Source organism: Streptomyces sp. NPDC004435 (genome assembly GCF_042873895.1).
GTDB lineage: Bacteria > Actinomycetota > Actinomycetes > Streptomycetales > Streptomycetaceae > Streptomyces.
Genome location: NZ_JBIAMB010000017.1, coordinates 56,901 through 168,081, shown reverse-complemented (window position 1 = coordinate 168,081; position 111,181 = coordinate 56,901). Strand labels below are relative to the sequence as shown.

Genomic DNA, 111,181 nt, shown 5'->3' with positions numbered 1-111,181 from the left:
GGGGCCGCCGGGGACGCCCTCCCAGAAGAGGATGTCGGCACGGCCGCCGGTGGTGAGGGTCGGCATGACGAAGAGCTCGCCGACGCCGGGCACGATGTTGCAGCGGACGGCGTCGAAGTCGGGGTGCTCGGGGCGCGGGCCGAGGCCGTTGACGTACGCGACGGCGAGCGCGCGCTGCGGCTCGGCGTACGGGGAGCGGTCGGCGTCCCGGCCGAACATGGACACCAGCTCGCCCTTGCCGGCGGCGACGAGCACGAGGTCGTAGCGGCGGGCGAAGAAGTCGAGGTCGCCGACGGCGGCGCCGTGGATGACGAGCTGTCCGCCGCGCTGGGCGAAGGTCTCCATCCAGCCGGCCATCTTCACGCGCTGGTCGACGGACTGGGCGTACCCGTCGAGCCTGCCGACCCAGTCGATGAGGCGGGCCGACTCGGGGCCGGCGACGGAGACGCCGAGGCCCTCGATCCGCGGGGCCTGGGACTCCCAGAAGTTCAGGCCGAGGTCGCGCTCGTGGCCGAGCGCGGTGTGGAACATGCACTGCGTGGACATGACGCGGCCGGAGCGGATCTCGTCCGCCGTCCGGTTCGACATCAGGGTGACCTCGTACCCCTGGTTCTGGAGGCCGAGGGCGAGCTGGAGACCGGACTGGCCGGCGCCGACTATGAGTATCTTCCGCATGGGCGGGGCTCCTGGCGAAACGTTCTGTACGGGCGAGCTATTCGGGGGTGGCGGAGAGCGCGTGCTCGACCATGGCGAGCAGCGTCTCGACGACGCTGTAGCGTTTCCGCGCGTCCATGATCACCACAGGGACGTCGGAGGCGATCGTCAGGGCCTCCCTGACGTCGTCCGGCTCGAACCGCTCGGTGCCCTCGAAGTGGTTGACGGCGACGACGTACGGCAGGCCGCAGCTCTCGAAGTAGTCGAGCGCCGGGAAGCAGTCGGTGAGGCGGCGGGTGTCGGCGAGGACGATCGCGCCGATCGCGCCGCGCACCAGGTCGTCCCACATGAACCAGAAGCGCTGCTGGCCCGGGGTGCCGAAGACGTACAGGACCAGGTCGTTGTCGAGGGTGATCCGGCCGAAGTCCATCGCCACGGTGGTGGTGAGCTTGTCCGGGGTGGCGGTGAGGTCGTCGGTCTCCTCGCTCGCCCGGGTCATCAGCGCCTCGGTCTGGAGCGGGGTGATCTCGGAGACCGCGCGGACGAAGGTGGTCTTGCCGACGCCGAAGCCGCCCGCGACCACGATCTTCGTGGCGATCGGGGCGCGGGAGTGGTCGAGCTGCCAGTCCCGGGCGCCGTCCTCGGGATCCGGCTCCCCGGCGGGCCCGGGCTGGGCGGGGATCGTGGCGGTGGGGACGGCCTCCGCCGGGGCGGAGGCGGGGGTGTCGACGGCGGTGTCGACGGCGGTGGCGTCAGAGACGACGGAGTCCACTCAGCACCCTTTCGAGGAGCGCGCGGTCGGGCTGGCCGGTGCCGTGACCGGTCCCGTACACACGGATCTTTCCCTGGTCGGCCAGGTCGCTGAGGAGCACCCGGACGACACCCAACGGCATCTTGAGGAGGGCCGAGATCTCCGCCACGGTCCGCATCCGGCGGCAGATCTCGACGATGGCGCGCATCTCGGGCATCAGCCCGCGCGCGCCGGGCCCGCCGTCCGTGAGGACCTTGCGGGCGATCGGCGCCTCCAGCGCGGCCACGAAGGTCTCGACGAGCAGCACGTGGCCGAACCGGGTACGACCGCCGGTGAGCGAGTACGGGCGCACGCGCGCGGGGCGCCGTCCTTCGCCGCGTACGGGCAGTCGGTGAGCGGCGGCGGTCAGCGAGGTCACCGGTAGCTCTCCATCGACTTGCGCAGTTCGCTGCGGACCTCGGGGGTGAGGACGTGTCCGGCCCGGCCCACGAAGAGCGCCATGTGGTACGCGACGACGCTCATGTCGCAGTCGGGGGTGGCGTGCACGCCGAGCAGCGAGCCGTCGCTGATCGCCATGACGAAGACGCTGCCCTCCTCCATGGCGACCATGGTCTGCTTCACCCCGCCGCCGTCCATGAGCCGTGCGGCGCCGATGGTGAGGCTGCCGATGCCGGAGACGATGGTGGCGAGGTCGGCGCTGGAACCGCGCGGGCCCCGGGGGCGGGCGGTGCCGTCGGCGGCCGGGCCCGGCCGCTCGTCGGGGTCGGAGGAGAGCAGCAGAAGCCCGTCGGAGGAGACGACGGCGACCGAGCGGACGCCCGGCACCTCCTCCACGAGGTTGCCCAGCAGCCATTGAAGGTTGCGGGCCTCCGTGCTCAGTCCGTACGTCCCGGTCGCTGCGGACGTGCTGGTGGTGCTCGTCGTGCTCGTTCCCGTGGCGGTCAACTGCGTGCCTCCTCGACTGTGTCCCCCGTCATCTCCTCTGTGCGCGTGGTGTTCTCGGCTGCTATCTCCGCCTCGACGTCCCGGCGCCCGGCCACGGCGCCCTGGTGGAAGCCGCCGAGCCGGCGGCGCAGTGCCTCGGCGTCGACCGCGCCCCTGCGGGGGGCGGTGGGTTCGGCCGGGGCGCGGACCACCTGCGGGGTCCGCTTGGGCAGGCCCTTGTCGGTCACGCGCTCCCACTGGGCGGGGCGCGGTCCGGGGACCTGTGCCTCGTCGGCGGGTCCGCCCTGCTCGGGCACGGTCGGTGCGGGCTCGGTGGCCGGCGGGGGCTCGGGGGCCCGCTCGTGGCTGTCCGGCTCGGGCGGCGGGTCGGGGAGCCGGACCTGGAGCGTGGTCTCGGAGACGGACTCCTGGTACGGCTCGGTGAAGGCGGCGGCCCCGGCCCGCTGCGCGGTCAGGGGGTCCGGCACGCCCGGCTCCGCGACCGGCGGGACGAAGGGCGGCGCCTGCTCGACGGGAGCGGCGGACTCGGAGCCGTACGACTCCTCGAAGACGTCCTCGCCGGCGGCGGGCGCGGTACGCGCCGCCGTCTCCGTCCCCCGCGTCTGTGCCGGGTCCTGTGCCTGCGTCTGTCCCTGTACCTGCGTCTGCTCCTGGAACGCGCGCTCCGCCGCTTCCACGAGCGGGTCGCGGGTGCGGGACGGCAGGGCGTTGGAGTTGGCCTCGGCCTCCGAGCCGGGGAGGTGCAGGACGGGGCCGGTGCCCGCGAGCCGTACCGGCTCCGGGACGACGGCGGCCGGCGGCGCGGTGGGCAGGAGCGGGAGCGGCAGCACCACGACGGCGGCCGTGCCGCCGGGCTTCTGCTCGCGCAGCTCGACGCCGACGCCGTGCCGGGCCGCGAGCAGGGCGACGACGCGCATGCCGAGCCCCTCGCCCTCGAACGCCTCCGGGTCGGCGGCGGCGAGGCGGGCGTTGAGGTCCGCGCGCCGGTGCTCCGGGATCCCTATCCCGGAGTCCTGGACGGAGAGCATGATCTCGCCGGTCTCCAGCAGCCAGCCGGAGAGCTGGACCTCGGCGTCCGGCGGGGAGAACGAGGTGGCGTTCTCCAGGAGTTCGGCGACGAGGTGGCTGAGGTCGTCGGCGGCGAAGCCGGCGAGCTGGGCGTGCGGCGGCAGCGACTGGATGGTGACCCGCTCGTACCGCTCGATCTCACTCACGGCGGCGCGCAGCACGTCGACGAGCGGGACCGGTCCCACGTGGCCGTGGACGTGCTCGTGCCCGGCGAGGACCAGCAGGTTCTCGCTGTGGCGGCGCATGACGGTGGCCATGTGGTCGAGCTTGAAGAGAGTGGCGAGGCGGTCCGGGTCCTGCTCGCGCTCCTCCAGCTTCTCGATGACGGCGAGCTGGCGGTCGACGAGGCCGAGACTGCGCAGCGAGAGGTTGACGAAGGTGTGGTGGACGGTGCTCCGGAGCCGTTCGAGGTCGGCGGTGAGCACGGCGATCCGGCCCTGGAGCTCGGCGCGCTGGGTGGCGAGGTCGGCCTCGGCGGCCTCGCGGGCGGTGACCAGGCCGGACCGCTCGCCGGTGAGCCGGCCGGTGTGGGCCGTGAGGGCGGCGAGCTGCCCGTGCAGGGTGTTGAGGGAGCGGACGACCTGCGCGAACTCGTCGTTGCGGCCGGTGAAGCGGACGGACTCCTCGGTGGCCGGGTCGGGCGCGGCGGCGAGGCGGGCGGCGCCGAGGCGGAGCACGGCGAGCGGCCGGGTGAGGCTGCGGGCCACGTAGGTGGAGACGCCGACGGCGAGGACCAGGCAGCCGCCGAGGAAGGCGAGGCGCAGTTCGAGGGCGGTGACGTCCTCGTCGCGCAGGGCGGTGAGCCGCTCGACCCGCTTGGCGGCCAGAGTGGACTCGACGCCGCGCATCTGCTCGATGCGGGCGGAGAGCGCGGCCTCCAGGCCGGACGGGGAGGTGCGGGTCTCGGCCTCGGTGAGGGCCGGCTGGTCGGTGAGCCGGGCCAGCGCCTGTTCGGCGGTCTTGACCTCGGGTCCCGCGACGGTCCCGGCGAGGGAGTCGCGGGCGGCGGGGCCGGCCGACCGGTCGAAGTCGCCGAGGGCGGCGAGCTCGCGGACGCGGGCCTGCTGGGCGGCGGCGCTCAGCTGGTCGCGGGCGCGCTCGGCCTCCTCCTTGCCCTCGGGCTCCTCGGCGACGTAGGTGCCGGTGGCGGGGTCGTAGCGGAGTTCGCCGCTGGGCTCGGGCTGCGGGACGGCGAGCGCGGCGAGGAGGAGGCCGCGGGCGGCGGACGCCTGCTCGACGGCGCGGCCGAGGTCGGCGGGGGCGCGGCCGGCGCCGGTGAGCACGGGGTCGGCGGCGCGCGGCGGGGTCCGCTCGGCGAGTTCGTCGGCGAGGTCCTGGAGCTTGGCGATGACATCGGTGTACGCCTTGTGGGCCTCCAGGGCCGTGCCCTTGCCGCTGACGGCGACGCGGCGGACCGAGGCGACGCCGGCGAGCTCGCGGCGGAGCGCGTCGGGGGCGGCGGACCGGATCTCGTCGATCTGGCGGTCCACGCGGGCCGACTTGGCGGGGGTGACGGCCCGGCGGTCTTTCTGGGGGCCGGTCTGCTCCTCACGGCCGGCGGCGACGAAGGCGACGACCTCGTCGCGCTCGTCGGCGAGGGAGTGGGCGAGGGTGACCGCCTGCCGGTCGAGTTCGGCGAGGGTGACCAGGCGCCGGGACTCGTTCAGCTCGGTGGAGGCCGTGAGGACGGCGGGGGCGCCGGCGCCGAGGACGATGACGCCGACGAGGGCGACACCGGCGACGAGGCGGGTCCGGACGCGCTTGGGGCGACCGGTGGGGGTGTGGGCGCCGGGGACGGCTCCGGGGGTCGTGCCGGTGGTGGCCCGGGTGTCGGTCCCGGGTCGGATCCCGGTTCCGGTTCCGGTTCCGGTTCCGGTTCCGTCTGCGCTTCCGGTTCCGGTTCCGGTGGAGGCGCCGGTGCCGCTGCCGGTTCCGGTGGCGGGGGTGCCGGGGGTCGGCGGCTCACCGGGGGTCTGGCTCCGCGCGCCGTTCATGCTCCGAGGCCGCTTCTTCTGCACCGGTGCTCGCATTCTTGACTCGTCCGCCCACACAGCAGAGGTGACGGCCGGTCACGAGGTTCCGCCCCCACCCGCTGGTACGGCTTCCGACCATTCCAGCGCTTCCCGGTAGGGGACGGGCATCGGCCGCTCCGCCACCCGAACGAGTGAACAACACTCCTGAGTTGGCGAACAACTTCCGGCGGGCCCCGCGCGGGCCTCCCGCAGGGCCCCGGCTGGATCTTCGGCGCGGCCTTTGGCAGGATGCCCGCCCGCAGCTCGCCGGAGCTGACGGTTCCGCCTTCCGCGCGGCTCGTGGCCGGTTGGTACAGGCCATTTTCGGCCCTTTGCAGGTGTTGTGAAGAGCGCGCGCGAGCCGGGCACACTGGACATCATGCGCAGCGAAGTCGCCACCCTTCCCGGCAACCCCGAACGCCCCAACGAGGACTGGGCCGCCGCAGCTCTGCCCGCCTCGGGCGACGGGGGGACGCTCGTCCTCCTGGACGGGGTCACCCCACCCGCGGGTGATGTCGGTTGTGTGCACACGGTGCCGTGGTTCACCGCGCGACTCGGCGGCGCTTTGACCGAACTGTCCGCTTGCCAGGCCGATCTGACGCTGTCCGAGATTCTCGCTCGGGCAATCCGGCGCACCGCGGAGCTCCACGCGGACACCTGTGACCTTTCTCACGCACGTACGCCTCAGGCGACGGTGGTCCTCGCGCGGTGGGGCGCGGACCGTGTCGACCACCTCGTCCTCTCCGACTCGGTGCTGCTGATCGAGGCGCCGGACGGGTCGGTACGGGCGGTGCGGGACGACCGGCTCGACCGGATCCCGCGCGAGGCGCTCCGCTCGCACGAGGCGACGGACCGGCTGCGGAACCGGGAGGGCGGCTTCTTCACGGCGGCCGCGGACCCGTCGGTGGCGGAGCGGGCCGTCACCGGTACGACCCCGCTCGCGGAGGTGCGGGCGCTGGCGGCGCTCACGGACGGGGCGAGCCGCTGGGTGGAGCGGTTCGGCGCGGGCGACTGGACGGAGTGCGCCCGCGTCCTGGCGGAGGAGGGGCCGGCGGGACTGCTCCGGCGGGTGCGGGCGCTGGAGACGGCGGCGGCGGAGCGGGGCGCGACGGGGCGCGGGAAGGTCCACGACGACGCGACGGGCGTGTACGTGGCCTTCTGAGGGTCCGGCCCTCAGCTCTCGGAGCGCTGGTTGAAGTGGTTGAGCAGCCGGGCGAGTTCGGCGACCTCGGCGCGGTCCCAGCCGGCGAGCTTGCGGACGTACCGCTCACGGCGGGCGTCGCGGACGTGGCGGAAGCGGGCGCGGCCCTCGTCGGTGAGCCGGACGAGGGAGGCGCGCCCGTCGGCGGGGTCGGGGTCGCGGGCGACCAGACCGAGCTGTTCCAGGGCGCGCAGCTGACGGCTCATGGTCGCCTTGCCGACGCCGAAGTAGGCGGAGAGCTCGGTGGCGCGCTGCGGCCCCGCGTCGTCGAGCCGTACGAAGAGCCCGTACGCGGCGGGCTCCAGCTCCGGGTGCACCTCCCGCGCCATCTCCCCCGACTGCGCCCGGGCCCGCCGCAGAAACACGGCGAGCTCCCGCTCCAGCGCGAGAAACTCCAACTCGGCGGGGGTCCGACCGGAGGCCGGGGCGGGGGCGGGTCCGGCGGGGCCGACGGGGGCGGACGCGGGTCCCGGGGCGGCGGAGGTCCCGGCGGAGGCGGGCGCGGCACCGGCGCCGCCCTGCGGCCCGCCGTGGGCCGCGGTCGCGGAACCGACCGCGGAACCCGCGTCCCACGGCACCGGCGCGGCGGGGCCGGGCGCCGGCGCGGGCTCGCCGCCGGCGAGCTCGGCGCCGGCGGGGCCTCCCCCTGGCGTCGTGCCGTCTTCACCGGCCGGACCGCCTGCGCGCACCTCGGACCTCCCACGCGTGTTTCTTCGGCTGAAAGTTTCCCGCTCCGGCGGGCGTCGCCGCAGCTCCTTCAGTATTTCGCAGGCGTAGACCAACGGCGGAACCCGGATCCCCTTCCACCCCACCTGTCTACGTGCGTAGAGTCGCCGACGAGCACGTGACTGACATGTCCACACCACCCCCACCGACCCTTCGGGAGTCACGCCATGCGTGTGCGCAGATCCGTCCCCACCACCCTGCTCGCCGGCCTCGCCGCCACCGCCCTCGTCCTCCCCCTCGCCGGCCAGGCCGGCGCCGCCGACCCGGGCGCCCGCGCCGCCGTCCCCGCGCGCGGCACCGCCCACATGGGCATGGGCGTCCTGAAGCACGACGGCCGGGGTGCCGCCCCCGCCGGCGGCGCCTCGTCCCTCGCCGTCCAGACGGAGGGCGTCGACGTCTCCAGCCACCAGGGCAACGTCGCCTGGGCCACCCTGTGGAACAGCGGTGTCAGGTGGGCCTACGTCAAGGCGACGGAAGGCACGTACTACAAGAACACCTCCTTCACGCAGCAGTACAACGGCTCGTACAACGTCGGCATGATCCGGGGCACGTACCACTTCGCCACCCCGGACACGACCGCCGGCGCCGCCCAGGCCGACTACTTCGTCAACAACGGCGGCGGCTGGTCGAAGGACGGCAGGACCCTCCCCGGCGTCCTCGACATCGAGTGGAACCCGTACGGCGCCACCTGCTACGGCAAGAGCCAGTCCGGGATGGTCGCGTGGATCCGCGACTTCCTCGACCGCTACAAGGCCCGCACCGGCCGTGACGCCGTCATCTACACGGCGACGAGCTGGTGGAAGCAGTGCACCGGCAACTACTCCGGCTTCGCCTCGGCCAACCCGCTGTGGATCGCGCGCTACGCCGCCGCCGTCGGCGAACTCCCGGCCGGCTGGCCGTACTACACGATGTGGCAGTACACCTCGACCGGCCCGACGGTCGGCGACCACAACCACTTCAACGGCGACCTCTCGCGGGTCCAGGCGCTCGCGAACGGCTGACGCCGGCGCGGAGGACGGCGGTCCCGGGGGCACGGCGGTGCCCCCGGGACCGCCGTTTCGCGTGCTCAGGGCCTTTTTCCGCCCACCCCCTTGCCCATTGGTATGGACCAATGCGAGTCTCTACCCCGGTCGCACGGGTTTCAACTTCTGTGCGCCCCGCGCGCGTTGCTCGTTCCGTACTCCCCCACGCACGAGAGAGAGCCCCCGCATGCCGTCCTCCCGCCGTACCGCCGCCGGCGTCGCCGCCCTGTCCGCCGCCGCCCTCGTCGGCCTCACCCCCACCACCGCCGCCGCCCACGGAGCCGTCTTCAACCCCGTGAGCCGCGTGGCCGCCTGTTACGCCGAGGGCCCCGAGAGCCCCGACACCCAGGTGTGCAAGGACCTCGTCGCCGACTCCGGCACCCAGCCGCTCTACGACTGGAACGAGGTCAACATCGCCAACGCCGACGGCAACCACAAGGCCCTCATCCCCGACGGCAAGCTCTGCTCGGCCAACCGCGAGAAGTACCGGGCCCTGGACTGGGCGCGCACCGACTGGCCCGCCACCGCCGTCTCCGCCGGCGCCTTCGGCTTCAAGATCCGCGCCACGGCCGCCCACTCCGGCACGATGACGATGTACGTCACCAAGGCCGGCTTCGACCCGACACAGCCGCTGAAGTGGTCGGACCTCGACGCCACCCCGGCCGCCGTGTACAACACCACCCGCACCGCCACCGACGGCTACTACTCCTTCACCGGCAACCTGCCCGCCCGCACCGGCCGCCACATCGTCTACATGGTGTGGCAGCGCAACGACAGCCCCGAGGCGTTCTACAGCTGCTCGGACGTCACCTTCGGCACCGCCGCCGCGGCCACGGCCGCCAAGGCCGAGGCGCCGACCGAGGCCGAACTGGCCGCCGGGGCCGAGCTGTCCACCGTGAGCCACGCGGGCCACGGCGGCGACGAGCAGCCGCCGGCGCTCTCCGCCGAGGCCGCCCAGGCGCCCGGCTCGCCGCTGCCGCTCGCCCTCGCCGGCGCGGGCGCGCTCGCCGTGTTCGGCGCGGGCAGCCTGCTCCTGGGCCGCCGCCGCAGCTCCTCCGCCTCCTAGGGACGCGTTCTGGGGGGCGCGTCCTGGGGACGCCTCCCCGGGCCCGCCCCCAGGAGCGGAGGACGGCGGGAGGAGACGGTGGGGCGGTGGCCCCGCTCACCCCTCCGGCGGCTCCCAGGGAACCCCGCCCTCCTCTCCCGCCTCGCCCCCCGGACCTCGTCCGGGGGGCGATTTCGCGCCATCTGTGCGAGGACGGGTGGAAGCCGGGACGTTCGTGGACAGCCTTGGAGAAAGCTCGTTCGAACGGCCGTCAGCGCACCACCGTCCGCCCGTGAATCCGCCCCGTGAAGGAGAGCGCTCCATGCGGAACCAGCAGCGGTGGGTCTACCACCGCGGGGAAGGGCCGCGCACGTTCGGAGTGGAGGAGGAGCTGCTCCTGGTCGACCCCGAGACCGGACACCCCCAGCCCCTCGCCGGCACCGTCACCGAGATCGCCGCCTGGCACGCCGGCTCCGGGCCGCGCACCGAGGGTCCGGAGCCGGCCAAGCCCGAGTTGTACGCCGAGCAGCTGGAGATCGGCACCGCCCCCTGCACCACCACCGCCCAGCTCGCCGACCAGCTCCGCCGGGCCCGGCTCGCCGCCTCGGCGGCCGCGGCGGAGGCGGGCGTGGCGGTCGCCGCGCTCGCGACCGCGCCCGTGGACTTCGGCCCGCCGCTGCTCACCCCGGACGACCGCTACCGGCGGATCCAGGACCGGTACGCCCACCTCGTGGACGAGGAGTTCGTCTGCGCCTGCCACGTGCACGTCCACCTCGCCTCGCCCGAGGAGGGGGTCGGCGTGCTCGACCGGATCCGGCCGTGGCTCGCGCCGCTGCTCGCGCTCAGTGCCAACTCCCCCTATTTCCAGGGCGTCGACACCGGTTACGCGAGCTGGCGCCACCAGCTCTGGCAGCGCTGGCCGATGTCCGGCCCCAGCGAGCTGTACGGGGACGTGGCGGCGTACGAGCGGACCACCAGCGAGATGCTCGCCAGCGAGGTGCCGCTCGACGGCCGCATGGTCTACTTCGACGCCCGGCTCTCCCCCGGCTACCCGACGGTCGAGATCCGGGTCGGCGACGTCTGCCTCGACGTGGAGGACACCGTCCTGCTCGCGGTGCTGAGCCGCGCCCTGGTGGAGACCGCGGCCCGGGAGTGGCGACGGGGGCGGCTCCCGGACCCGGTGTCGACGGTGGTGCTGCGGCTCGCCGCCTGGCGGGCCAGCCGGTACGGGCTCGGCGGCGAACTGCTCGACCCGCGCAGCTGGCGGCCGGCCCCCGCCGGCGAGGTGCTCCTCGCCCTGCTCGGCCACGTCCGCCCCGCCCTGGAGGACGCGGGCGACCGGGAGCGGGCCGAGGCGGGCGTGGAGCGGCTGCTGGCCCGGGGCACCGGCGCGGACCTCCAGCGGGCCGCCCACGCCGGCGACACGTCGCTGGCCTCGGTCATCGCCGAGGCCGTGCGGCGTACGACTCCGGTGTGAGGGAGAGGCGTACGACTCCGGTGTGACGGATTCGCCCGCGCGCGTGCGCGAGGCCCCCGGTGCGCACGCGCGCGTACCGGGGGCCTCGTCGTCCTCGGGGTCAGGCGGCGGCCACGACCGGGACCTCCGCGGGGGCCAGGGCGATCTCCAGGACCTGACGGACGTCGGTCACCGGGTGGACCTCCAGCTTCTCCAGGACCTCGGCCGGGACGTCGTCCAGATCGGCCTCGTTCCGCTTGGGGATGACCACGGTGGTGATCCCGGCCCGGTGCGCGGCGAGCAGCTTCTGCTTCACACCGCCGATGGGCAGGACCCGGCCGGTGAGGGAGACCTCGCCGGTCATGGCCACGTCGGTGCGGACGAGCCGGCCGCTCAGCAGCGAGGCCAGCGCGGTCGTCATGGTGATGCCCGCGCTCGGGCCGTCCTTCGGGACCGCGCCCGCCGGGAAGTGGATGTGCACGCCCCGGTCCTTCAGTCCGGTCACGGGCAGCTCCAGCTCCGCGCCGTGCGAGCGCAGGAAGGAGAGAGCGATCTGCGCGGACTCCTTCATCACGTCGCCCAGCTGGCCGGTGAGGGTCAGCCCGGCGGCGCCGGTCTCCGGGTCGGCGAGGGACGCCTCCACGAAGAGGACGTCGCCGCCCGCGCCGGTCACCGCGAGGCCGGTCGCCACGCCGGGGACCGCCGTACGCCGCTCGGCCGGGTCCTGGGCGGACTCGGGCACGTGGTGCGGGCGCCCGATGAGGGCCCTCAGGTCCGCGGGCGTGACCGTGAACGGCAGCTCACGGTCGCCCAGTTCGTGCTGGGCCGCGACCTTCCGGAGCAGCCGGGCGATGGCCCGCTCCAGGGTGCGGACCCCGGCCTCCCGGGTGTACTCGCCCGCCAGCTTCCGCAGCGAGGTCTCCTCCAGGGCGACCTCACCGGGCTCCAGGCCGGCCCGCTCCAGCTGCCGGGGCAGCAGGTGGTCGCGGGCGATGACGACCTTCTCGTCCTCGGTGTAGCCGTCGAGACGGACCAGTTCCATGCGGTCGAGCAGTGCCTCGGGGATGGCTTCGAGGACGTTGGCCGTGGCGAGGAACACCACGTCGCTGAGGTCGAGTTCGACCTCAAGGTAGTGGTCGCGGAAGGTGTGGTTCTGCGCCGGGTCGAGGACTTCGAGGAGGGCGGCGGCGGGGTCGCCCCGGAAGTCGGAGCCGACCTTGTCGATCTCGTCGAGGAGCACGACCGGGTTCATGGACCCCGCCTCCTTGACCGCGCGGACGATCCGGCCGGGCAGGGCGCCCACGTACGTCCGCCGGTGCCCGCGGATCTCGGCCTCGTCGCGTACGCCGCCGAGGGCGACGCGCACGAACTTCCGGCCCATGGCGTGGGCGACGGACTCCGCGATCGAGGTCTTGCCGACGCCGGGCGGGCCGACGAGCGCGAGCACGGCGCCGCCGCGCCGCCCGCCGACGACGCCGAGCCCGCGCTCGGAGCGGCGCTTGCGGACCGCCAGGTACTCGGTGATGCGCTCCTTCACGTCCTCCAGGCCGGCGTGCTCGGCGTCCAGGACGGCCTTGGCGCCCTGGATGTCGTAGCGGTCCTCGGTCCGCTCGCTCCACGGCAGTTCGAGGACGGTGTCGAGCCAGGTCCGGATCCAGGAGCCCTCGGGCGACTGGTCGCTTGACCGCTCCAGCTTGTCGACCTCCTTGAGGGCGGCCTCGCGGACGGCCTCGGGGAGGTCGGCGGCCTCCACGCGGGCGCGGTAGTCGTCGGACTCCTCGCCGTCCTTCTCCCCGTTCAGCTCGCGCAGTTCCTTGCGGACCGCTTCGAGCTGGCGGCGGAGCAGGAACTCGCGCTGCTGCTTGTCGACGCCCTCCTGGACGTCCTTGGCGATGGTCTCGGCGACGTCCTGCTCGGCGAGGTGCTCGCGGAGCTGGGCGGTGGCGAGCCTGAGGCGGGCGACCGGGTCGGCGGTCTCCAGGAGGGCGACCTTCTGCTCGACGGTGAGGAAGGGCGAGTACCCGGAGTTGTCGGCGAGCGCGCCGACGCCGTCGATCTGCTGGACACGGTCCACGACCTGCCAGGCGCCGCGCTTCTTCAGCCAGCTGGTGGCGAGGGCCTTGTACGCCGTGACCAGCTCGGTCACGGCGCCCGGCAGGGGCTCGGGGACGGTCTCCTCGACCACGCTCCCCTCGACCCACAGCGCCGCGCCGGGCCCGGTCGTCCCGGCCCCGATCCGCACGCGTCCGATGCCCCGGATCAGCGCGCCGGGATCCCCGTCCGCGAGTCGCCCGACCTGCTCGACGATCCCGAGCACACCGGTGCCGGCGTACGTCCCGTCCACCCGCGGCACCAGCAGCACCCGCGGCTTCCCGCCGGCCCCGCGACCGGCGGCCTGGGCCGCCTCCACGGCGGCTCGCACCTCGTTGTCCGACAGATCCAGCGGCACGACCATCCCGGGCAGCACGACCTCGTCGTCGAGCGGCAGCACAGGCAGAGTGAGCGGCACGGTCGCCTTGGACTCAGAAGCCATGATCTCCCCTTCGGCAGTCAAGTTGAGCTATGCCGACTCAATGCATCTGCGCCGCTGGATGTTCCCCGGGGCGTGTTCGCTCTGAGCGATCACCCGGGTGCGGGGTGGCGACTGCGGGATTCCGGCTGCGCGGGGGCACGGGGGCGGGCATGCTTCGGCGCATGGAGACGGGTGCGGTACGGCGGGTCGGGCGCGGACCGGTGTGGGGCGCGGTGCCGGCGGTGGTGGCGGTGCTGGTCGTCGCGGTGAGCGGGTGCGCGGACGCCGACGCTCCCGGCCCGTCCGCCGGGTCGGGGAGCGGCAGCGCGGCGAGCTCCGGGATCACGCCCGGGCCCGGCGCCTCTTCGTCCGCTGTCTCCCCGCCCGTCGCCTCCTCGCCCGCCGCCTCCTCGACCGGCGCCTCCTCGCCCGCCGCCTCCTCGTCCGGCGCCCCGGGTACACCCGCCGCCTCGGGCACCGGTGCGCCCCCCGCCTCGACCGCGGGTACGCCCTCCGCCACCGCGGCGGAGGCGGATCCGGCCGAGCCCCGGGCCGGGGCGGTGCTCGTGGAGGTCGTCGTGAACGGCGGGTTCGCGGGGGTGACCAATCAGCTCGTGGTGCACGAGGACGGGAGCTGGACCGTCCGGTCGAAGGACCGGGAGACGCGCTCGGGGCGGATGGGCGCCGCGGCGCTGGCCCGGCTGCGCGCGGCTCTGGAGGACCCCGCCTACGCGCGCGTGCCCGGGCGGCCGAGCGGGCCGCCGATCGCCGACGGGTTCCAGTACTTCGTGACGTACGACCACCGGCTCGTCGTCGCGGGCGACGGCGAGCGGCCCGCCGCCCTCCAGCGTGTCTTCGACGCCCTTCCCGAGGGCGGCCCCCCGACCTCTCCCTGACCTCCTCCACACGGCCGTCCGCGTTTCCGTGAACCGCGCGGGGCCCGCCGCGCGATAGAGAGGGCGTGAGACTGTCACGCCCCGAGGGGGACGATCCGGCCGACGACGCCGCGCTGCTGCGCGCCGTGGCCCGCGGCGACACCGAGGCGCTGGCGCTGCTCCACGACCGGCACGCGGGATGGCTGTACGCCCGGCTGGCCCGCCGCTGCCCGGACGAGGAGACGGTGCGGGAGGTCCTCCAGGACACCTTCCTCACCGTCTGGCGCTCCGCCGGCGGCCACCGGGGGCGGGGAGAGGCGGGCGGCTGGCTGTGGGTGATCGCCGCCCGCCGCCTGGTCGACGCGCAGCGCGCCCGCGCCCGTACCGCCCGCGCCGAGCCCGCCGGGGCCGTACCGCCCGAACCGCTCCCGGCCGCCCCGTCCGCCGAGGACCGGGTCCTCGCGGGCCTGGAGTACGGGGACGTGGGCGCCGCTCTCGACCGGATCTCGCCCGAGCTGGCCGAGGTGCTGCGGGCGACCGTCGTCGACGGGCTCACGACCCGCGAGGCCGCCCGGCTGCTCGGCATACCCGAGGGCACCGTGAAGACCCGCGCCCAGCGCGCCCGCCGCGAGCTGCGCGCCGCCCTCGGGAACCTCCCGCAGGGCCCGCACCCCCTGGGAGGCCCCGCGTGACGACCCCTCCTGCCCCCTGGCACGTCCCCGCCGACCTGGCGCTCCGGTACGCCGAGGGCTCCGCGCCGGAGCCCGACGCCTGGTCCCTGGAGAAGCACGTCGAGTCCTGCGGGCCCTGCGCGGCCCGCGTCTCCGCCGCCGTCCGCGCGACCAGCCCCGCGGGCCCGGCTCTGGCGGCCCTCCGCGCCGACCTCCTCCACACGGTGGGGCACCGGGAAGCGGCGACCACCGCCGCCCCCTCCCCCGCACGGGAGAACCGCCGCCACGCACGCGCGTGGGCCTCCCCCGCCCGGCTCTGGTGGGCTGTCGGGCCCGCCCTCCGGGGCTCGTGGCTGGCGGCGGTGGCCCTGGTGACGGGGGCCGCGTTCGCGCTGTCGCACGGCGCCGGGCTCCCGGCGGGACGGACCTGGCTGCTCGCCGCCGCACCCGTCCTCCCGCTCGCCGGGGTCGCCCTGTCGTACGGCCCGCGTGCCGACCCGCTCCACGAACTCGCCGCCTCCACCCCGGCCGGCGGCCTGCGGCTGCTGCTCACCCGCACGGTCGCCGTGCTCGCCGTGTGCGTGCCGCTGCTCACCGCCGCCGGGGCGCTGCTGCCACCCGCCGGGGGGCTGCCGGGGGCGGCCGCCTGGCTGCTGCCGTGCCTGGCGCTCACCATCGGCACGCTCGCGCTCGGTTCCTTCGTGGGGTGCCGCGCGGCCGCGGCCACCCTCGGCGGAGGCTGGCTGCTCGCGGTGGCGGGCCCGCTGCTGGGGCCGGCCGCCGGCGCCTCCTCCGTACCCCTCCCGTACGCCGCCGGTCCGGCCGCGCAGGCCGGCTGGGCCGCCGCCGCGCTGGCCGGCGCCGCCCTCCTGGCGCTCCGGCGCCGTTCCTTCGACCTCCTGGAGCCCCGGTGACCTCACCGCGTCCCACCACCGTCGCCGTGACCGGCCTGACCGTCCGGCACCGCCGCACGCGCGTGCCCGCGCTCGACGGCCTCGACCTGCGCCTCTCCCCCGGCGTCCTCGGCCTGCTCGGCCCCAACGGCGCCGGGAAGACCTCCCTCGTCCGGGTCCTCGCGACCGTCGCCGCCCCGTCGGTCGGCCGGGTCGAACTGCTCGGCCGGGACGCCGGCGATCCCCGCGGGCGGACCGGCATCCGGCGCCGGCTCGGCTACCTCCCGCAGGAGTTCGGGCACTACCCGGCCTTCACGGTGCGGGAGTTCGTGGCGTACGTGGCCTGGCTGAAGGAGCTGCCGGCCGACCGCGTCCCGGCGGCCGTGGAACGCGCCGTGGCCCGGGTCGGCCTCACCGACCGGATCGACGCGCGACTGCGCACGCTGTCGGGCGGCATGGTGCGCCGGGCGGGCATCGCCCAGGCCATCGTGAACGAGCCGGAGCTGCTCCTCCTCGACGAGCCGACGGCCGGGCTCGACCCCGAGCAGCGCGTGGAGTTCCGGGCACTGCTGCGCGACCTCGGCACCGAGTCGACGGTCGTGGTCTCCACCCACCTGGTGGAGGACGTGGCCGCCGCCTGCACGGAGGTCGCCCTCCTCGAAGGGGGCCGGCTCGCCTTCCGGGGGACGACGGACGACCTCACCGCCCTGGGCGCGGCCGCCCCGGCCGACGACCCGACGGCCAACGCCATCGAGCGCGGCTACACCGCCGCCCTGCGCTCCCACCGCGAGCGGACGGGGGCCGGCCGATGACCGCGACGACGACGGAGGTCCGCCCGGGAACCACGGCGGCGCGCCCCGCGCCCGGCCCGCTCCGCACCGAACTGCGCCGCGGCCTCGGACCCTGGACGGGCGCGGCAATCATGGCCACGATCCTGGTCACGATGTACTCCAAGGCCCCGGAGTGGCAGATCCGCTGGCAGGACGCGGAGAACCTGCTCCATCCGCTCGCGGGGCTGCTGTGCGGGCCGCTCGCGATGGCGGCGGGCTGTCTCCAGGGCGGCCGGGACCGGCGGCTGGGCGCCGGGGAACTGTGGGCGTCGGTGCCCCGCTCCCCGCTGCGCCGGCTGCTGGTGGCGGCGGCCCCGTCGGCGCTGTGGCCGGCCGCCGCGGTACTGGCCGGGGACGCGGTGGTGCTGCTGGCCGTGTGGCCGTACGCCTCCTGGGGGCGGCCCGCGATCGCCCCGCTGCTCGCGGACGCGGTGGCGGTGGGCGCGATGGGGCTCGTCGGGCACGTGGTGGGGCGGGTGGTGCGGTGGCGGCTGATGGCGCCGCTGCTGGCCGTGGCCGGCTACGTCGGGTTCGCCTACGGGGACTTCACCGCCTCGTCCTGGCGCTGGCTGCTCCCGAGCGCCCAGTTCTCGGCGGCCGAGTACCGGCAGGTGTGGTGGTACGCGCCCGCGTCGGCCGCGTGGACGGCCGGCCTCGCGCTGGCCTGCTTCCTCGCGTACGGGCTCCGCTCCTCCCGGAAGCGCCTCCTCGCGCTCGTGCCGCTGGTGGTGGCGGTCGGCGCGGCGGCGGCGATCCTGCGGCTGCCGGCGGACAACGGGCCCTGGCGGATCGATCCGGCGGCGGTCCGCCCGGTCTGTGCCGACGGCGCGCCCCGGGTGTGCGTGATCGCCCTGGACGCCCGGCTGCTGCCGTCTCTGGTGGAGACCCTGGAGCCGGTGAACGAACGGCTCCGGGGGCTCCCGGGCGCCCCGGCCCGCTGGGCGGTCGGCCGGATGGCGGAGCAGCCGGGGGACGTACCGCTGTGGGACGTCGGCCAGGACGTCGTCCGGAACCGGATCGGGGATCCGGTCCTGTACCGGAACCACGCGGTGATGCAGCTGTTCTCGGAGGAGTGCCGGGAGGGCGAGCTCGCGGGGCCCCACGCGGAGCGGACGATGGACATCAACCACGCGGTCGTCGAATGGCTCGCCCCCTCGCCGCCCGGCTACGGCGCGGACGTCCCCGGCGCGCGGGCGCACCTGGACCGGCTGCGGGCGAAGTCGCCGGCCGAGCAGCGCGCGTACCTCGTCCGGTACCTCGCGGCGAGCGGCTGCCGTCCGGACGAGGTGCCCGTTCCGTGAGGCTCTACCTGCGCTCACGCGCGGTGCCGGGTGCCCTGGTCATGGTCCTGGCGGCGGTCGCGGCGGCGTGGCTGCTCGTGCCGGAGGAAGGCTCTCCCCACGCGCGCGTGCCGGTGCTGATGGCGCCGCTGCTGGTGGCGACGGCGATCGGGACCTCGCTGCACACGGCGAGCGACGAGCTGGACAGGACGGCGGTACGGGTCTGGTGGCCGCTGCGGCTCGGGCACGTCCTGGTGCCGTCGGCGCTGGCCGCGTGCCTGTTCGCCCTCGTGCTGCCGGGGCATCCGGCCGAGTTCGGCGGGTCCGCCGCCGTACGCAACACGCTCGGGCTCACCGGCCTGGCGGCCGGCGCGGCGGCGCTGACCGGGGCGCGGACGAGCTGGCTGCCGCCGGTGACGTACACGGCGGCGGTCTACCTGACGCCGCCGGACGCCACCGCTGCGGCCTGGTGGGGCTGGGCGCTCAGGCCCGCCCCGGAGGGCGCGGCCTGGACGGTGGCCTGCGCGCTCCTGTGCGCGGGGGCGGCCCTGTTCGCCCGGCGCGGCCCCCGGCCGGGTAAGGGCTAGGGCCTGTCTGACAATTGGCGTCGGATCAGGCCGGGTCGTTCGGTGCGTGCGATCGGCGTGCGGCCGGGGCGCCCTCTTAGCGGAGCTACTTGGGCGTTTCGGCCGTACGGCGAGCGTGCGTGCCGGGCGGGCCGGACCCGACGGGAATGGTCAGACAGGCCCTAGGCAGGTCCGGAAGGGCTCTGGTCCTCCGTCGCGCGGATCGCCTCGTACTGGCGGCGGAGGAAGTCCCGTACCCGGGCGGGCATGTCGAGGGACTCGGGAGCGAGGGCCCACTGGATCTGGAGGCCGTCCATGACGGCCAGGTACTCCCGGGCGATGCCCTCGCAGTCGATGCCGGGGCGGAGTTCGCCGGACCGGACGGCGACCTCCAGGCGCTCCACGCTGTGCGCGAGCACGCGCGCGTACCGGTTCTTGAAGTACGCGTGGGCGGGGTGGCCGACGTTCCCGGACTCGCCGACGAGGACGTTGAACATGCGGACGATGCCGGGGCGCCGGGTGTTCTCCTCGATCAGCCGGACGAGGGCGTCGAGGAAGGCCGCGTACGACGTGAGGTCGGTGCTGAAGAGGCGCTCGACGTCGTGCTCCTCGCTCTGCGCCAGGACCGACAGGAGCAGGTCCTCCTTGCTGCGGAAGTGGTGCAGCAGGCCGCCTTGCGTGATGCCGCAGTCATGGGCGATGCGGGCGAGGGAGGAGGCGTGGAATCCCCATTTCCCGAAGTGGTCGACGGCGGTGTCGAGGATCAGCCGACGGCGGGCGTCGCCGACGGCGTAACTGCCGCGACCTGCGCTTTTGGCGGTCGAGGCGATCTTCTTCTCCGGCATGCGGCCACCTTAGCCCCGCCCGCGAACCACCCTCTCAACCTGTGACTCAGGTCACATATGGCAAACCTAGTACCCACTCGGTTTTCACGCTTAGCCTGAGCCCCGTCGCGGACGGCGCCGCACCCCGCGGAGCCCAACGCCCGGACCCCGGGGCGCGGTACGCCGGCCCGCGGGCCCGTCCTCCCCCGTTCACGAAAGGCAGGTACGGACGCGATGCACCCCTACCAGGACGCCGGTCGTCCCGTGGACGAGCGCGTGGAGGACCTCCTCTCCCGGATGACCCCGGAGGAGAAGGCCGGACAGCTCTTCCACACGATCCTCACGATGAACCCGGACGGCACCCCGGTCACCGAACCCGACGACTCGCTCGCCCGGTTCACCACCCCGGAGCTGATCGCCGGCCGCGGCCTCAGCCACTTCAACCTGCTCGGCGGCCACGGCGCCCGCGAGATGGCCCGCTGGCACAACGCGATCCAGGAGATCGCGGCGGACACCCGCCTCGGCATCCCGGTCAGCCTCTCCACCGACCCGCGCCACGCCTTCACCGACAACATCGGCGCCTCCTTCAACGCCGGCGCCTTCTCCGCCTGGCCCGAAGCGCTCGGCCTCGCCGCCATCGGCGACCCGGAGCTCGTCCACCGCTTCGCCGACACGGTTCGCCGCGAGTACCTCTCCGTGGGCTTCCGCACCGCGCTCCACCCGCAGATCGACCTCGCGACCGAACCCCGCTGGTCCCGCCAGTCCGGCACCTTCGGCTCCGACGCGAAACTGACCTGCGAACTGGTGGAGGCGTATGTGCGCGGCCTCCAGGGCGAGACCCTCGGCCCGGACTCGGTCGCCGCCATGGTCAAGCACTTCCCCGGCGGCGGCCCGCAGAAGGACGGCGAGGACCCGCACTTCGCGCACGGCAAGGAGCAGGTCTACCCGGGCGGCATGCGCGAGCACCATCTGGAGCCCTTCAAGGCCGCCATCGCCGCCGGCTGCTCGCAGATGATGCCGTACTACGGACAGCCGATCGGCACCGACTGGGAGGAGGTCGGCTTCGGCTTCAACAGGGGCGTCATCACCGGCCTGCTCCGCGAGGAACTGGGCTTCGGCGGGATCGTCTGCGCCGACTGGGGCCTGCTCACCGACTCGGTGATCTTCGGCGAGCGGCACGAGGCCCGCGCCTGGGGCGTCGAGCACCTGAGCACGGCGGAGCGCGCCGCCAAGGCGCTGGACGCGGGCGTGGACCAGTTCGGCGGCGAGCAGTGCCCCGAGGTGATCGTCGGACTCATGGCCACCGGCCGGATCCCCGAGTCCCGCGTGGACGCCTCCGTACGGCGCCTGCTGCGCGAGAAGTTCCTGCTCGGCCTCTTCGACCACCGGCGGTACGTCGACCCCGACGAGGCGGCCGAGACCGTCGGCCGCGCCGACTTCACCGCCGCCGGCGCCGCCGCCCAGCGCCGCTCGCTCACCGTCCTCACCGACGGGCCGCTGCCGGTCACCGGCTCCCCACGGCTCTACGTCGACGGAGTCGACACGACGGTCGCCGGCGCGTACGGGGAGGTCGTCGCCACCCCGGAGGAGGCCGACCTCGCCGTCCTGCGCCTCCACACCCCCTACGAGGAGCGCCCCAACCGCTTCGAGTCCTTCTTCCACTCCGGCACGCTCGCCTTCGAGGAACCGGAACTCGGCCGGATCCTCACCCTCCTGGCCACCGTGCCCACGGTCGTCTGCGTCAACCTGGAACGTCCGGCCGTCCTCCCCGAGATCGCCGCCCACGCCGCCGCCCTCCTCGCCGACTACGGCGCGAGCGACGACGCCCTCCTCGACGTCCTCTTCGGCCGCGCCCGCCCCGAGGGCCGCCTCCCCTTCGAACTCCCCCGCTCCATGGACGCGGTCCGCGCGGCCCGGCCGGACGTCCCGAACGACACGGTGGATCCGGTCTTCCCGCACGGGCACGGCCTGGAGCTCTGACTCCGGGGACCGAACACCGGATCTTGGACATCGGATCTTGGACGCCGGATCTTGGACATCGGAGATCGGATCCAAGATCCAGGATCCGATGCCCAAGATCCAAGATCCTGGATCCAAGATCCAGCACATTGGATCCAATATCCCGCCTACCGGACATTGGATCCGATCACAGACCGCGGGGCCTCTGACGACCCCGCGCGATCCGGGGCCCGCCCGTGGGGGGCCGGGCCCCGGATCCCCTTCCAGACCTGTCATGCCCATGAAGGGAACTATCGCCATGCGCCGTACCCTCGCACTGACCACAGCCGCATCCGTCGTCGCCGGCCTGGGCGCCACCGCCTTCGCCACCACACCCGCCGCCGCACCCGCCGCCACCCTCGTCACCACCCCCGCGGCCGCCCCCGGCGCCGCCAAGGGGGCCCCCGCCAAGCCCCGCCCCCTCGCCGGCCTGCGGATCCTCGTCTCCAATGACGACTCCATGAGAGCCATGAAGGAGAACAACTCCGACGGCCTCGGCCTGTACGAGCTCCGCCGCGCGATGTGCGCGGCCGGGGCGGACGTCGTGGTCATGGCCCCCTGGCAGGTGCAGTCCGGGAAGGGCACGGCCGTGAGCAACGGCGGGGCGCTCACCGCGCAGCGCCGTGCCGCACTGCCCGCCGGGTACGAGAACGACTGCGCGGCGGCGCCGTCCCGGGGCGCCGTGTTCGGCGTGTGCCTCGCCGAGGGCGGCTGCGCGCCGGACGCCCCCAGCGCGACCCCGGCGGACACCGTGAAGCTGGCGCTGCGCGGTGGTCTGGCGGCGAAGGTGGGCTGGAGGGGCGCCCCCGACCTGGTGGTCACCGGCATCAACTCCGGCCCGAACGTCTCCGCGAGCGTCAACGACTCGGGCACCGTCGGCGCGGCCGTCGCCGCGATCGACCAGGAGGTCCCGGCGATCGCGTTCTCCTCCTCCGGGGACGCGAGCCAGACGCGCTTCCCGCGCGAGAACTACCGGGCGCACGCCGAGTTCGGCGCGCGCCTCGTCGCGGGACTCCACGAGCGCGGGCTGCTGACCTCCGCCTTCGCCCTCAAGGTCGACTACCCGGACGTGAGCGCCGGCCGGCGGGCGAAGGCCCCGGCGTGGACCCGGGTCGGCGCCGGAGCGGTGGCCTACCACGCGTACGAGCAGCGCGGTTCGGGCGACACCTTCGACATCGCCCTGGGGCTGTGCCCGGTGGACGGCGGCGGCGAGGGCGAGTGCGCCGAGCCGCGCCGGGACGCCGACTCCGTCCGGCTGCTGCACGAGGGTCATGTCACCGTCGCCCCGATCACCTGGGACCGCACCTACGGCACCCCGGTCGACGCACGGCGTGAACTGAGGGCGGTGCAGCGGTACGTGGAGCGGGAGGCCCCGCGCCCCTGACACCCCGACGGCGCCCCGGCGTCACCCCATGACTCCGGAACGTGTTTGTCCCGGCCGCCCGCACTCCGCGAGGATGGCCGGGACGACGCGTATCGCACGACGAGACACGGAGTGACCGCCCATGAACAGTCCCGTCACACTCGACCGCCGCGAGGGTCCGTACGGCGAGGTCGTCCTGCGGCGCCGGGACACCGGGGACCGCACCGACTTCGAGATCATCGCCAACGGCACCTTCCTGATGGACACCTCCGACGGACGCTCCGAGCGACTGCTGGTGGACGCGGCGATGGAGGCGCTACCCACGCGGGCGCGTGCGGGCGCGTCCGTCCTGATCGGCGGGCTCGGCGTCGGATTCTCGCTCGCGCACGCCGCCGCCGACCCGCGCTGGAGCCGGATCGCCGTGGTCGAGCGGGAGGAGGCGATCATCGAGTGGCACCGGAGCGGCCCCCTCGCCTCGCTCTCCGGACGCGCCCTGGCCGACGAACGGACCGTGATCCTGCACACGGACCTGGTGACGTACCTGGAGACGTCCACGGACAGCTACGACGCGCTCTGCCTGGACATCGACAACGGCCCCGACTGGACGGTCACCGAATCCAACGAATCCCTATACGGAGCAGGGGGTTTGGCGGCCTGCGCGGCCCGGCTGAACCCCGGCGGTGTGCTCGCCGTCTGGTCGGCGCGACCGTCCGGCGATTTCGAAGAGTCCTTGCGGAATGCCGGATTCAGCGGGGTACGGACGGAAGAGATCCCGGTTGCCCGGGGCGTCCCCGACGTGGTCCACCTCGGCGTCCGGCCTGCGTAGCCGGGACGCCGCCGGTACCTCTAGGCTGCTGCACCGACATCGGCGACGCGAGGCGGGGCAATGGAGCAGACACACACCACTCACCAGGGTGCGGCGACTCCGGGGGCCCAGCGGCGCGTCCTGGTCGTCGAGGACGACGCCACGATCGTGGAGGCGGTCTCGGCCCGGCTGCGCGCCGAGGGCTTCCTCGTGCAGACGGCGACCGACGGGCCCGCGGCCGTCGAGGCGGCCGAGGCGTGGCAGCCGGACCTGATGGTGCTCGACGTGATGCTGCCGGGCTTCGACGGCCTGGAGGTCTGCCGGCGCGTGCAGGCGCAGCGCCCGGTACCGGTACTGATGCTCACCGCGCGGGACGACGAGACCGACATGCTGGTCGGCCTGGGCGTCGGCGCCGACGACTACATGACGAAGCCTTTCTCCATGCGCGAGCTGGCCGCCCGGGTGCACGTGCTGCTGCGCCGCGTGGAGCGGGCCGCGCTCGCCGCCGTGACCCCGCGCAGCGGGATCCTGCGCCTGGGCGAGCTGGAGATCGACCACGCTCAGCGCCGGGTCCGGGTGCGGGCCGAGGACGTGCACCTGACGCCGACCGAGTTCGACCTGCTGGTCTGTCTGGCCAACACGCCGCGCGCGGTGCTCTCCCGGGAGCAGCTGCTGGCCGAGGTGTGGGACTGGGCGGACGCCTCCGGCACCCGGACCGTGGACAGCCATATCAAGGCCCTGCGCCGGAAGATCGGCGCCGAGCGGATCCGTACGGTGCACGGGGTGGGGTACGCGCTGGAGACCCCGGCGTCGTGAGCCTGCCGGGGCGGCGCACCGGACGACCCCGGCGCCGGATCGCGATCTCGATCAAGACGAAGCTGGGCGCGCTGGTCGTCGGCGCGGTGCTGCTGACCTCCGGCCTGGCCCTGGTCGCGATCCGCACGTCCACCGAGTTCCGGTACATCACGATCTTCGCGATGATCGCGACGCTGCTGATCACGCAGTTCGTGGCGCAGTCGCTGACGGCGCCGCTGGACGAGATGAACACGGTGGCGGGGTCGATCTCGCGCGGTGACTTCTCGCGGCGGGTACGGGGCGCGGACCGGCGCGACGAGCTGGGCGACCTGGCCTCGACGATCAACCGCATGGCGGACGACCTGGAGGCGGTGGACCGGCACCGCAAGGAGCTGGTGGCCAATGTCTCGCACGAGCTGCGCACGCCGATCGCGGCGCTGCGGGCGGTGCTGGAGAACGTGGTCGACGGGGTCTCGGAGGCCGATCCGGAGACGATGCGGTCGGCGCTGAAGCAGACCGAGCGGCTGGGACGGCTGGTGGAGACGCTGCTCGACCTGTCGCGGCTCGACAACGGTGTCGTGAAGCTGCGGGCCCGCCGTTTCGAGGTGTGGCCCTATCTGTCCGGGGTGCTGCGGGAGGCGAACCTGGCCGCCGCGCAGCGCGGGCTCCCGTCGACATCGGGTCTGCACCGGCGTACCGACGTGCACCTGCACCTGGACGTGTCGCCGTCCGACCTGACGGCCTACGCGGACGTGGAGCGGCTGCACCAGGTGATGGCGAACCTGATCGACAACGCGGTCAAGCACTCCCCGCCGCACGGGCGCGTGACGGTGCGGGCCCGGCGGGGGCCGTACCCGGAGTCGCTGGAGCTGGTGGTCGAGGACGAGGGCCCGGGCATCCCGGAGCAGGAGCGCCACAAGGTGTTCGAGCGCTTCAACCGGGGGACGGCCCCGGACCTGAAGGGGCCGGCCAGCGACGGCGGCACGGGGCTGGGTCTCGCGATCGCCCGCTGGGCGGTGGATCTCCATGGTGGCGGGATCGGTGTGGCCGAATCCTCACGCGGGTGCCGGATCCGCGTCACCCTTCCGGGCAGCCTTCCCCTGCGCGATTGACGTAGGGTTCGAACCGGAAGCGAACGTTCTGCGTGTACCTGGGCAGGACGTGGTCAGGGATGCGGCCAAAGAAGGCCGTAGCCGCGCTTTTCCGTACCCTCACACCCCCGGAACCCCGCTTGTTTCCCGCCATTCACGGCGTCGAAACACCGCGTCAAGTGTGACTTGCGCGACGTTGGAGTGCCCGGCCTGCACGTCCCGGCCGGACAGGCGTAGCCTTTATTTCCGCTGTCCATCACCTTGCGAAGCGGAAGAGGGCGGTTGCCGCCGTGTCGTCTCAGTCCCCCAGTACCCCGAGCTCCCCGGCCGACCAAGACGGGCGTGGCGTGAGCCCCGCAGCCGCCTTCGGTGCCAATGAGTGGCTCGTCGACGAGATCTACCAGCAGTACCTCCAGGACCCGAATTCGGTCGATCGTGCCTGGTGGGACTTCTTCGCCGACTACAAGCCGGGTGCGGCGGAGACCCCGTCCGCCCCGGCCGCCACCACGACGGCCGCGCCCTCGGCGCAGCAGACGGGCCCCGCACAGGCCGCGCCTGCCGCTCCGACCGCCGCCGTGCCGGCCCCGGCCGCGGCACCCGCCGCCGCCCCGGCGAAGCCCGCCGCGGCCGCTCCGGCCGCCGTGAAGCCGGCCCCGGCCGCCGCGCCGGCGCCCGCCAAGGCCGCTCCGGCCGCCGAGGCGCCCGCCGGCCCCGAGCTGATCACCCTCCGCGGCCCGGCCGCCGCGGTCGCGAAGAACATGAACGCCTCGCTGGAGGTGCCGACGGCCACGTCCGTCCGCGCCGTCCCGGTGAAGCTGCTCTTCGACAACCGGATCGTCATCAACAACCACCTGAAGCGCGCCCGGGGCGGGAAGATCTCCTTCACCCACCTCATCGGCTACGCCATGGTGCAGGCGATCAAGGCCATGCCGTCCATGAACTACTCGTTCGCGGAGAAGGACGGCAAGCCGACCCTGGTCAAGCCGGAGCACGTGAACTTCGGTCTCGCCATCGACCTGGTGAAGCCGAACGGCGACCGCCAGCTCGTCGTCGCGGGCATCAAGAAGGCCGAGACGCTCAACTTCTTCGAGTTCTGGCAGGCGTACGAGGACATCGTCAAGCGCGCCCGCGTGGGCAAGCTGACGATGGAGGACTTCACCGGCGTCACCGTCTCCCTGACCAACCCCGGCGGCCTCGGCACGGTCCACTCCGTGCCGCGTCTGATGCCCGGACAGTCGGTCATCATGGGCGTCGGCTCGATGGACTACCCGGCCGAGTTCCAGGGCACCTCCCAGGACACCCTGAACAAGCTGGGCATCTCCAAGGTCATGACGCTGACCTCGACCTACGACCACCGGGTCATCCAGGGCGCCGCCTCCGGCGAGTTCCTGCGCATCGTCGCGAACCTCCTCCTCGGCGAGAACGAGTTCTACGACGAGATCTTCAAGTCGCTGCGGATCCCCTACGAGCCGGTCCGCTGGCTCAAGGACATCGACGCCTCCCACGACGACGACGTCACCAAGGCCGCCCGCGTCTTCGAGCTGATCCACTCCTACCGGGTCCGCGGCCACGTCATGGCCGACACCGACCCGCTGGAGTACAAGCAGCGCAAGCACCCCGACCTGGACATCACCGAGCACGGCCTCACCCTGTGGGACCTGGAGCGCGAGTTCGCGGTCGGCGGCTTCGCCGGCAAGTCGATGATGAAGCTCCGCGACATCCTCGGCGTCCTGCGCGACTCGTACTGCCGCACCACCGGCATCGAGTTCATGCACATCCAGGACCCGAAGCAGCGCAAGTGGATCCAGGACCGCGTCGAGCGTCCCCACGCGCGCGTGGAGCGCGAGGAGCAGCTCCGGATCCTCCGCCGCCTGAACGCGGCCGAGGCGTTCGAGACCTTCCTGCAGACGAAGTACGTCGGCCAGAAGCGGTTCTCCCTGGAGGGCGGCGAGTCCGTCATCCCGCTGCTCGACGCGGTCATCGACTCCGCCGCCGAGTCGCGCCTGGACGAGGTCGTCATCGGCATGGCCCACCGCGGCCGCCTCAACGTCCTCGCGAACATCGTGGGCAAGTCGTACGCCCAGATCTTCCGCGAGTTCGAGGGCAACCTCGACCCGAAGTCGATGCACGGCTCCGGCGACGTCAAGTACCACCTGGGCGCCGAGGGCACCTTCACCGGCCTCGACGGCGAGGAGATCAAGGTCTCCCTGGTCGCCAACCCCTCCCACCTGGAGGCGGTCGACCCGGTCCTGGAGGGTGTCGTCCGCGCCAAGCAGGACGTCATCAACAAGGGCGGCACGGACTTCACCGTCCTGCCCGTCGCCCTCCACGGCGACGCGGCCTTCGCGGGCCAGGGCGTGGTGGCCGAGACCCTGAACATGTCGCAGCTGCGCGGCTACCGCACCGGCGGCACGGTCCACATCGTCATCAACAACCAGGTCGGCTTCACCGCCGCCCCGGAGTCCTCGCGTTCCTCGATGTACGCGACCGACGTGGCCCGCATGATCGAGGCGCCGATCTTCCACGTGAACGGCGACGACCCGGAGGCCGTGGTCCGCGTCGCGCGGCTCGCCTTCGAGTTCCGCCAGACGTTCAACAAGGACGTCGTGATCGACCTCATCTGCTACCGCCGCCGCGGTCACAACGAGGGCGACAACCCCTCGTTCACCAACCCGCAGATGTACAACCTGATCGACAAGAAGCGCTCGGTGCGCAAGCTCTACACCGAGTCGCTCATCGGTCGCGGCGACATCACCCTGGAAGAGGCGGAGCAGTCGCTCCAGGACTTCCAGGGCCAGCTGGAGAAGGTCTTCGCGGAGGTCCGCGAGGCCACCGCCGCCCCCGCGGCGACGACCGTTCCGGACGCGCAGGCCGAGTTCCCGGTCGCCGTCACCACCGCGGTCTCCCAGGAGGTCGTGAAGCGGATCGCCGACTCGCAGACCAACATCCCCGAGCGGATCACGGTCCACTCGCGTCTGCTGCCGCAGCTGCAGCGCCGCGCCGCCTCGATCGACGACGGCACCATCGACTGGGGCTTCGGCGAGACCCTCGCCATCGGCTCCCTGCTGATGGAGGGCACCCCGGTCCGCCTTTCGGGCCAGGACTCCCGCCGCGGCACCTTCGGCCAGCGCCACGCGGTCCTGGTCGACCAGGAGACCGGCGAGGACTACACCCCGCTGCTCTACCTGGCCGAGGACCAGGCCCACTTCAACGTCTACGACTCGCTGCTCAGCGAGTACGCGGCGATGGGCTTCGAGTACGGCTACTCGCTGGCCCGCCCCAGCTCCCTGGTGGTCTGGGAGGCCCAGTTCGGTGACTTCGTCAACGGCGCGCAGACCGTCGTCGACGAGTTCATCTCCTCGGCCGAGCAGAAGTGGGGCCAGACCTCCGGCGTCACCCTGCTCCTGCCGCACGGTTACGAGGGCCAGGGCCCGGACCACTCGTCCGCCCGCCCGGAGCGCTTCCTCCAGATGTGCGCCCAGGACAACATGACGGTCGCCATGCCGACGCTGCCGTCGAACTACTTCCACCTCCTGCGCTGGCAGGTGCACAACCCGCACCACAAGCCGCTCATCGTCTTCACCCCGAAGTCGATGCTGCGCCTGAAGGCCGCGGCGTCCAAGGTGGAGGAGTTCACCACCGGCGGCTTCCGCCCGGTCATCGGTGACTCGACCGTCGACCCGGCCGCCGTCCGCAAGGTCGTCTTCTGCGCCGGCAAGGTCTACTACGACCTGGAGGCGGAGCGGCAGAAGCGCGGCGACACGGAGACCGCGATCATCCGTCTGGAGCGTCTGTACCCGCTGCCGGGTGCCGAGCTCCAGGCCGAGATCGCCAAGTACCCGAACGCGGCCAAGTACATCTGGGCGCAGGAGGAGCCGGCGAACCAGGGCGCGTGGCCGTTCATCGCGCTCAACCTGATCGACCACCTCGACCTGGCGGTCGGCGCGGACATCCCGGCGGGCGAGCGCCTGCGCCGGATCTCCCGCCCGCACTCCTCGTCCCCGGCGGTCGGCTCGGCCAAGCGTCACCAGGCGGAGCAGCAGCAGCTGGTCAACGAGGTCTTCGACGCCTGACGTCGGCACCCCGTACGGAGGCCCGGCATCCCACCAGGGGTGCCGGGCCTCCGGCCTGTCGGGGCGGGCCTATCCTGGATCGCATGTACTTCACCGACCGTGGCATCGAGGAACTGGAGAAGCGGCGCGGCGAGGAGGAGGTCACCTTCGAGTGGCTCGCCGAGCAGCTGCGGACCTTCGTCGACCTCAACCCCGACTTCGAGGTGCCGGTCGAGCGCCTCGCGACCTGGCTGGCCCGCCTCGACGACGAGGACGAGGACGACGAGTAGGACCGACGTGGGACCGAAGGTCTGAGGCCCCCTCCCGTGCGGGAGGGGGCCTCAGGCGTTCCCGCAGCCTATGCCGCGGGGCTCGAGCCACGGGTCTCGGCGCCCAGGGGTTTCGGTGCTTCGGGTCTCGGCACCCAGAGGGCTCGGTGCTCCGGGTCTCGGCGCTACGGGTCTCGGCGCTTCGGGTCTCGGTGGTGCGCGGGCGCGGCTCAGGGCTCGCGCAGGCGGTCGTAGGCGAGGCCGAGGGCGCCGTGGGCGACCAGGAGGGCTCCGGCGGTGGTCCAGCCGCCGCTACGGCGGCCGAGGCCCCACAGGAGCAGCGGGACGCCCGCGACGAGCTGGACGCCCCCGAGGACGCGCGCCCTGGGGCCGCGCAGGTACGGGCCGAGGGGGCCCTCCTCCACGACGTCGAGCTCGGCGAGGACGGCGTCGCGCCAGCCGGGCCACTCCAGTTGCTCGGCGCCGGCGGCGAGCGCCGCCTCGCGGAGCCGGTCCGGGGTATCGCCCGGGTCGATGCCGGCGGGCAGGTGGAGGCCGGTGCGGGCGAGGACGGCGACGAGGCCGAGGAGCCGGGTGCGGGCGTCGGCCTCGGGGTCGGGGAGGGTGAGCGGTTCCAGGGCCTGGACGTCGAGGACCGGGTCGAGGGCGAGGCGGTCGGCGAGGGTCCGCACGGCCTCGTCCTCGCCGACCGGGGTGCCGTCCGCGAGCCAGGTGTAGCCGACGGTGCGGCGGAAGCCGGCGGCGAGGGTGACTCCGGCGCGGTCGCCGTCCCACCAGAGGGCGAGGACGGGCCAGGCGGCGGCGGAGACGGCGAGGGCGGTGGCCCAGCCGGTGACGACCCGTTCGACCGGCTCCTCGCCGTCCTGCCAGGGCTTCCCCTCCGGTACGAGCACGCTCCAGTCGGTGCCGGCGGGGGCGAGGAGCAGCCCCTCCCGCAGGAGCTGGGCGGGCGGGCGGACCGTCGGAGGGTCGGCTCGGCACAGCAGCAGCGCCCCCGCGGGGCTCGGTCCGGATGTCGCGTTCATGGGCCCTACGCTAGGCCAGTTTGTCCGTGTACGACGGCGATTGCTCCGACCCTGTCAGGGATGAATCAGGGTTGACTCCGCCGGACCGCGATATATCGTGAATCTCGAAGTCGCGATATGTTGCGAGAAGGCTCCGAGGAGTGCTTCGAGGAAACGGGAGGTCCGCACCATGACCGAGTGGTCCGTCACCGAGCCGGTGAAACTCGCGCCCGCCGACCCCGTGACACGACTGCGTATCCGCGTCGTGGGCGGGGCGGTGAACGTGGTGGGCACCGACGAGAGCACGGCACGGGTGGAGGTCTCGGAGATCGAGGGCCCGCCCCTGGTCGTCACCCAGGAGGGCTCCACCCTGACCGTCGCCTATGAGGACCTGCACTGGAAGGGCATCCTCAAGTGGATCGACACCAGGCCCCACCGGCGGCGGGCGGTGGTCTCGGTCGCCGTGCCGGCCGGCGCCGAGGTCGAGGTGGGGGCGGTCATGGCGGACACGGTGGTCTCCGGGCTGCGGGGCCGCGCCGAGGTGCGGGGGGTGACCGGCGCCACGACGCTCGTCGGGCTCTCCGGCCCGGTCCGCGCCGAGACCGTCTCGGGCGCCCTGGAGGCGCAGTCGGTGACCGGGGCGCTGCGGGTGACCTCGGTGACCGGTGACGTGACGGTGATCGAGGGCTCCGGCGCGGCGGTACGGGCGGAGACCGTCAGCGGGGACATGGTCCTCGACCTGGACCCGGCTCCGGCCGGGGCCCCTCCGGCCGACATCCGGCTCACCAGCGTCTCCGGCGAGGTCGCGATCCGGCTGCCGCACCCGGCGGACGCCCGGGTGGAGGCGAGCACCACCAGCGGCGCGGTGTCGAACGCCTTCGAGGACCTGCGGGTGGGCGGCGAGTGGGGCACCAAGTCCATCACCGGGACGCTCGGCGCGGGCAGCGGCACGCTGAAGGCGACCACGGTCTCCGGTTCGATCGCGCTCCTGCGCCGCCCGGACTCCGCGGAGGACCCCGCGTCCGGCCCGGCCGGCCCCTCGGCCGACCCCACCGCCGCCGCCCTCGCCGACCCCACCGCCTCCCCGTCCGGAAAGGTGCTCTGACATGTCCCCCGTCTTCGCCCACGGCCGACTCCGTCTCTACCTGCTCAAGCTGCTCGACGAGGCCCCCCGTCACGGCTACGAGGTGATCAGGCTCCTGGAGGAGCGCTTCCAGGGGCTGTACGCGCCCTCCGCCGGCACGGTGTACCCGCGGCTGGCCAAGCTGGAGGCCGAGGGGCTCGTCACGCACACCAGCGAGGGCGGCCGGAAGGTCTACTCGCTCACCGACGCCGGCCGCGCCGAGCTGGCCGGCCGGGACGGCGAACTCGACGCCCTGGAGCGGCAGATCCGGGACTCCGTCTCGGAGCTCGCCGCCGAGATCCGGGAGGACGTACGGGGCGCGGCGGGCCGGGTGCGCAGCGAGATGCGCGCGGAGGCGAGCCGGACCCGCACCTCGGAGGGCTCGGGCTTCGCCGAGGCCAGGGAGGAGCTGAGCAAGGCCAAGCGGGAGTGGAAGGAGCAGGCCCGGCAGGCGAAGGAGGAGGCCCGGTCGGCGAAGCTCCAGGCGAAGGAGTTCCAGCGGATCGCCCAGCAGGTGCAGGACGAGGTCCAGAGCCGCTTCGCCAGGGGCGAGTGGCCGCAGACCGTCTGGGAGGGCCTGTCGGGGATCACCGCACAGCTGGGCGACCTCGTCCAGGGCCACCACGCCAAGGCCCGTGCCGGGGCCGCGGGAGCACCCGCGGGCGCCTCGGAGGCGGCACCGGCGGAGGCGCCCGCGTGGGCGCGGGAGTCGGCGGGGTCGGGCGAGCCGGCCCGGGACCTGGACCGGCTGCTCGACCGCTTCCGGGACGAGATCCGGGACGCGGCTCGTGACCACGGGGTGACGGACGCCCAGCTGGCGGCGGCCCGCGACCACTTGGCCACGGCGGCGACCCGGATCACCGGGATACTCCACCGCCGCTCGGACGTCTGAGCGGCGCCCCGGGGTCAGCGGCGCCCCGGGGTCAGGGGCGGGCGGGGGCGGTCCGGGTCACGGTGACGGTGACCCGGGCGTTCGGCGCGGCGAGGACCCGGGCCTTGCCTCCGTCCCGGTCGCGCAGGACCAGCGCCCCGCGGGCCCTGACCGCCCAGTCGCCGGACGGCAGAGCCAGTTCGGTGACGCGGGAGCCGCGCAGGCCGGCGGCGTCGTACTCCAGGCGGTAGACGCCGGCCGCCGGATCGTAGGCCGAGGAGCGCACCCGGCCGGCGACGGCCTCCGCGTACGGCTCCGCGGTCAGCTCCTTGTTGGTGCGGAAGGCGCCGGTGGCGTCGACGGCGCAGTAGCCGCCGCCGTAGCACCACTCCCAGCCGGTCCAGCCGGAGCCGTAGCGGCCGAGCGAGGCCATGGCCTCGCGGTAGAAGCGGTTCATGTTCGGGAGGGAGTTGTTGAGCGGACCCCACTCCCCCACGATCACGGGGACCTTGTACTCCTTGGGGTAGAGGGTGACCGCCGCCTCGTAGTTCTCGATCCAGCGGGCCGAGGGGTCGTAGTCGCCGCCCACCTCCATGGCGCTGTTGTAGAAGTGCGGGGCGTAGACGACCTTCGGGTCGTCGATCCGGCCGAGGCCGGTCGGCACGCCCTCGCCCACGATCGGGGTCGGCTCGACGAAGATCCAGGAGTCCCGGTCGACCGAACGGATCGCGTCCGCGATCCGGTTGTACATCGGGGTGATCTGCTCGCGTTCGATGCGGCGGGCGGCGGTCGCCAGGTCCTCGCCCTCGCGCAGCTCGCCCATCGGTTCGTTGATCAGGTCGTAGCCGAGGACGGCCGGGTGGTCCTCGAAGCGGTCGGCGAGCAGCCGCCACATGCGGGCCTGGGCGCGGCGCAGGTCCTCGTCCTCGTAGAGGTGGGTGAAGGCGCGCTGGACGGCGGGTTCGAAGTACTCGGAGAACCAGTCGTCGGGGTGCGGGGTGAAGGGCAGCCCGTCGGTGCGGGTGGCCCAGGCGGGGATGCCGCGATGGTCGAAGGCGGGTCCGAAGACGTCCTGGTGGGCGTCGAGGATCACCATGACGTCGTGTTTCGCCGCCCAGTCCAGCACCCGCTCGATCTTGCGGAGGTAGCTCCGGCTGTACCGGCCGGGCCGGGGCTCCAGGTCGTCCCAGAAAACCAGCAGGCGGGCGGTGTTGAAGCCCTTGGCCCGCATGTCCCGGAAGTGCTTCTCGGTGACGGAGGAGAGGGCTTCGTCCCCGCTGTGCGCCTTGTCGCCGACGTTCCAGCCGCGCAGCGTCAGGACGCGGCCCCGGGAGTCGGTCAGGTCGGGGATACCGTCCCCGCCGCCCCCGCCGGCCTCGGCGCGGGCCGTGGGCTCCGCGCGGGGGCCGACGGCGGTGGCGGCGGGGGCGAGGGTGGCGAGCAGGGCGGCGGCGAGCGCGGCCGACAGGAGGGTGGTGCGCGACGAGCGGGACACGGGGACCTCCGGCACAAGGAAGTGAGCGTTGTTCACGTTTCACGTGCCGGAGATCCCATCAGGTCGACCGACCCGTATCAAGACGTCGTCAGCACGATCTTTCCGAAGAGGTCGCCGGCGGCCATCTTCTCGAAGCCCTCGCGGGCCCGGTCCAGCGGCAGCACCTCGTCGATCACCGGGCGGACGCCGGTGGCCGCGCAGAAGGAGAGCAGGTCCTCCAGCTCGTCCTTGGAGCCCATCGTGGAGCCGACGACCTTCAGCTCCAGGAAGAAGATCCGGGTCAGCTCGGCGTGCGAGGGGCGGTCGCCGCTGGTGGCGCCGGAGATGACCAGGGTGCCGCCGGGGCGCAGCGACTTGACCGAGTGCGACCAGGTGGCGGCGCCGACCGTCTCGATGACGGCGTCCACCCGCTGCGGCAGCCGGGCCCCGGGCTCGTACGCCTCGACGGCGCCGAGCTCGACGGCCCGCTTGCGCTTGGCCTCGTCCCGGCTGGTGGTGAAGACCCGCAGGCCGGCGGCCCTGCCGAGGACGATCGCGGCGGTGGCGACACCGCCGCCGGCCCCCTGGACGAGGATCGAGTCCCCGGGGCGGACGCCGGCGTTGGTGAAGAGCATCCGGTAGGCGGTCAGCCAGGCGGTGGGCAGGCAGGCCGCCTCGGCGAAGGAGAGTTCCTTCGGCTTGGGCAGGACGTTCCAGCTGGGGACGGTGACGCGCTCGGCGAAGGTGCCCTGGTAGCGCTCGGTGAGGATGGAGCGGGGCTCGTTCGGCCCGACGCCGTGGCCGGTCTGGCCGATGACGGAGTGCAGGACGACCTCGTTGCCGTCCTCGTCGATCCCGGCGGCGTCGCAGCCGAGGATCATCGGGAGCTTCTCCTCGGGCAGGCCGACCCCGCGCAGCGACCACAGGTCGTGGTGGTTGAGGGAGGCGGCCTTCACGGTGACGGTGGTCCAGCCGGGTCGCACCTCGGGCTCGGGGCGTTCACCCAACTCCAGGCCGTTCAGGGGCTGGTCGCGGTCGATTCGGGCGGCGTAGGCAGCGAACATGGCCACGACCCTAGGCGGCGACGGCGATCGCGCGGAACCACAGGCCGGTGTGACGCGCGTCCCCTCGCGGACCGTCCCTCACCTGGCGCCGGCCGCGCCCGGCCGCCACATCGCGGCCGTGGTCACGGGGCCGACGCGCCGGTGTTCCAGCAGGGTGAAGCCGAAGCGGCGGTAGAGGGGGACGTTCACGGGGTCGGCGGTGGTGAGGAAGACGCCGCCGGGGGCCGGCAGCCCGCCCAGGGCTCGGTCGAGAAGGAGCCGTCCGGCGCCCCGCCCGGCCGCCTCCGGCACCACCCCGACGAACTCCAGGGTCCAGGCGCCCGGCGGCGCGAGGTGCTCGGCCGCGCGCAGATGGAGCAGGGTGCGGACGAGGGCCCGGGGGCCGCACCGGAGTCCCACGCGCGCGCTCCACCGTCCGGCGGCCCACGGGCCGGGGCGGGCCCCGGGCGGGGTGAGCACCACGGCTCCGACGGACCTGCCGGAGGCGTCGGCGATCAGGTGGCGCCGGGCGCCGGGGAGGGCTGCCTGGGTGCGCAGGGTGGCGTCGAACCAGGCCCGCCGCGCCCGCTCGGAGCCGTCGGTGATCCACCGGACGGCGGGTTCCCGGGCGAAGGCCGCGGCGAGCACGCGGGCGCACTCCCGCGGCTCGGGCCCGGCGCCGAAGGCGAAGGGGAGGGCGGAGGCGTGCGGCGGGGTCACGACTCGGCCGTCCCGTCTCCGGCCCTGGAGTCGGCGAGCGGGGCCTCGGGCACGAGGTGGCAGACGAGCAGCTTGAGGAAGAACAGCGGGCCGAACCAGATGAGCGCGGGCGGCACGGTCAGCCAGAAGAAGCCGGTCAGCACGGCGGCGGTGTAGGCGCCCATCGCCACCGGCCTGCGCAGCGGGACGGGGGCGTACTCGACGAGGAGGGCGCCCGCGAGGAGGAGCCCGGCGGTGCCCAGGAACCAGCCGGGGTCGCCGTCGAGGAGCAGGGTGGCGACGACCGCGAGGTGGAGGAGGTGGGCCGAGACGAAGAGCAGCCGGGCGCGCCGGGCTCCGGGCCGGGGGCGGTGGTACCAGCGTTTGGCCGCGTTCGTGGCGTTGGTGAGGATGCCGCCGAGCAGGTCCAGCGCGATGAGGGCGGCGACGGCGAGCTGGAGGCCGGACCAGCCACGGAGGGCGCCGGTGGACCACGTACCGGCGACGAGGAGAACGGCTCCCAGGCCGACGCCCGCGGCTTCCACGGCGGACTCGGCGCGGGTCTTGCCGGGTCCCATGAAGCGTTCGAGCCGGCCGAGGAGGCCGGGGGAGGTCGGCGGCACGCTCCTGTCGACGGAGAGGCCGGGAGAGGCCGACGGCACGCTCCTGTCGACGGTGAGGCCGGGGGACGTCGACGGCACGCTCCCGTCGACGGTGAGGACGGCCGGCCCGGGGTCCGTACCGCTCATGCCCGCTCACCGCCCCACAGCCCCGCGAGGAGCCGCCACACCTGGCCCGTGCCGGGCACGTCCGGGCCGTCGGCGGCGCGGCCGAGGGCCCAGGCGTCGGCGGCGCGCAGGACGGCCTCGGTGGCGCCGACCAGGAGGTCCCGGTCGATGTCGGTGCGGATGACGCCGAGGCGCTGCCCGTCCGTCACGAGCGCGTCGAACCAGCCGGTCCAGCCGCCCGCCGCCCCGTCCGTCGCCCGTACGGCGCGGGCTGCGAGGGCGAGGTCGTCGGGGTGGGCGGCCAGATGGGCGGCCAGGGCGCCCGTACCGGCCTCCAGGCGGGCCCAGAGGTCCTCGGGGCCCGCGGCGGGCGTCCAGGGCCCGAGAGCGGCGAGCAGGCGGTCGAGCACGTCGGCGAGGACGGCGCCGAGGAGGTCGTCCCGCCCGTCGAAGTACTGATAGGCGGCGGTCTTGGAGATGCCGGCCGCCTCGATGATCCGGTTGTACGAGGCGGTCTCGGGTCCGTCGGCCGCGAAGTGCGCGCGGGCCACGCCCAGGATCACGTCGCGGCGCTCGGCGGGGAGTCGGTGGAAGCGGGGCAGAGGGCTCATGCACCCACGGTACACACCAGCAGTGTGTACCGCTAGTACACCCAGGCAGTACACCCAGCCAGTGCACCCGACCGGTTCACCTCGCTCCCCCACGCCCGGTCCCCGACGCGCCGCCACCGACCCGCCCCACCGGCCCGCCCGACCGCCGCACCCCCTCCCCCCACTCCATCGGCCCAACCGACCCCGACGAACTTCCCGCGGCGCCCCCGGAACGCGCGAAAGGGCCCCACCAGGTCCGATGCGGCGGACCTGGCGGGGCCCTCCCAGGGGCCTTCCGCGGACGGGCGTCAGCGGCGGGCGACGCCCTCGGCGCGCGCGGCGGCGGCGACCGCGGCCGCGACGGCCGGGGCGACCCGGTCGTCGAACGGCGACGGGATGACGCAGTCGGCGGCGAGCGCGTCACCGACGACACCGGCGATGGCGTCGGCGGCGGCGATCTTCATGCCCTCGGTGATCCGGGAGGCCCGGACCTGGAGCGCGCCGGCGAAGATGCCGGGGAACGCGAGGACGTTGTTGATCTGGTTGGGGTAGTCCGAACGGCCGGTGGCCACGACCGCCGCGTACTTGTGCGCGACGTCCGGGTGCACCTCGGGGTTCGGGTTGGCCATGGCGAAGACGAAGGCGTCCTTGGCCATGGAGGCGACGGCCGCCTCGGGGACCGTACCGCCGGAGACGCCGATGAAGACGTCGGCGCCGGCGAGGGCGGTTTCCAGGGAGCCGGTGAGGCCCGCCTTGTTGGTGAGCCCGGCGATCTCGCGCTTGACGTCGGTGAGGTCCTCGCGGTCGCTGCTGACGACGCCCTTGCGGTCGGCGACGCAGACGTCGCCGATGCCGGCCTCCAGCAGGAACTTGGCGATGGCCACGCCGGCCGCGCCCGCGCCGGAGATGACGGCGCGCAGGTCGCCGAGGGTCCGGCCGGTCAGCTTCGCCGCGTTCCGCAGGGCGGCGAGGGTGACGATGGCGGTGCCGTGCTGGTCGTCGTGGAAGACCGGGATGTCGAGGCGCTCCTGGAGCTTGCGCTCGATCTCGAAGCACCGCGGCGCCGAGATGTCCTCCAGGTTCACGCCGCCGAAGGACGGGGCGAGCCGGACGACCGTGTCGACGATCTCGTCGGTGTCGGTGGTCGCGAGGGCGATCGGGACGGCGTCCACGCCGCCGAACTGCTTGAAGAGGATCGCCTTGCCCTCCATGACCGGGAGGGAGGCCTCCGGGCCGATGTCGCCGAGGCCGAGCACGGCGGTGCCGTCGGTGACGACGGCCACGACCTGGGACTTCCACGTGTACTCGTGGACCAGCTCGGGCTGCTCGGCGATGGCGGTGCACACCTTGGCGACGCCGGGGGTGTACGCGAGGGACAGGTCGTCCTTGTTGCGGACGGGGACGGTGGCCTGAATGGCCATCTTGCCGCCGCGGTGAAGAGCGAAAGCCGGGTCGAAGGGCTCCTCGGGAGCTCCTTCCGTACCGCTCGCACTCGGGGGATTGACGATCTCCGCTGCCATTGGGTGAGACCCCTTATGTCTGTTGTCGAGGGTTGCCGCTCCTGGTGTGGAGCGGTGGGCGGGTCCCGCGGCCGCCGTGTCGGGCAGCCGCGCGGGCGCGCCGCACAACGCGCCCTGAGCCCCGGATGAGGGGTGTAAGGATCCTTCTTACCGGACGGACGGCACCGCAGACGAGTCCGTATCCGCTCGGTGACGCGACTCATACCGAGTGCTCCCGGGAACAGACAGAGGAGGACTCGTCACTCGATATCAGGAAACATGCCTGGAGCGCCCGTTTGGCTCTCTTCGTACCGTCCGAATGGCGAGATCAACCGCAGATTCTTCGGTGAATCGGGAAGGGAACGAAAGAAGGTCCGGCCTTGATGTACCGGCCTGTCGGGATTCGGGCGCGACCCGTTACCCGATTTTGACATCCGTGGCCGTCGGTTTGAGGCAGTCCGAATGGCAAGATGCCGTAATCACACGAGGTCGCGACACTCGAAGACGCGTACGCGACCCTTGGCAACGCCTATGGCAACTCCCTCATACGCCGGAGGATCCCGACCATGACCGCACGCTCCACGCGCTGTACGACCGCCGCCAAGACCCGCACCTCCCGTCTTGCCGCGGTCGCCGCCATCGCGGTCGCCGGCTCGATGCTGCTGACCGCCTGCGGCGACCAGACCGAAAGCGGCTCCACCGGCTCCACCACGGAGGGCGGCACCCCCGCCGCCAACTCCGCGCCGCTCTTCTCCAAGCTGCCCGCCGACATCCAGAAGGCCGGCGTCATCAAGGTCGGCACGGACGCCTCCTACGCCCCGATGGAGTTCACCGAGAACGGCAAGATCGTCGGTGTCGACCCCGACATCGCCGCCGCCCTCGGCAAGCAGCTCGGCGTGAAGCTCGAGTTCACCTCGGGCACCTTCGACGGCCTGATCACCGGCCTGGAGTCCGGCCGCCACAGCCTCGTCATGTCCTCCATGACGGACAACAAGAAGCGCCAGGAGGGCCTGGACGACGACGGGAAGAAGATCGGCAAGGGCGTCGACTTCGTCGACTACTTCTCCTCCGGCGTCTCCCTGCTGGTCAAGAAGGGCAACCCGCAGGGCGTCAACTCCCTCGACGACCTCTGCGGCAAGACCGTCGCCGTCCAGCGCGGCACGATCTACGAGGACACCTTCAAGGCCCAGGCCACGAAGTGCGGCTCGAACAAGCTCACGATCCAGGCGTTCGACACCGACGCCGAGGCCCAGACCCGCGTGAAGGCCGGCGGCGCCGTCGCCGACCTGAACGACTACCCGGTCGCCGCGTACATCGCGAAGACCTCCGGCGGCGGCAACGACTTCGAGGTCGTCGGCAACCAGACCGACGTCGGCCTCATGGGCATCGCCGTCTCCAAGGACGACACCCAGCTGCGCGACGCCGTCAAGGAAGCGCTCGACGCGATCATCAAGGACGGCACCTACGCCGAGGCCCTGAAGAAGTGGGACGTCGAGGGCAGCGCGGTCAAGTCGGCCACCATCAACGCCGGCAAGTGACCTGCCCGCTTCCCCCCTCGCACCACTGAAGGGCAGTCGTCGTGACTGACAAGCTCAGCAAGGACCCGACCCCCACACCTCCCGGGTCCGGTTCTCCGGCCACGCCGTACGAGGCCATCAAGGCCGTCCCCGTACGCCACTACGGGCGCTGGATCAGCGCCGTGGTGGTCGTGGTCCTCCTCGGATGGCTCGCCTACGCCTTCTCCCAGGGCAAGATCATCTGGGACACGGTGTGGGACAAGCTGTTCGACGCGTCGATCATCGACGGCCTGTGGAACACGATCATCATCAGCGTCGCCTCGATGGCGCTGGGTCTGGTGCTCGGCATCCTCTTCGCCGTCATGCGCCTGTCGAAGAACCCGGTCACGGGCGCGGTGGCGTGGCTCTACATCTGGTTCTTCCGCGGCACGCCGGTCTACGTCCAGCTGCTGGTCTGGTTCAACCTGTCGCTGATCTTCGAGTACATCAACCTCGGTCCGATCTACAAGAACGAGACCGTGGACGTCATGACGCCGTTCATGGTCGCCCTCCTCGGCCTCGGCCTGAACGAGGGCGCGTACATGGCGGAGATCGTCCGCGCCGGCATCCAGTCGGTCGACGAGGGCCAGACCGAGGCGGCGCACGCGCTCGGCATGTCCCAGACGAAGACCATGCGCCGGGTCGTGCTGCCGCAGGCGATGCGGGTCATCGTGCCGCCGACGGGCAACGAGTTCATCAACATGCTGAAGACCTCGTCGCTGGTCTCGGCCGTGCAGTACACCGAACTGCTCCGCGCCTCCTCGAACATCGGAAGCACGTCCAGCGCCGTGATGGAGATGCTCTTCGTGGCCTCCATCTGGTACCTGGCGCTGACCAGCGTGTTCAGCGTCGGCCAGTACTACCTGGAGCGCCGCTTCGCCCGTGGTTCGCTCCGCAGCCTGCCGCCCACCCCCTGGCAGCGGGTCAAGACGAACCTCGCCACCTTCAAGCGCTCCCCGGAGGCGACGCGATGACCGATCAGCTCATGGTCAAGGCGGAGGGCGTCCACAAGTCCTACGGCGCCGCCCACATCCTCCGCGGCATCGACCTGGAGGTCCGCAGCGGCGAGGTGTTCTGCCTCGTCGGTCCGTCCGGCTCCGGCAAGTCGACCTTCCTGCGGTGCATCAACCACCTGGAGCGGATCGACGGCGGCCGGCTGTCGGTCGACGGCCAGCTGGTCGGGTACCGCCAGAAGGGCGACAAGCTCTACGAGCTGAAGGACAGCGAGGTCGCGGCCCAGCGCCGGGACATCGGCATGGTCTTCCAGCGCTTCAACCTGTTCCCTCACATGACGGCCCTGGCCAACGTGATGGAGGCACCCATCCAGGTGAAGGGCGAGTCCAAGGCCGTCGCCCGCGAGCGTGCCGAGCGCCTGCTCGACCGGGTGGGCCTCGGGGACAAGATGGGGAACTACCCGTCCCAGCTCTCCGGCGGCCAGCAGCAGCGTGTCGCCATCGCGCGGGCGCTGGCGATGGAGCCGAAGCTGATGCTCTTCGACGAGCCGACCTCGGCGCTCGACCCGGAGCTCGTCGGTGACGTCCTCGACGTCATGCGGGACCTGGCCGAGTCGGGCATGACGATGATCGTCGTCACCCACGAGATGGGCTTCGCCCGGGAGGTCGGCGACTCGCTGGTCTTCATGGACGGCGGCGTGGTGGTCGAGTCCGGCCACCCGCGCGACGTCCTCGGCAACCCGCAGCACGACCGGACGAAGGCGTTCCTGTCCAAGGTGCTGTGAGGCGTACGGAAGAGGGGCGGTACGGACCGGAAGGCCCGTACCGCCCCTCTTCCGCACCCCGGCCTACTTCACGGCCAGCAGCAGGGTGTCCGAGGGCGAGCACCAGACCGGGCGGGCCTCGCCGAAGCCGGCGGCCCGCAGGGTGTCGGCGTGCCAGCCGACCGGGGGCATGTCGCCGTCGGCGTGCTCGCCGTAGATCTCGTAGCGGCGGGCGGTCGGCTCGGCGAGGACCGGGTCCTTCGCGGCGAGCGCCCACCACTCGGCCCAGTCGAGGACCCCGGCGGCCTTCTCCTCGTCCATCCGGGCGTGCCGCTGGGCGCGCTCGGCGGCGTTGATCCGCGGGGTGGCCGGGTCGATCATGTGGTCGGCGTTCATGAAGACCCCGCCGTCCCGGACGACCCCGGCGACCTGGCCGTACAGGGCGGCCAAGGGCTCGCTGTGGAGCCAGTGCAGGGCGGTGGCGGTGAGGACGGCGTCGTACGAGTCGTACGGCAGCGCCTTCGTCCACTCCGGATCCTTGAGGTCGGCCGTCACGAAGGTGACGCGCTCGTCGCCCTCGAAGGTGCCGTGGGCGATGGCGAGCAGCGCCGGGTCGAGGTCCACGCCCGTGGATACGGCGCCCGGGAACCTCCGGAGGAGCCTGTCCGTGATACTTCCCGTACCGCAGGCGAGGTCGAGGACGCGGGGCTCCGGCCCCACCAGCGCCTCGACCATGTCGAGCATGACGCGGAACCGCTCCTCGCGGTCCGGCATGTACCACTCCTGCTGACGGTCCCAGCTACGCTGCCAGCCCGCCCAGTCGGTGTCGCCCATGTCCGTGTCCTTCCGTCGTCGTCTCACCGCGGAACACCCGAGAAAGTAATACCCTCGGAGGGGTAACACCAATTACCCCCTCGACGCCGACCCTAGCCCGCCAGAGTAAGGACTACAAGTGGAGCTGGCCCATTACTCGGATTACGCCGTGCGTCTCGTCAACACCGAGGAGCCGGGCCGCGGCAGGGACAGCCTCGGCTCCGTCGAGGCGGTCAAGGAACTCTTCGGCCCCGCCGGGCAGATGGCCCGCCGGGTCACCGAGGCCGACCTGCCCCGCTTCCGCACGATCCGGACCCGGCTGCGGGCCGTCTTCACCGCGGCCGACGAGGGCGACCACACCGGCGCGGTCGACCTGCTGAACTCCCTGCTCCTGGAGTTCCCGGTCAGCCCGCAGATCTCCGGTCACGACTTCCTGGACGACGAGGGCCGGCCCCGCTGGCACATGCACCTCGCCGACCACTCGTCCAACGCGACCGCCGGCTACGCGGCCATCTCCGCCATGGGACTCGCCTTCCACCTGACCGAGTTCGGCGCCGACCGGCTCGGCCTCTGCCAGGCCCCGCCCTGCCGCAACGCCTACCTCGACACCTCCACCAACCGCTCCCGGCGCTACTGCTCCGACCGCTGCGCCACCCGCGCCAACGTCGCCGCCTACCGGGCCCGCAAGCGCCTGGAGGCCGAACGGTCGGACCTCACCGGCCGCACCGAGGAGAACAGCCAGGAGAGCACCACCCCGGCCGAGCGCCGGCGCCCCGGCGTCACCGGCCGGTAGCGGCCGAGCACCCGCCCGAGCACCAGCTCGGGCGGTACGGCCCCGAAGACCCGGCTGTCCCCCTCGGCGCCCGGATTGTCCCCGAGCACCCACCAGCCGGCGTCCCGTCGCTCGACCAGCCGCTTCACCAGGAGCAGATCCTGCTGGAGCGGATGGCGCAGCACGACGACGTCACCGGCCCGCACGCCCCCGCCGTACCGCACGAGCAGCCGGTCCCGGTGCAGCAGCGTGGGCACCATCGACACCCCCGTCACCTCGGCGATCCCGAACGGCGCCGCGGCCGCCGCGGTAGCCTCCCGCTCCACTCCTGCTCCCCTCGTCGACTCGTACACGAGTCTCGGCCGAACCCCGGACTTTTGACCTAAGCCCCAGGGGGCGCTCGCGAAAACGCCCTTCTCACCGAGTAATCTCCCACTTGAGAAGACGATCACGAGGAAGGACGGCTCCATGCTCTCCCGCCTGTTTGCCCCCAAGGTCAAGGTCAGCGCCCACTGCGACCTCCCCTGCGGCGTGTACGACCCGGCCCAGGCCCGCATCGAGGCCGAATCCGTCAAGGCTGTCCAGGAGAAGTACCAGGCGAACGAGGACCCGCACTTCCGGGCCCGCGCCACGGTCATCAAGGAGCAGCGCGCGGAACTCGCCAAGCACCACGTCTCGGTGCTGTGGAGCGACTACTTCAAGGCCCCGCACTTCGAGAAGTACCCCGAGCTCAACCAGCTGGTCAACGACACCCTGAAGGCCCTCTCGGCCGCCAAGGCGTCCACCGACCCGAAGACCGGCGAGAAGGCGCTCGAACTCATCGCCGAGATCGACCGCATCTTCTGGGAGACCAAGAAGGCCTGATCTCCGGTCAGGCGCTTCGGCCCGCCGTCTCGCGGGTCGTGTCGCTCACCTCTCCGCACCCGGGCTGCAGGCCGCCGAGCACGGCGTCCATGGCGGCCCGGGTGCGGTCTTTTCCCCCGGGGCCGTCAGGTCGGGTGGATCCGCGACGTGACGACGGCGGACGCGTGCCGGAGGGCCGGGTTCCCTGACGCCGTACTAGAAGAGGCCGCCCCGTCTGCGCTCTGCGACGTCATCGAGGATCTCGCGCAGCCACCGGCTGCGGACGGCCGGCAGGCGGACCAGGGTGCGCTGGAACGTTCCCGGATCGGCACGGAACAGGGACGAGGGACGGGGCGCGGGCGGGTCGTCGCGGAGGACGCCGTCGGGCATGCACCCCGACGCGGGCAGGGGCAGATGCGGCTCGGGGAACGCCAGCCACAGCCACACTCCGAACGGCAGCGGCACCAAGGGCGCGGAGGGTGCCGGGCCGGGCGGGGTCCAGGTCTCCCCCGTCTGCTGATGAACGGGCACGAGGAGGATGTCGGCGTCCGCTTCGGGGGCGGGCCGTCCCGGCCCGGCCAGGGCCGACCGCCGCTCCGGCGGCCCCGTGGGCGGGAGCAAGGCGTCCAGGGCACGCTGGAACACGTCCCCGGTCAGGCCGTCCGGGACCGTGACCGGCCGGCCCTCCGAGGCCGCCAGCAGGTGGGCGAGTGCCTGGCCGGCCGCGGCCTCCCAGCGCGGACTCCAGGACCACCAGTGGTTCCGCCCCGGCGGGGACTCCCATCTGGCGGTGATCGGCTCGACCGGAGGCGTCGCCTTCCCCTCCGCCAGCACCTCCGGCCAGGAGAGAGGTGGGGAGGCGCCGTCGACGGGGAGGCGTCGGACCGCGTCCGGGGCGAGCCACACCGCCTGCCAGAGCGAGCAGTCGTCGATCCGGCTCGCCACGGGCAGACCGCAGGCCTCGCAGGCCATGTTCGGGCCGTCGGCCCCGTCGAGGCCGCAGCAGTACCCGCCGTGGTTCTCCGGAGTCAGCAGAGTGCCGCGGGCGTCGCCCGGTGCGATGACGATCGCCCCGGCGGCGCCTCCGGACAGGGCGTGGACCGGTGCGTGGATCCCACGGGCGGTCGCCTCGCCCGGAGGGATTTCCTCCCACGTCCTCCACGGCGGGCACCGGGTGGACCGCGGCCTTCCACGGCCTCGTGGCCTGCGGGGCCGTACCGCTCACTACGCTGAGGGCATGACCGCCCAGCCGCCACCGCTCCTGACCCGGGAAGACGCCCGGCGCCTCCAGAGCATGCTCGGCACCGCGATCGGCCCGGGCCTCAGCGAGCGCGAACTCGACGCGACCGAGGCACGGTTCGGCTTCACCTTCTCGGCGGACCACCGCGTCTTCCTCTCCGCCGGCCTCCCGCACGGCTCGTCGAGCTGGCCCGACTGGCGCGGCGGCGACGCCGAGGACCTGGCCGGACGACTGGCGTGGCCGGTGGACGGCGTGCTCTTCGACGTGGAACGGAGCGGGTTCTGGCATCCCGCCTGGCCGTCGAGGCCGTCGGAGACATCCGAGGCACTGCGGGTCGCGAGGACCGAGCTGGAGAGCGCGCCACAGCTGGTCCCGGTCTACGGACACCGCTACCTGCCGGGGACGGCGGGCGAGCACGGGCATCCCGTCCTGTCCGTCCACCAGACCGACATCATCCTGTACGGGAACGACCTCGCCGACTACATCCACCACGAGTTCGCCGGCCGGTCGAGCGGCCTCGTCTCCCGTACGACCATCGACTTCTGGTCGTACTTCGTCGACGGTGGACCGGGCATCGACGTCACCCTGCCCACGCCCTTCACGCCGTACGCCACGACGGCGCGGGAGGCCGTCGACTGCCTCCGGATGCTGGCCCTGGAACGCCTGATCGGCCGTCGGCATCACCCGGAGCAGCTCATCGAGGCCGGCCTCACGGCCCTGGTCCTCGACGTCGAGACGGAGTCCCTCCCTCTCCTCGCCGGCCTGTCACGCTCCGAGCACGAGCGGGCCGACGCTCTCTTCGACCGGGTGCCGGCCGAACTCGGCCTGCTCCAGGACCTCCCGTCCGACACCACGGACCTCCCGTGGGAAGCGGCCCGCTGGGAACTCGTCCGCTGGTGGCTCCGGCTGATCGTGAACGGCAGCCTGGACCCCGGCGCCGGCGGCGACCTGATCACGTACGAGGGCTGGGGCGCACTGGCCCGGCCGCAGTCGCTCAGGCCGCTGGTCGACAGGACCGACGCCTACAACGACCGGTCGGCGGTCCGACGCGGCGACCGGGACCGGTCGGCGGAAGCGATCGTCGAGGAGGCAGGACGCCTGCTCGACGGGCCCTGGCCGCCACAGAGCTGATCCCAGCGGCGGCGGACGAGGATGCCGCGGAGGCGGGTGATCCCGTAGACCCCCTTCGTCGTGCCCTCGTGCCCTCGTGCCCTTGTGTCCGGGTCCTCAGGGGCGGTCTCCGGGGAGGCAGGGGCCCGCCGTGCCTCCGGCGCGGAGCCAGGCGCGGTAGGGGGCCGAGCGGTGGGCGGCCTCGCGGTAGGCGTCGGCGAGGTCGGCGTGGAGCGGGTCGACGAGGGTGCCGGGGCGGGCGCAGAGCAGCAGACGGACGGCGAGCGGGTCGCCGCGCAGGGGGCGGACGGCGAGGTCCTCGCGGGGCACCGAGGTCGGCTGGCAGGGGGCGACGGCCTCGCCGAGCGCGATGAGCGAGGCGGCCGTGTGGTAGTCGCCGTGGAGGAGGGGCGGGTCGATCCCGGCCGCCGCGAGGACCCGGCGCAGCCCGTCCCACTCGCCGTCCACGCTGGGGTCGACCATCCAGTGGTCGCCCGCGAGGTCGGCGAGGTCCACCACGGGGCGGGCGGCGGCCGGATGGCCCGGGGCGAGGGAGACGAACTGGGGCTCGCGGGCGACCAGGACGCGCCGTACGAGGCCCTCGGGGACCCGTAGGGGGCAGCCCTCGACCTCGTGGACGAAGGCCACGTCGAGCCGACCGCCGGCGACCTCCCGCAGCAGGGCGTGGGCGGAGACGTCCACGCGCAGTCCGACGTCGGTACCGGGGAACCGTTCGCGCAGCCGCCGCAGCCAGCCCGGCAGGGCCCGGCTGGCGGTGGAGCCGACGCGGAGCTCGGGCCCCTCGGCGCGGGACGCCTCCGCGAGGGTCTCGGTGACGAACGCGGCCATGTCGGCGACGAGCGGGCGGGCCCTGCTGAGCACGGAGCGGCCGAGCGGGGTGGGGCGGCAGCCGGTGCGGCCCCGGGAGAAGAGTTCGGCGCCCAGCGCGTTCTCGATGCGGCGCAGCTGGGTGGTCAGCGAGGGCTGGCTCATGCCCAGTTGCCGCGCGGCCTTGTGCAGGCTGCCGGCGTCCGCGATGGCGCAGAGCGCGCGCAGGTGTCTCACCTCCAGCTCCATGCCCCGAGCGTAGGGCGGGGTTCCGGTCCCGCACCAGACGTCCGGATCCCCTCAACTGCCCTTAAAAAGAGGCCAATTGAGATTTCCCTTTCGGGGGGATGTGAGCGTGCTATCGGGGTTCGGCATCCTTCCCGGCGGCCTCCCGCGCCTCGAGACTCTCTCCCGACACCGATCAGGAGGAGCCCCCCATGCGACACCCCAAGGTCCTCACCCGTACCCTCACCGCCGCCCTCGGCCTCGGTCTCGCGGTCTCGCTCGGCGCGGCCGCGCCGGCGGCCGCCGCACCGGACACCACCGCGCACGCGTACGCCGGGTACGCCGGTTCCGCGGCGGAGGCCGAGGCCAACCAGGCGTTCTTCGACGCCGTCATGCGGTCCGTCGCGAAGAAGCGGGCGGCGAACCCGTCCGCCGCCGCGGCCGTCACGGTGGTCTACAGCGCCGCCAACGCCCCCAGCTTCCGCACCCAGATCGCCCGTTCCACGCAGATATGGAACAGCTCGGTGGTCAACGTGCGGCTCGTCGAGGGCAGCAACCCGGACTTCCGGTACTACGAGGGGAACGACTCGCGGGGCTCGTACGCGAGCACCGACGGGCACGGCAGCGGCTACATCTTCCTCGACTACCGGCAGAACCAGCAGTACGACTCCACGCGGGTGACGGCCCACGAGACCGGGCACGTGCTCGGGCTGCCGGACCGCTACAGCGGTCCGTGCAGCGAGCTGATGTCGGGCGGCGGCCCCGGCCCGTCCTGCCGGAACGCCACCCCGAACGCGCAGGAGCGGGCCCGCGTCGACCAGTTGTGGCGCTACGGGCTCGCTTCCGCCTTCAAGGGCTGACCGGTACGGACCCCGCGAGGGGCCCCGGGGGCGCCGTCGTCACACGGCCGACAGGATCCGCCGGCCGAAGTCGGCGCCCTCGGGGAGCTGGCCGCGCAGCCGGGCCAGTGCCCCCTCGAAGTCGCCGCCGGCGACGACCGCTTCGAAGGCGGTGCCGCCGTAGTGCAGGGTCAGGCTGAGGTCGGCCCGCTCGCCGAGGGTGAGCAGGCAGCTCAGCGTGGCCTGTTGGGCGGTGCCGTCGGTGACGACGGGGAGCGGCAGGTCCCACTCCAGGACGCAGCCGGTGAGGGTCTCCCCGCCCTCGCCGGCGGCGGTGAGCGCGGCGAAACCCGCGCCCGTGTACTCGATTCCCCTGACACGGGCGGTGACCTGCCCGCCGTCGGCCGTGATGACGAGCGCTTCCGCACCGCGGCGGTCCCGGTACCAACCGGTCCAGACTTCTGTCGACTCCGATGACATGCGCGGACTGTAGCGGTATGACCGGCTCCGGCGCGCGGCCGGTCACCCTGTGGCCGGACTTCTCCCGTTCTCGCCGTTCTTGCCGGTGACCTGCGTGGTAGTGGCTTCCGTGCCGTCGGGATCCGGTGCCTCGAAGAGCCGGCAGCCGGGGTCGCGGCAGGGCTGCACCCGCCATTCCGGCACCCAGGCCCCGAGGACCTTGTGCCGGGTCGCGACGGTGGCGCGGGGCCGTCCGCAGGCCGGGCAGGGCGGCGCGGCCAGCGGGTCCCTCACGGTGCGGGGCGTTTCGTGACCCATGCACCAAGGGTAGGCCGCGGGGCCGCGGCCCGCCCGCTACCGCGTCCTGGTGTACGTACGGACCAGCACGCCGTTGTCGAAGACGCGGACGGTGCCGAGCTCGAAGTCGCGGGGCTCGAAGCCGGCGCCGAACATCGGCATGCCGGAGCCGTAGACCTGCGGGTAGGTCTTGATGACCAGCTCGTCGATCTCGTCCACGAGCTCGCCGGCGACGACGGAGCCGCCGCACAGCCAGATGCCGAGCCCGCCCTCCTCCGCCTTGAGCTCCCGGATCCGGCCGACGAGGTCGTCGGCGATCAGCTCGACGTTCGGGTCGGGCGACTCGGTGAGCGAGCGCGTGGCGACGAACTCGCGGAGGTGGGCGTACGGGCTGGCGACGCCCGCGTCCAGGGCGAGCCGGTACGAGCCGAAGCCCTGGATCACGGTGTCGAAGTGCTTGTTGTCGGCGTCGATCCCCATCGGCTCCCGCATGTGGGCGGGGACGGTCTCGGGGTACTCGCCGTTCATCCATGCCATGTACTCCTCGTTCACGAAGGAGTACATGGAGGTCGCATCGCCCTGCGGGTCGCCGATGAAGCCGTCGATGGAGCAGGCGATGTAGTACGTCAGCTTGCGCAAACCGGGTCCTGTTTCTCTGGGGGCGTGACCGCGAGCGCGACCACGACAGACATAGTGCTTCATCTGTAGTGGTCGCGCAAGCCCGAACGGGATCCGGTTCTCAGCGGGTTCTACGGGTCACGAACTCCGCGAGGGCGAGCAGGTCTCCGGCCGCCGAGAGGTCCGGCACCGCGCGCGCCAGGTGCTCGACGGCCCGGCCCATCCGGTCCGCCGCCTGGGCCTGCGCCCAGTCCCGGCCTCCGGCCCGCTCGACGGCGTCGGCCGCGGCCCGCACCGCCCGCTCGTCCAGGGTGTCGCGGGTGTACAACTCGGCCAGCTCCGCAGCGGCTTCGGTGCCGGAGGTGAGCGCCGCGACGACGGGCAGCGACTTCTTGCGGGCGACGAGGTCGGCGCCGGCGGGCTTGCCGGTGCGCTCCGGGTCGCCCCAGATGCCGATGAGGTCGTCGATGAGCTGGAAGGCGAGACCCGCCTCGCGGCCGAAGGAGTCGAGCGCCGCCACCTCCTCCTCCCCCGCGCCCGCGTAGAGCGCGCCGAGGGCGCAGGAACAGCCCAGCAGGGCACCGGTCTTGGCGGTGGCCATGGCGAGGCACTCGTCGAGGGAGACCTCGCGGGGGCCGCGGGACTCGAAGGCGCAGTCCGCCTGTTGCCCGGCGCAGAGCTCGATGACGCAGGCGGCGAGGCGGGCGGTGGCCGCCGCGGAGGCGGGGTGCGGGTCCTCGGCGAGCAGCCGGAGCGCGAGCGCGTTCATGGCGTCGCCGGCCATCAGGGCGTCGGGGATCCCGAAGACGGTCCAGGCGGTGGGGCGGTGACGGCGGGTCGGGTCCTCGTCGACGATGTCGTCGTGAAGCAGGGTGAAGTTGTGGGCCAGTTCGACGGCGGCCGCCGCCTTCACGGCCCTTCCCTCCTCGGCGCCCAGCGCGCGGGCGGCGGCGAGCACCAGGGCGGGGCGGATCGCCTTTCCGGCCTGGCCGGTCACGGGGCTGCCGTCGGCGTCCTCCCAGCCGAAGTGGTACATCGCCACACGGCGTATCGAGCCGGGCAGGGTGTCGACGGTGGAGCGGATCTGGGGGTCCACGGCGGTCCTCGTACGGTCGAGGAGCGCTGCGGCGCCCGGCCCGTCGGTGACGGGATCCGCGGTCGTCAGCGTCACGGTCTTGGTCGTCCTTCTTCGCGGCGGGCCGCGCGGTGGGACGCGCGGCCGGGGGGCGGGGTTTCGGGGTGGTGACCGGCCGGGCCCCGGGGTGGGGCCCCGGACCCGGCCGGAGCCGTCAGCGCCGGCGGCCGATCTCGACGTTCTCCAGGACGCCGAGGGCGTCGGGCACGAGCACGGCGGCGGAGTAGTAGGCCGTGACCAGGTAGGAGATGATCGCCTGCTCGTCGATGCCCATGAAGCGGACGGAGAGGCCGGGCTCCACCTCGTCCGGGAGGCCGGTCTGGTGCAGGCCGATGACGCCCTGGTCCGACTCGCCGGTACGCATGCAGATGATCGAGCTGGTGCCCGCGGCGGTCACCGGGATCTTGTCGCAGGGGAGGATCGGGACCCCGCGCCAGGTCGGGACCCGGGTGCCGGCCATGTCGATCGTCTCCGGCACCAGACCCCGCCGGTTGAGCTCGCGGCCGATGGCGGCGACGGCCTTCGGGTGGGCGAGGAAGAGCTTGGAGTCGCGGCGGAGGGAGAGCAGCTCGTCGAGGTCGTCGGGGCCGGGGACGCCGTCGTGCGGCTGGATCCGCTGTCCGTAGTCGCAGTTGGCGAGGAGACCGAACTCCTTGTTGTTGACGAGCTCGTGCTCCTGGCGCTCGCGCAGCGCCTCGACGGTGAGCCGCAGCTGGTGCTCGGTCTGGTTCATCGGGTGGTTGTAGAGGTCCGCCACGCGCGTGTGGACCTTGAGCACGGTCTGGGCGAGGCTCAGCTCGTACTCGCGCGGAGCTGCCTCGTAGTCCACGAAGGTGTGCGGCACGACGGCCTCGCCGACGTGGCCGGCAGAGAGGTCGATGGCGGCCTCGCCGTAGCCGTTGGTGGGCCGCTCCCGACGACCGGCGACCGACGCGAGATGGGCGGCGAGCGAGCCGGCGCGGGCGGCGAGCGCGGTCACGTCGGCGCGGCTGAGCTCCAGGACCGTGCAGGCGGTCGCGGCGCGGGCGGTCCACTCCCAGGCGGCGCCGTCGGAGAGGAGGGAGTCCTCTCCGAAGTAGGAGCCGTCGGCGAGGACGCCGAGCACCGTCTCGTCGCCGTACGGTCCCTCGCCGAGCCGCTCGACGCGGCCGTGCGCGAGGAGGAGGACGCGGTCCGCGGGGGCTCCGGCGACGGCGATGACCTCGCCCGCGGCGAACTCGCGCTGGACGCAGCGGTCCGCGAGCTCGCCGAGGGCCGCCTCGTCCTCGTACCCGCGCAGGGCCGGCAGTTCGCCGAGCTCGGCGGGGATCACGGCGACCCGCTCGCCGGTCTGGACGAAGGTGACGCGGCCGTCGCCCACCGAGTGGCTGAGCCGCCGGTTGACCCGGTAGGCACCGCCCTTCGTCTCGACCCAGGGCAGCGTCCGCAGCAGCCAGCGGGAGGTGATCTCCTGCATCTGCGGGGCCGACTTGGTGGTCGAGGCGAGGTTCCGCGCGGCGGCGGTGCCGAGACTCTGCCGCGGGGCCTGCCGCTCCGCCAGGACCTCGTCGCCAACCGAACCAACGGACATGGAACTCCCTCTCGTACGTCTGGCTTGCGACAGGAAGCCTTTCAGCACGGAGCGTGGCCGCGCCATTACACAATCGGGTGGGACTGTTCGGCGATCTTCGGGGCATGTCGCCCGATTTCCGTCCGGACGGAGGAAGTCACGACCCGGCCGGGGTGTCCGGATCGGCTCGCACACGGCCCGAACGGATGGCAGCGGAGGAGCGGACTCCGGTACTCCGGAAGCTCGGTCCGTTCCGGCGGGAGCCGGAAGGCTGGAAGGAGCACGCCATGGCCGTTCCGCTGTCCGCGAGCAGGATCCTCGGCGCACTGCGCGGCGAGGGTCTCTCGGTCGTCGAGGTCGGCGACTGGTCCACCCACAACAGGAACCACAAGGGCCCCTGGGGGCCGGTGCACGGGGTGATGATCCACCACACCGTCACCCGGGGCACCGCGCACACCGTCCGCGTCTGCCGGGACGGGTACGCGGGGCTGCCCGGCCCGCTCTGCCACGGCGTGATCGCCAAGGACGGCACGGTCCATCTGGTCGGCCACGGGCGCGCCAACCACGCCGGCCTCGGCGACGACGAGGTGCTGCGGGCCGTGATCGCGGAGAAGGCCCTGCCCCGGGACGACGAGGCCACCTCCGACGGCAACCGGCACTTCTACGGCTTCGAGTGCGAGAACCTCGGCGACGGCCAGGACCCCTGGCCCAAGGTCCAGCTGGAGGCGATCGCGAAGGCGTCGGCGGCGCTCTGCCGGGCGCACGGCTGGACGCACCGCTCGGTGATCGGGCACCGGGAGTGGCAGCCGGGGAAGGTGGACCCGCGCGGCTTCACCATGGCGTCGATGCGGGAGCGGATCGCCGAACTGCTGCGCTGACACCCGGCCGGGGGCACGCGCGGGCACACGGGGGCCCGGGTCTGTACGCACGCAGGGGCTCCTGGCCCGTTCTGCGCGCGTAGGGGGTTTTCCCGGTCTGTACGCGCGCGTGACGGTCGTCGCCGGGCGCGCGCGTGCGGCGGGTCCGGTCCCGGTGCGCCCGCCGTGTCCGCGGCCCGCGAGAATGGCGGGGTGGACACGTACGACCTCTCCGCCCTGCGGCCCCGGCTCCCCTCCCCCCTGGAGCCGGTGGAGGACGAACGGTTCACCGGGCGCGGGCTGACGCTGCTGCTCAAGCGCGACGACCTCATCCACCCCGACCTGCCCGGCAACAAGTGGCGCAAGCTCGCGCTCAACCTGCGCGCGGCCGCCGGGCGGCCGATGCTGACCTTCGGGGGCGCGTACTCCAACCACCTGCGGGCCACCGCCGCCGCGGGCCGGCTGCTGGGCTTCCCGACGATCGGGATCGTGCGCGGCGACGAGCTGGCGGGGCGGCCGCTGAACCCGTCGCTGGCGCGGTGCGCGGCGGACGGGATGCGGCTGGAGTTCGTGGACCGCGCCACGTACCGGGCGAAGCACGAACCCTCCGTGCTCGCCGCCCTCCTCGCACGGGCCCCCGAGGGCGCCTACGTGGTCCCCGAGGGCGGCAGCAACGCGCTCGCGGTGGAGGGGTGCGGGGCGCTGGGGCGGGAGCTGTCCGGGCGCGCGGACGTGGCCGCGGTGGCCTGCGGCACGGGCGGCACCGTGGCGGGGCTCGCGGCCGGTTTCGACGGCCGGACGCTGGGCGTGCCGGTGGTGGGGGGCGGTTTCCTCGGCGCCGAGGTGCTGGGCCTCCAGGAGGCCGCGTACGGCGGCCGCCGCGGCGACTGGTGGCTGGACGAGCGGTTCCACTGCGGGGGCTACGGGCGCACGCCCCCGGCGCTCGACGCGTTCGCACAGGACTTCGAGGCGCGGCATGGACTCGCCATCGAGCGGCTGTATGTCGCCAAAATGCTCCTCGCCCTGGTCTCCCTCGCCGAGGAGGACGCCTTCCCGCCCGGAACCCGGATCGCCGCCGTGATCACCGGGGGCGGGGGCTTCTAGTCCGTCTCCTCGCGGTGGGCGGCGGCCTCCTCCAGGTCGAGACGGCGCAGGAGGGTGCGCATCATCTCGTCGTCGATGCGGCGCTCGTCGCGCAGCCGGACGAACACCTCGCGCTCGGCCTCGATCATTTCGCGCGAGAGGCGGCGGTAGGTGTCGTCGGCGGTCTCGCCGGTGAGTTCGTTGACGGCGCCGAGGCGCTCCCAGACGCTGTTGCGGCGGCGCTCCAGGACCGTGCGGAGGCGGTCGGCGAGGGGGTCCGGCAGGGCGTTGCGCTCGTCGGCGAGGAGGTCGTCGAGCCGGGCCAGCGCGGCCCGGGACGCCTCGCTCTGGGCCTGCGCCTCGGCGAGGGTCTCCTGGTAGCGGTCGCGGCCCGGGAGCTTCAGGGCGCGGATCAGCGGGGGCAGGGTGAGGCCCTGGACGACGAGGGTGCCGATGACGGTGGTGAAGGTGAGGAAGAGGACGAGGTTGCGGGCGGGGAACTCGACGCCGTCGGTGACGACGGGGATGGAGAAGGCGATGGCGAGGGAGACCACGCCGCGCATGCCGGCCCAGCCGACGACCACGGGCGCCCTCCAGTCGACGCCGGGCTCGCGCTCCCGGACCCGGGCGGAGAGCTTGCGGGGCAGGAAGGTGGCCGGGAAGACCCAGACGAAGCGGACCACGACGACGAGGACGAAGACCCCGAAGGCGTACCAGAGGGCTTCGCCGATGCCGTACGGGTCGAGCTCGCGGACGACGTAGGGCAGCTGGAGGCCGATCAGCGCGAAGACGGCGGACTCCAGGACGAAGGCGACCATCTTCCACACCGCCTCCTCCTGGAGGCGGGTCGCGAAGTCGACCTTCCACGCCTTGTGCCCGAGGAAGAGGCCGACCACGACGACGGCCAGCACCCCGGAGGCGTGCACCTCCTCGGCCGCCGCGTAGGCGATGAAGGGGATGAGGAGGGAGAGGGTGTTCTGGAGCAGGGGTTCGGTGAGCCGGGTCCGCAGCCAGTGGATCGGCACCATGAGGATCAGGCCGACGCCCACGCCGCCGACCGCGGCGAGGGCGAACTCGCCGAGGCCGCCGGCCCAGCTGATGCCCTCGCCGACGGCGGCGGCGAGGGCGACCTTGTAGGCGGTGATCGCGGTCGCGTCGTTCACCAGGGACTCGCCCTGGAGGATCGTGGTGATCCGGTGGGGAAGGCCGAGCTTGCGGGCGATGGCGGTGGCGGCCACGGCGTCCGGCGGGGCGATCACCGCGCCGAGGACGAGCGCCGCGGTCAGCGGCAGGTCGGGGACGAGGACGTACGCGAGCCAGCCGACGGCCACGGTGGCGAAGAGGACGTAGCCGACGGAGAGCAGCGCGACCGGGCGGATGTTGGCCCGCAGGTCCAGGTAGGAGGAGTCGACGGCGGCGGTGTAGAGCAGCGGCGGCAGGATGAGCGGCAGCACGATGTGGGGGTCGAGCGTGTAGTCGGGGACCCCGGGGACGTACGAGGCGGCCAGACCGGCCGCGACGAGGAGGAGCGGCGCCGGTACGGGCGTGCGGCGGGCGAGCCCCGCCACCGCCGCGCTCGCCGCCACCAGTGCCACCAGCCGCAGTGCGTCCATGCCGCCCTCCGCCTCCCCGTTCCTTCTCGTCCTCGTCACGCCGCTTCGGCACGCCGTTCGCCGGTCCACCGGTCCGGTCCCGTCCTGACGGTCGGGACGGCCGGCCGGACGCCCGGTGGGACGCCCGGTGGGATGCCCGGTCGGGACCGGCCGGTCCGGGGCGTCCGCCACGTACCCTGGCCATCATGATCGAGTGCCCGCACGTAGCAGAAATGCCGCGCCCCGAGCCGGCCCCGCTCCACCGGACCTGCCCCGAGTGCCTGGCCGACGGCACCAACCCGGTGCAGCTCCGGCTCTGCCTGACCTGCGGGCACGTGGGCTGCTGCGACTCCTCGCAGGGGCGGCACGCGACCGGGCACTTCGACGCCACCGGACATCCGGTGATGCGGACCTTCGAGCCGGGCGAGGCGTGGCGCTGGTGCTTCGTGGACGAGGCGCTCGTCTGAGCCCGACGGCCTCTTGGGGCCGGAGCGGTTCGAGCGGGGAGCCGCTGGGTACGTCACACCTCCGCCGGTCGCCGCTTTTTTGACCCCCGCACACCCCTGGCCACCGTCCGCACCCATGGGCCTACCATGAGTGACGGACCGGTTCGGGGGCCCGAGGGCTTGCGGCGACACGGCAGGATGGATCGCGATAGCGTCACGGCGGACCGCGCAGCCCCTGCGTGAGCCGCCCGGTCCGGGGGCCTTCCCCCGGGCCCCGAATGAGCTTGTGCCACCTTGGAGGTGAGGGTGTCCCAGATCGCAGGCGAGCCCGGGACCCAGGACTTCGTGGAAGTCCGGCTGCCCGCTGCGGGTGCCTATCTGTCCGTGCTGCGTACGGCCACGGCCGGCCTCGCGGCGCGCTTGGACTTCACCCTCGACGAGATCGAGGACTTGCGGATCGCGGTGGACGAGGCGTGCGCGATCCTGCTCCAGCAGGCGGTGCCCGGCTCGGTCCTGAGCTGCGTCTTCCGGCTGGTGGACGACTCCCTCGACGTGACCGTGTCCGCGCCGACGACGGACGGCCGCGCCCCCGAGCGGGACACCTTCGCCTGGACGGTGCTGTCGGCGCTGGCCGGGAAGGTGGAGTCCTCGGTCGCGGAGGACAAAACGGTCTCGATCAGCCTGTACAAACAGCGCGGCGCGGGGCCAGGCCCGGCGTGAGGAGCGGGGACGCGACGGCCGGCATCCCCGGTCAGCAGGCGGCGGGGCCGCATGAGGTCGCTACGGAGCAGCAGGCGGACCAGATGAGCGAGCACGAGCAGCACGACGAGGCTCCCCCGGCACAGACACCGGCACCGGCATCGGCATCGGCCCCGGACGGGAGCGCCGTGGCCGCCGTGGCCGATGCCGTTGCCCCCGAGGCGCCGGAAGCCGGCGCCACTGAGGCAACGGTGGAGGCCGTGGTGGACGGCGGGGGCGACGGCGCGCCCCGCGGCCCCCACCCGCAGGACCGCAGCGGCGCCCGCGCGCTCTTCGTGGAGCTGCGGTCGCTGCCGGAGGGCTCCCCGGAGAAGGCCGAACTGCGCAACCGGCTGGTGCGGATGCACCTGCCGCTGGTCGAGCACCTGGCGCGGCGCTTCCGCAACCGCGGCGAGCCGCTGGACGACCTGACGCAGGTGGCGACGATCGGCCTGATCAAGTCGGTCGACCGGTTCGACCCGGAGCGGGGCGTGGAGTTCTCCACGTACGCGACGCCCACGGTGGTCGGCGAGATCAAGCGGCACTTCCGCGACAAGGGCTGGGCGGTCCGGGTGCCGCGCCGGCTCCAGGAGCTGCGGCTGTCGCTGACGACGGCCACGGCGGAGCTGTCGCAGCAGCACGGACGGTCACCGACCGTGCACGAGCTGGCCGAGCGCCTCGGGATCTCCGAGGAGGAGGTCCTGGAGGGCCTGGAGTCGGCGAACGCCTACTCGACGCTCTCCCTGGACGTGCCGGACACGGACGACGAGTCGCCGGCGGTCGCGGACACCCTGGGCGCGGAGGACGAGGCCCTGGAAGGGGTCGAGTACCGGGAGTCGCTCAAGCCGCTCCTGGAGGACCTTCCGCCGCGGGAGAAGCGGATCCTGCTGCTCCGGTTCTTCGGGAACATGACCCAGTCCCAGATCGCGCAGGAGGTCGGCATCTCGCAGATGCACGTCTCCCGGCTGCTCGCCAGGACCCTGGCGCAGCTGCGGGAGAAGCTCCTCGTGGAGGAGTGAGGTCAGCTCTCCCGGCCGGGGCGCCGGATGCCGAGCGCCTCGGTCGTGGCCGGGTTGACCAGCAGGACGAGCCCGGTCACGGCGAGGACGGCGAGGACGATCCCGTAGGGGATCACGCCGTCGGTCTGGAGCATCTGCCAGGCGACCGGCAGGGCGAGGATCTGGGTGATCACGGCGGGGCCGCGGCTCCAGGAGCGCATCCGCCACAGGCCGAGGGCGGCCGCGAGCGGGATCAGGCCGAGTGCGAGCAGTGTCACACCGCCGGTCACCCCGCCGGTGAGGTCGGCGTCTCCGTCGAGGAGGGTCCGCACCAGCACGTAGGCACCGCCGGCGAGGAGCCCGACGGCCTCGACGAGGGCCACGCCCGCGGCGGCGGCCAGCCGGTTCGGGCGGGGTGCCCGCTCCGTGCCGTTCTGCTCCGTACTGCTCTGCTCCGCGCTGCTCATGAAGGGCAGCGTAACGGGGGCGGCCGGAGAGCCGGGGCCGAGACCCGGGCCGGGACCCGCGGAGACGTCCGGGGAGGTGTCCGGGGATCGGGCGGGAGTGGGATCGGTACCCCCGGGTAGGTACGCTGGCGGTCATGCGCGCACTTCTCGTGGTCAACCCGGCAGCCACCACCACCAGTGCCCGCACCCGTGACGTGCTGATCCACGCGCTGGCCAGCGAGATGAAGCTGGAGGCCGTCTCCACCGAGTACCGCGGGCACGCCCGGGACCTCGGCCGGAGGGCGGCCGAGTCGGGGGAGATCGACCTGGTCGTGGCCCTGGGTGGCGACGGCACGGTCAACGAGGTCGTGAACGGGCTGCTGCACGACGGGCCCGATCCGGAGCGACTGCCGGGCCTGGCGGTGGTGCCGGGCGGTTCGACCAATGTCTTCGCCCGCGCGCTGGGGCTGCCGAACGACGCCGTGGAGGCGACCGGCGCGCTGCTGGACGCGCTCCGCGAGCGGAGAGCCCGGACGGTGAGCCTCGGGCTCGCGTCGGGGACCCCGGGGACGCCGGACGAGGAGGTGCCGGCCCGCTGGTTCACCTTCTGCGCCGGCCTCGGTTTCGACGCCAGCGTGATCGGCCGGGTCGAACAGCAGCGCGAGCGGGGGAAGCGGTCCACCCACGCCCTGTATCTGCGCCAGGTGTTCCGTCAGTTCCTGGAGGAACCGAACCGGCGGCACGGGACGATCACCCTGGAGCGGCCCGGCGCCGAGCCGGTGGAGAACCTGGTCCTCTCCATAATCTGCAACACCTCCCCCTGGACCTACCTGGGCAATCGCCCGGTGTACGCGTCCCCGGAGGCGTCCTTCGAGACCGCGCTCGACGTGCTCGGACTGAGCCGTCTGTCGACGCCGGCGGTGGCCCGGTACGCCACCCAGCTGCTCACTTCCACCCCCGAACGGGGCCCTCGCGGCAGGCACGCGACAACTCTCCATGACCTGACCGACTTCACCTTGCATTCGAAGGTGCCTCTCCCCCTCCAGATGGACGGAGACCACCTCGGACTGCGTACGAGCGTGACGTTCACAGGCGTACGCCGTGCACTGCGTGTGATTGTGTGAGTGGAAGGGCCGAAAGTCCTTGCACTCGAACGTTTAGGCGCGCATCCACCCCTTAGAAGTACGGCTGTGACCTAGCCGACACCGAGGAATCAAAAAAAACTTTCCGGAAGGGGTTGTATCCGCTGCCGAGGTTTGCGAGTCTCTTCTTGGCGATCGGGACGGCCCGCAAGACCGGCCTCCACTGAAAGCCAGAACCCCTCCTCAAACCAAGGACCACACCGGTTCATCCGGCAGTCGGCCCTTCACTTGTTGGGGGATTCGTGAAAGCGTTCACATTCACAAGCAACTTGCACGTAATAACCAAGAGAGGTAGCAGCCATGGACTGGCGTCACAACGCCGTTTGTCGTGAGGAAGACCCCGAGCTGTTCTTCCCCATCGGCAACACCGGTCCTGCGCTGCTGCAGATCGAGGAAGCCAAGGCCGTCTGCCGCCGCTGCCCCGTCATGGAGCAGTGCCTGCAGTGGGCGCTCGAGTCCGGCCAGGACTCCGGCGTCTGGGGTGGCCTCAGCGAGGACGAGCGCCGCGCGATGAAGCGCCGTGCCGCCCGCAACCGGGCGCGCAACGCCAGCGCCTGAGCCACCTGCACAGCCTGAGGCTGAGGCGGCGCGTACACCGTGTACGCAATCACCGCCCCCCGAGCCGCAGCGCGCAGAGCAGTAAAGCAGTGCAGCAGTAACCCACAGCATTCGAGCCCCGGACCGATTCACTTCGGTCCGGGGCTCGCTGCTGTCCGTGATCACGAATCCCCCGTGATGGCGAATCCCCCGTGATGGCGAATCCCCCGTGATGGCGAATCCCCCCTGATGACGGATCCCCCGTCGTCGGACGACCCGTCATCACGGGTGCGGCCTCACTTCTGCGGGCGCACCGGGATGTCCAGGACCACCTTCGTGCCGCCCTCGCTGCCGGGCCGCATGTCGAAGGTGCCGCCCAACTCCCCTTCCACCAGGGTCCGTACGATCTGGAGGCCGAGGTTGCCGGCCTTCTGCGGGTCGAAGCCCTCGGGCAGGCCCCGGCCGTCGTCCCGGACGGTGATGAGGAGCCGGCTGTCCGGGCGGGGCTCGCCGCGGACCGCGCTGACCTCCACCGTGCCGTGCTCACCGGGGGCGAAGGCGTGCTCCAGGGCGTTCTGCAGGATCTCGGTGAGGACCATGGAGAGCGGGGTGGCGACCTCCGCGTCCAGGATGCCGAAGCGGCCGTTGCGCCGGCAGGTGACCTTGCCCGGGGAGATCTCGGCGACCATCGCGATGACCCGGTCGGCGATCTCGTCGAACTCGACCCGCTCGTCCAGGTTCTGGGACAGAGTCTCGTGGACGATGGCGATCGAACCGACGCGCCGGACCGCCTCGTTGAGGGCCTCGCGCCCCCGGTCGGAATCCATCCGGCGGGCCTGGAGGCGCAACAGGGCGGCCACCGTCTGGAGGTTGTTCTTCACCCGGTGGTGGATCTCCCGGATGGTGGCGTCCTTGGTGATCAACTCGCGCTCGCGGCGGCGCAGTTCGGTGACGTCCCGGAGCAGGACCAGGGAGCCGATCCGGCTGCCCTTGGGCTTGAGCGGGATGGCCCGCAGCTGGATGACCCCGCCGCTGCCCTCCACCTCGAAGTTCCTGGGGGCGTAGCCGGAGGCGAGCTTGACCAGGGCCTCGTCGACCGGGCCGCGGGAAGGAGCCAGTTCGGCGGTGATCTGGCCGAGGTGCTGGCCGACCAGATCGGCGGCGAGGCCGAGCCGGTGGTAGGCGGAGAGGGCGTTGGGCGAGGCGTACTGGACCATGCCGTCGGCGTCCAGGCGAACGAGTCCGTCGCCGGCCCGCGGCAGGGAGTCCATGTCGGACTGCTCGCCGGGGTAGGGGAAGGAGCCGGCCGCGATCATCTGGGCGAGGTCCGAGGCCGACTGGAGGTAGGTGAGCTCCAGCCGGGAGGGGGTGCGGACGGTCAGCAGGTTGGTGTTGCGGGCGATCACGCCGAGGACCCGGCCCTCGCGCCGCACCGGGATGGACTCGACCCGGACTGGGACCTCCTCGCGCCACTCGGGGTCGCCCTCGCGGACGATCCGGCCCTCGTCCAGGGCCGCGTCCAGGAGCGGGCGGCGGCCTCGCGGGACGAGGTGGCCGACCATGTCGTCCTGGTACGAGGTCGGGCCGGTGTTCGGCCGCATCTGGGCGACGGAGACGTACCGGGTGCCGTCGAGGGTGGGGACCCACAGGACGAGGTCGGCGAAGGAGAGGTCGGAGAGCAGCTGCCACTCCGACACCAGCAGGTGGAGCCACTCCAGGTCGGAGTCGCTCAGGGCGGTGTGCTGGCGGACGAGGTCGTTCATGGAGGGCACGGTGCGAGCGTACCCGCGGAATTAACGGCTGGTGAACCTGGCTCTTCGGGGCCGCGTGTTGGAGGATGGGCCCGGAAACACCGCGTTCAGGTGGATGGACAGACAAGAATGGTCTAGTCCACAATGGGCGCATCGAACTCCACACAGCCTCCATCCTCCCCGCACAGGAGGATGGACGAGGTACCCGGCGCTCTCTGCCCTGACTGCGCCGAGACCTCCCTTCACGGCCGAGGGTCCGCACACCCCCGGCCGGGCACACCCGGGCTGCGGTGCCGGGCGGGTTGAGGGTCCCGCCAGGCGCCGCGGCCCGCGGTCGTTCCGGACTCGTCTCTCTCCCCTTCCGGCCCTTGCCGCCTCCGGCTCCTCCGCGCCGCCGGTCGCGGTTCCCGCGCCGTCAGGCCGGGGGCCAGGCGAGCATCGCCGCCTCCGCCACCGCCGTCAGCTCCTCCGCCGTCGCCCCGTCGCGGGCCTGCTGGGACATGCCCTGGAGCACGGCTCCGCCGAGGCGGGCCAGCACGCGGGGGTCGGTGGCGGCGGGCAGCTCGCCGGAGTCCACGTCCTGGCGGATCCGCTCCTCGATGCCGGCCAGGTTGGCGTTCCGCCGGGCCCGCAGGGACTCCTCCACCTCGGGGCTGGAGCAGTTGATCGCCGCCGAGATCACCAGGCAGCCGCGGGGGTGGCCGGGCTCCGTGAAGTGGAGGGCGGCCTCGCGGAGCATCCGCGCGACGCCGGCGCGGGCCGTCGGCTCCTCCGCGAAGGCCCGGGCGCCGAAGGCTCCGTGCGAGAGCGCGTACTCCGCCACGACCTCCTCGAAGAGCGTCCGCTTGTCCCCGAAGGCCGCGTAAAGGCTCGGGGCGCTGATGCCCATGACACGGGTCAGGTCGGAGACGGAGGTCGTCTCGTAGCCCCGTTCCCAGAAGGCCATCGTCGCCTGCTCCAGGGCCGTGGGCCGGTCGAAGGAGCGGGGGCGGCCGCGCTGTTTCGTCGCCATGGGGTGAATTCTATAGCGCGCGTTAGGGATCATGGAGTACGGTTTTTCTGTAACGACCACTAGGAAATGAGGGGGGCGTCGCCATGGGCGTGCTCACGGGGAAGACGGCACTGGTCACGGGCGCGAGCCGGGGCATCGGACGGGGGATCGCCGAGCGGCTGGGCCGGGACGGCGCACGGGTCGGCGTGCACTACGGGGCGAACGAGGCGGCGGCGAAGGAGGCGGTCGCCGCGATCGAGGCGGCGGGCGGCGAGGCGTTCGCGATCGGGCAGGAGCTGGGGGTGCCGGGGGACGCGGCGGCGCTCTGGGCGGCCTTCGACGCGCGGGCGGACGGGCTGGACATCCTGGTGAACAACGCGGGCATCGCGGCTTCGAACCCCTTCGGGACGATCAGCGAGGAGGAGTTCGAGCGGGTGTTCGCGGTGAACACGAAGGCGCCGTTCTTCCTCGCGCGGCTGGGGGCGGAGCGGCTGCGGGACGGCGGCCGGATCGTCAATGTGTCGACCGGGCTGAGCAGGACGGCACTGATGCCGGACCTGATCGCCTACTCCATGTCGAAGGCCGCCCTGGACGTCTTCACCCGTGACCTCTCGAAGCTGCTGGGCGGGCGCGGGATCACGGTCAACTCGGTGGCGCCCGGGATCGTGGACACGGACATCAACGCCGGATGGCTGCGCGGCAGCGAGGAGGCGTGGGCCGGGGCGGCGGCGCACTCGGCGCTCGGCGGGGTCGGAAGCCCGTCGGACATAGCCGACGTGGTGGCCTTCCTCGCCTCGGACGAGGCCCGCTGGGTGACGGGCGCCTGGATCGACGCCACGGGAGGCTCGCTGACCTGAGCCGACCCTGGGCGGGGGCCGATGAGGGGCGAGGGGAGGGCGAGGGGAGGGCGGGGCGGCCCGGGCGGAGGAGGGGCGGGGCGGCCCGGGTGGCTGGTGGGGCGGGGGCGGCCGACCATGGAGAGGGGCCGGGCGGCGCGGGCCGTCCGGGGTGCGGAACGGCATGAGGAGACGGGCCTCACTCTGCTAGATTGGGACTTTGATTGGTCTATACCACATGGCCCCTCCCCAGCCCCTCACCAGATCGGCAGGCACAGCGTGGAAGTTGTCATCGTCAAGGACGCCAAGGCGGGCGGAGAGCTCATCGCGGACGGCATCGCCGACCTCCTGCGCCGCAAGCCCGACGCGCTGCTCGGCGTGGCCACGGGCTCGACCCCGATCCCGATCTACGACGCCCTGACCGCCCAGGTGCGGGCCGGCTCCGTGGACGCCTCCCGGGCGCGAATCGCCCAGCTGGACGAGTACGTCGGCCTGCCGGCCGGGCACCCGGAGTCGTACCGCTCGACGGTCCTGCGCCAGGTCGTGGAGCCGCTCGGCCTCCCCGAGGACCACTTCATGGGCCCCGACGGCTCCGCCGAGGACGTCCAGGCGGCCTGCGAGGCGTACGACAGGGCGCTGGTCGAGGCCGGCGGTGTGGACCTCCAGATCCTCGGCATCGGCACCGACGGGCACATCGGCTTCAACGAGCCCTGCTCCTCGCTCGCCTCCCGCACCCGGATCAAGACGCTGACCGAGCAGACCCGGGTGGACAACGCCCGCTTCTTCGACAACGACATCGAGCAGGTCCCGCACCACGTCATCACCCAGGGCATCGGCACCATCCTGGAGGCCCGCCACCTGGTGCTGCTCGCCACCGGCGAGGGCAAGGCCGAGGCCGTGGCGCAGACCGTCGAGGGCCCGGTCGCCGCGCTCGTGCCGGCCTCCGCCCTCCAGCTCCACCGGCACGCCACGGTGGTCGTGGACGAGGCCGCCGCCTCCAAGCTGAAGCTCGCGGACTACTTCCGCCACACCTACGCGAACAAGCCCTCCTGGCAGGGCATCTGATCCCACTGGGACGCACACGAGAGGGGCCCGGCACCTGGGAACAGGTGCCGGGCCCCTCTCGTGTGCTTCTCCGGGCGTCAGGCGCCTGTGCCGACCACGGCCTCGGCCGCGGCCCGGCCGCAGACCCGGGCGGCGCCGTGGGTCGCGATGTGCAGGGCGCCGCGCGGCTCGGCCTCGTTGAGCCCCATCTCGACGACCACGGTGTCCGGGCGGACGGCCACCAGGCCGTCCAGGGCCGCGGTCATCCACGGGTGCCGGTGGAGGTCGCGGACGACCGCGACGATCCGCCGCTCCCCCGCCGCCGCGAGGACGGACTCCACCGTCGCCTCCGCGTCGAAGGAACCGGACTCCGTGCCCGGCAGCAGCCGGTCCAGCTCGGCGGCGACGCCCCACGGGGTCTCGTCGCCGACCGCGAAGTTGGCGACCGGGGTGAACGAGGCGACGAACGGGGCGCTCGACACCGGGGTGTAGAGCTCGGCGCCCTTGGTGATCCGCAGGGCCCGGCGGGCCGCCACGAGTCCGACGTCGGCGCCGGGCGCGGTCCCCTCCTGCACTGCCGCGCCCGGCACCGATCCAGCCCCCCTCGCCCGGTGCGCCTGGGTCCAGGCCGCCAGGGCGCGCACGCGCGCCGCGGCGTCGGCCAGCCGCTCCTCGGGCAGTTCACCGGTCCGTACCGCTTCGACCAGCGCGTCACGCAGCCGCAGTACGGTGTCCTCGTCGCACAGCCCGCCGCCGACGCAGATGGCGTCGGCGCCCGCGGCGATCGCGAGGACGGATCCGCGCTGGATGCCGTACGTCGCCGCGACGGCCTGCATCTCCATGCCGTCGGTGACGATCAGGCCGTCGAAGCCCAGCTCCTGGCGGAGCAGACCGGTGAGGATCTGCGGGCTCAGGGTGGCCGGACGGTCGGTGTCGAGCGCGGGAAGCAGGATATGCGCGCTCATGACGGCTTTGGTACCCGCGGCGATGGCCGCGCGGAAAGGTACCAGCTCACGGGCGTGCAGTGTGGCGAGGTCCACATCGATCCGGGGCAGCGCGTCGTGCGAGTCGACGTTGGTGTCGCCGTGTCCGGGGAAGTGCTTGGTGCAGGCCGCGACCCCGACAGCCTGGAGCCCGTCGACGTACGCGACGGTGTGCCGGGCGACCAGGTCCGGGTCCGGTCCGAAGGAGCGGACGCCGATGACGGGGTTCTCGGCGTTGGAGTTCACGTCGGCCGAGGGGGCCCAGTTGAGGTCGATGCCGCAGTCGATGAGCCGGCGGCCGAGCTCGCGGGCCACGGCCCGGGTCAGTTCGACGTCGTCGACCCGGCCCAGGGCGTAGTTGCCCGGGAAGGACGAGCCGTCGTTGACCTCCAGGCGGGTGACGTCGCCGCCCTCCTCGTCGATGGCGACGAGGACGTCGTCCCGCTCGGCCCGGAGCTGGGCGGTGAGGCGGGCGAGCTGCTCGGGGCTGACGACGTTCCGGCCGAAGAGGCCGACCGACGACAGTCCCTCGCCGATCCGGCGGAGCAGCCAGTCGGGGGCGGTGGTGCCGACGAAGCCGGGCTGGAGCACCGTGAGCGCGTCACGGGTCAGGGTGTCCGAGCCGTGCAGGAGTGTGGTCATGGGGCGCCGTTATCCCTTCACCGCGCCGGCGGTCATGCCGCCGACGGCCTTGCGCTGGAGGAAGAGGAACACGATGAGCACGGGCAGGGCGAAGAGCGTCGAGGCGGCCATGGTGGCGCCCCAGTCGTCGCCGAACGCGGTCTGGAACTGGGTGAGCCAGAGCGTCAGGGTCTGGTTCGTCTTGTCCTTGTTGAGCACGAGGACCATGGCGAACTCGTTCCAGGCCGTGATGAAGCCGAAGAGCGAGGTGGACATCAGGCCCGGTGCGAGCAGCGGGAAGATGACCTTGCGGAACGCCTGGCCGCGGGTGCAGCCGTCGATCTGGGCGGCCTCCTCCAGCTCGACCGGGACGGCGGCGATGAAGCCGCGCAGGGTCCAGATGGTGAAGGGCAGGACCATCACGAAGTAGATCGCGGTGAGCAGCGGGATGCTGTTCAGCATCGAGTTGTCGCGGGCGATCATGTACATCGCGATGACCATGACCTCCCAGGGGGCCATCTGCGCCATCATGACGATGAGGACGATGCCCTTGCGGCCCTTGAACTTCATGCGGGCGATCGCGAAGCTCGCGGCGAGGGCGACGAGCAGGGCCAGTACGACGGCGCCGACCGTGACGATCAGGCTGTTCGTGACGTACGTCCAGAAGAGGTCGACACCGGTGGCCGTCGAGTAGTTCTCGAAGGTCGGGGTGAAGAAGAAGACCGGGTCCTTGGTCAGGATCTCGCTCTGCGGCTTCAGCGAGGACGAGAACATCCAGTAGACCGGGAAGACGAAGATCACGGCGAGGACGATCGCGGCGGCGTTCTTCGCGACGGTGCCGACGGTCAGCGGCTTGCGGGTGCGCAGCTTCTGCGGGGTCCGCGCCTCGGGGGTCTGTGCGGTGGTGCTCACTGCTCGTCCTCCTGCTTCAGGATCAGGCGGAAGTAGAAGGACATGGCCACGAGGAGCATCACGATGGTGAGGATCGAGATGGCCGCCGCGACGCCGTAGTGCTGCTGGCTCATGCCTTCGATGTACGCGAAGACGGGGAGGGTCTCGCTGGCGCGGTCGGGGCCGCCCTGGTTCATGGCGTAGACCTGGGTGAACGCCTTGAAGACCCAGATGATCTCCAGGAAGGTGGTGATCATGAAGAAGGGCTTGAGGTTCGGGAAGACCACGGCCCAGAAGGTCCGCCAGCCGCTCGCGCCGTCCATGCGGGCCGCCTCGTACAGCTCGGAGCCCACGGTGGTGAGGCCGGCGTACATGTTGAGGGCGACGAAGGGGACGGAGCCCCAGACGACGAGCGCCGTGATGATCACGAAGGTGGAGAAGCTGGTCTCGAACCAGTTGTGCTGCTCGTAGCCGGAGAAGCCGAGCGTGCGCATCAGCCAGTTGGCGACGCCGTACTGCTCGTCGAAGAGCCACCGGAAGATGGTGACGGAGGCGACGATCGGCATGGCCCAGGCGAAGGCGAGCGCCAGGGAGAGCACCAGCCGCATCTTCTTGCCGAGGCGGTTGAGGAGCAGGCCGATGCCGGTGCCGATCGCCATGATCAGGGCGACGTTGGCGGCGGTGAAGAGGACCGAGCGGAGGACGACGGTCCAGAAGTCGGGGTCGCTCAGCAGCTCCGTGTAGTTGTCGAAGCCGACCCAGGGGGTCTCGCGGCGGATCAGCTCACGCCGGTTGACCGACTGGAAGGAGAGGATCAGGTTGCTGACGAGCGGGTAGAGCAGCAGCACCGCCATGGACAGCAGGGCGGGCGTGACGAGCAGGTACGGCAGTAGCCCACCAGGCAGCGAACGTCTGCCGCGCGAGGGCTGAAGGGCTTCCTTCGCGCCGGAAGGGGGTGGCGGAGTCTGCGACTTCCCTGCCGCCCTCCCGGGCGCGTCCTGGGAACCGGCGGTCGCCGTCCCCTGGGAGTCCACGGTCATGGTCTTCTTCCTCGCGGTTCTGGGGCTCCCGCGCCCACCGGGGCACGGCCCGGGGGAGCGGGCCGCAATCACTGCAACGCCCTGGTGGCGTGGCCGGGGGAAGCCGGCCACGCCACCGGGGTGGGATTACTTCTCGTTGATGCGCTCGGCGATGACCTTGTCGGCCTCTTCGCCGGCCTTCTGCGGGTCCTCGCCCTTCAGGACCTTGGTCATGTAGCCCTTGATCGGGTTGGGCTCGGTCTCGACGTTGGCCCAGCCACCCGTGATCGGGGTGATGCGACCGACCTCGGCGACCTTGACCATGGCCTCGGCGAAGGAGCCGGCCTCAGGGGTGACCTGCGCGGACGTGTCGACGGGGATGATGCCGCCCTTGTTGGCGGTGCCGTACGACTCCAGCTGCTTCTTGTTGGTGACGAAGGCCAGCCACTCCTTCGCGAGCTCCTGGTTCTGGGAGCGCTCGGCGACGGCGAGGTTCGAGCCGCCGAAGAAGACGGAGCCGGGCTTGTCGGCCGTCTTGCCCGGGATCGGGAAGTAGCCGAAGTCGGACTTCTTGCCGGCCTTCTCGATGGCGGCGATCGCGCCGCCGGCCTCCCAGCCGAGACCGATCCAGGAGGAGACGCCGCCCTTGGGCACGACGTCCACGGACTGCTGCGGGGTGGCCTCGTCCTTGTCCTTCGGAGCGGTCGAGAAGGACTGCAGCTCCTTGTAGAAGTTCATCGCGGCGGCGGCCTGCGGGGTGGCCAGGCCACCCTTCCAGTTGTCGCCGTCCTTGACCGCGAGCTCGCCGCCCTCGTCCCACAGGAAGCCGGCGAGGACGTACCAGCTCTGGCCGGGCAGGTAGATCGGCTGCGACTTGGCGTCGGTGGCCTTGAGCTTCTTCAGGCCCTCGATCCACTCGGTGCGGGTCTTCGGCGGGGTGACGCCGGCCTTCTTGTACGCGGCCTTGTCGTAGATCACGACGCGGCTGGCGGCCCACCACGGAGCGGCGTAGAGCTTGCCGTCCAGCTCGGCCGAGGGCAGCATGCCCTTGCTCCAGTTGTTGTAGCCGAGCTTCTCCTTGTCACCGGAGAGGTCGGCGAGACCGCCGGAGACGGCGTAACCCGTGGTCTGGGTGTTGCCGAGCTCCAGGACGTCCGGCGGGGTGTCCTCGGAGAGGGCCGTGGTGACCTTGGTCTGGATGTCGGTCCACTGCTGGACCTCGACCTTGACCTTGACGCCGGGGTGGGCGGCCTCGAACTCCTTGTTGACACCGTCGATCCACTCCTTGGGAGCGGAACCGTCCATGACCCAGACGGTGAGCGACTTGTTGCCGCCCTCGGACTTGCCCTTGTCCTTGTCACCGCTGTCGGTACCACACGCAGCGATAGAGACCATCATGCCCGCGACGCCGATCGCCGCGATGAGCTTGCGCTTCACGCCACCCTCCTCAGGGATGCCTGCAACCCCTGCCCACCGCGCGAAGACATACGTCAGGTAGTGCTCGTGGGGCTGGGACCTGGTCTTTAATGGTTTAGACCAGTACCCGGAGCTTGGCCTAGACCTTTGGGGGTGTCAAGGGTGTATAAGAAGGGCAGTCGCGTCCGTTATCGGACCGACACCTGAGGGAGGCCGACGACCCGTGACCGGTCCGTGCCACCATGTGAGCCGCGACAGACGGAGGAGCCGGTGACGGCAGCAGCACAGTCGGGAAGGCAGGCCATGGCCACGGAGGCGGGCAGCACGGAGTCAGAGGGCGGGGCGGTCACCCGCACCGCGCGCGTGCCCAAGTACTACCGGCTGAAAAGGCACCTCCTCGACATGACGGAGACCCTTCCGCCGGGCACCCCCGTGCCGCCGGAGCGCACGCTCGCGGCCGAGTTCGACACCTCGCGCACCACGGTGCGCCAGGCCCTCCAGGAACTGGTCGTCGAGGGCCGGCTGGAGCGCATCCAGGGCAAGGGCACCTTCGTGGCGAAGCCGAAGGTCTCCCAGTCACTCCAACTCACCTCGTACACCGAGGACATGCGCGCCCAGGGGCTCGAACCCACCTCGCAGCTCCTCGACATCGGCTACGTGACCGCCGACGACACCCTCGCCGGGCTGCTCGACATCACGGCCGGCGGCCGGGTGCTCCGCATCGAGCGCCTCCGGCTGGCGAACGGCGAGCCGATGGCGATCGAGACCACTCACCTTTCGGCCAAGCGCTTCCCCGCGCTGCGCCGTTCGCTGGTCAAGTACACCTCGCTCTACACCGCCCTGGCGGAGGTCTACGACGTGCACCTCGCCGAGGCCGAGGAGACCATCGAGACCTCGCTCGCCACCCCCCGCGAGGCCGGGCTGCTCGGCACCGACGTCGGCCTGCCGATGCTGATGCTCTCCCGCCACTCCCTGGACGCCCAGGGCGAGCCGGTCGAGTGGGTGCGCTCCGTCTACCGCGGCGACCGCTACAAGTTCGTCGCCCGGCTCCAGCGGCCCAACGGCTGAGTCGCCGGAGCACGACACCGACGTACGAGGAGGAGGGGCCCGCCGGACCGGCGGGCCCCTCCTCCGCTTTCCGCGGCCGCCTCGCGGAAGGCCGGGTACCGCCTTGCACCTTCAGTCCGGCAGGAACGTGACACCACCCGCGAAACAGCAGGTCGGAGCCGTACGGACACGGCGGTACGGAGCTGGCGCCAAGCGCCCGGTCGGTTGATGCCACCCCGGAGGCACTGACAGACCCCGCCCCGGCCGAGCAAGCTGGAACACGTCGAGAGAGAGCCCCTCCGAGGGGCCTGACGACACGAATCCCGCGAACCGCTCCCACCGGAGGTACTCCGCCATGCCCACGTCCGCCCGCCGCGCCCTCGTCACCGCCCTCGCCCCGCTCGCCGTCGCCGGCGCCCTGCTCGCCGCCGCCGAGACCGCTCCCCCGGCCGCCGCCGTCCCGGCCGCCGCCACGGCGCCGGCCACGGCACCCGCCCCGGCCGCCGCCCCCACGCCGACCCCCACCGCCTCCGGCGACGGCTTCTCCTGGGGCTGACCGGCCCGCACCACTCGGATCCGGCCATCTACCTCATCGGCATCTCGCTGTCCGCACCCGCCGTGGCGGACACCGCCCACCTCACCTCCGGCGACGTCCTGCACACCCTGCGGCGGGCCGTACGCCCCACCGACCCCGTCGAGACCACCCGCGCCCTCGTCGCCGGCGGTTCCGTCCGGATCGCGCTCTGCGTCGACTGTCCCGACGAACTCGACGCCATCGGACGGGCCCTCGACATCTGCCGGCGCATGCTCGCCGCCGACCCGCCCGAACTCCGCGGCTACACGGTGGCCGACTGCCGCCTCCTGTGAGCGGCCCCGCCGCGACCACCTCGACCACCTGACCGAGAAACGAACGGGGAGACTTCGTCGTGTTCCTCCATGTGCTCGGCCCGCTGCGGGCCACCGTCGACAACCGAGCGGTGCCGCTCGGCGGCCGGCGAGCCCGGACCGTCCTGGCCGCCCTCGCCCTCGAACCCGACTGGGCCGTCTCCGCCGAGAGCCTGGTCGAGGCCGTCTGGGGGCCGCGGCCCCCGGCCAGCGCCCGCACCCAGATCCGCATCTGCGTCTCCGCGCTGCGCCGCGCCCTGGCCTCCCTCGGCTCGCCCGATGCCATCGAGACCCTGTCGTACGGCTACCGCCTGCGGATCGGCCCCGACCAGCTCGACGCCTCGGTCTTCGAGTCCCGCACCGCCCGCGCCCGGGACCTCGCCGAGAACGGCCGGCGCGCCGAGGCCGTCCTGGAGCTGCGCAACGCGCTCGCCCTGTGGACGGGCCCGGTCCTCGCCGGCGAGAGCACCCCCGCTCTCGAACCGGGAGTGCTGCGGCTTGAGGAGCTGCGGATCCGGGCCACCGAGGAGAAGCTGCGCCTGGAGCTGGCACTCGGCCGGCACGCGGACGTGGTCGGGGAGCTGATGGCGCTGACCGTCGCCCATCCCTTCCGGGAGCAGCTGCACGGCCAGCTGATGCTCGCCCTGCACCGGTCCGGGCGGACCGCCGAGGCGCTCGCCGCCTACCGGCGGATCCGGCTGACGCTCGTCGACGAACTGGGCATCGAGCCGGGCCCGCGGCTCAGCGCCCTGGAGCGGTCGATCCTGCTGGGCGAGCGGGTGGAGTGCCTCTCGGCGTGACCGGACCCGCGGCGCCGTCACAGCCGTGCCGCCCGGCGTGACCGGCAGGGGCCGTCACAGCGAGAGCCGCAGCTCCTGCATCCGGTGCTCCGAGATCCCGTCGGTGGGCAGGAGGTCGTAGCGGTGGAGGGTCGTGGGGCCGTCGGTGAAGGCCCAGTCGACCCGGAAGAACGGCAGGTCGCGGTTGAACAGCTCGTCCTCCCCGAACTCCCCCAGCGAGGCGAACTTCCAGCTCAGCGGCAGGAAGGAGGGGTTCGCCGGGGTGGCGTCCCGGGCCACGCTCCGCAGCTCGTCGAGCGAGCGCATGGCGGCGGTGGCGTTGAAGTCCCCCGCGATCACGGTCGGGTGGGTGTTGGCGGCCACGTCCCGCTTCAGACCCTCGAACTCCGCCTCCCGCCAGGCGTGCTTGCGGCGCAGATAGCTGTCGTGGTCGAAGTCCGTGAAGGGGTTGAGGTTGTCGAGGGCGAGCGGCACGGTGATGTGCACGTTGTACGTGCTCAGCACCCGGCCGCCGACGGCGATGTCGGTGCGGAGCACCTTCTCCCGCGCGAACACCTGGCCGAAGTCGGGCCGCTTGCCGAAGGTGAGCTCCGGGCCGGGTCCCACCGGGCGCTGCGCGACGATCGGGTAGCGGGAGAGGGTGAGCAGCTCGCCCCGGCGGGCCAGGTGGTAGCCGGGGAAGGCGCGGCGCAGTTCGGCGTCGTCCTCCAGCGGCCAGTAGCCGTCCTCGCCGAGGCCGGGGGTCCAGCCGACGTGTTCCTGGAGCAGGTACACGTCGGCGTTCCGGCTCTTGAGCAGGGCGATCAGGCGGTCGGAGCCGGTCGCCATCGCCCAGTACTGGGTGTTGAGCGAGACCACCCGCAGGGCGCCGGCCGGTACCGGGCCCGGCTCGCGCCAGAGCGCGGGCCAGTTGAGCCCGGACCCGGTGACCAGGGCGAGGGCGAGGGCTGCGCCGGAGACGGCGGCGGCGACCGGGCGGCGCCGCCCGCAGGCGGCGGCGGAGGCCACCAGCAGCAGGAGCGGAGTGCCGAGGAGGATCAGCGGGGGGACGACGTCGAGCATGATCGACCAGTGCAGGCGACCGCTGATCAGCCACCGCACGACGGCGTAGACGAGCCAGACGACCGAGGCGGTGACGACGGCCCGCCCGTACCAGAGGCGTACCCCCCGGGCGATCCGCCGGGCAAGGCCGGGCCGCCGGCCGGGATCCGGACGCGCGGCGGACGTCGCGGCGGGCGTCGCGGCGCGGCCCGGGCCGGCGGCCCCTGGCTTCCCGGCCGCTCCGGGCGACTCGGCTTGTCCGGACCTCCCCTTCTCCCCGGACGACTCTGCCTGTCCGGACTTCCCCGCCTCCCCGGACGACTCGGCTTCTTCGTACGACTCGACGCCTCCGGACGGTTCGGTCTCTCCCGGGCCGCCGGGCTCTCCCGGTCCGCCGGGCTCTCCCGGCGTGCGGAGCGGGGTGGGCGTGACGCTCATGCCAATGCCTCGCCCGGCTGGTACATGCGGCGGAAGCGGCCGCTGGTCGCGTACTGGGCGAGTCCGGTGGCCAGGCCGGCGACCACGGCGGTGTTGACCAGCAGGTGGGCGCCGGTGAAGAAGGCCGTGAAGGCGAGGCCGCGCTCCTCGGCGACGAAGCGGTACTGGCCGAAGTCGGCCAGGACCGAGCCCGCGAGGGCCGCCGCCGCGACCGGCAGCGCGGCGGCGGGCCAGACGGCGGCGAGCGGCAGGGCGGCGACGGCGAGCCCGCCGAGGGCGGAGGCGGCGGCCCGGCCGCCGGTCTCCATGCCCTGCATGGCCCGGCCCCGGTCGAAGTAGAACGGCACCCGCAGCCGGCTGCGGACGAACGCCTTGCGCAGCAGCGGCTTCATCCGGCTCTCGTCGGAGAGCCGTCCCCGTATCCGCGAGGTGAGCAGCATGGGCCACCGGGCGGCGAGCCGCTCCGCGTGGTCGATCTCCTCGGTCTGGCGCAGCGCCGTGTTGAACCAGCCGGCCTCCATGAACGCCGATCTGCGGACCGCGCCGAGCGCGTAGAAGCCGCCGCTGACGTCGCCCTCGGCGCTCTTGCGCCAGTAGTGGTACTGGAGGATGCGGTACTGGCCGACGAGCGGCTCGGGGAAGAGGGGTTCCTTGTCGGGGACTCCGAACACGGCCCCGTACTCCGGATGCTCCTCGAAGAGCGCGACGGCCTCGGCGACCGCCTCGGGGTGCATGGTGAGGTCGGCGTCCAGGAAGAAGACGATCTCGCCGCGGGCGCGGCGGACGCCCTCGTTGCGGGAGGCGCCGGGTCCGCCGTTCTCGGTGACGCGGACCAGCTGGACGGGGTGGGTGGCGGCGATCTCGGCGCAGCCGTCGGTGCTGGCGTCGTCGACGACGATCACCTCGACGTTCGGGTGGGTCTGGGCGAGGACGGAGCGCAGGCAGAGGTCGACCGTGCGGCGGTCGTTGTACATGGGGACGACGACGGAGACGAGGGGTGCGGTCATCGGGGTTCCTCGGCGGTTCGTGGGCGGGAGGGGTTCGCGGAAGGCGCGGAAGGCGCAGAAGGCGCAGAAGGCGCGAGGGCTGCGCGGGGTGCGGGGTCAGACGGCGAGCTGGGGCAGGAGCAGGGCGCCCCACACGCCCGCGTTGACGAGCATCACGCGGTCCCGCAGCAGGGTCTTGACCGGTTCGCCGCCGCCGCCGTCGACGACCACGACCTGGAGGTAGCGGAAGAGTGCGAGCAGCGCGCAGACCACGGTGAGCAGGGCGTAGGGGCCGAAGCCGGACTCGGTGCGCAGGTAGAGCAGGTAGCCGACGACGGCGAGGGCGGAGCACAGGACCAGGACGAGGTCGAGGAAGTGTGCCGAGTAGCCGACGAGGGCGGGGCGGTGGCCGGTGCCGGAGACGCTCAGCTCGTGGCGGCGTTTGCCGAGGATGAGGACCAGGCAGAAGGCGAGGACGGTGAGGACGAGCCACATCCCGGCGGGCCGGCCGGTGGCCTCGTAGCCGCCGAGGAGGCGGAGCACGAAGCCGGTGGCGACGACGAAGACGTCGATGAGCGGGACGTGCTTGAGCTTCCAGCTGTAGGCGCCGTTCACCGCGAGGTAGGCGCCGACGACGAGGGCGCCGCCGGGGCCGAGCGGGTAGAGGGCGGGGACGAGCAGGGCGGCGAGGGCGGCGGCCGTCGCCCAGGCCGCGGGGATGCTCATCCGGCCGGAGGCGAGCGGGCGGTGGCGCTTGACCGGGTGCCGCTTGTCGCGTTCGACGTCCGCGATGTCGTTGAGGACGTAGACGAGCGAGGAGGCGAGGATGAAGGCGACGAGGGCGAGGCCGACGCGGGCCGCGCCTCCGCCGCCCCAGCCGCCGTCGAGCAGGGCGAGCGGGACGACCAGGAGGTTCTTCGGCCACTGGCCGGGGCGGAGGAGGGCGAGCGGGGCGGGCAGGCCGCGCCGCCCGCGGAGCGTGGGATCGGGCGGGGCGGTCGGGGTGTGCGGGACGGCCGGTCCGGGGTCGGCCCGGGGTTCGGTGGCGGATGCGGAGGCGGATACGAGGTCGGGCGCCGGCGCGGGAGGGGACGCGGGGTCCGTGGCGCCGGCCTGCGGGAGGGCGGTGGGCTCGGGGCCGGCCGCCCCCGTCAGGTGCGGGACGGGGCGGTTCGGCGGGTGCGGTGTGGTGCGGGTGAGCTGGTTCATCGCACGGCCCTTCAGAAGAAGATCTTCGCGGTGGACAGCAGGCCCTGCTTCCACGGGTCTCGGCTGGTGCGCCCGGTCGCGCCCGCCGCCGGTGCGGTGTGCCGGGCGGTCCGCCACCACTCGTAGGTGCGCAGCACGGCGTCGGCGTTGGAGTGGCGCGGGGTGAAGCCGAGGCGGGCCTTGGCCTTGTCGATGCTCACGTACGAGTCGTCCATGAGCTTGTGCAGCAGGCGCCCGTACACCGGGGAGAGCTTGAGCCGCTGGAGGACGCTGAGCAGGGCGAGCGCGGGCCGGGCGGGCAGGCCGACGACCCGCTTGCCGTGGCCGGCGGCGTCGAGGACGGCCTGGAAGTCCTCGCGGAGGGTGCCGAACTCGGCGGCGGCGAGGTTGTAGGTGTCGTTGGCGACGTCGTCGTCGGCGTGGATGACGGTGACGACGGCGTCGACGAGGTCGTCGACGGCGAACATCTGGATCTTGACGTTGCCCTTGCCGAGGACGGGGAAGTTGCGGCCCTCCTCGGCCCATTCGAAGAGCATCGAGAAGAGGCCCATGCGGCCGGGGCCGACGAAGGTCTTCGGGCGGAGGATCGGCACGCACATGCCCTCGGCCCGGTACCGCTCGGCGATCTCCTCGGCGGCGGCCTTGGCGCGGCTGTAGGTGTCGACGGGTTCGCGCGGGTACTCCTCGGGGGTCGGCACGATGGTCGGCAGGCCGTAGACGGCCGTCGAGGAGATGTGGACGACCCGGGGGGTGCCGGCCGCGGCGGCGGCCGCGAAGACGTTCCGGGTGCCGCCGACGATGATCGAGCGGATCTGCTCGTCGGGGTAGCTGGGCAGGGCGGCGGCGGCGTGGACGAGCACGTCGGCGCCGTCGAGGGCCCGGTCCATCAGTTCGCGGTCGCGGATGTCGCCGGTGAGGACGACACCGGGGCCGGGGCGCAGGTCGACCCCGCGCACCTCGTGGCCTTCGGCGAGGAGTCGTTCGGCCAGCCGGGAGCCGAGCATGCCGGCCGCGCCGGTGATCGTGATCACCACTGGGAGCTCACCTTCTGCTTGATGAAACGGGCGACGAGGCCGGTGAGGCCGCGGGAGAGGACGTCGTCGAGGGCGTCGACCACGCGCTCGGCCTCCTCGGGCTCGGTGACGAGGGAGGGGCCGATGATCAGCGGGTTGAGCCCGTTGAGCGTGTAGTACGTGTAGATGTCGTGGTCCTGGTAGAGCGCGTTGATGACGGCGCAGGTCACGAGCTTGGTCTTGAAGCGGGGGTCGCGGGCCATGCCGCCGGGGGCGAGCTTGGCGACCAGGTCGAGGATCTTCGGGCCGCCCTCGATGAAGACGCCCCAGAGGGCGCCGGCTCCGGCGACGCGGCCGATCTCGTCGGGGTACTGCTTGGCGAGCCGCTCCAGGCCGGGCTGGAGGACGGCGCCGAGGGCGCGGGCGCGGGCCGGGTAGTCGTCCTCGACGGCGATGTTGACGGCTTCGAGGGCGGTGGCGCACTCCTCGCCGAAGCCGTAGTAGGTGGTGGACGTGGAGTTCATCAGGGCGTCGCCGAGGTTGTCGTACACCTTGCGGAAGACCGGCTCGCGGGCGATGTAGGCGGAGATGGAGGACTTGCCGCCGCCGAAGGACTTGGAGGTGGTGAGGACGTCCGGGAGGAGGCCGGGGTAGCGCATGAAGTGAAAGAGGGAGCCGGTCTTGCCCCAGCCGGTGTAGATCTCGTCGAAGATCAGGATGATCTTCTCGCGGTCGCAGATCTCGCGCAGTCCGCGCAGGAACTCCTCGGAGCACTCCTGGATGGTGGAGGCGCTGAAGGGCTCGATGAGCAGGGCGTAGACGTCGCCCTTGTGGGCGGCGACGGCGCGGCGGACGGAGTCGAGGTCGTTGTAGCGGAAGGTGTCGATGCCGGGGATGGTGGGGAAGCCGAACTGGGCCTGGCCGGTGAGTCCGCCGGAGCCGAGGAGCTTGCCGTGGAAGGCGCAGTCGGCGCGCAGGACGGTGTGGCGCTTGCCGTTGTGGAACTTGTGGGCGAGCTTGACGGCGCCTTCGACGGCCTCGGCGCCGGAGTTGGGCAGGAAGGCCATGTTGAGGTCGCCGGGGAGGATCTCGGCGAGGTTGTGGCCGAGGGCGGCGAGGTAGGGCGAGAAGTAGGTCTTGTGGACCTCCATCCGCCGGTCGCGGGCGAAGCGTTCGCGGGCGGCGAGGATGCGGGGGTGGTTGTGGCCGTGGTTGAGGACGCCGACCCCGCCGGTGAGGTCGAGGACGCGGCGGCCGTCGGTGAGGGTGAGGTGGGCCCCCTCGGCGCTCCTGACCAGCTCCCGGCCGAAGCCGAAGGAGGTCATGAGGGAGACCTGGCTCTTGTTCACGTAGCGGCGGTAGAGGTCGTGGACCTGGTCGATGTCGAACCGCTCGGCTTCGTCAAGGGTGTACATGGGCGTTTTCTCCGATCGGGGTGGTGAGGCAGTACGGGTGGGCGTGGGGGACGGCGGCGTACTCGGGGAGGGGGGTGCCGGCCGGGGCGGGGGCGTGGGGGCCCGGCCGTACGGGGGTGTCGGGCCGGTGGGGCGGCTTCGTCGGGTGTTCGGCGGGCGGGACGTCGCCGGCTCCGCGGAGCCGGGACCAGGCCAGGACCACCGCCGAGCTGCCGAGTTCGGCGAGGACGCAGACCAGGCGGCTGGCGAGGGCCGCGGCGGCGGCGAGGCCGCCGGGCAGGACGGTGGCGAGGGCGGCGGTGAGGGTGAGCTCCCGTACGCCCCAGCCGTCGGGGACGATCACGGCGAGGCTGCTGACCACGGTGGCCAGGGCGAAGCCGCCGACGGCGGCGCCGAGCCCGGACCACGGGGGCGCGCCGATCGCGAGGAGCAGGAACCACAGGTGGAGGCCGGAGGCGGTCCAGGAGGCGAGCGCGAGGAGGACGGCCCGGCGGACGGCGGTGTCCGGCGGCGGGTCGACGGGCCTGCGGGCGAGCCGGGTGAGCCAGGTGACCGGCCGGGTGATGATCGCGGGCCGGACGACGCCGGCGAGGAAGACCAGGGCCGGCGGGCAGAGCCAGTACCAGTGGCCGGGCAGCGCGGCGGGCGCGGCGGCGAGACCGACGGCGGCGCCGGTGAGCAGGGTGAGGGCGAGGCTGAGCACGTACGCCGAGGTCATGCGGGCGCCGGGCACGCCGGCCGCGCGGCCGTGGGCGATGTGGGTGAGGACGCCCCAGACGCGGCCGGGCACGTACTTGCTGAGCTGCCCGAGGAAGTAGATCTTGGCGGCGAGCAGGCCCCGGATCGGGTGGTCGCCGGGGATGAGGACGCGCCAGGCGTGGACGGCGAGGACGAGTCCGGCGATGTTGGCGAGGACGGAGGCGGCGAGCAGCGGGACGGCGTCGGCGCGGGCGAAGGCGCGGGCGGCCTCGGCGCCCTGGTCCTTGACGAGGAGGAAGACGCCGACGAGGGCGGCGACCACCACGACGGGGGTGAGCCAGCGGCGGACGCGGTCCATCACGGGGTGCCCGCCTTCGCGGCGGAGGGGGTCGCCGGGGTGGTGGGGGCGGGTGTCCCCCGGACGGCTCCCACCGCGGCCCCGGCGAGGAGGGCGGTGTGGCAGGCGAGGTGGACGGCGGTGAAGAAGGGGGCGAAGGCGAGGCCCCGGCGGCGGGCGGCGAAGCGGACGAGTCCGGCGTTGGCGGCGCAGAAGGCGAGGAGGCCGGCGGCGGCCGGGAGGGCGGGCCAGGCGCCGGGCGCGCCGAGGAGGGCGAGGAGCGCGCCGAGGACCGGGGAGCCGAGGAGGAGGGCGGCGGCGAGGACGGAGGCGGGGGTGTTGGCGGTGAGGTTGGTGCGGCCGCCGGCCTTCGCGGAGCGCAGGGCGGGGACGAGGAGGAGGGCCCGCCGGTAGGTCTCGGCGAGGAGCGGTCCGAGCCGGTGCTCCTCGTCGTGGTGGGCCATCACCCGCTCGGTGAGGACGATCCGGTAGTGCGGGGCGAGCCGGTCGCTGAACTCCAGGTCCTCGGAGTCCCGCAGGGACTCGTCGAAGCCGCCGACGCGGTCGAAGACCTCGCGGGGGACGGCCGCCTGGGCGAAGAAGGCGGTCTCGACGACTCCGGCGCCGCGGGCCCGCCACCAGTAGGCGTGGAGGGTCTTGTACCACTCGACGGGGCCGTCGTCGACGAGCGGTTCGGGGGCGATGACACCGTGCACGCAGCCGACGGCGGGGTCGGCGCGGAGGATCTCCAGGGCCGCTTCGACGGAGCCGGGGGTGAGGGCCTCGTCGGAGTCGAGGAAGAAGAGGACGTCCCCGGTGGCGGCGGCGATGCCCGTGTTGCGGGCGGCGGACACGCCCCGGTTGGCGCCGCCGCCGAGGAGGGTGCAGGGGTGGCGGCGGGCGATCTCGGCGGTGGTGTCCGTGGAGCCGTCGTCGACGACGATGACCTCGTGGACGGGGTGGGTCTGGGCGAACACGGAGTCGAGGCAGGCGTCCAGCGTGCGTGCGGAGTTGTAGGCCGGTATGACGACCGACACGGTTTGCGTCATGGGAGGAGCACACCGGGTCCGCGTATGGGTCGCGTATCGTCCCCGTATCGCCTCTTCTCGCAGTTCGAGACGGTCAACTTTCTTGCGGAAGAGTCGACTTGGGGCTGCTAGCGTCCCCGGTCGTGAATCTTCGGACGACCTTCCCGCGGGTGCTCGCGGTGGCCGTGGCGGGGTGGGCGCTGCTCGCCGTGCCGGGCCTGTTCCTCAGTGGGGCGTGGTGGCCGTGGCTGCTGCCGGACCTCGCTCCCCCGATCGCCTTCCTCGTGGTGCCGCTGGCGCTGCTCGCGCTGTGCGCGGGCGTACGGGACCGGGTGCGGCGCCGGTGGCTGGCGGGGGCGCTGGCGGTGCTGCTGCTCGCCGGGGCCGGCCGGGCCGGGGTGCACTGGGGCGCGCTGGTGCCGGGGGGCGGTCCGGCGCCGGCCCCGGCGGGCGCGCTGCGGGTGTTCTCCTGGAACACCCTGTACTGGGACACCACCGACGACCCGGCCGCCTTCCACCGCTTCCTGCGGTCGAAGGACGCGGACGTGTACCTGCTCCAGGAGTACCTGGCCTGGAGGGACGGGACGCACACGGAGATCGACCGGCTGGACGCGCTGCGCGCCGCCTTTCCGGGCTACCGGGTGGTGGTGCGGGGCGAGCTGGTGACGCTCTCGCGCTTCCCGGTGGTGGCCACTCCGCCGGTCGGGCCGGGGCAGGCGACGGACGACCGGCCGGTGCCGTGGCGGGAGCGGTTCGAGCGGAACAAGGTGCTGCGGACCGATGTCGACGTGGCGGGGCGGGTGGTGTCGTTCTACAACGTGCACGTCCCGGTGCAGCTGGACATCGAGCGGTCGCCGCTGAGCCGGGGCTTCTACCGGGTGGTCCGGGAGACCGACGCGGTGCGGAAGGAGCACTTCGCGGCGCTGCTCGCGGACGCCCGGGCGAACCCGCGCCCGCTGCTGATCTCGGGGGACTTCAACACCACCCCGGCGATGGGCGATCTGGACGGGCTGCGGGGAGCGTTCTCCGACGCGGTGACGGCCTCGTCCTCGGCGCTTCCGGTGAGCTGGGGGCCGGGACCGCTCCCGCTGTGGCGGCTGGACTGGACGTTCACCGGCGGCGGGCTGCGCGTGCACCGGTACGCGCTGACCGACCCCGGCGGTCTGTCCGACCACCGGGGGCAGGAGCTGCTGGTCTCCCCCGCCCCCGTGGCGGTCCGGGCGGGCCGGGGCTGACCGTCAGGCGCCGGCCTCGTCGAGGCGGCGGCGCTGCTCGGGGTCGAGCGTCAGGGTGAGGGCTCCCATGACCTCCTCGATCTGCTCGACGCGGCTGGCGCCGACGATCGGCAGGATCCGCTGCTCGCCGCCGAGCAGCCAGGCCAGGACGACCTGGTTGACGGTGGCGTCGAGCTCGCGGGCGGTCTCGGCGAGGGCGGCGAGCCGGGGCGGGGTGCCGGGGTGGTCGTACGCCTCGGGGATGCCGATCTCGGGGCGGGTGTAGCCGCCGGAGAGCAGGGAGCTGTAGGCCCAGACGGGCAGCTGCTCCGCGCGGGCGTAGTCCAGGTGCTCGCGGGTGACGTGGACGTGCGCCGTGGAGGGCAGGGCCTTGTCGAAGCGGGGCAGCAGGTAGGAGTGGCGGTTCTGGAGGTGGGTGTAGCGGGGGCGGTCGCCGGCCAGGGCGCGGGCGCGCTCGACGCGCCAGGTGGCGTGGTTGCTGGCGCCGAGCTCGCCCGCCTTGCCGTCGTCGACCAGGTCGGCGAGGGCGCCGACGGTCTCCGCGAGCGGGACCTCGCGGTCCTCGACGTGGGCCCAGAAGACCTCGACGCGGTCGGTCCCGAGCCGGCCGAGGCTGTCGTCGAGGGCGGCCTTGACGACCTTCTCGGAGAGTCCCTCCCACTCGTCGGTGCCGGGACGGGGTCGGGCTCCGCACTTGGTGGACAGGACGACGGAGTCGCGGTTGCCCCGGGCGGCGAGCCAGCGCCCGACGGTGACCTCGGACTCGTCGCCGGTGGCACCGTCGAGCCAGTACGCGTAGTTGTTGGCGGTGTCGACGACGGTGCCGCCGAGTTCGGTGAAGCGGTCGAGGATCGCGAACGAGGTGGCCTCGTCGACGACGGTGCCGAAGGGGAGGGCGCCGAGGACGATGGTGCGCTGCGGGATCGCCATGGGGTGCGGTCCTTTTCGATGGAGCGGCGGAAGACGGACGAGAGGTTGGACTAGACCAACCCTCGTCCATCCTGGAGCACGAACTCCCGCCCCGCAGCTGTTTGTTGCACCGCGTCTCCGCGACCTGACGTACTAACGCGAGAAGTCTCATTGGTCTATACCTGAGCGTGGCGACGGCATACGATCGCCGCGCACGTCCGACGTGCCCAGAGGCACGGACACACGGACGCACGGACGCACACAGGGTTCTGACCGGGGGGATACGCCTTGTTGGAGGCGCTGGGAATCCAGCGGTCGGCCGAGACCGTCTACCGACTCATGCTCGACCATCCAGAGGAGGGCGTGGCCGGCCTGGCCGCCCGGCTCGACTGGCCCCAGGAGCAGGTCCGCGAAGCGCTCGGCCTGCTCGCCGAGGCCCGGCTCGTCGCCATGGAGGACGGATCCGGCGCCCCGGTGCCGTTCAACCCCGAGGTCAGCTTCTCCTTCCTCCTCGCCCGCGCCGAGGCCGAGCTGAGCCGCCGCCGCCGCGAGGTCGAGCGGGCCGAGCGGGCGGTGGCCGACATCCTCGCCGCGTACGCCGGCGGACCGGGCCCCGCCCATGACGTCGTGGAGCGCGTGACGGGTCTGGACGCCGTGCGCCGGCGGCTCGAATCGCTCGCCGCCGGAGCCCGGGAGGAATGCCTCTCCCTCCTGGTCGGCGGGGCGCAGCTGCCCGACACCATGGACGCCAGCCAGCCCCTCGACCAGCTCGCGCTGGAGCGCGGTGTCCGGATCCGCTCCATCTACCAGGAGAGCTTCCGCAACGACCAGCCCACCGTCGACTACGTCCGCTGGTACTGCGAACTCGGCGGCGAGGCCAGGACCGTGCCCGTCGTCCCGCTCCTCATGGTCATCGTCGACCGGGAGGCCGCGCTCGTCCCCGTCGACCCCGGCGACGGCCGCGCCGGCGCCCTGGAGGTGCGCAGCCCCGGACTGGTCCACGCGCTCGGCGTCCTCTTCGACCACCTGTGGGAGGCCGGCACCCCCTTCGGCGAGGCGCCCCGCCGTGACGCCCACGACCTCTCCCCCCAGGAGCGCGAACTGGTCATGCTCCTCGGCATCGGCTGCACCGACGACATCGCCGCCCGCCGGCTCGGCGTCTCGCTGCGCACGGTGCGCCGGATGAGCTCGGAGCTGATGTCCCGGCTCGGCGCCCGCAGCCGCTTCGAGGCGGGCGTCCGGGCGGTGAAGGAGGGCTGGCTCTGAACCGCCGGAATCCGGCCTGAACCGATCGCCCCGCCGAGCCGTGCAACGGTGAGGGGTTCCGTTCGGAAAAGCAGTCCCCTACATTTCCTCGGCATTGAACGCTGATCAGCAAGGGGACGCTTCCACCATGTCAGAAGCCACAACCGGGAAACCACCGGTCATCACACCGACCAGGATCGTCATAGCGCTGTGCCTGGCAGCCCCGTTCGTGGCGATGCTCTGGGTGAGTTCGTACGCGAAGGTCGAACCGGTCTTCGCGGGCATCCCGTTCTTCTACTGGTACCAGATGCTCTGGGTGCTGGTGTCGACCGTGCTCACGATGGTCGCGTACAAGCTGTGGCAGCGTGACCAGCGCGCCCGCAAGGGAGGTGACGCGCGATGAAGGACGGCGTCAACGGCGTGGCACTCGCCGTCTTCATCTTCTTCTTCCTGGCCGTCACGGTCATGGGCTTCCTCGCCTCCCGGTGGCGCAGGGCCGAGAACGAGAACAGCCTCGACGAATGGGGCCTGGGCGGCCGGTCGTTCGGCACCTGGGTCACCTGGTTCCTGCTCGGCGGCGACCTCTACACCGCGTACACCTTCGTCGCCGTCCCCGCGGCCATCTACGCGGCGGGCGCGGCCGGCTTCTTCGCCGTGCCGTACACGATCCTGGTCTACCCGCTGATCTTCACCTTCCTGCCGCGGCTCTGGTCCGTCTCGCACAAGCACGGATACGTGACCACCTCGGACTTCGTCCGCGGCCGCTTCGGCTCCAAGGGCCTGTCCCTGGCGGTGGCCCTCACCGGCATCCTCGCCACCATGCCGTACATCGCGCTCCAGCTCGTCGGCATCCAGGCCGTCCTGGACGTGATGGGCGTCGGCGGCGGCGAGGGCACCCACTGGTTCATCAAGGACCTGCCGATCCTCATCGCCTTCGGTGTGCTCGCGGCGTACACGTACTCCTCGGGTCTGCGCGCCCCGGCGCTCATCGCCTTCGTCAAGGACACCCTGATCTACATCGTGATCGCGGTGGCGATCATCTACATCCCGATCAAGCTCGGCGGCTTCGACGAGATCTTCGCCAAGGCCGGCGAGGCCTACGCCACGATCAACCCGGCGACCGACAAGCCGCGCGGCTCGCTGATCCCGGGTGAGGCGAGCCAGTGGACGTACGCGACGCTCGCGCTCGGCTCGGCGCTCGCGCTCTTCATGTACCCGCACTCGATCACGGCGACCCTCTCCTCCAGGAGCCGCGAGGTCATCCGCCGCAACACCACGATCCTGCCGCTGTACTCGCTGATGCTGGGCCTGCTCGGACTGCTCGGCTTCATGGCGATCGCCGCCGGCATCCAGGTGAAGAACGGCCAGCTCGCCATCCCGCAGCTCTTCGAGAACATGTTCCCGGACTGGTTCGCGGGCGTCGCCTTCGCCGCGATCGGCATCGGCGCGCTCGTCCCGGCCGCGATCATGTCGATCGCCGCGGCCAACCTCTTCACCCGCAACATCTACAAGGACTTCATCAAGAAGGACGCCACCCCGGCACAGGAGACCAAGGTCTCCAAGCTGGTCTCGCTCCTGGTCAAGGTCGGCGCGCTCGCCTTCGTCCTCACCATGGACAAGACGGTCGCGATCAACTTCCAGCTGCTCGGCGGCATCTGGATCCTCCAGACCTTCCCGGCCCTGGTCGGCGGTCTGTTCACCCGCTGGTTCCACCGCTGGGCGCTGATCGCCGGCTGGGCGGTCGGCATGATCTACGGCACCCTCGCCGCGTACGGCGTGGCCAGCCCGACCCAGAAGCACTTCGGCGGCTCCTCCGCGGAGATCCCGGGCATCGGTGAGATCGGCTACATCGGCCTCACCGCCTTCGTCCTCAACATCGTCGTCACGGTGGTCCTCACCTTCGCCTTCCGGGCCGCCAAGGCCCCCGACGGCATCGACGAGACCTCCCCGTCGGACTACACGGCCGACGCCGGCGACAAGGGCGTCAGCACCGAGCTCCCCAAGGTCGGCGCCGCCACCCACTGAGCCGCGGACGCGCACGCGAGAGGGGCCCGGGAAAACCCGGGCCCCTCTCGCACGCCCGCGCGGCAGACTGGGACCCATGGACTTCACGATCAGGGCGGTACGGCCCGAGGAGCACGAGGAGCTCGGTGACCTCACCGGGCTCACCTATCTGAACGACGGGCTGCTGCTGCACGGGGAGGACGACTTCTACCTGGACGTGCTCCGCGACACGGCCCGGCGGGCGCGCGAGAGCGAGGTGCTGGTCGCCACCGACGCCGAGGACCGGATCGTCGGCGGGGTGACCTTCGCCCCCGGCGGCACCCCCTGGGCGGACATCGCCGTCCCCGGCGAGGCCGAGTTCCGGATGCTCGTGGTCGCGCCCGCGGCCCGCGGCAGGGGCGTCGGGGAGGCGCTCGTACGCGCCTGCGTGGACCGGGCGCGGGCCCTGCCCGGCTGCGCCAGGATCGTGCTCTCCACGGACGGCAAGATGGTCTCGGCCCACCGGATCTACGAGCGGATGGGCTTTCTGCGCACTCCCGAGCGGGACTGGCAGCCCATCCCCGAACACTCTCTGCGAACCTACGCCCTGGAGCTGTAGTCCACGGACCGACACAACATGTGGGGGGTGCCGCGATCGGCGCCCCCCACATGTATGCTCGTCCTCGCTGTCGTCGCAGGGGAATCCGGTGCGAATCCGGAACTGTCCCGCAACGGTGTACTTCGTGTGCCCTTGTCCACGGAGCGAGTCCGAGCACCTGCCGACAGTGCGCCCGGTACGACCGTTCCGGGTGCCGACGACGTCCGGGCCTCGCGGAATGGGCCGGTGGGCGCGGGCGCATCCGCGCGTACGGGTGCCCGTCCGCCCCTCCCCCGCCGCGGCCCCGGGCCGAGAGCGAGGGAGAGCCCCCACGTGACCATCGCGCCTGCGGGTCCGTCAGCCACCGAGGCCGCCGCGATCGAGAGCGACGGCCCCGGGACCGTGCTGCTGCGGACCCTGACCGACCTCACCGCCGACCTCACCGACACCGACCCCGGTCGGGTCGCCGCCGCCGCGCTGCGGGGCCGGCACGCCGGTTCGGACGAGGCGGAGCTGCGCGAACTGGCCACCGAGGCCGCCGCCGGACTGATCTCCGAGGACCCCGCCTACTCCCGGCTCGCCGCCCGGCTGCTCACCCTCACCATCGCCGAGGAGGCGGCCTCGCAGGGCGCCGTCTGCTTCTCCGCCTCCGTCGCCACCGGCCACCGCGAGGGCCTGATCGCCGACCGCACCGCCGCCTTCGTCGAGCTGCACGCGGACCGCATGGACGCGCTGATCGACCTCGCCGGCGACGACCGCTTCGGCTACTTCGGCCTGCGGACGCTCTACTCCCGCTACCTGCTGCGCCACCCGATCACCCGCAAGGTGATCGAGACCCCGCAGCACTTCATGCTCCGGGTGGCGGCGGGCCTCGCCGAGGACGACTCGCTCCGCGCGCTGGACGAGGTGGCGGCGCTGTACCGGCTGATGAGCCGGCTCGACTACCTGCCCTCCTCCCCCACGCTCTTCAACTCCGGCACCCGCCACCCGCAGATGTCCTCCTGCTACCTGCTGGACTCCCCGCAGGACGAGCTGGACTCGATCTACGACCGCTACCACCAGGTCGCGCGCCTGTCGAAGCACGCCGGCGGCATCGGCCTGTCCTACTCCCGGATCCGCTCGCGCGGCTCGCTGATCCGCGGCACCAACGGGCACTCCAACGGCATCGTGCCGTTCCTGAAGACCCTCGACGCCTCCGTGGCGGCGGTGAACCAGGGCGGCCGCCGCAAGGGCGCCGCCGCGGTCTACCTGGAGACCTGGCACGCGGACATCGAGGAGTTCCTGGAGCTCCGCGACAACACCGGCGAGGACGCCCGCCGCACCCACAACCTGAACCTCGCCCACTGGATCCCGGACGAGTTCATGCGCCGGGTGAACGCGGACGCCGAGTGGTCGCTCTTCTCCCCCGCCGACGTGCCCGAGCTGGTCGACCTGTGGGGCGAGGACTTCGACGCCGCCTACCGCGCCGCCGAGGCGAAGGGCCTGGCCCGCCGGACCATGCCGGCCCGCGACCTGTACGGCCGGATGATGCGGACCCTGGCCCAGACCGGCAACGGCTGGATGACCTTCAAGGACGCCTCGAACCGTACAGCCAACCAGACCGCCGAGCCCGGCACGGTCGTCCACTCCTCCAACCTCTGCACCGAGATCATCGAGGTCACGAACGACGGCGAGACGGCCGTCTGCAACCTCGGCTCGGTCAACCTCGGCGCCTTCGTGGCCGGCGGGACCATCGACTGGGAGCGGCTCGACGAGACCGTCCGCACGGCGGTCACCTTCCTCGACCGGGTCGTCGACATCAACTTCTACCCGACCGAGCAGGCCGGGAACTCCAACTCCCGCTGGCGTCCGGTCGGCCTGGGTGCCATGGGCCTCCAGGACGTCTTCTTCAAGCTGCGGCTGCCCTTCGACTCCGCCGAGGCCCGCGCGCTCTCCACCCGGATCGCCGAGCGCATCATGCTCGCCGCGTACGAGGCGTCCGCCGACCTCGCCGAGCGCAACGGTCCGCTGCCGGCCTGGGAGAAGACCCGTACCGCGCAGGGCGTGCTCCACCCCGACCACTACGGCGTCGCGCTCAACTGGCCCGAGCGCTGGGCCGCGCTGCGCGAGCGGATCGCGACGACCGGCATGCGCAACAGCCTGCTGCTCGCCATCGCCCCGACGGCGACGATCGCCTCCATCGCCGGCGTCTACGAGTGCATCGAGCCGCAGGTCTCCAATTTGTTCAAGCGCGAGACGCTCTCCGGCGAGTTCCTCCAGGTCAACTCGTACCTCGTCGACGAGCTGAAGGCGCTCGGCGTGTGGGACGCGCAGACCCGCGAGGCGCTGCGCGAGGCCAACGGCTCGGTGGCCGGCTTCGGCTGGGTCCCGGCCGAGGTGCGCGAGCTGTACCGCACGGCCTGGGAGATCCCGCAGCGCGGCCTCATCGACATGGCGGCGGACCGGACCCCGTTCCTGGACCAGTCGCAGTCGCTGAACCTCTTCATGGAGACGCCGACCATCGGCAAGCTGTCGTCGATGTACGCCTACGCCTGGAAGCGGGGCCTGAAGACGACGTACTACCTGCGCTCCCGCCCGGCGACCCGGATCGCCCGCGCGGCCCAGGCGTCCGCCACGGCCGCCGCCCCCATCCCCGTCCAGCAGGTCGCCGACCCCGACGCGGTCGCCTGCTCCCTTGAGAACCCCGAGTCCTGCGAGGCCTGCCAGTAATGAGCACCAACGAGCACAAGAACCTCCTGGACCCCGGCTTCGAGCTGACCCTCCGCCCGATGCGCTACCCGGACTTCTACGAGCGCTACCGGGACGCCATCAAGAACACCTGGACCGTCGAGGAGGTCGACCTCCACTCGGACGTCGCCGACCTCGCCAAGCTCACCCCCGGCGAGCAGCACATGATCGGCCGGCTGGTCGCGTTCTTCGCGACGGGCGACTCGATCGTGGCGAACAACCTGGTCCTGACGCTGTACAAGCACATCAACTCCCCCGAGGCGCGGCTCTACCTCTCGCGCCAGCTCTTCGAGGAGGCCGTGCACGTCCAGTTCTACCTGACCCTGCTGGACACCTACCTGCCCGACCCGGACGACCGCGCGGCGGCCTTCGACGCCGTCGAGAACATCCCCTCCATCCGCGAGAAAGCGCAGTTCTGCTTCAAGTGGATGGACTCGGTCGAGAAGATCGACCAGCTGGAGACGGCCGCCGACCGCCGCCGCTTCCTGCTCAACCTGATCTGCTTCGCCGCGTGCATCGAGGGCCTGTTCTTCTACGGCGCCTTCGCGTACGTCTACTGGTTCCGCTCGCGCGGCCTGCTGCACGGCCTGGCGACCGGCACCAACTGGGTGTTCCGCGACGAGACCATGCACATGAACTTCGCCTTCGAGGTCGTGGACACGGTCCGCAAGGAGGAGCCGGAGCTCTTCGACGACGCCCTCCAGCAGCAGGTCACCGACATGCTGAGGGAGGCCGTCGAGGCGGAGCTCCAGTTCGGCCGCGACCTGTGCGGTGACGGCCTGCCCGGCATGAACACCGAGTCCATGCGCGAGTACCTCCAGTGCGTCGCCGACCAGCGCCTGGTCCGCCTCGGCTTCCCGCCGGTCTACGGCTCCGAGAACCCCTTCTCCTTCATGGAGCTCCAGGGCGTCCAGGAGCTCACCAACTTCTTCGAGCGCCGCCCCTCCGCCTACCAGGTGGCGGTCGAGGGCTCGGTCGACCTGGACGAGGACTTCTAGGACCCGTTCCGTCCCGATACGCGAGAGGGCCCCGCACTCCTGGAGTGCGGGGCCCTCTCGCGTACCTGCGTGCGAGGTCAGTCGTTGGCGACGACCGGGTAGCGCGGGGTGCCCTCTTCCATCTGGCGCAGGGCGTCCTTGCGGTCGCGCTTGGAGAGCTTGTCGATGTAGAGGAAGCCGTAGAGGTGGTCCGTCTCGTGCTGGAGGGCGCGGGCGAAGTAGCCCGTGCCGCGGACCTTGATGGGGTTGCCGAGGAGGTCCTGGCCGTGGACCTCGGCGAAGTCCGGGCGGGCCAGGGCGGCGTAGGCGGTGGGGACCGAGAGGCAGCCCTCGTTGGAGTCGTCGAGGTTGCGGCGGTCGGCCGGGAGCTCCTGGAGCACCGGGTTGACCACGTGGCCGGTGTGGCGGACGCCCTCGTCGTCGGGGCAGTCGTAGACGAAGACCTTCAGGCCGACGCCGATCTGGTTGGCGGCGAGGCCGACGCCCTCCGCCGTCTTCTGGCTGGCGAACATGTCGTCGACCAGGGCCGCGAGCTCCGGACCGAACTCGGTGACGTCCTTGCACTCGTGGTGCAGCACCGGGTTGCCGACGACCGTGATCGGGCGGGAGGTGCCCCGCTCGCGGTGGGCGAGCTCGCGCTCCTCGCACTCCTCCGTGTCCACGATGTAGCCGTCGTCGTCCAGGGCGTAGCCCGTGAAGATCTGCTCGCCCGTCTCCTGCTGCGCCATGTGCCGCCGCGCCTTCCTGAATACCCGAATCCGTCGGGGACAGCCTACGGGGCCGGGGCGGAAGGCTCAGCAGACCTCTTCGAGATCGCGCCATTCCCGGCTGTCGGGGCTGTCCGCCACCCAGCCGTCCAGGAGGCCGCGGACGAGGTCGGCCGGGGCGGCGATGCCGCACTCGCGCTCGGGCACCCACAGCTCGCCGGGCGAGCGGTGGCCGAGCGGGCCGGGGTGGCCGGGCTCGCTGTGGTCGTGCGGGTCGACGTGGTCGCCCTCGCCCTCCGCGCTGGGCATGGTCGACTCGGAGCAGGCCCGGCAGAGGAGCCGTACCGACGAGGACCAGTCCTCCGCGGCGAAGCCCGCCTCGGCGGCGAGGTGCTCCAGGGCGTCCCGGTCGGCCTCGGTGGCGGCCTCCAGGAGGACGACCCAGGTGGGGACGGGCGACGGGGCCCACAGCTCGATCTCGTCGAAGACCGGGTAGGAGGGGCCGGCCGTGGTGGTCCGCTCGCCGTTCGGGACGCCGTCGTGGAGGACGACCTCGCCCCAGCGGCGGCCGGAGGACGGCAGCGGGATGGAGAGGACCTCGATGCGGGCCGGGTCGAGCCGGCGGCCCCAGACGACCTCGGCCTCGCCCTCGGGCGAGAGGCGGACGGCGGCGCTGCCGAGCTCCATCCCGGCGGGCTCGCCGGTGGCGGAGGAGGCGCCGGGGACCTTCAGTCCGTAGGCCTGCCAGGCGCGGCGGGCCAGCGGCCAGTCCTGGAGCGCGGTGGCGGCGATGCCGACGTTCCACCAGTCGGGGGCGCCGGTCTCCTTGTCCAGCAGGGCCACGGCCCGCAGACCGGCGGCGCGGGCCTGCTCCCAGTCGTGCCGGAACTTGTGGAGCAGCGCCAGGTTGAACCAGGACTCGGAGAGCCACGGCTCCAGATCGGCCGCCCGGGTGAGCAGCGCGCCCGCGTCCTCGTACCGTCCGTCGCCGATCAGCGTGAACGCGCGGTCGGTGGCCTGCCGCCAGGAGGCGGAGGGCCGATGCCGTACCTTCCCGAAGATCCTCACGATTCCCGCCTGCCCGATCGCTTCACCCTCTTGTTCGCATCCAACCATGCCGGGTCGGACGCGCGCTCATTACCCATGGGTTACCCCGTGGGGACCGAGGTCACCCCAGGTGTTCCGCCGCGGGCCAGGACCCTGGCCAGGCAGGCGACGACCTCGGGGTGGTAGTCGCGGGCGGTGCCGAGCCGCAGCAGTTCCAGGGCCTCCAGGGCGGCGGCCGCGTCCTCCCCGGCGAGGTCGTCGTAGGCGTTGACGGCGCGGACGATCCGGGCGGGCAGGGGCTGCTCGCGGTACGGGTCGGCCTGGCGCTCGACGATCCGGGCGACGGCGGCGGGGACGCCGGTCATCCGGACCACCTCGCCGCCGAGGAGGGCGATCCGCCGCTGGTCCTCGGCGGGGAGGAGCGCGGTGGCGCCGCCGGCGACGGGGTCGACGAGGGAGAGCTGGCCGATGTCGTGCATGAGGGCGGCGTACTCCAGGACGGTCAGCTCGGTGCCGCCGAGGCCCAGCTCGCGGCCGACGGCGGTGGAGAGGGCGGCGACCCGGCGGGCGTGGCCGGGCGGGGTGCAGCCGGCGATCTCGGTCGCCCGGGCGAGGGAGGCGATGGTCTGGCGGTTGACGGTGCGGACGGCCGCGTACCGCCGGAAGGAGATCTGGGTGAGGAGCAGCGGTACGGCGAGGAGGGGCAGCGCCCAGAGTCCTGCGGCGGTGACGCCGAGGGCCATGACGACGCCGGTGGCGCAGACGGCGGAGCCGATGCCGAGGAGGGCGCGCAGTTCGTCGCGGAGGAGGGGGCCGTACGGGTATCCGGTGCGGGCGCGGAGCAGCAGGGCGGCGAGGACGGCGTCGCAGAGTCCGGTGAGGACGAGGACGAGCAGGAGGAAGAGGGCGTAGGCGGCGCCGAGGCCGAGCCGGTCGGTGGCGGCGCCCGCGTTGTAGAGCGGCTGGAAGCAGAGGGCGGCGAAGCCGACGGTGAGGACCCGGCGGGCGAGCTGGTCGGGGTCGGGGCCCCGGCCGCGGGCGATGTGGGGGACGATCCCGGCGAGTCCGCCGGCGCAGGCGACGGCGACGACCTGGAGGACGCCGTGGGTGGTGGTGGCGCCGGCGTCGTCGCCGAGGAGGGCGTAGGCGAGGGCGGCGGCCGCGGCGAGCGGGGCGGGCTCCCGCTCCTCGGGGTGGGCTCCCCTGCGGGCCAGCTCGCCGAGGGCGACGAGGGCGCCGAAGGCCAGGGCGTTGCCGGGTTCGGCGACCCCGTGCCAGAGGGTGTCGGCGAGGCCGGCCAGGCCGAGGAGGAGGGCGGCGGCGCGGACGGCGCCGACGGTGGCCGTGCCCGGTCTCACGCGGGCTCCTGGGTCTTGGCGGCGAGCGGTCCGGGGGTGCGGGGCGCGGGGACCTGCGTACCGGCTTCGTCTGCGGTGACTTCGGGCTGCCAGCCGTGTGCGGCCAGGGCCCGGACGAGGGCGGCGACCATCCGGGGGTCGAAGTGGCTGCCGGCGCACCGCTCCAGTTCGGCGAGGGCGGTGGCGACGGGCCGGGCGCGGCTGTAGGAGCGGGTGGAGGTCATGGCGTCGAAGGCGTCGGCGACGGCGACGACCCGGGCGCACTCGGGGATCTCCTCGCCGCGCAGCCCGTAGGGGTAGCCGCTGCCGTCGATCCGTTCGTGGTGGTGGAGGACGGCGTCGCGGGCCTCGTCGAGGAAGCCGATGCCGCGGATCATCTCGTGGCCGTACTCGGGGTGGAGTTCGATGATCCGGCGCTCCTCGGGGGTGAGCGGGCCGTCCTTGCGGAGGATGCGGGTGGGGACGCCGAGCTTGCCGACGTCGTGGAGGATGCCGGCGAAGCGGACGGTGTCGAGCCGGTCGCCGTCCATGCCGAGTTCGCGGGCGATCAGGACGGAGGCGTGGCCGACGCGTTCGCTGTGGCCGCGGGTGTAGCTGTCCTTGATGTCGACGGCCTGGACGAGGGCCCGGATGGTGGCCTGGTGGGCGGCTCGCTCGTGGTGGTACTGGGCGAAGACCCAGCAGGAGAGGTACATGGGCAGCAGGACGAGGAGGGCGGCGGCGGGGCCGTGGGCGCTGCGCCAGAGGACGCCCATCATGAGTCCGGCGAGGCCGTGGACGAGGTGGGGGGCGAGGGCCCGGCCGAGCAGTCCGCGCCAGGCGGTGCGGAGGGGGAGGCCGTCGGCGGTGGCGCGGACGCCGCCGTCGAGGGCGGTGAGGACGAGGCAGAAGACGAGGGCGGCCGCGAGGGCGGGGAGCAGCGCGTGGGGCATGTCGGGGCGGCCGGTGCCGGTGCCGAGGGCGGTGCGGGCGCCGAGGGCGGTGGCGGTGTGGGCGGCGGCCCAGACGGCGAGGGCGGTGGCGGCGGCGCGCCAGGCGCGGCGCCAGCCGGCGGGGGGTTCCGCGACGCGGGCGAGGAGGCCGCCGGGGAGGGCGGTGAGCGCGGCGGCGGCCGGGGGCAGCAGCAGGGCGGCGGCGAGGAGGACGGGGAAGAAGGAGCCGCTGCCCATGGGGACGGAGCCGCCGAGGGCGCGGCCGAGGAGGCGGCAGCGGGCGGGCAGCTCGCAGAGCGCGTACAGGGCGGCGAGGAGTCCGGCCGTCGCCCAGGGGGTGGGCGACGGGGGGAAGAGCGCGGGCAGGGCGCACGCTCCGGCGCCGAGGGCGGCGCAGACGATGTACGCGCGGGCCGTTCGCGGGAGGGGCTTCACGACCGTCACGCGGTCACGCTAGCGAGGACGGCGGCCGCGGAAGGCGGGCCGCCGTCGATTCCTACCATCGGGTGATACAAACTGACGGATGCGCGGGTGACCCCCCGCACGTCCGTGCGAGGTCACTCCTGGGCGGCGGCCGGGGTCTGGGCTGCCGGGGACTCCGGGGCGACGAGGTCCTGTTCGGGCACGAGGTGTCCGCCGCGGATCAGGTCGATGCGGCCCATCACCTTGGCCCGCAGGTCGGTGGGGACCTCGTCACTGCCGCAGCAGCGCTTGACGAGCTTCTTCACCGCCTGTTCGAGACCGTACTTCTCCAGGCACGGGGAGCACTCCTCGAAGTGCACCTCGAACTTGGTGCACTCGCCGTCGGGCATCTCTCGGTCGAGGAACTCGTAGAGATGATCGAGGACTTCCGAGCAATCCGTCTCGTGCGGGTCTCCGCAGCTCATGAGTCCGCGCCTTTCAGATCCTTGGACGACTCTCCGGCGCCGGCGGGGACGAGGCCACGCTCGCGGGCGTAGTCCTCGAGCATGCCGCGGAGCTGGCGGCGGCCCCGGTGCAGGCGGGACATCACCGTACCGATGGGGGTCCCCATGATGTCGGCGATCTCCTTGTAGGCAAAGCCCTCGACATCGGCGAGGTAGACCGCGATGCGGAACTCCTCGGGGATCGCCTGGAGCGCTTCCTTCACGTCCGAGTCGGGCAGGTGGTCGAGCGCCTGCGACTCGGCGGAGCGCAGACCGGTCGACATGTGCGACTCGGCGCGGGCGAGCTGCCAGTCCTCGATCTCCTCGGCGGCGCTGCGCTGGGGCTCACGCTGCTTCTTGCGGTACGAGTTGATGAAGGTGTTGGTGAGGATCCGGTACAGCCACGCCTTGAGGTTGGTGCCCTCGCGGAACTGGTGGAAGGAGCCGTACGCCTTCGCGTAGGTCTCCTGCACCAGGTCCTCGGCGTCCGCGGGGTTGCGCGTCATCCGCAGCGCGGCCGAGTACATCTGGTCGAGGAAGCCGAGAGCGTCCCGCTCGAAGCGCGCGTTGCGCTCCTCGGTCGTCTCCTCGGGGCCGTCGTCGGTCCCTGTGTCGGTCCCAGTGACCGGACCCACCTCCTCCAGCGTGGTGACGGGGCCGGTGCCGGACCCGCTCGTCTCGGAGGATAGACGAGGATCGGCTCCGCCCGCCGCCCGAAGAGGAGCGGCCTTGGGGGCGGGCAGCACGGTCCAGTCGAGCTCCGCGGACCTGACCCGCTCCGGGCAGATGGTCGAACCCATGCGACGGACTCCCTCTCTCGTTCTCACACCGACGCTCTGCACAACATCGGTCACGGCCGCCGCATTCCCGGGCCCCGGGCGGGGTTCAGCGCAGGGCCGCGAGCCAGTCGGCGACGCCCTCGACGATCCGTCCGACGGTCTCCTCCTGGTCGACGGGCGCCCGCTTGGGGACGGCGAAGCCGTGGTCGCCGTACGGGATGTCGACGAGTCGGTACGAGCCTCCGGACGGGAACTCGTCCGGCTTCCCGAAGGGGTCGGCGCCGCCCTGGACGACGAGGGTGGGCAGTCGGGTGGAGAGGAGTTCGGCGGCGCGGGAGCTCTCCGGCTTCCCCGGCGGGTGGAGAGGGAAGCTCAGCGCGAGGACGGCGACGGCGCCCAGCTCGGCGCCGGTCCGGCAGGCCACCCGGGCGCCGGCGCTGCGGCCGCCCGCGACGACCGGGAGGCCGGGGGCGGCGAGGGCCGGCCAGAGGCCGCGCCAGCCGGTGTCGAGGGTCTTCGGCGCGGGCGCGACCTTCTTCCCCGCGACCCGCCACGGCTGCTCGACCAGGGCGACGGTGACGCCCCGGGCGGGCAGGGCGGCGGCGAGGGCGGCCAGGTCGCGGGCCTCGATGCCGCCGCCCGCGCCGTGGCCGAGTGCCAGGACGCGGCGGGCCTTCGGGCCGGTGTGCCAGGTGATGCGCGCCTCACCGGCGTCGGTGGAAACGGTCTCGATCTTCGTCACGTCCCCATCCTGCCGCCCCGGCCCGCGCCGGGGGCGCTTCAGAACAGCGTGCCGACCTCCGGTCCCGCGAGCTCGGCGAGGAGTTCGGGCCCGTTGTTGCGGACGTTGCTGACCGCGGTGGAGACGGGGTACGCCCGCATCAGGCCCCCCGGCGGCGGGGCGAGCAGGGCGCGCAGCTCGTCGAGGCCGGTGGTGGCCGGGTCGAGCCAGGCGTCCCAGCGGTCCTCGGTGAGCATCAGCGGCATCCGCGGGTGGATCTCGGCGAGCGAGCCGGGGCCCTCCGCGGGCGCCACGCCGAGCGGCCCGGTCTCCGCCTCGGTGGTGATCACGGAGCAGGTGGCCCACCAGGCGGCCGGGTGCTCGGGCGGCAGCGCGGGGTCGCGCCAGAACTCGTAGAGACCCGCCATGGCGAAGACCGAGCCGTCCGCCGGGGTCACGAAGTACGGCTGCTTCCTGGGCCGCTTCTTCTTCCCCTCGACCTCCAGGTCGCGCTCGGCGGCGCCGGTCACCCACTCGTAATAGCCGTCGGCGGGCAGGACGCAGCGGCGGGCCTGGAGGGCGCGCTTGAAGGAGGGCTTCTCGTGCACGGTCTCGGACCGGGCGTTGATCATCCGGGCGGCGCCCTCCGGCGACTTCGACCAGGACGGGACCAGTCCCCACTTCAGGGCGCGCAGCTGGCGAACCGGCCGGCGCGTCTCCGCGTCTTTCAGAGGGCGTTCGAGGACCGCGTGGACCTGCTTGGTGGGGGCCACGTTCCAGTCCTGGTCCAGGGTCTCCTCCGGCTCCCACTTCTCGATCCCGAAGAGGCTCACCAGATCCTCGGGCCGCCGGCTCGCCGCATAACGTCCGCACATACGTGCCACACTGCCACGATCCCCGAGCCCGAGAGGAGCGGACCGAAGGATGGACTTCAGCCCGCAGGCCGCCCCGGCCGAGTGGCTGGTGATCGCCACCGGCGTCGCCGCGCTCGCCGTCACCGTGCCCCGCCGCCTCTGGCTGTTCGCGCGGAACGCGATCACCATCGCCCACGAGGGCGGCCACGCCCTGGTCGCGCTCGCCGCCGGCCGCCGCCTGGAGGCGATCCGGCTCCACTCGGACACCAGCGGCCTCACCGTCACCCGGGGCCGCCCGACCGGTCTCGGCGTCGTCCTCACCCTGGCCGCCGGTTACACGGCGGCCCCGCTGCTGGGCCTCGGCGGGGCGGCGCTGCTCGGCGCCGGCCGGGTCACCGTGCTGCTGTGGGCGGCGAGCGCGCTGCTCCTCGCCATGCTGGTGATGGTCCGCAACGCGTACGGGATCCTCTCCGTCGTCCTCACCGGAGCGCTCTTCGTCCTGGTGTCCTGGCTGGCGCCCGCGGAGGTGCGGGCCGTCTTCGCGTACGCGGTGGTGTGGTTCCTGCTCCTCGGCGGGGTGCGGCCGCCCTTCGAGCTCCAGTCGAAGCGGCGGCACGACGGCGCTCCCGACTCGGACGCCGACCAGCTCTCCCGGCTCACCCACGTGCCCGCCGGGGTGTGGCTGGCCTTCTTCCACACGGTGTCCCTCTCCTGCCTGATCGGCGGCGCCACCTGGCTTCTGGGCTTCTGACACCCCCGTACAGTGAGGGCATGACCGCAGCTTCCCCCGCGCACCCCGATCCGTCGCACCCCGCAGCCCCCGCCGGCCAGGAGCTCTGGCCCGCCCCGTACGCGAGCGGTCCCGTCGACGCGACCGTGACCGTGCCGGGCTCGAAGTCGGTCACCAACCGCGCCCTCGTCCTGGCCGCGCTCGCCGCCGAGCCGGGCTGGGTCCGCCGCCCGCTCCGCTCCCGCGACACCCTCCTGATGGCCGAGGGCCTGCGCACCCTGGGGGTGCGGATCGAGGAGGGCGTGGGCCCGGACGGCACCGGCGAGGCGTGGCGGATCATCCCGGCCCCGCTGCGCGGCGCCGCCTCGGTGGACGTCGGCAACGCCGGTACCGTCATGCGCTTCCTCCCGCCGGTCGCCGCGCTCGCCGACGGCCCGGTCCGCTTCGACGGCGACCCCCGCTCCCACGAGCGCCCGCTGCACGGCGTGATCGACGCCCTGCGCGCGCTCGGCGCCCGGATCGACGACGAGGGCCGCGGCGCCCTCCCGATGACCGTGCACGGCTCCGGCGGCCTGGACGGCGGGACCGTCGAGATCGACGCCTCCTCGTCCTCCCAGTTCGTGAGCGCGCTGCTGCTCTCCGGCGCCCGCTTCAACCAGGGCGTGGAGGTGCGGCACGTCGGCGGCCGGCTGCCGTCGATGCCGCACATCCGGATGACCGTCGACATGCTCCGCGCGGTGGGCGCGAAGGTCGACGAGCCGGAGCACGGCGGCGAGCCGGACGTCTGGCGGGTCACCCCCTCCGCGCTGCGCGGCCGGGACCTCGTGATCGAGCCCGACCTGTCGAACGCGCAGCCGTTCCTGGCGGCCGCGCTGGTCACCGGCGGCCGGGTGACGGTCCCCGACTGGCCGGCCCGCACCACCCAGCCCGGTGACGAGCTGCGCCGGATCTTCACCGAGATGGGTGGTGTCTGCGAGCTCACCGACGCCGGCCTCACCTTCACCGGCACCGGCCGGATCCACGGCATCGACGTGGACCTGGGCGAGGTCGGCGAGCTCACCCCCGGCATCGCGGCCGTCGCCGCCCTCGCCGACTCGCCCTCCACCCTGCGCGGGGTGGCGCACCTGCGGCTCCACGAGACCGACCGGCTCGCGGCGCTCACCCGGGAGATCAACGGTCTCGGCGGTGACGTCACGGAGACCGAGGACGGGCTGCACATCCGCCCGCGCCCGCTGCGCGGCGGCGTCTTCCACACGTACCACGACCACCGGATGGCGACCGCGGGCGCGATCATCGGCCTCGCCGTGCCGGGTGTGGAGATCGAGGACGTGGCGACGACGGCCAAGACCTTGCCGGACTTCCCGGGGATGTGGACCGAAATGCTCGGGGCCTGAACCATGCGGCGCTACGGCAAGCACACCGACGAGGACGACATCCGCCAGCGGCCCAACCGCAAGGGCACCCGGCCCCGGACCAGCATCCGGCCGAAGCACGAGGACGCCGTCGAGGGCATGGTCCTCACGGTGGACCGCGGCCGGCTGACCTGCCTGGTCGAGGACCGCACCGTGATGGCGATGAAGGCCCGCGAGCTGGGCCGCAAGGCGGCCGTGGTCGGCGACCGGGTCTCCCTGGTGGGCGACCTCTCCGGCGAGAAGGACACGCTGGCCCGGATCGTACGGATCGGTGAGCGGGACTCGCTGCTGCGCCGCACGGCGGACGACGACGACCCGTACGAGCGGGTCGTGGTGGCCAACGCCGACCAGCTCGCGATCGTCACCGCGCTCGCCGACCCCGAGCCGCGCCCCCGGCTGATCGACCGCTGCCTGGTGGCCGCGTACGACGGCGGCCTGGAGCCCTTCCTGGTGCTGACCAAGTCGGACCTGGCGTCCCCGGAGAAGCTGCTCGAACTCTACGGCGACCTGGACATCCCGCACGTGGTGGTGAACCGGGAGGAGCTGTACGACGGCGGGGCGGCGGACCGGGTGCGGGAGTACCTGGACGGCCGGGTGACGGCCTTCGTCGGCCACTCGGGCGTCGGCAAGACCACGCTGGTCAACGCGCTGGTGCCGGAGGAGAAGCGGCGGATCACCGGCCATGTGAACGCGGTGACCGGGCGCGGCCGGCACACCACCACCTCGGCGCTCGCGCTGCCGCTGGACGTGGTGGACGGCTGGGTCATCGACACGCCGGGAGTGCGCTCCTTCGGCCTCCACCACGTCGATCCGTCCCGGGTCATCCACGCCTTCCCCGACCTGGAGCCGGGCACCGAGAACTGCCCGCGCGCGTGCAGCCACGACGAGCCGGAATGCGCCCTGGACGCCTGGGTGGCGGAGGGGCACGCCGACCCGGCGCGGCTCTTCTCGCTGCGCCGGCTGCTCGCCACCCGGGAGCGCCGCGAGGGCGACTGAGCGGTCCCGCCGGGGCGGCCCCGGTGTTTACGTCTCCCCCGAGACCGGTATGGACATACACGCACAAGTGCGAGTAATCCGAGCGGGTGGGAGGCAGGAACGATGGCGTGGCTGCTGGTGGTGGTCGCCGGGATCCTGGAGACGGGGTTCGCGGTCTGCCTGAAGCTCTCGCACGGATTCACCCGGCTGTGGCCGACGATCGCGTTCGCCTGCTTCGCCCTGGGCAGCTTCGGCCTGCTCACGCTCGCCCTGAAGAAGCTCGACGTGGGTCCGGCGTACGCGGTGTGGACGGGGATCGGGGCGGCCGGCACCGCCATCTACGGCATGGTGTTCCTGGGCGATCTCGTCTCCACACTCAAGATCGTCTCGATCACGCTGGTCATCGTGGGGGTCATCGGCCTCCAGCTGTCCGGCTCGGCGCACTGACCCTCCGGCGGCAGCGCCGGGGCGACCACATGGCTGACGGCGAGCCGCAGGGCGAGCTCGCAGCCGGCCGCCCACCGCTCCCCCGCACAGCGCGCGGTCGTCGCGAGCAGCTCCCCCGGCGCCGGCGGCCCGGCGTCGGCCCGCCGCTGCGCGGGTACGGGGGCGGGCCGGGCGCCCGGCCGGGCGGGGCGGGGCCGGGGCAGGCCCTCGGTCCACGCTCCGGTGAGCAGGGCCCGCAGTATCGGCCGGTCGCCGGCGCGTACGACGGTCCACTCGGCGACGGCGGCGAGCGTGCGCGCGGGCGGTTCGGGCGCGGCGAGCAGCCGGCGCGCCCCGTCGAGGTAGGCGTCGGCCTCGCGGCGGACGAGGGCGCGGGCGAGCCCCTCCTTGCTGCCGAACTCGTTGTAGAGGGTCTGCCGGGAGACCCGGGCGGCGGCGGCGAGGTCGGCCATCCGCACGGCGGACCAGGAGTGGCGCGCCAGGGCGGCGTGGGCGGCGTCGAGGAGGGCCTCGCGGGCGGTCGGCATGGGCGACTCCGGGCCGGACGATGGTCCCCCAGAGTCGGCAGGCGGACGGGCGCTGTCAAGAGTGCGGCCGGTGGGGCGGGGGTGATCGCCCGGTGCCGTCCATGGACGGTTCACCGGCGCTCCGCCGGGCGGCGCTAGAGTGCCGGACATGGCCGATTACCACGATGACCTGCGCCTTGCCCATGCCCTCGCGGACACCGCCGACGCGGCCACCATGGCCCGCTTCCGCGCGCTGGACCTCAAGGTCGAGACGAAGCCGGACATGACGCCGGTGAGCGAGGCGGACCGGGCCGCCGAGGAACTGATCCGCGCGGGGCTCCAGAAGGAGCGGCCCGAGGACGCGATCCTGGGCGAGGAGTACGGCGTCGAGGGCTCCGGCCCGCGCCGCTGGGTGATCGACCCGATCGACGGGACCAAGAACTACGTGCGCGGGGTGCCGGTGTGGGCGACCCTGATCGCGCTGATGGAAGAGGGCGAGACCGGCTTCCAGCCGGTGGTCGGCGTGGTGTCGGCGCCGGCGCTGGGCCGCCGCTGGTGGGCGGCGAAGGGCCTGGGCGCCTTCACCGGGACCGGCCCGGAGGCGGGGACCCGGATCGGCGTCTCCCAGGTGGCCTCGCTGGCCGACGCCTCCTTCGCGTACTCCTCGCTGAGCGGCTGGGAGGAGCGCGGGCGGCTCGACGCGTTCCTGGACCTCACGCGCGCGTGCTGGCGGACCCGGGCGTACGGCGACTTCTGGCCGTACATGATGGTCGCCGAGGGCACGGTGGACCTGTGCGCGGAGCCGGAGCTGTCGCTGTGGGACATGGCGGCGGTGGCGATCGTGGTGCAGGAGGCCGGCGGCTCGTACACCGGCCTGGACGGCGTCCCCGGCCCGCACAGCGGCAACGCGGCGGCCTCGAACGGCCTGCTCCACGAGGCACTGCTGGGGCACCTGGGGAACTAGGGTCTGCCGTCGGCGGTCCCTTCCGGATCCCGCCGGACAGGCCCCGGGCGTGCGGAGGGGCGGCGGGCGCGCGGGCGTGCCCCCGGCCGCTCCTCAGAGCTCCTCGCACGCCCCCTTGTCGGGTCCCCCTCCCGGTGCGACTCTGAGAGTCCCCCCACTTGTGCATTTGTGAACCGCCTCACGCGGGCGGTTCTCCGAGGAGGTGGCTCCATCCATGCTCGTCCGTGACGCCATGAGCACGGTGGTCCTCACGATCGGACCCGCCCACACCCTCCGGCAGGCCGCCAGGCTGATGTCCGCCCGCCGGGTCGGCGCGGCCGTCGTCCTCGACGGCGACACCGGGATCGGCATCCTCACCGAGCGCGACATCCTCAACTCCCTCGGCCGCGGCGAGGACCCGGACCGCGAGACGGCCGGCTCCCACACCACCCACGAGGTCGTCTTCGCCGCGCCCGGCTGGACGCTGGAGGAGGCGGCCGAGGCGATGACCAGGGGCGGCTTCCGGCATCTGGTCGTCCTGGACCACCTCGGGCCGGTCGGCATGGTCTCGGTCCGCGACATCATCCGCTGCTGGCTGCCCGCCCACAGCGTGGCGGAGTGACCCGGCCCTTCTCCCCGCCCGGTCCACGGGCTGGAAGCCCGCTCCGCCCCTTTTCGGCCCGCTGTTACCCTGGCCCTCATGAGCGACCTGTTGGAACGGCTGCGCGGGCGCGGCTGGCGGATGACCGCGCAGCGCCGTGTCGTCGCCGAGGTCCTCGACGGCGACCACGTGCACCTCACCGCCGACGAGGTCCACGCCCGCGCCGTCGAGCGCCTGCCCGAGATCTCCCGCGCGACCGTCTACAACACCCTGGGCGAGATGGTCACGCTCGGTGAGGTCCTGGAGGTCGCCACCGACGGGCGCGCCAAGCGCTACGACCCCAACGCCCACCGGCCGCACCAGCATCTGGTCTGCGCCGGATGCGGCGCGATCCGGGACGTCCACCCGGCGGGCGACCCGCTGCGGGACCTGCCGGACGCGGAACGCTTCGGCTTCACGATCTCGAACGTCGAGGTCACGTACCGGGGCCTCTGCCCGAGCTGCGCCACGGCCTGAACCGACGAAGGGGCGTTCCGGAAGGAACGCCCCTTCTCGCGCGCCCGCGTCCCGCTCCGGTGAACGCCGAAGGCCCGGATCGTCTGGGACGATCCGGGCCTTCGGGCTACTGAGTAGCGGGGACAGGATTTGAACCTGCGACCTCTGGGTTATGAGCCCAGCGAGCTACCGAGCTGCTCCACCCCGCGTCGGTGAACACCACCTTACGGGGTTGCCGTGACAGGAGCAAATCGCTTCTACGCCGTGAGTTCCTGGTGCAGAGCCTCGCTGAGCCGCGCCGCCCGCTCAGCGACCTCGGCCGGTCCGAGCTCCACGGCACGGGCGCACCACTTGCGGCCCTCGGACAGCTCGCCGCGGCGGGCGGCGAGCAGCGCGAGGCGGAGCGCGGCGCGGCCGTGCCCGGCGCGTGCGGCCCGGGTCCACCAGAGGGCGGCCTCGCGCTCGCTGCCTTCGCGGGCGAGGAGCAGCCCGAGGTTGAAGGCGCCGTTGCGGCTGCCGGCCTCGGCGGCCTCCCGGTACCAGCGGGCGGCCCCGGCGAGGTCGCCGCGGCCCGCGGCGAGCATGCCGACCCGCACCTGGGCGCGCCGGTGGCCCTGCTGGGCGGCCCGCTCGTACCACTCCTCGCACTCGGTCTTCTGGTCCACGGGGGCGCCGAGGACCACCGGGCCGGGGTCGGGGCGGCGGGCGTCGAGGACCGTGGCGAGCCGGAAGGCGGCCTCGGGGCTGCCGCCGCCCGCGGCGCAGCGCAGGTGCCGCTCGGCGGTCTGCTCGTCACCGTCGCGCAGGGCGGCGATGCCGACCTGGAGGGCGGCCTCGGTGTGCCCGGCGGCGGCGGCCCGCTCGTACCAGGCGAGCGCGGCGCGGTCGTCGTCGCGGCCCGCGTGGATGATGCCGAGGTTGAAGGCGGCGTCCACGGAGCCTGCCTCGGCGGCCTTGGAGAACCAGGGCTCGGCTCCGCCCGCGTCGCCGGCCTGGAGGAGCAGCACGGCGAGCGCGTTGGCGGCCTCGCGGTGACCGGCGTAGGCGGCACGGCGGTACCACTGCTCGGCCTGCGGGAGGCGGTCCTGGGCGGCGCAGAGCAGCCCGAGGTTGTAGGCGCCGTTGACGTCCCCGGCGTCCATGGCGGCGCGGTACCAGCGCTCGGCGGTCTGCTGCTCGCCACGGGCGGCGTGCAGGGCGCCGAGCGCGTTGGCGGCGTTGCCGTCGCCGTCCTGGGCGGCGCGCAGCCACCAGACGGCGGCGGACTCCTCGTCGCCGGCGTCGCGCAGCAGGAAGCCGAGGGCGCAGGCGGCCTTGGCCTCGCCCTCCTTGGCGGAGCTGAGGTACCAGCGTCCGGCCTCCTTGAGCTCGCCGCGGTGCTCCAGGATGGCGCCGAGGTGCAGCGCGGCCCGCCGGTGGCCCCGTGCGGCGGCCTGCCGGAACCACTGCTCGGCCTCCCCGAGGGGGCCGGTGCCGGCGGTCTCCCCGGTGCGGGGCGCGGCGGTCTCGGGGCGCGCGACGGGGACGGCGGGGGCGCGGTCGCCGGTCCTGGGGGTGTCGGCCGCCCGGAGGCGGCCCGCCGTGTCGTACGCGAGGCCGACGCGGCCGGCGGGCGCGGCGGGGCCGAGGGCGTGCGGGCCGCGGAGGGTCTCGGTGGCGCGCCGTTCCAGGGCGAGGGCGAGCCGGTAGGCGGCCTCGCGGTGACCTTGCTCGGCGGCGGCGCGCAGCCAGCGCTCGGCGCCGACGTCGCTGCGGTGCTCCAGGAGCTCGGCGAGGGCGTACGCGCCCAGCGCGTGGCCCTGTTCGGCGGCCTGGCGGAGCCAGTACTCCGCGGCGGGCTCGTCGCCGCGCTCGCGGTGGTGACGGCCGAGCGCGTGCGCGGCCGGGGCGGAGCCGGCGACGGCGGCGACGCGCCACCAGCCGGCGGCCTCGTCGGGGTAGCCGCGCTGGTGGAGGAGGACGCCCAGGTTGTTGGCGGCGGCGCGGTCGCCCTCCGCGGTGGCGCCGCGCAGATAGGGCTCGGCGCCGTCGAGGTCGCCGCGGCGCAGCAGCAGTGCGCCGAGGGCGCTCATGGCGTCGGTGTCTCCGCGCTCGGCGGCCTTCCGGTGCCGGCCTTCGGTCTCCGCCTCGGTCTCGGCCTCGGTCTCGGGGCCGGCGTCCGGGAGGGGTCCGGAGACGGCGGCGGCGGTGTCGACGACCGCACCGACGGCCGGCACGGCCTCGATGATCTCGTCCGCGGCACTTCTGGCGTGCCGCTGCACAAACCGCCCTGTCTCCAACAGAGTTGCCCTGTCCCCCATAAATACCATCGTCGCACCACCCGCAACCCGCGCACACCCGGTATACCGCAGCCCTTGAGGTCACCTCAGCGTTTTGTCGACATGCCCACAGAGAGACAAGTCAAACACGAGACGCCTCAACTCGCCCCTTCCGTACCGCCCTTCGGTGTCCCCAGTCACCTCGACACGCGACGAGGGCCCGGATCCTTATGGATCCGAGCCCTCGTGTCAGTAGCGGGGACAGGATTTGAACCTGCGACCTCTGGGTTATGAGCCCAGCGAGCTACCGAGCTGCTCCACCCCGCGTCGATGAAGTAACACTATCACGACGCGGGGTGAATCCCGCAGGTCAGCTGCCGGAACCCTCCTGGGGCTTGATCTTGGCCCCGGCCTCGGCGGCCTTCTCCAGGGCGTCCTGGAGGTCCTCCTGGGCCTTGCCGTAGGCCGCCCAGTCGCCCTTCGCGAGGGCCGCCTCGCCCGCGTCGTACGCCTTCTGGGCGTCCGCGATGGCCTGCTTCAGCGCCGCGTCCGCCGAGGCCGGCGGCTGCGGTGTGGTCGGCGGCTGATCGGTGCCCGGCGGCGTGGTCGGCGGGGTCGTGCCCTCCACCCCGAAGACCGCGTTGAGGGCGTCCGTGAGGTTGTTCTCGAACACCGTGGTGTCCTTGGTGGTGTCGCCGTCCGGCTGGTCGGCGTCCACGTACGACACCGCGACCTTCTTCAGGAGCGGATAGAGCGCGTTCCGCCCCTGGGCGTAGACCGGCTCGACGTACAGGAACCCGCCGTCGAGGGGCACGGTGAGCAGGTTGCCGTACTGGATGTCCGAGTCGGCGCCCCTCATGTCGCGGACGAAGGTGGCGACGTCGGGGAGGCTGTTGAGCTTGCTCTGCACCTGCGCCGGTCCCGGCACGTCCTCGGTGACCCTGAGGAGTCTCAGCCGGCCGTACTCCTTGCTGGTGGCATCGGCGTCGACCGCCATGAAGCCGCCCAGGTTGGGCCGCCCGTTGGGGGTGAACGTCGTGGTCAGCGAGAAGCGCTGCGCCGTGTCCCCGGGCATCTTCATGCTCAGGTAGTACGGCGGCACGGCCACGTTGTCCTTGTTGGTCGGGTCGTTCGGCACCTGCCAGGCGTCCGAGCCGCTGTAGAACTGGGCCGGGTCGGTGACGTGGTAGCGGGTCAGCAGCTCGCGCTGGACCTTGAACATGTCCTGCGGGTAGCGCAGGTGCTCCAGGAGGTCCGCGTCGATGTCCGCCTTGGCCTTCACCGTGCCGGGGAACGCCTTCATCCAGGTCTTGAGGACCGGGTCCTCGGTGTCCCACTGGTAGAGGCTGACCGTGCCGTCGTAGGCGTCGACCGTGGCCTTCACCGAGTTGCGGATGTAGTTGACCTGGTTCTGCTGGGCGACGACGGCGCGCTGCTGGTTGCCGACGGTCAGCGAGTCGGCCGTGGTGTCGCCGAGCGTGGTCCGCGAGGCGTACGGGTAGCCGTTGGTGGTCGTGTAGGCGTCGACGATCCACTGGATCCGGTTGTTCACGACCGCCGGGTAGGCGTCGCCGTCGATCGTCAGCCAGGGGGCGACGGCCTCGACGCGCTGCTTCGGCGTGCGGTTGTACAGGATCCGCGAGCCGTCGCCGATGGCTCCGGAGTAGAGGATCTGCGGCTCGCTGAAGGCCACCGCGTACGCGGCGCGGTTGAAGGCGTTCTCCAGGCTGACGCCGCTCTTGCCCTCGTAGCTGGTGGTCTTCTCGCCGTTCTCCTCGTAGTCCAGCTCCTTCTGGGGGCCGCCCACGATCGAGTACTGGTCGGTCTTCTCGCCGTAGTAGATCTTCTGCTCGTACTTCCCGAGCTCACCGGTGGTCGGGAGGCCCGACTCGGTGAAGACCGGGGAGCCGTTGGCGTCGACCTGCGTGCCGCGGGCCATGATGGCGCCGTAGCCGTGGGTGTACGTGAAGTGGTCGTTGATCCAGTTCCGCTTCGGGATGCCGCGGATGTTCAGCTCGCGCAGACCGATGACGACGTCCTGGCCCTTGTAGCGGTCCACGTCGAGCGTCGTCGGGAACTGGTAGTACTTCCGCTTCTGCTCCAGCTGCTGGAAGGTCGGCGAGACGATGTTGGGGTCGAGGACGCGGTAGGCGGCCGCCGTGTCGGCGTCCGCGCGCAGCTTGTCCTTGGCCTTGACCGTCGACTTGCCCGAGTAGTTCTCCAGCTTGGTCTCGTCGATCGCGTACGCCTTGCGGGTCGCGTCGATGTTCTTCTGGATGTACGGGGCTTCCTTGGCCTGCTCGTTCGGCTGGACCTGGAACTTCTGCACGATCGCCGGGTACAGGCCGCCGATCAGCACCGCGGAGAGCACCATCAGGCCGAAGCCGATGACCGGCAGCTGCCAGGTGCGGCGCCACAGGGTGGCGAAGAAGAGCAGGGCGCAGATGACGGCGATGCAGAAGAGGATCGTCTTGGCCGGCAGATAGGCGTTGGCGTCGACGAAGCGCAGGCCCGTCCAGTTGCCGGTGGCCTTGAAGTCGCTGGACTTCACCGCCAGGCCGTACCGGTCGAGCCAGTACGCCACGGCCTTCAGGGCGACGAAGACGCCGAGCAGCACCGAGAGGTGGCCGGTGGCCGCGGCCGTGGCGCGGGCGCCGGGGCTCGTGACCCGCAGTCCGCCGTACAGGTAGTGCGTGATCGCCGCGGCGATCAGGGAGAGCACCACGGCGGCGAAGCCGAAGGCCAGCAGGAAGCGGTACCAGGGCAGGTCGAAGGCGTAGAACGAGACGTCCTTGCCGAACTGGGAGTCCTTCTCGCCGAAGTCGACGCCGTTGATCCACATGAGCCAGGTGCGCCACTGACCCGAGGCGGAGGCGCCGGCGATCAGGCCCACGAGGGCGGTGACCGCGAGCAGCACCCACTTCTTGAAGGGGGCGACGCCCATCCGGTACCGGTCGAGGCTCTGCTGCTCCAGCGACATGGCGCTGAGCGGCGGCCGCAGCCGGTACGCCAGCCAGATGTTGAGGCCGACGACGAGGGCCATGAGCAGGCCGAAGACCGCGAACAGCCCGATCTTGGTCCACAGGGTGGTGGTGAACACGGACGAGTAGTTGACCGAGCGGTACCAGAGCCAGTCCGTCCAGAACCCTGCGAACATCACGAACGCCATGGCCAGGACGGCCAGCACGCCGAGTGTCATCAGCAGGGTGCGGGCCCGCCGGGACGGCCGGCCGACTCTGATCCTTGGCCCGGACGGGCCTCCGCCACGGTCAGGCATCTGGAAAGCCAACGTGCGCCCCTCGGTGTTGATGCGTCGGAAAGCGGGCCCCGCGATCGTAGAGCCCACTGGTGCAACTTACTGAGGCTTTACCTAGTTCCCGTCTCCGGGGGAAGAGGAGGCAGGATATTGGTCATGTCCAACCTTTCCCCCTCGGGCCCGCCGATGGCCTCCAGTCCCCTCACCCGCGCGGTGCTCGAGATCGACGAGTACGCCTCGGGTCTCGGCTGGGACCGCCCCGCCCGCCTCTTCGCCCTCGTCGACACCGCCCGGCTGCGGGCCCAGGCGCCCTCGCTGAAGCTCGGCGAGGACACCACCGCGTACACCCCGATCGAGCAGGAGGAGATCCCCGCGGGCAAGCCGCTGGACGAGTTCCTCGGCACCATCGCCTGGCCGGACGGGGTCGCCGGCTGCGCCCTGACGGTGGAGCGGCTGATGCTGCCGCCCTCGGCGGAGACGCAGGTCCCCAAGGACCTGAGCGGCGCCGCGCTGAACAAGTGGGTGGCCCGGCACCCGGACCGCCAGGAGGTCCGCATGACGGTGGCCGTGCTGCGGACCGGGGCCCGGGAGGCGGCGATCCGGCTGCGCGAGAAGGACTCGCCGACCGAGGTGCTGACCGGCCCCGACCTGGTGCCGGGTCTCGCCGACGCGCTGGCCGCGACCTTCGAGGGCTGAGCGGTACGGGTACGGGGCCCCGGGCGGGGTCCCGTACCGGCCCTCGTGCTCAGCCCTTCGCGCAGGTGGGCAGGGTCGCAGTGTCGCCCTTGCGGAGCTTCTCCAGCGACGCGGTCGCGTCGTCGATGGTGTCGACCTTGATCAGGGTGAGCCCGTCGGGCGTGTCCCCGGCGGCGGTGGCGCAGTTGTCGGCCGGCGTGAGGAAGTACTCGGCGCCCGCGTTCCGCGCGCCGACCAGCTTCATCTGGATGCCGCCGATCGGGCCGACCTTGCCATCGTCGTCGATGGTGCCGGTGCCGGCGACGAACCGGCCGCCGGTCAGGCTCTCCGGGGTCAGCTTGTCGACGATGCCGAGGGCGAACATCAGGCCGGCGCTGGGGCCGCCGACGTCGGCCAGCTTGATGTCGATGGTGAACGGGAACGCGTGGTCGGTGCCGGCCTGGATGCCGACGATCGCCCGGTCGCCCTCCTCGGACTTCACCGTGGTGATGGCCACCTTCCGGGTGACGGTGGCCTCCTTGTGCGCCTTCTCGGCGGCCGCCGCCTCCTTCGCCGGGACGATGGTGAACTCGACCCGGTCACCGGGCTTGCGCTTCGTGACCTGGGCGGCGACGTCGGCCGGCTTCGTGACCGCCACCCCGTCGACGGCCTTGATGACGTCACCGGCGTGGAGGGTGCCCTCCGCCGGGGAGTCCTTCACCACGGAGGCGACGACGACGCGGGTGGTGAAGGGGATGCCGAGCTCGTCGAGGGCCGCGACCTTGGCGCTCTCCTGCGACTGGCTGAACTCCTCGGCGTTCTCCTGGCTCGACTCCTCC

The 111,181-nt window shown here is 72.8% G+C and carries 104 protein-coding genes, 2 tRNA genes, 2 pseudogenes and 1 riboswitch (2 of these 109 only partly in view); of the genes and pseudogenes, 54 read left to right on the top strand and 54 right to left on the bottom strand.

Features of this window, described 5'->3' with window-relative positions:
• The 5 genes from ACFYT9_RS28210 to ACFYT9_RS28190 all read right to left on the bottom strand — a co-directional run.
• Positions 1-675, bottom strand: the 5' portion of a protein-coding gene (locus ACFYT9_RS28210) for a styrene monooxygenase/indole monooxygenase family protein (protein ID WP_389168437.1). 561 nt of this gene lie to the left of the window's left edge; 675 of the gene's 1,236 nt are visible here — the first part of the coding sequence; the start codon lies at positions 673-675; the stop codon falls past the left edge of the window.
• Positions 676-712: 37 nt separating this feature from the next.
• Entirely contained in the window at positions 713-1,336 is a 624-nt protein-coding gene (locus ACFYT9_RS28205; RefSeq protein WP_376596045.1) for an ATP/GTP-binding protein, read from the bottom strand.
• Between the two features lie 70 nt (positions 1,337-1,406).
• Entirely contained in the window at positions 1,407-1,814 is a 408-nt protein-coding gene (locus ACFYT9_RS28200; protein WP_376596044.1) for a DUF742 domain-containing protein, read from the bottom strand.
• 5 nt (positions 1,815-1,819) lie between these two features.
• On the bottom strand, positions 1,820-2,350 hold the full coding sequence (locus ACFYT9_RS28195; protein WP_387274250.1) for a roadblock/LC7 domain-containing protein: 531 nt from the start codon (positions 2,348-2,350) through the stop codon (positions 1,820-1,822).
• Positions 2,347-5,412 (bottom strand): nitrate- and nitrite sensing domain-containing protein, encoded by a 3,066-nt coding sequence (locus ACFYT9_RS28190; protein ID WP_389168435.1) that lies wholly within the window; start codon positions 5,410-5,412, stop codon positions 2,347-2,349. The genes ACFYT9_RS28195 and ACFYT9_RS28190 overlap by 4 nt, the downstream gene beginning before the upstream one ends.
• A 397-nt stretch (positions 5,413-5,809) precedes the next feature.
• On the opposite strand from ACFYT9_RS28190, the gene ACFYT9_RS28185 reads away from it, so the two are divergent.
• The gene (locus tag ACFYT9_RS28185) at positions 5,810-6,592 is read left to right on the top strand and encodes a hypothetical protein (protein ID WP_389168433.1); all 783 of its coding nucleotides are present in this window, start codon (positions 5,810-5,812) and stop codon (positions 6,590-6,592) included.
• Between the two features lie 11 nt (positions 6,593-6,603).
• Here the strand turns inward: ACFYT9_RS28185 and ACFYT9_RS28180 are convergent, their stop codons facing one another.
• On the bottom strand, positions 6,604-7,029 hold the full coding sequence (locus tag ACFYT9_RS28180; RefSeq protein ID WP_389168522.1) for a MarR family winged helix-turn-helix transcriptional regulator: 426 nt from the start codon (positions 7,027-7,029) through the stop codon (positions 6,604-6,606).
• A gap of 495 nt (positions 7,030-7,524) precedes the next feature.
• Here ACFYT9_RS28180 and ACFYT9_RS28175 point away from each other — a divergent pair, with 495 nt between their 5' ends.
• The 3 genes from ACFYT9_RS28175 (at position 7,525) to ACFYT9_RS28165 (ending at position 10,901) form a co-directional block, all read left to right on the top strand.
• Positions 7,525-8,358: a lysozyme gene (locus ACFYT9_RS28175; RefSeq protein WP_389168431.1), complete on the top strand. Its 834-nt coding sequence runs from the start codon at positions 7,525-7,527 to the stop codon at positions 8,356-8,358.
• 208 nt (positions 8,359-8,566) lie between these two features.
• Positions 8,567-9,445 carry a lytic polysaccharide monooxygenase gene (locus ACFYT9_RS28170; protein ID WP_389168430.1) on the top strand — a complete coding sequence of 293 codons (879 nt, stop codon included), beginning with the start codon at positions 8,567-8,569 and terminating at the stop codon, positions 9,443-9,445.
• 301 nt (positions 9,446-9,746) lie between these two features.
• Positions 9,747-10,901, top strand: a complete 1,155-nt coding sequence (locus ACFYT9_RS28165) for a glutamate--cysteine ligase (RefSeq protein WP_389168428.1) — start codon at positions 9,747-9,749, stop codon at positions 10,899-10,901.
• 100 nt (positions 10,902-11,001) lie between these two features.
• On the opposite strand, the gene lon is transcribed toward ACFYT9_RS28165, so the two are convergent.
• On the bottom strand, positions 11,002-13,413 hold the full coding sequence (lon, locus tag ACFYT9_RS28160; RefSeq protein WP_389168426.1) for an endopeptidase La: 2,412 nt from the start codon (positions 13,411-13,413) through the stop codon (positions 11,002-11,004).
• Between the two features lie 161 nt (positions 13,414-13,574).
• Between lon and ACFYT9_RS28155 the strand changes: the two genes are divergently transcribed.
• The 6 genes from ACFYT9_RS28155 (at position 13,575) to ACFYT9_RS28130 (ending at position 18,528) form a co-directional block, all read left to right on the top strand.
• On the top strand, positions 13,575-14,288 hold the full coding sequence (locus ACFYT9_RS28155) for a hypothetical protein (RefSeq protein WP_389168425.1): 714 nt from the start codon (positions 13,575-13,577) through the stop codon (positions 14,286-14,288).
• A 65-nt stretch (positions 14,289-14,353) separates the two neighbouring features.
• Complete coding sequence (locus tag ACFYT9_RS28150) at positions 14,354-14,959, top strand: RNA polymerase sigma factor (RefSeq protein WP_376601083.1); 606 nt, start codon at positions 14,354-14,356, stop codon at positions 14,957-14,959.
• The gene (locus tag ACFYT9_RS28145; protein ID WP_389168423.1) at positions 14,956-15,852 is read left to right on the top strand and encodes a zf-HC2 domain-containing protein; all 897 of its coding nucleotides are present in this window, start codon (positions 14,956-14,958) and stop codon (positions 15,850-15,852) included. Before ACFYT9_RS28150 ends, ACFYT9_RS28145 begins: the two co-directional genes overlap by 4 nt.
• Positions 15,849-16,643: an ABC transporter ATP-binding protein gene (locus ACFYT9_RS28140; protein ID WP_389168421.1), complete on the top strand. Its 795-nt coding sequence runs from the start codon at positions 15,849-15,851 to the stop codon at positions 16,641-16,643. Before ACFYT9_RS28145 ends, ACFYT9_RS28140 begins: the two co-directional genes overlap by 4 nt.
• On the top strand, positions 16,640-17,962 hold the full coding sequence (locus ACFYT9_RS28135; protein ID WP_389168419.1) for a hypothetical protein: 1,323 nt from the start codon (positions 16,640-16,642) through the stop codon (positions 17,960-17,962). Before ACFYT9_RS28140 ends, ACFYT9_RS28135 begins: the two co-directional genes overlap by 4 nt.
• A complete protein-coding gene (locus ACFYT9_RS28130; RefSeq protein WP_389168417.1) occupies positions 17,959-18,528 on the top strand; it encodes a hypothetical protein in 570 nt (189 codons plus the stop codon). The genes ACFYT9_RS28135 and ACFYT9_RS28130 overlap by 4 nt, the downstream gene beginning before the upstream one ends.
• A 161-nt stretch (positions 18,529-18,689) precedes the next feature.
• Here the strand turns inward: ACFYT9_RS28130 and ACFYT9_RS28125 are convergent, their stop codons facing one another.
• Positions 18,690-19,352 carry a TetR/AcrR family transcriptional regulator gene (locus ACFYT9_RS28125; protein WP_389168415.1) on the bottom strand — a complete coding sequence of 221 codons (663 nt, stop codon included), beginning with the start codon at positions 19,350-19,352 and terminating at the stop codon, positions 18,690-18,692.
• Between the two features lie 213 nt (positions 19,353-19,565).
• On the opposite strand from ACFYT9_RS28125, the gene ACFYT9_RS28120 reads away from it, so the two are divergent.
• From ACFYT9_RS28120 to ACFYT9_RS28090, 7 genes are all read left to right on the top strand, one after another.
• A complete protein-coding gene (locus ACFYT9_RS28120) occupies positions 19,566-21,311 on the top strand; it encodes a glycoside hydrolase family 3 protein (protein WP_389168413.1) in 1,746 nt (581 codons plus the stop codon).
• 277 nt (positions 21,312-21,588) lie between these two features.
• Positions 21,589-22,713, top strand: a complete 1,125-nt coding sequence (gene surE, locus ACFYT9_RS28115) for a 5'/3'-nucleotidase SurE (protein WP_389168411.1) — start codon at positions 21,589-21,591, stop codon at positions 22,711-22,713.
• A 121-nt stretch (positions 22,714-22,834) separates the two neighbouring features.
• Entirely contained in the window at positions 22,835-23,518 is a 684-nt protein-coding gene (locus ACFYT9_RS28110) for a spermidine synthase (RefSeq protein WP_389168409.1), read from the top strand.
• A gap of 60 nt (positions 23,519-23,578) precedes the next feature.
• The gene (locus ACFYT9_RS28105; protein ID WP_376602855.1) at positions 23,579-24,313 is read left to right on the top strand and encodes a response regulator transcription factor; all 735 of its coding nucleotides are present in this window, start codon (positions 23,579-23,581) and stop codon (positions 24,311-24,313) included.
• A complete protein-coding gene (locus tag ACFYT9_RS28100; protein ID WP_387275205.1) occupies positions 24,310-25,404 on the top strand; it encodes an ATP-binding protein in 1,095 nt (364 codons plus the stop codon). Before ACFYT9_RS28105 ends, ACFYT9_RS28100 begins: the two co-directional genes overlap by 4 nt.
• Positions 25,405-25,673: 269 nt before the next feature.
• A complete protein-coding gene (locus ACFYT9_RS28095; RefSeq protein WP_389168407.1) occupies positions 25,674-29,456 on the top strand; it encodes a multifunctional oxoglutarate decarboxylase/oxoglutarate dehydrogenase thiamine pyrophosphate-binding subunit/dihydrolipoyllysine-residue succinyltransferase subunit in 3,783 nt (1,260 codons plus the stop codon).
• A gap of 83 nt (positions 29,457-29,539) precedes the next feature.
• Positions 29,540-29,725 (top strand): DUF6104 family protein, encoded by a 186-nt coding sequence (locus ACFYT9_RS28090; RefSeq protein ID WP_007266501.1) that lies wholly within the window; start codon positions 29,540-29,542, stop codon positions 29,723-29,725.
• Between the two features lie 209 nt (positions 29,726-29,934).
• Here ACFYT9_RS28090 and ACFYT9_RS28085 read toward each other — a convergent pair whose 3' ends face one another.
• Positions 29,935-30,750, bottom strand: coding sequence for a hypothetical protein (locus tag ACFYT9_RS28085; protein ID WP_389168405.1), 816 nt, complete (start codon positions 30,748-30,750; stop codon positions 29,935-29,937).
• Positions 30,751-30,919: 169 nt separating this feature from the next.
• Here ACFYT9_RS28085 and ACFYT9_RS28080 point away from each other — a divergent pair, with 169 nt between their 5' ends.
• Both ACFYT9_RS28080 and ACFYT9_RS28075 read left to right on the top strand, forming a co-directional pair.
• A complete protein-coding gene (locus ACFYT9_RS28080; protein ID WP_389168403.1) occupies positions 30,920-31,834 on the top strand; it encodes a DUF4097 domain-containing protein in 915 nt (304 codons plus the stop codon).
• A gap of 1 nt (position 31,835) precedes the next feature.
• Complete coding sequence (locus ACFYT9_RS28075; protein ID WP_389168401.1) at positions 31,836-32,744, top strand: helix-turn-helix transcriptional regulator; 909 nt, start codon at positions 31,836-31,838, stop codon at positions 32,742-32,744.
• A 31-nt stretch (positions 32,745-32,775) separates the two neighbouring features.
• Here the strand turns inward: ACFYT9_RS28075 and ACFYT9_RS28070 are convergent, their stop codons facing one another.
• The 6 genes from ACFYT9_RS28070 to ACFYT9_RS28045 form a co-directional block, all read right to left on the bottom strand.
• The gene (locus tag ACFYT9_RS28070; RefSeq protein ID WP_389168400.1) at positions 32,776-34,218 is read right to left on the bottom strand and encodes a cellulase family glycosylhydrolase; all 1,443 of its coding nucleotides are present in this window, start codon (positions 34,216-34,218) and stop codon (positions 32,776-32,778) included.
• Between the two features lie 77 nt (positions 34,219-34,295).
• Positions 34,296-35,261 (bottom strand): zinc-binding dehydrogenase, encoded by a 966-nt coding sequence (locus ACFYT9_RS28065; protein ID WP_376602978.1) that lies wholly within the window; start codon positions 35,259-35,261, stop codon positions 34,296-34,298.
• 78 nt (positions 35,262-35,339) lie between these two features.
• The gene (locus tag ACFYT9_RS28060) at positions 35,340-35,960 is read right to left on the bottom strand and encodes a GNAT family N-acetyltransferase (RefSeq protein ID WP_389168398.1); all 621 of its coding nucleotides are present in this window, start codon (positions 35,958-35,960) and stop codon (positions 35,340-35,342) included.
• Positions 35,957-36,688, bottom strand: coding sequence for a hypothetical protein (locus ACFYT9_RS28055; RefSeq protein ID WP_389168396.1), 732 nt, complete (start codon positions 36,686-36,688; stop codon positions 35,957-35,959). Before ACFYT9_RS28055 ends, ACFYT9_RS28060 begins: the two co-directional genes overlap by 4 nt.
• Entirely contained in the window at positions 36,685-37,278 is a 594-nt protein-coding gene (locus tag ACFYT9_RS28050; protein ID WP_389168395.1) for a TetR/AcrR family transcriptional regulator, read from the bottom strand. The genes ACFYT9_RS28055 and ACFYT9_RS28050 overlap by 4 nt, the downstream gene beginning before the upstream one ends.
• 287 nt (positions 37,279-37,565) lie before the next feature.
• Positions 37,566-38,777, bottom strand: coding sequence for an NADP-dependent malic enzyme (locus ACFYT9_RS28045; RefSeq protein WP_376604639.1), 1,212 nt, complete (start codon positions 38,775-38,777; stop codon positions 37,566-37,568).
• Between the two features lie 545 nt (positions 38,778-39,322).
• Here ACFYT9_RS28045 and ACFYT9_RS28040 point away from each other — a divergent pair.
• The 3 genes from ACFYT9_RS28040 to ACFYT9_RS28030 are packed head-to-tail and all read left to right on the top strand — an operon-like array spanning position 39,323 to position 42,050.
• Positions 39,323-40,294, top strand: a complete 972-nt coding sequence (locus ACFYT9_RS28040) for an ABC transporter substrate-binding protein (RefSeq protein ID WP_376604637.1) — start codon at positions 39,323-39,325, stop codon at positions 40,292-40,294.
• 41 nt (positions 40,295-40,335) lie between these two features.
• Positions 40,336-41,286, top strand: a complete 951-nt coding sequence (locus tag ACFYT9_RS28035; protein ID WP_376604635.1) for an amino acid ABC transporter permease — start codon at positions 40,336-40,338, stop codon at positions 41,284-41,286.
• Positions 41,283-42,050 (top strand): amino acid ABC transporter ATP-binding protein, encoded by a 768-nt coding sequence (locus tag ACFYT9_RS28030; RefSeq protein ID WP_376604633.1) that lies wholly within the window; start codon positions 41,283-41,285, stop codon positions 42,048-42,050. The genes ACFYT9_RS28035 and ACFYT9_RS28030 overlap by 4 nt, the downstream gene beginning before the upstream one ends.
• Positions 42,051-42,113: 63 nt before the next feature.
• On the opposite strand, the gene ACFYT9_RS28025 is transcribed toward ACFYT9_RS28030, so the two are convergent.
• Positions 42,114-42,863 carry a class I SAM-dependent methyltransferase gene (locus ACFYT9_RS28025; RefSeq protein ID WP_389168392.1) on the bottom strand — a complete coding sequence of 250 codons (750 nt, stop codon included), beginning with the start codon at positions 42,861-42,863 and terminating at the stop codon, positions 42,114-42,116.
• 118 nt (positions 42,864-42,981) lie between these two features.
• On the opposite strand from ACFYT9_RS28025, the pseudogene ACFYT9_RS28020 reads away from it, so the two are divergent.
• A pseudogene (locus ACFYT9_RS28020) lies at positions 42,982-43,608 on the top strand (CGNR zinc finger domain-containing protein); the annotation flags it as partial.
• Here ACFYT9_RS28020 and sodX read toward each other — a convergent pair.
• A complete protein-coding gene (gene sodX / locus ACFYT9_RS28015; RefSeq protein ID WP_376602402.1) occupies positions 43,515-43,940 on the bottom strand; it encodes a nickel-type superoxide dismutase maturation protease in 426 nt (141 codons plus the stop codon). The pseudogene ACFYT9_RS28020 and the gene sodX overlap by 94 nt on opposite strands.
• Before the next feature lie 142 nt (positions 43,941-44,082).
• Between sodX and sodN the strand changes: the two genes are divergently transcribed.
• Positions 44,083-44,478: a superoxide dismutase, Ni gene (gene sodN / locus ACFYT9_RS28010; RefSeq protein ID WP_030207400.1), complete on the top strand. Its 396-nt coding sequence runs from the start codon at positions 44,083-44,085 to the stop codon at positions 44,476-44,478.
• Positions 44,479-44,673: 195 nt separating this feature from the next.
• Here sodN and ACFYT9_RS28005 read toward each other — a convergent pair.
• Positions 44,674-45,624 (bottom strand): annotated as a pseudogene (locus ACFYT9_RS28005) (hypothetical protein); the annotation flags it as partial.
• Positions 45,625-45,694: 70 nt separating this feature from the next.
• On the opposite strand from ACFYT9_RS28005, the gene ACFYT9_RS28000 reads away from it, so the two are divergent.
• Positions 45,695-46,828, top strand: coding sequence for a hypothetical protein (locus tag ACFYT9_RS28000; protein WP_389168390.1), 1,134 nt, complete (start codon positions 45,695-45,697; stop codon positions 46,826-46,828).
• 96 nt (positions 46,829-46,924) lie between these two features.
• Here ACFYT9_RS28000 and ACFYT9_RS27995 read toward each other — a convergent pair whose 3' ends face one another.
• Complete coding sequence (locus tag ACFYT9_RS27995) at positions 46,925-47,884, bottom strand: LysR family transcriptional regulator (protein ID WP_387275180.1); 960 nt, start codon at positions 47,882-47,884, stop codon at positions 46,925-46,927.
• A 188-nt stretch (positions 47,885-48,072) separates the two neighbouring features.
• Between ACFYT9_RS27995 and snpA the strand changes: the two genes are divergently transcribed.
• A complete protein-coding gene (snpA, locus tag ACFYT9_RS27990) occupies positions 48,073-48,720 on the top strand; it encodes a snapalysin (protein WP_387275178.1) in 648 nt (215 codons plus the stop codon).
• A 39-nt stretch (positions 48,721-48,759) separates the two neighbouring features.
• On the opposite strand, the gene ACFYT9_RS27985 is transcribed toward snpA, so the two are convergent.
• The 5 genes from ACFYT9_RS27985 to ACFYT9_RS27965 all read right to left on the bottom strand — a co-directional run bounded on the left by ACFYT9_RS27985 (position 48,760) and on the right by ACFYT9_RS27965 (position 52,778).
• Positions 48,760-49,179: a DUF6304 family protein gene (locus ACFYT9_RS27985; protein WP_376602397.1), complete on the bottom strand. Its 420-nt coding sequence runs from the start codon at positions 49,177-49,179 to the stop codon at positions 48,760-48,762.
• Positions 49,180-49,221: 42 nt separating this feature from the next.
• On the bottom strand, positions 49,222-49,476 hold the full coding sequence (locus tag ACFYT9_RS27980) for a hypothetical protein (RefSeq protein ID WP_376602396.1): 255 nt from the start codon (positions 49,474-49,476) through the stop codon (positions 49,222-49,224).
• A 36-nt stretch (positions 49,477-49,512) separates the two neighbouring features.
• Positions 49,513-50,094 (bottom strand): dihydrofolate reductase family protein, encoded by a 582-nt coding sequence (locus ACFYT9_RS27975; RefSeq protein ID WP_389168387.1) that lies wholly within the window; start codon positions 50,092-50,094, stop codon positions 49,513-49,515.
• A gap of 100 nt (positions 50,095-50,194) precedes the next feature.
• Entirely contained in the window at positions 50,195-51,244 is a 1,050-nt protein-coding gene (locus ACFYT9_RS27970) for a family 2 encapsulin nanocompartment cargo protein polyprenyl transferase (RefSeq protein ID WP_389168385.1), read from the bottom strand.
• A gap of 118 nt (positions 51,245-51,362) precedes the next feature.
• Positions 51,363-52,778, bottom strand: a complete 1,416-nt coding sequence (locus ACFYT9_RS27965) for a family 2B encapsulin nanocompartment shell protein (protein ID WP_389168383.1) — start codon at positions 52,776-52,778, stop codon at positions 51,363-51,365.
• Between the two features lie 266 nt (positions 52,779-53,044).
• On the opposite strand from ACFYT9_RS27965, the gene ACFYT9_RS27960 reads away from it, so the two are divergent.
• Entirely contained in the window at positions 53,045-53,635 is a 591-nt protein-coding gene (locus ACFYT9_RS27960) for an N-acetylmuramoyl-L-alanine amidase (protein WP_387275170.1), read from the top strand.
• Positions 53,636-53,827: 192 nt separating this feature from the next.
• Positions 53,828-54,718 (top strand): 1-aminocyclopropane-1-carboxylate deaminase/D-cysteine desulfhydrase, encoded by an 891-nt coding sequence (locus tag ACFYT9_RS27955; RefSeq protein WP_389168381.1) that lies wholly within the window; start codon positions 53,828-53,830, stop codon positions 54,716-54,718.
• Here the strand turns inward: ACFYT9_RS27955 and ACFYT9_RS27950 are convergent.
• Positions 54,715-56,310, bottom strand: a complete 1,596-nt coding sequence (locus tag ACFYT9_RS27950) for a Na+/H+ antiporter (RefSeq protein WP_387275166.1) — start codon at positions 56,308-56,310, stop codon at positions 54,715-54,717. The two genes, ACFYT9_RS27955 and ACFYT9_RS27950, sit on opposite strands and share 4 nt — an antisense overlap.
• 185 nt (positions 56,311-56,495) lie before the next feature.
• Between ACFYT9_RS27950 and ACFYT9_RS27945 the strand changes: the two genes are divergently transcribed.
• The 3 genes from ACFYT9_RS27945 to ACFYT9_RS27935 all read left to right on the top strand — a co-directional run bounded on the left by ACFYT9_RS27945 (position 56,496) and on the right by ACFYT9_RS27935 (position 58,492).
• Positions 56,496-56,756 carry a UBP-type zinc finger domain-containing protein gene (locus tag ACFYT9_RS27945; protein ID WP_360318499.1) on the top strand — a complete coding sequence of 87 codons (261 nt, stop codon included), beginning with the start codon at positions 56,496-56,498 and terminating at the stop codon, positions 56,754-56,756.
• 285 nt (positions 56,757-57,041) lie between these two features.
• Positions 57,042-57,455 (top strand): anti-sigma regulatory factor, encoded by a 414-nt coding sequence (locus ACFYT9_RS27940; RefSeq protein WP_362524394.1) that lies wholly within the window; start codon positions 57,042-57,044, stop codon positions 57,453-57,455.
• Positions 57,452-58,492: an RNA polymerase sigma factor SigF gene (locus ACFYT9_RS27935; RefSeq protein ID WP_389168379.1), complete on the top strand. Its 1,041-nt coding sequence runs from the start codon at positions 57,452-57,454 to the stop codon at positions 58,490-58,492. The genes ACFYT9_RS27940 and ACFYT9_RS27935 overlap by 4 nt, the downstream gene beginning before the upstream one ends.
• A gap of 2 nt (positions 58,493-58,494) precedes the next feature.
• Here ACFYT9_RS27935 and ACFYT9_RS27930 read toward each other — a convergent pair whose 3' ends face one another.
• The gene (locus tag ACFYT9_RS27930) at positions 58,495-58,938 is read right to left on the bottom strand and encodes a hypothetical protein (protein WP_387275161.1); all 444 of its coding nucleotides are present in this window, start codon (positions 58,936-58,938) and stop codon (positions 58,495-58,497) included.
• A 134-nt stretch (positions 58,939-59,072) separates the two neighbouring features.
• Between ACFYT9_RS27930 and ACFYT9_RS27925 the strand changes: the two genes are divergently transcribed.
• Both ACFYT9_RS27925 and ACFYT9_RS27920 read left to right on the top strand, forming a co-directional pair.
• The gene (locus ACFYT9_RS27925; protein ID WP_387275159.1) at positions 59,073-60,041 is read left to right on the top strand and encodes a diacylglycerol/lipid kinase family protein; all 969 of its coding nucleotides are present in this window, start codon (positions 59,073-59,075) and stop codon (positions 60,039-60,041) included.
• Positions 60,042-60,359: 318 nt separating this feature from the next.
• Positions 60,360-60,617 carry a WhiB family transcriptional regulator gene (locus ACFYT9_RS27920; RefSeq protein ID WP_003953983.1) on the top strand — a complete coding sequence of 86 codons (258 nt, stop codon included), beginning with the start codon at positions 60,360-60,362 and terminating at the stop codon, positions 60,615-60,617.
• A 275-nt stretch (positions 60,618-60,892) separates the two neighbouring features.
• Here the strand turns inward: ACFYT9_RS27920 and ACFYT9_RS27915 are convergent, their stop codons facing one another.
• Both ACFYT9_RS27915 and ACFYT9_RS27910 read right to left on the bottom strand, forming a co-directional pair.
• Entirely contained in the window at positions 60,893-62,359 is a 1,467-nt protein-coding gene (locus ACFYT9_RS27915; protein WP_376602420.1) for a sensor histidine kinase, read from the bottom strand.
• A 403-nt stretch (positions 62,360-62,762) separates the two neighbouring features.
• Positions 62,763-63,359, bottom strand: coding sequence for a TetR/AcrR family transcriptional regulator (locus ACFYT9_RS27910; RefSeq protein WP_389168377.1), 597 nt, complete (start codon positions 63,357-63,359; stop codon positions 62,763-62,765).
• Between the two features lie 83 nt (positions 63,360-63,442).
• Here ACFYT9_RS27910 and ACFYT9_RS27905 point away from each other — a divergent pair, with 83 nt between their 5' ends.
• Both ACFYT9_RS27905 and nagB read left to right on the top strand, forming a co-directional pair.
• Entirely contained in the window at positions 63,443-64,195 is a 753-nt protein-coding gene (locus ACFYT9_RS27905; protein WP_389168375.1) for an SDR family oxidoreductase, read from the top strand.
• Positions 64,196-64,453: 258 nt separating this feature from the next.
• The gene (nagB, locus tag ACFYT9_RS27900) at positions 64,454-65,239 is read left to right on the top strand and encodes a glucosamine-6-phosphate deaminase (protein WP_376602419.1); all 786 of its coding nucleotides are present in this window, start codon (positions 64,454-64,456) and stop codon (positions 65,237-65,239) included.
• A gap of 77 nt (positions 65,240-65,316) precedes the next feature.
• Here nagB and ACFYT9_RS27895 read toward each other — a convergent pair whose 3' ends face one another.
• From ACFYT9_RS27895 to ACFYT9_RS27880, 4 genes are all read right to left on the bottom strand, one after another.
• On the bottom strand, positions 65,317-66,843 hold the full coding sequence (locus ACFYT9_RS27895) for a glycoside hydrolase family 3 protein (protein WP_389168373.1): 1,527 nt from the start codon (positions 66,841-66,843) through the stop codon (positions 65,317-65,319).
• A 9-nt stretch (positions 66,844-66,852) separates the two neighbouring features.
• Positions 66,853-67,689: a carbohydrate ABC transporter permease gene (locus tag ACFYT9_RS27890; protein WP_376605286.1), complete on the bottom strand. Its 837-nt coding sequence runs from the start codon at positions 67,687-67,689 to the stop codon at positions 66,853-66,855.
• A 41-nt stretch (positions 67,690-67,730) separates the two neighbouring features.
• Entirely contained in the window at positions 67,731-68,753 is a 1,023-nt protein-coding gene (locus ACFYT9_RS27885) for a carbohydrate ABC transporter permease (RefSeq protein ID WP_376605284.1), read from the bottom strand.
• A 126-nt stretch (positions 68,754-68,879) separates the two neighbouring features.
• Positions 68,880-70,169, bottom strand: a complete 1,290-nt coding sequence (locus ACFYT9_RS27880; RefSeq protein ID WP_387274469.1) for an extracellular solute-binding protein — start codon at positions 70,167-70,169, stop codon at positions 68,880-68,882.
• 282 nt (positions 70,170-70,451) lie between these two features.
• Here ACFYT9_RS27880 and ACFYT9_RS27875 point away from each other — a divergent pair, with 282 nt between their 5' ends.
• The 4 genes from ACFYT9_RS27875 to ACFYT9_RS27860 all read left to right on the top strand — a co-directional run bounded on the left by ACFYT9_RS27875 (position 70,452) and on the right by ACFYT9_RS27860 (position 72,880).
• Positions 70,452-71,216 (top strand): GntR family transcriptional regulator, encoded by a 765-nt coding sequence (locus ACFYT9_RS27875; RefSeq protein WP_376598955.1) that lies wholly within the window; start codon positions 70,452-70,454, stop codon positions 71,214-71,216.
• Between the two features lie 334 nt (positions 71,217-71,550).
• The gene (locus ACFYT9_RS27870; RefSeq protein ID WP_389168371.1) at positions 71,551-71,751 is read left to right on the top strand and encodes a hypothetical protein; all 201 of its coding nucleotides are present in this window, start codon (positions 71,551-71,553) and stop codon (positions 71,749-71,751) included.
• A gap of 62 nt (positions 71,752-71,813) precedes the next feature.
• On the top strand, positions 71,814-72,062 hold the full coding sequence (locus tag ACFYT9_RS27865) for a hypothetical protein (protein ID WP_389168370.1): 249 nt from the start codon (positions 71,814-71,816) through the stop codon (positions 72,060-72,062).
• A gap of 59 nt (positions 72,063-72,121) precedes the next feature.
• Positions 72,122-72,880, top strand: coding sequence for a BTAD domain-containing putative transcriptional regulator (locus ACFYT9_RS27860; RefSeq protein WP_389168368.1), 759 nt, complete (start codon positions 72,122-72,124; stop codon positions 72,878-72,880).
• Positions 72,881-72,934: 54 nt separating this feature from the next.
• Here the strand turns inward: ACFYT9_RS27860 and ACFYT9_RS27855 are convergent, their stop codons facing one another.
• The 7 genes from ACFYT9_RS27855 to ACFYT9_RS27825 form a co-directional block, all read right to left on the bottom strand.
• Positions 72,935-74,359, bottom strand: a complete 1,425-nt coding sequence (locus ACFYT9_RS27855) for an endonuclease/exonuclease/phosphatase family protein (RefSeq protein WP_389168366.1) — start codon at positions 74,357-74,359, stop codon at positions 72,935-72,937.
• Positions 74,356-75,366: a glycosyltransferase family 2 protein gene (locus ACFYT9_RS27850; protein ID WP_376598939.1), complete on the bottom strand. Its 1,011-nt coding sequence runs from the start codon at positions 75,364-75,366 to the stop codon at positions 74,356-74,358. Before ACFYT9_RS27850 ends, ACFYT9_RS27855 begins: the two co-directional genes overlap by 4 nt.
• A 96-nt stretch (positions 75,367-75,462) precedes the next feature.
• Entirely contained in the window at positions 75,463-76,554 is a 1,092-nt protein-coding gene (locus ACFYT9_RS27845; RefSeq protein WP_389168364.1) for a UbiA prenyltransferase family protein, read from the bottom strand.
• 11 nt (positions 76,555-76,565) lie between these two features.
• Entirely contained in the window at positions 76,566-77,588 is a 1,023-nt protein-coding gene (locus ACFYT9_RS27840; protein WP_376598942.1) for an NAD-dependent epimerase/dehydratase family protein, read from the bottom strand.
• The gene (locus ACFYT9_RS27835; protein ID WP_376598943.1) at positions 77,582-78,982 is read right to left on the bottom strand and encodes an aspartate aminotransferase family protein; all 1,401 of its coding nucleotides are present in this window, start codon (positions 78,980-78,982) and stop codon (positions 77,582-77,584) included. The genes ACFYT9_RS27840 and ACFYT9_RS27835 overlap by 7 nt, the downstream gene beginning before the upstream one ends.
• On the bottom strand, positions 78,969-80,039 hold the full coding sequence (locus tag ACFYT9_RS27830; RefSeq protein WP_376598957.1) for a lysylphosphatidylglycerol synthase domain-containing protein: 1,071 nt from the start codon (positions 80,037-80,039) through the stop codon (positions 78,969-78,971). The genes ACFYT9_RS27835 and ACFYT9_RS27830 overlap by 14 nt, the downstream gene beginning before the upstream one ends.
• Positions 80,039-81,067 (bottom strand): glycosyltransferase family 2 protein, encoded by a 1,029-nt coding sequence (locus ACFYT9_RS27825; RefSeq protein ID WP_376598945.1) that lies wholly within the window; start codon positions 81,065-81,067, stop codon positions 80,039-80,041. The genes ACFYT9_RS27830 and ACFYT9_RS27825 overlap by 1 nt, the downstream gene beginning before the upstream one ends.
• Positions 81,068-81,189: 122 nt before the next feature.
• On the opposite strand from ACFYT9_RS27825, the gene ACFYT9_RS27820 reads away from it, so the two are divergent.
• Complete coding sequence (locus ACFYT9_RS27820; protein WP_389168362.1) at positions 81,190-82,281, top strand: endonuclease/exonuclease/phosphatase family protein; 1,092 nt, start codon at positions 81,190-81,192, stop codon at positions 82,279-82,281.
• A gap of 3 nt (positions 82,282-82,284) precedes the next feature.
• Here ACFYT9_RS27820 and ACFYT9_RS27815 read toward each other — a convergent pair whose 3' ends face one another.
• Positions 82,285-83,211, bottom strand: coding sequence for an aldo/keto reductase (locus tag ACFYT9_RS27815; RefSeq protein WP_389168360.1), 927 nt, complete (start codon positions 83,209-83,211; stop codon positions 82,285-82,287).
• Positions 83,212-83,478: 267 nt separating this feature from the next.
• Between ACFYT9_RS27815 and ACFYT9_RS27810 the strand changes: the two genes are divergently transcribed.
• The 6 genes from ACFYT9_RS27810 to ACFYT9_RS27785 all read left to right on the top strand — a co-directional run bounded on the left by ACFYT9_RS27810 (position 83,479) and on the right by ACFYT9_RS27785 (position 90,741).
• Positions 83,479-84,456, top strand: a complete 978-nt coding sequence (locus ACFYT9_RS27810) for a LuxR family transcriptional regulator (RefSeq protein WP_387274457.1) — start codon at positions 83,479-83,481, stop codon at positions 84,454-84,456.
• 127 nt (positions 84,457-84,583) lie between these two features.
• On the top strand, positions 84,584-84,838 hold the full coding sequence (locus ACFYT9_RS27805; RefSeq protein ID WP_387274455.1) for a DUF3311 domain-containing protein: 255 nt from the start codon (positions 84,584-84,586) through the stop codon (positions 84,836-84,838).
• Positions 84,835-86,460 (top strand): monocarboxylate uptake permease MctP, encoded by a 1,626-nt coding sequence (gene mctP / locus ACFYT9_RS27800; protein WP_387274453.1) that lies wholly within the window; start codon positions 84,835-84,837, stop codon positions 86,458-86,460. Before ACFYT9_RS27805 ends, mctP begins: the two co-directional genes overlap by 4 nt.
• Positions 86,461-86,536: 76 nt before the next feature.
• Positions 86,537-87,037 carry a GNAT family N-acetyltransferase gene (locus tag ACFYT9_RS27795; protein ID WP_387274451.1) on the top strand — a complete coding sequence of 167 codons (501 nt, stop codon included), beginning with the start codon at positions 86,537-86,539 and terminating at the stop codon, positions 87,035-87,037.
• A gap of 20 nt (positions 87,038-87,057) precedes the next feature.
• Positions 87,058-87,217: riboswitch (cobalamin riboswitch) on the top strand.
• A gap of 132 nt (positions 87,218-87,349) precedes the next feature.
• Positions 87,350-89,725 carry a ribonucleoside-diphosphate reductase subunit alpha gene (locus ACFYT9_RS27790; protein WP_389168357.1) on the top strand — a complete coding sequence of 792 codons (2,376 nt, stop codon included), beginning with the start codon at positions 87,350-87,352 and terminating at the stop codon, positions 89,723-89,725.
• Positions 89,725-90,741, top strand: coding sequence for a ribonucleotide-diphosphate reductase subunit beta (locus tag ACFYT9_RS27785; protein ID WP_387274447.1), 1,017 nt, complete (start codon positions 89,725-89,727; stop codon positions 90,739-90,741). The genes ACFYT9_RS27790 and ACFYT9_RS27785 overlap by 1 nt, the downstream gene beginning before the upstream one ends.
• 77 nt (positions 90,742-90,818) lie before the next feature.
• Here ACFYT9_RS27785 and def read toward each other — a convergent pair whose 3' ends face one another.
• From def to ACFYT9_RS27745, 8 genes are all read right to left on the bottom strand, one after another.
• Positions 90,819-91,469 carry a peptide deformylase gene (gene def / locus ACFYT9_RS27780; RefSeq protein ID WP_376598863.1) on the bottom strand — a complete coding sequence of 217 codons (651 nt, stop codon included), beginning with the start codon at positions 91,467-91,469 and terminating at the stop codon, positions 90,819-90,821.
• Between the two features lie 66 nt (positions 91,470-91,535).
• Positions 91,536-92,516 (bottom strand): tetratricopeptide repeat protein, encoded by a 981-nt coding sequence (locus ACFYT9_RS27775; protein WP_376598861.1) that lies wholly within the window; start codon positions 92,514-92,516, stop codon positions 91,536-91,538.
• A gap of 80 nt (positions 92,517-92,596) precedes the next feature.
• Positions 92,597-93,853: an HD-GYP domain-containing protein gene (locus ACFYT9_RS27770; RefSeq protein ID WP_387274445.1), complete on the bottom strand. Its 1,257-nt coding sequence runs from the start codon at positions 93,851-93,853 to the stop codon at positions 92,597-92,599.
• Positions 93,850-95,220 (bottom strand): HD-GYP domain-containing protein, encoded by a 1,371-nt coding sequence (locus tag ACFYT9_RS27765; RefSeq protein WP_389168519.1) that lies wholly within the window; start codon positions 95,218-95,220, stop codon positions 93,850-93,852. Before ACFYT9_RS27765 ends, ACFYT9_RS27770 begins: the two co-directional genes overlap by 4 nt.
• 122 nt (positions 95,221-95,342) lie before the next feature.
• Entirely contained in the window at positions 95,343-95,672 is a 330-nt protein-coding gene (gene rsrA / locus ACFYT9_RS27760) for a mycothiol system anti-sigma-R factor (RefSeq protein ID WP_376598857.1), read from the bottom strand.
• A complete protein-coding gene (locus tag ACFYT9_RS27755) occupies positions 95,669-96,325 on the bottom strand; it encodes a sigma-70 family RNA polymerase sigma factor (protein ID WP_376598868.1) in 657 nt (218 codons plus the stop codon). Before ACFYT9_RS27755 ends, rsrA begins: the two co-directional genes overlap by 4 nt.
• Before the next feature lie 250 nt (positions 96,326-96,575).
• Positions 96,576-97,211, bottom strand: coding sequence for an alpha/beta family hydrolase (locus tag ACFYT9_RS27750; protein WP_387274442.1), 636 nt, complete (start codon positions 97,209-97,211; stop codon positions 96,576-96,578).
• Between the two features lie 38 nt (positions 97,212-97,249).
• Positions 97,250-98,065 carry an SOS response-associated peptidase gene (locus ACFYT9_RS27745; protein WP_376598854.1) on the bottom strand — a complete coding sequence of 272 codons (816 nt, stop codon included), beginning with the start codon at positions 98,063-98,065 and terminating at the stop codon, positions 97,250-97,252.
• A 49-nt stretch (positions 98,066-98,114) separates the two neighbouring features.
• Between ACFYT9_RS27745 and ACFYT9_RS27740 the strand changes: the two genes are divergently transcribed.
• The 4 genes from ACFYT9_RS27740 (at position 98,115) to ACFYT9_RS27725 (ending at position 101,608) form a co-directional block, all read left to right on the top strand.
• Complete coding sequence (locus ACFYT9_RS27740; RefSeq protein WP_387274440.1) at positions 98,115-98,795, top strand: M50 family metallopeptidase; 681 nt, start codon at positions 98,115-98,117, stop codon at positions 98,793-98,795.
• 20 nt (positions 98,796-98,815) lie between these two features.
• The gene (gene aroA, locus ACFYT9_RS27735) at positions 98,816-100,168 is read left to right on the top strand and encodes a 3-phosphoshikimate 1-carboxyvinyltransferase (RefSeq protein WP_376598851.1); all 1,353 of its coding nucleotides are present in this window, start codon (positions 98,816-98,818) and stop codon (positions 100,166-100,168) included.
• A 3-nt stretch (positions 100,169-100,171) separates the two neighbouring features.
• Positions 100,172-101,182, top strand: coding sequence for a ribosome small subunit-dependent GTPase A (gene rsgA / locus ACFYT9_RS27730; protein ID WP_376598849.1), 1,011 nt, complete (start codon positions 100,172-100,174; stop codon positions 101,180-101,182).
• 102 nt (positions 101,183-101,284) lie between these two features.
• On the top strand, positions 101,285-101,608 hold the full coding sequence (locus tag ACFYT9_RS27725; protein ID WP_150209631.1) for a multidrug efflux SMR transporter: 324 nt from the start codon (positions 101,285-101,287) through the stop codon (positions 101,606-101,608).
• On the opposite strand, the gene ACFYT9_RS27720 is transcribed toward ACFYT9_RS27725, so the two are convergent.
• Positions 101,500-102,135: a TetR/AcrR family transcriptional regulator gene (locus ACFYT9_RS27720; RefSeq protein ID WP_387274437.1), complete on the bottom strand. Its 636-nt coding sequence runs from the start codon at positions 102,133-102,135 to the stop codon at positions 101,500-101,502. The two genes, ACFYT9_RS27725 and ACFYT9_RS27720, sit on opposite strands and share 109 nt — an antisense overlap.
• 148 nt (positions 102,136-102,283) lie before the next feature.
• Here ACFYT9_RS27720 and hisN point away from each other — a divergent pair, with 148 nt between their 5' ends.
• From hisN to ACFYT9_RS27705, 3 genes are all read left to right on the top strand, one after another.
• Positions 102,284-103,078, top strand: coding sequence for a histidinol-phosphatase (gene hisN / locus ACFYT9_RS27715; RefSeq protein ID WP_376598845.1), 795 nt, complete (start codon positions 102,284-102,286; stop codon positions 103,076-103,078).
• A 214-nt stretch (positions 103,079-103,292) separates the two neighbouring features.
• Entirely contained in the window at positions 103,293-103,679 is a 387-nt protein-coding gene (locus ACFYT9_RS27710) for a cyclic nucleotide-binding/CBS domain-containing protein (protein ID WP_376598844.1), read from the top strand.
• 78 nt (positions 103,680-103,757) lie between these two features.
• Positions 103,758-104,174 (top strand): Fur family transcriptional regulator, encoded by a 417-nt coding sequence (locus ACFYT9_RS27705; RefSeq protein WP_376598842.1) that lies wholly within the window; start codon positions 103,758-103,760, stop codon positions 104,172-104,174.
• A 114-nt stretch (positions 104,175-104,288) separates the two neighbouring features.
• Here ACFYT9_RS27705 and ACFYT9_RS27700 read toward each other — a convergent pair.
• The 4 genes from ACFYT9_RS27700 to ACFYT9_RS27685 all read right to left on the bottom strand — a co-directional run bounded on the left by ACFYT9_RS27700 (position 104,289) and on the right by ACFYT9_RS27685 (position 109,688).
• Positions 104,289-104,362: transfer RNA gene (locus tag ACFYT9_RS27700), tRNA-Met, on the bottom strand.
• 48 nt (positions 104,363-104,410) lie between these two features.
• The gene (locus ACFYT9_RS27695) at positions 104,411-106,462 is read right to left on the bottom strand and encodes a tetratricopeptide repeat protein (protein ID WP_376601542.1); all 2,052 of its coding nucleotides are present in this window, start codon (positions 106,460-106,462) and stop codon (positions 104,411-104,413) included.
• Between the two features lie 202 nt (positions 106,463-106,664).
• A tRNA-Met gene (locus ACFYT9_RS27690) sits at positions 106,665-106,738 on the bottom strand.
• 43 nt (positions 106,739-106,781) lie between these two features.
• Complete coding sequence (locus tag ACFYT9_RS27685) at positions 106,782-109,688, bottom strand: UPF0182 family protein (protein ID WP_389168352.1); 2,907 nt, start codon at positions 109,686-109,688, stop codon at positions 106,782-106,784.
• Between the two features lie 135 nt (positions 109,689-109,823).
• On the opposite strand from ACFYT9_RS27685, the gene ACFYT9_RS27680 reads away from it, so the two are divergent.
• Positions 109,824-110,363 carry a PPA1309 family protein gene (locus tag ACFYT9_RS27680; protein ID WP_387274432.1) on the top strand — a complete coding sequence of 180 codons (540 nt, stop codon included), beginning with the start codon at positions 109,824-109,826 and terminating at the stop codon, positions 110,361-110,363.
• A gap of 49 nt (positions 110,364-110,412) precedes the next feature.
• Here ACFYT9_RS27680 and ACFYT9_RS27675 read toward each other — a convergent pair whose 3' ends face one another.
• Positions 110,413-111,181 carry the 3' portion of a PDZ domain-containing protein gene (locus tag ACFYT9_RS27675; RefSeq protein ID WP_389168350.1) on the bottom strand. The gene runs 320 nt beyond the window's last position, so only the last 769 of its 1,089 coding nucleotides appear in the window; the start codon falls outside the window, past its right edge; it ends in the stop codon at positions 110,413-110,415.

What these genes read in the sequence shown, in the direction of transcription:
- ACFYT9_RS27705 (WP_376598842.1), top strand. Translation starts at nt 103,758, where the DNA reads ATGAGCGACCTGTTGGAACGGCTGCGCGGGCGCGGCTGGCGGATGACC.
- ACFYT9_RS27910 (WP_389168377.1), bottom strand. Translation starts at nt 63,359, where the DNA reads ATGGCGACGAAACAGCGCGGCCGCCCCCGCTCCTTCGACCGGCCCACG.
- ACFYT9_RS28050 (WP_389168395.1), bottom strand. Translation starts at nt 37,278, where the DNA reads ATGAGCCCTCTGCCCCGCTTCCACCGACTCCCCGCCGAGCGCCGCGAC.
- ACFYT9_RS28185 (WP_389168433.1), top strand. Translation starts at nt 5,810, where the DNA reads ATGCGCAGCGAAGTCGCCACCCTTCCCGGCAACCCCGAACGCCCCAAC.
- ACFYT9_RS27855 (WP_389168366.1), bottom strand. Translation starts at nt 74,359, where the DNA reads ATGAGCGTCACGCCCACCCCGCTCCGCACGCCGGGAGAGCCCGGCGGA.
- def (WP_376598863.1), bottom strand. Translation starts at nt 91,469, where the DNA reads ATGGCGCAGCAGGAGACGGGCGAGCAGATCTTCACGGGCTACGCCCTG.
- ACFYT9_RS28090 (WP_007266501.1), top strand. Translation starts at nt 29,540, where the DNA reads ATGTACTTCACCGACCGTGGCATCGAGGAACTGGAGAAGCGGCGCGGC.
- ACFYT9_RS27740 (WP_387274440.1), top strand. Translation starts at nt 98,115, where the DNA reads ATGGACTTCAGCCCGCAGGCCGCCCCGGCCGAGTGGCTGGTGATCGCC.
- ACFYT9_RS28125 (WP_389168415.1), bottom strand. Translation starts at nt 19,352, where the DNA reads ATGCCGGAGAAGAAGATCGCCTCGACCGCCAAAAGCGCAGGTCGCGGC.
- ACFYT9_RS27930 (WP_387275161.1), bottom strand. Translation starts at nt 58,938, where the DNA reads ATGAGCAGCGCGGAGCAGAGCAGTACGGAGCAGAACGGCACGGAGCGG.
- ACFYT9_RS27710 (WP_376598844.1), top strand. Translation starts at nt 103,293, where the DNA reads ATGCTCGTCCGTGACGCCATGAGCACGGTGGTCCTCACGATCGGACCC.
- ACFYT9_RS27950 (WP_387275166.1), bottom strand. Translation starts at nt 56,310, where the DNA reads ATGGACGCACTGCGGCTGGTGGCACTGGTGGCGGCGAGCGCGGCGGTG.
- ACFYT9_RS28165 (WP_389168428.1), top strand. Translation starts at nt 9,747, where the DNA reads ATGCGGAACCAGCAGCGGTGGGTCTACCACCGCGGGGAAGGGCCGCGC.
- ACFYT9_RS27870 (WP_389168371.1), top strand. Translation starts at nt 71,551, where the DNA reads ATGCCCACGTCCGCCCGCCGCGCCCTCGTCACCGCCCTCGCCCCGCTC.
- ACFYT9_RS27995 (WP_387275180.1), bottom strand. Translation starts at nt 47,884, where the DNA reads ATGGAGCTGGAGGTGAGACACCTGCGCGCGCTCTGCGCCATCGCGGAC.
- ACFYT9_RS27985 (WP_376602397.1), bottom strand. Translation starts at nt 49,179, where the DNA reads ATGTCATCGGAGTCGACAGAAGTCTGGACCGGTTGGTACCGGGACCGC.
- ACFYT9_RS27785 (WP_387274447.1), top strand. Translation starts at nt 89,725, where the DNA reads ATGAGCACCAACGAGCACAAGAACCTCCTGGACCCCGGCTTCGAGCTG.
- ACFYT9_RS27695 (WP_376601542.1), bottom strand. Translation starts at nt 106,462, where the DNA reads ATGGTATTTATGGGGGACAGGGCAACTCTGTTGGAGACAGGGCGGTTT.
- ACFYT9_RS28045 (WP_376604639.1), bottom strand. Translation starts at nt 38,777, where the DNA reads ATGGCAGCGGAGATCGTCAATCCCCCGAGTGCGAGCGGTACGGAAGGA.
- ACFYT9_RS27965 (WP_389168383.1), bottom strand. Translation starts at nt 52,778, where the DNA reads ATGTCCGTTGGTTCGGTTGGCGACGAGGTCCTGGCGGAGCGGCAGGCC.
- ACFYT9_RS28055 (WP_389168396.1), bottom strand. Translation starts at nt 36,688, where the DNA reads ATGAGCGGTACGGACCCCGGGCCGGCCGTCCTCACCGTCGACGGGAGC.
- ACFYT9_RS28080 (WP_389168403.1), top strand. Translation starts at nt 30,920, where the DNA reads ATGACCGAGTGGTCCGTCACCGAGCCGGTGAAACTCGCGCCCGCCGAC.
- ACFYT9_RS27685 (WP_389168352.1), bottom strand. Translation starts at nt 109,688, where the DNA reads ATGCCTGACCGTGGCGGAGGCCCGTCCGGGCCAAGGATCAGAGTCGGC.
- snpA (WP_387275178.1), top strand. Translation starts at nt 48,073, where the DNA reads ATGCGACACCCCAAGGTCCTCACCCGTACCCTCACCGCCGCCCTCGGC.
- ACFYT9_RS28085 (WP_389168405.1), bottom strand. Translation starts at nt 30,750, where the DNA reads ATGAACGCGACATCCGGACCGAGCCCCGCGGGGGCGCTGCTGCTGTGC.
- ACFYT9_RS28030 (WP_376604633.1), top strand. Translation starts at nt 41,283, where the DNA reads ATGACCGATCAGCTCATGGTCAAGGCGGAGGGCGTCCACAAGTCCTAC.
- ACFYT9_RS27920 (WP_003953983.1), top strand. Translation starts at nt 60,360, where the DNA reads ATGGACTGGCGTCACAACGCCGTTTGTCGTGAGGAAGACCCCGAGCTG.
- ACFYT9_RS27725 (WP_150209631.1), top strand. Translation starts at nt 101,285, where the DNA reads ATGGCGTGGCTGCTGGTGGTGGTCGCCGGGATCCTGGAGACGGGGTTC.
- ACFYT9_RS27980 (WP_376602396.1), bottom strand. Translation starts at nt 49,476, where the DNA reads ATGGGTCACGAAACGCCCCGCACCGTGAGGGACCCGCTGGCCGCGCCG.
- aroA (WP_376598851.1), top strand. Translation starts at nt 98,816, where the DNA reads ATGACCGCAGCTTCCCCCGCGCACCCCGATCCGTCGCACCCCGCAGCC.
- ACFYT9_RS28025 (WP_389168392.1), bottom strand. Translation starts at nt 42,863, where the DNA reads ATGGGCGACACCGACTGGGCGGGCTGGCAGCGTAGCTGGGACCGTCAG.
- ACFYT9_RS27845 (WP_389168364.1), bottom strand. Translation starts at nt 76,554, where the DNA reads ATGAACCAGCTCACCCGCACCACACCGCACCCGCCGAACCGCCCCGTC.
- ACFYT9_RS28135 (WP_389168419.1), top strand. Translation starts at nt 16,640, where the DNA reads ATGACCGCGACGACGACGGAGGTCCGCCCGGGAACCACGGCGGCGCGC.
- ACFYT9_RS27815 (WP_389168360.1), bottom strand. Translation starts at nt 83,211, where the DNA reads ATGGCGATCCCGCAGCGCACCATCGTCCTCGGCGCCCTCCCCTTCGGC.
- ACFYT9_RS27850 (WP_376598939.1), bottom strand. Translation starts at nt 75,366, where the DNA reads ATGACCGCACCCCTCGTCTCCGTCGTCGTCCCCATGTACAACGACCGC.
- ACFYT9_RS27945 (WP_360318499.1), top strand. Translation starts at nt 56,496, where the DNA reads ATGATCGAGTGCCCGCACGTAGCAGAAATGCCGCGCCCCGAGCCGGCC.
- ACFYT9_RS27825 (WP_376598945.1), bottom strand. Translation starts at nt 81,067, where the DNA reads ATGACGCAAACCGTGTCGGTCGTCATACCGGCCTACAACTCCGCACGC.
- ACFYT9_RS28170 (WP_389168430.1), top strand. Translation starts at nt 8,567, where the DNA reads ATGCCGTCCTCCCGCCGTACCGCCGCCGGCGTCGCCGCCCTGTCCGCC.
- ACFYT9_RS27745 (WP_376598854.1), bottom strand. Translation starts at nt 98,065, where the DNA reads ATGTGCGGACGTTATGCGGCGAGCCGGCGGCCCGAGGATCTGGTGAGC.
- ACFYT9_RS28190 (WP_389168435.1), bottom strand. Translation starts at nt 5,412, where the DNA reads ATGAACGGCGCGCGGAGCCAGACCCCCGGTGAGCCGCCGACCCCCGGC.
- ACFYT9_RS28075 (WP_389168401.1), top strand. Translation starts at nt 31,836, where the DNA reads ATGTCCCCCGTCTTCGCCCACGGCCGACTCCGTCTCTACCTGCTCAAG.
- ACFYT9_RS27895 (WP_389168373.1), bottom strand. Translation starts at nt 66,843, where the DNA reads ATGACCACACTCCTGCACGGCTCGGACACCCTGACCCGTGACGCGCTC.
- ACFYT9_RS27680 (WP_387274432.1), top strand. Translation starts at nt 109,824, where the DNA reads ATGTCCAACCTTTCCCCCTCGGGCCCGCCGATGGCCTCCAGTCCCCTC.
- lon (WP_389168426.1), bottom strand. Translation starts at nt 13,413, where the DNA reads ATGGCTTCTGAGTCCAAGGCGACCGTGCCGCTCACTCTGCCTGTGCTG.
- rsgA (WP_376598849.1), top strand. Translation starts at nt 100,172, where the DNA reads ATGCGGCGCTACGGCAAGCACACCGACGAGGACGACATCCGCCAGCGG.
- ACFYT9_RS27915 (WP_376602420.1), bottom strand. Translation starts at nt 62,359, where the DNA reads ATGAACGACCTCGTCCGCCAGCACACCGCCCTGAGCGACTCCGACCTG.
- sodN (WP_030207400.1), top strand. Translation starts at nt 44,083, where the DNA reads ATGCTCTCCCGCCTGTTTGCCCCCAAGGTCAAGGTCAGCGCCCACTGC.
- ACFYT9_RS27925 (WP_387275159.1), top strand. Translation starts at nt 59,073, where the DNA reads ATGCGCGCACTTCTCGTGGTCAACCCGGCAGCCACCACCACCAGTGCC.
- ACFYT9_RS28120 (WP_389168413.1), top strand. Translation starts at nt 19,566, where the DNA reads ATGCACCCCTACCAGGACGCCGGTCGTCCCGTGGACGAGCGCGTGGAG.
- ACFYT9_RS27885 (WP_376605284.1), bottom strand. Translation starts at nt 68,753, where the DNA reads ATGACCGTGGACTCCCAGGGGACGGCGACCGCCGGTTCCCAGGACGCG.
- rsrA (WP_376598857.1), bottom strand. Translation starts at nt 95,672, where the DNA reads ATGAGCTGCGGAGACCCGCACGAGACGGATTGCTCGGAAGTCCTCGAT.
- hisN (WP_376598845.1), top strand. Translation starts at nt 102,284, where the DNA reads ATGGCCGATTACCACGATGACCTGCGCCTTGCCCATGCCCTCGCGGAC.
- ACFYT9_RS28110 (WP_389168409.1), top strand. Translation starts at nt 22,835, where the DNA reads ATGAACAGTCCCGTCACACTCGACCGCCGCGAGGGTCCGTACGGCGAG.
- ACFYT9_RS27905 (WP_389168375.1), top strand. Translation starts at nt 63,443, where the DNA reads ATGGGCGTGCTCACGGGGAAGACGGCACTGGTCACGGGCGCGAGCCGG.
- ACFYT9_RS27805 (WP_387274455.1), top strand. Translation starts at nt 84,584, where the DNA reads ATGTCAGAAGCCACAACCGGGAAACCACCGGTCATCACACCGACCAGG.
- surE (WP_389168411.1), top strand. Translation starts at nt 21,589, where the DNA reads ATGCGCCGTACCCTCGCACTGACCACAGCCGCATCCGTCGTCGCCGGC.
- ACFYT9_RS27835 (WP_376598943.1), bottom strand. Translation starts at nt 78,982, where the DNA reads ATGTACACCCTTGACGAAGCCGAGCGGTTCGACATCGACCAGGTCCAC.
- ACFYT9_RS28175 (WP_389168431.1), top strand. Translation starts at nt 7,525, where the DNA reads ATGCGTGTGCGCAGATCCGTCCCCACCACCCTGCTCGCCGGCCTCGCC.
- ACFYT9_RS28065 (WP_376602978.1), bottom strand. Translation starts at nt 35,261, where the DNA reads ATGTTCGCTGCCTACGCCGCCCGAATCGACCGCGACCAGCCCCTGAAC.
- ACFYT9_RS28000 (WP_389168390.1), top strand. Translation starts at nt 45,695, where the DNA reads ATGACCGCCCAGCCGCCACCGCTCCTGACCCGGGAAGACGCCCGGCGC.
- ACFYT9_RS27875 (WP_376598955.1), top strand. Translation starts at nt 70,452, where the DNA reads ATGGCCACGGAGGCGGGCAGCACGGAGTCAGAGGGCGGGGCGGTCACC.
- ACFYT9_RS27795 (WP_387274451.1), top strand. Translation starts at nt 86,537, where the DNA reads ATGGACTTCACGATCAGGGCGGTACGGCCCGAGGAGCACGAGGAGCTC.
- ACFYT9_RS28155 (WP_389168425.1), top strand. Translation starts at nt 13,575, where the DNA reads ATGGAGACGGGTGCGGTACGGCGGGTCGGGCGCGGACCGGTGTGGGGC.
- mctP (WP_387274453.1), top strand. Translation starts at nt 84,835, where the DNA reads ATGAAGGACGGCGTCAACGGCGTGGCACTCGCCGTCTTCATCTTCTTC.
- ACFYT9_RS28040 (WP_376604637.1), top strand. Translation starts at nt 39,323, where the DNA reads ATGACCGCACGCTCCACGCGCTGTACGACCGCCGCCAAGACCCGCACC.
- ACFYT9_RS28105 (WP_376602855.1), top strand. Translation starts at nt 23,579, where the DNA reads ATGGAGCAGACACACACCACTCACCAGGGTGCGGCGACTCCGGGGGCC.
- ACFYT9_RS27720 (WP_387274437.1), bottom strand. Translation starts at nt 102,135, where the DNA reads ATGCCGACCGCCCGCGAGGCCCTCCTCGACGCCGCCCACGCCGCCCTG.
- ACFYT9_RS27830 (WP_376598957.1), bottom strand. Translation starts at nt 80,039, where the DNA reads ATGGACCGCGTCCGCCGCTGGCTCACCCCCGTCGTGGTGGTCGCCGCC.
- ACFYT9_RS27960 (WP_387275170.1), top strand. Translation starts at nt 53,045, where the DNA reads ATGGCCGTTCCGCTGTCCGCGAGCAGGATCCTCGGCGCACTGCGCGGC.